Source organism: Streptomyces sp. NPDC012466 (assembly GCF_042955215.1).
Taxonomy (GTDB): domain Bacteria; phylum Actinomycetota; class Actinomycetes; order Streptomycetales; family Streptomycetaceae; genus Streptomyces.
In genome coordinates this window covers 396,087-509,660 of the sequence record NZ_JBIBEQ010000002.1, presented here as the reverse complement: position 1 = coordinate 509,660, position 113,574 = coordinate 396,087, and the positions used below count along the sequence as shown (strand labels likewise).

At 71.7% G+C, this 113,574-nt stretch carries 102 protein-coding genes and 2 tRNA genes (1 of these 104 cut by a window edge); 68 read left to right on the top strand and 36 right to left on the bottom strand.

Going from position 1 to position 113,574, the window contains the following annotated elements:
• From ACFY9E_RS09830 to ACFY9E_RS09785, 10 genes are all read left to right on the top strand, one after another.
• A protein-coding gene (locus tag ACFY9E_RS09830; protein ID WP_390981146.1) for a hypothetical protein crosses the window boundary here: on the top strand, positions 1–59 show its 3' end. 100 nt of this gene lie to the left of the window's left edge; 59 of the gene's 159 nt are visible here — the last part of the coding sequence; the start codon falls outside the window, past its left edge; its stop codon occupies positions 57–59.
• 164 nt (positions 60–223) lie between these two features.
• The gene (locus ACFY9E_RS09825) at positions 224–388 is read left to right on the top strand and encodes a hypothetical protein (RefSeq protein ID WP_363118774.1); all 165 of its coding nucleotides are present in this window, start codon (positions 224–226) and stop codon (positions 386–388) included.
• A gap of 85 nt (positions 389–473) precedes the next feature.
• The gene (gene nadD, locus ACFY9E_RS09820) at positions 474–1,217 is read left to right on the top strand and encodes a nicotinate-nucleotide adenylyltransferase (RefSeq protein ID WP_390981144.1); all 744 of its coding nucleotides are present in this window, start codon (positions 474–476) and stop codon (positions 1,215–1,217) included.
• 16 nt (positions 1,218–1,233) lie between these two features.
• Positions 1,234–2,958: a LytR C-terminal domain-containing protein gene (locus ACFY9E_RS09815; RefSeq protein ID WP_390981142.1), complete on the top strand. Its 1,725-nt coding sequence runs from the start codon at positions 1,234–1,236 to the stop codon at positions 2,956–2,958.
• A 103-nt stretch (positions 2,959–3,061) separates the two neighbouring features.
• Complete coding sequence (gene rsfS / locus ACFY9E_RS09810; protein ID WP_390981140.1) at positions 3,062–3,508, top strand: ribosome silencing factor; 447 nt, start codon at positions 3,062–3,064, stop codon at positions 3,506–3,508.
• Positions 3,505–4,173, top strand: a complete 669-nt coding sequence (locus ACFY9E_RS09805) for a histidine phosphatase family protein (RefSeq protein WP_390981138.1) — start codon at positions 3,505–3,507, stop codon at positions 4,171–4,173. Before rsfS ends, ACFY9E_RS09805 begins: the two co-directional genes overlap by 4 nt.
• Before the next feature lie 72 nt (positions 4,174–4,245).
• A tRNA-Ala gene (locus ACFY9E_RS09800) sits at positions 4,246–4,318 on the top strand.
• A 200-nt stretch (positions 4,319–4,518) separates the two neighbouring features.
• Positions 4,519–4,692, top strand: a complete 174-nt coding sequence (locus tag ACFY9E_RS09795) for a hypothetical protein (RefSeq protein WP_283971272.1) — start codon at positions 4,519–4,521, stop codon at positions 4,690–4,692.
• A gap of 3 nt (positions 4,693–4,695) precedes the next feature.
• The gene (locus ACFY9E_RS09790) at positions 4,696–4,929 is read left to right on the top strand and encodes a hypothetical protein (RefSeq protein WP_006136074.1); all 234 of its coding nucleotides are present in this window, start codon (positions 4,696–4,698) and stop codon (positions 4,927–4,929) included.
• A 128-nt stretch (positions 4,930–5,057) separates the two neighbouring features.
• Positions 5,058–5,130, top strand: a tRNA-Ala gene (locus tag ACFY9E_RS09785).
• A 109-nt stretch (positions 5,131–5,239) separates the two neighbouring features.
• On the opposite strand, the gene ACFY9E_RS09780 is transcribed toward ACFY9E_RS09785, so the two are convergent.
• Both ACFY9E_RS09780 and ACFY9E_RS09775 read right to left on the bottom strand, forming a co-directional pair.
• On the bottom strand, positions 5,240–6,850 hold the full coding sequence (locus tag ACFY9E_RS09780; protein ID WP_390981135.1) for an NADH-ubiquinone oxidoreductase-F iron-sulfur binding region domain-containing protein: 1,611 nt from the start codon (positions 6,848–6,850) through the stop codon (positions 5,240–5,242).
• Positions 6,847–8,109: a cytochrome b/b6 domain-containing protein gene (locus ACFY9E_RS09775; protein WP_390981133.1), complete on the bottom strand. Its 1,263-nt coding sequence runs from the start codon at positions 8,107–8,109 to the stop codon at positions 6,847–6,849. The genes ACFY9E_RS09780 and ACFY9E_RS09775 overlap by 4 nt, the downstream gene beginning before the upstream one ends.
• Positions 8,110–8,579: 470 nt before the next feature.
• Between ACFY9E_RS09775 and leuS the strand changes: the two genes are divergently transcribed.
• The 9 genes from leuS (at position 8,580) to holA (ending at position 20,393) form a co-directional block, all read left to right on the top strand.
• Positions 8,580–11,459 (top strand): leucine--tRNA ligase, encoded by a 2,880-nt coding sequence (leuS, locus tag ACFY9E_RS09770; RefSeq protein WP_390981131.1) that lies wholly within the window; start codon positions 8,580–8,582, stop codon positions 11,457–11,459.
• Positions 11,460–11,597: 138 nt separating this feature from the next.
• Complete coding sequence (locus ACFY9E_RS09765; protein WP_390981129.1) at positions 11,598–12,386, top strand: hypothetical protein; 789 nt, start codon at positions 11,598–11,600, stop codon at positions 12,384–12,386.
• A gap of 72 nt (positions 12,387–12,458) precedes the next feature.
• A complete protein-coding gene (locus ACFY9E_RS09760; protein WP_390981127.1) occupies positions 12,459–13,304 on the top strand; it encodes a DegV family protein in 846 nt (281 codons plus the stop codon).
• A 119-nt stretch (positions 13,305–13,423) separates the two neighbouring features.
• A complete protein-coding gene (locus ACFY9E_RS09755) occupies positions 13,424–14,587 on the top strand; it encodes a helix-hairpin-helix domain-containing protein (protein ID WP_390981125.1) in 1,164 nt (387 codons plus the stop codon).
• A complete protein-coding gene (locus ACFY9E_RS09750; protein WP_390981123.1) occupies positions 14,584–17,154 on the top strand; it encodes a ComEC/Rec2 family competence protein in 2,571 nt (856 codons plus the stop codon). Before ACFY9E_RS09755 ends, ACFY9E_RS09750 begins: the two co-directional genes overlap by 4 nt.
• Before the next feature lie 4 nt (positions 17,155–17,158).
• Positions 17,159–17,989, top strand: coding sequence for an arylamine N-acetyltransferase (locus tag ACFY9E_RS09745; protein WP_390981121.1), 831 nt, complete (start codon positions 17,159–17,161; stop codon positions 17,987–17,989).
• Between the two features lie 172 nt (positions 17,990–18,161).
• A complete protein-coding gene (locus tag ACFY9E_RS09740; RefSeq protein WP_390981119.1) occupies positions 18,162–19,043 on the top strand; it encodes a YceI family protein in 882 nt (293 codons plus the stop codon).
• A gap of 38 nt (positions 19,044–19,081) precedes the next feature.
• Positions 19,082–19,327: a hypothetical protein gene (locus ACFY9E_RS09735; protein WP_390981117.1), complete on the top strand. Its 246-nt coding sequence runs from the start codon at positions 19,082–19,084 to the stop codon at positions 19,325–19,327.
• A gap of 76 nt (positions 19,328–19,403) precedes the next feature.
• Positions 19,404–20,393 (top strand): DNA polymerase III subunit delta, encoded by a 990-nt coding sequence (gene holA / locus ACFY9E_RS09730; RefSeq protein WP_390981115.1) that lies wholly within the window; start codon positions 19,404–19,406, stop codon positions 20,391–20,393.
• 183 nt (positions 20,394–20,576) lie between these two features.
• Here the strand turns inward: holA and ACFY9E_RS09725 are convergent, their stop codons facing one another.
• On the bottom strand, positions 20,577–21,002 hold the full coding sequence (locus tag ACFY9E_RS09725) for a VOC family protein (protein WP_390981113.1): 426 nt from the start codon (positions 21,000–21,002) through the stop codon (positions 20,577–20,579).
• 100 nt (positions 21,003–21,102) lie between these two features.
• Between ACFY9E_RS09725 and ACFY9E_RS09720 the strand changes: the two genes are divergently transcribed.
• On the top strand, positions 21,103–21,498 hold the full coding sequence (locus ACFY9E_RS09720) for a nuclear transport factor 2 family protein (RefSeq protein ID WP_390981111.1): 396 nt from the start codon (positions 21,103–21,105) through the stop codon (positions 21,496–21,498).
• 176 nt (positions 21,499–21,674) lie between these two features.
• Here the strand turns inward: ACFY9E_RS09720 and rpsT are convergent, their stop codons facing one another.
• Positions 21,675–21,941 (bottom strand): 30S ribosomal protein S20, encoded by a 267-nt coding sequence (gene rpsT / locus ACFY9E_RS09715; RefSeq protein WP_053669127.1) that lies wholly within the window; start codon positions 21,939–21,941, stop codon positions 21,675–21,677.
• A 239-nt stretch (positions 21,942–22,180) separates the two neighbouring features.
• On the opposite strand from rpsT, the gene lepA reads away from it, so the two are divergent.
• Both lepA and ACFY9E_RS09705 read left to right on the top strand, forming a co-directional pair.
• Positions 22,181–24,049, top strand: a complete 1,869-nt coding sequence (lepA, locus tag ACFY9E_RS09710; RefSeq protein ID WP_390981109.1) for a translation elongation factor 4 — start codon at positions 22,181–22,183, stop codon at positions 24,047–24,049.
• 274 nt (positions 24,050–24,323) lie between these two features.
• On the top strand, positions 24,324–26,198 hold the full coding sequence (locus ACFY9E_RS09705; protein WP_390981107.1) for an AMP-binding protein: 1,875 nt from the start codon (positions 24,324–24,326) through the stop codon (positions 26,196–26,198).
• A gap of 7 nt (positions 26,199–26,205) precedes the next feature.
• Here ACFY9E_RS09705 and ACFY9E_RS09700 read toward each other — a convergent pair whose 3' ends face one another.
• Positions 26,206–26,676, bottom strand: coding sequence for a response regulator (locus tag ACFY9E_RS09700; protein ID WP_390981105.1), 471 nt, complete (start codon positions 26,674–26,676; stop codon positions 26,206–26,208).
• Complete coding sequence (locus tag ACFY9E_RS09695) at positions 26,673–30,800, bottom strand: HAMP domain-containing protein (RefSeq protein WP_390981103.1); 4,128 nt, start codon at positions 30,798–30,800, stop codon at positions 26,673–26,675. Before ACFY9E_RS09695 ends, ACFY9E_RS09700 begins: the two co-directional genes overlap by 4 nt.
• Before the next feature lie 102 nt (positions 30,801–30,902).
• Here ACFY9E_RS09695 and ACFY9E_RS09690 point away from each other — a divergent pair, with 102 nt between their 5' ends.
• Together ACFY9E_RS09690 and hemW are read left to right on the top strand one after the other, a co-directional pair.
• Entirely contained in the window at positions 30,903–33,203 is a 2,301-nt protein-coding gene (locus ACFY9E_RS09690) for a SpoIIE family protein phosphatase (protein WP_390981101.1), read from the top strand.
• 27 nt (positions 33,204–33,230) lie between these two features.
• Complete coding sequence (gene hemW / locus ACFY9E_RS09685) at positions 33,231–34,463, top strand: radical SAM family heme chaperone HemW (RefSeq protein ID WP_390981100.1); 1,233 nt, start codon at positions 33,231–33,233, stop codon at positions 34,461–34,463.
• A gap of 68 nt (positions 34,464–34,531) precedes the next feature.
• Here hemW and ACFY9E_RS09680 read toward each other — a convergent pair whose 3' ends face one another.
• Together ACFY9E_RS09680 and ACFY9E_RS09675 are read right to left on the bottom strand one after the other, a co-directional pair.
• Entirely contained in the window at positions 34,532–35,341 is an 810-nt protein-coding gene (locus tag ACFY9E_RS09680) for a DUF3097 family protein (RefSeq protein ID WP_390981098.1), read from the bottom strand.
• Between the two features lie 31 nt (positions 35,342–35,372).
• Positions 35,373–36,104, bottom strand: a complete 732-nt coding sequence (locus tag ACFY9E_RS09675; protein ID WP_390981096.1) for an MBL fold metallo-hydrolase — start codon at positions 36,102–36,104, stop codon at positions 35,373–35,375.
• A 170-nt stretch (positions 36,105–36,274) separates the two neighbouring features.
• On the opposite strand from ACFY9E_RS09675, the gene hrcA reads away from it, so the two are divergent.
• From hrcA to ACFY9E_RS09625, 10 genes are all read left to right on the top strand, one after another.
• Positions 36,275–37,291 (top strand): heat-inducible transcriptional repressor HrcA, encoded by a 1,017-nt coding sequence (gene hrcA, locus ACFY9E_RS09670; protein WP_390981094.1) that lies wholly within the window; start codon positions 36,275–36,277, stop codon positions 37,289–37,291.
• Positions 37,291–38,424 carry a molecular chaperone DnaJ gene (dnaJ, locus tag ACFY9E_RS09665; RefSeq protein ID WP_390981092.1) on the top strand — a complete coding sequence of 378 codons (1,134 nt, stop codon included), beginning with the start codon at positions 37,291–37,293 and terminating at the stop codon, positions 38,422–38,424. Before hrcA ends, dnaJ begins: the two co-directional genes overlap by 1 nt.
• A gap of 133 nt (positions 38,425–38,557) precedes the next feature.
• Positions 38,558–39,631 (top strand): nitronate monooxygenase, encoded by a 1,074-nt coding sequence (locus ACFY9E_RS09660; RefSeq protein ID WP_390981090.1) that lies wholly within the window; start codon positions 38,558–38,560, stop codon positions 39,629–39,631.
• The gene (locus tag ACFY9E_RS09655) at positions 39,628–40,368 is read left to right on the top strand and encodes a 16S rRNA (uracil(1498)-N(3))-methyltransferase (RefSeq protein WP_390981088.1); all 741 of its coding nucleotides are present in this window, start codon (positions 39,628–39,630) and stop codon (positions 40,366–40,368) included. The genes ACFY9E_RS09660 and ACFY9E_RS09655 overlap by 4 nt, the downstream gene beginning before the upstream one ends.
• Before the next feature lie 17 nt (positions 40,369–40,385).
• On the top strand, positions 40,386–40,778 hold the full coding sequence (locus ACFY9E_RS09650; protein WP_390981086.1) for a VOC family protein: 393 nt from the start codon (positions 40,386–40,388) through the stop codon (positions 40,776–40,778).
• 49 nt (positions 40,779–40,827) lie between these two features.
• Complete coding sequence (locus ACFY9E_RS09645; protein ID WP_390981084.1) at positions 40,828–41,373, top strand: hypothetical protein; 546 nt, start codon at positions 40,828–40,830, stop codon at positions 41,371–41,373.
• 45 nt (positions 41,374–41,418) lie between these two features.
• Positions 41,419–44,610 (top strand): S41 family peptidase, encoded by a 3,192-nt coding sequence (locus ACFY9E_RS09640; RefSeq protein ID WP_390981082.1) that lies wholly within the window; start codon positions 41,419–41,421, stop codon positions 44,608–44,610.
• Positions 44,611–44,731: 121 nt separating this feature from the next.
• Positions 44,732–45,085 carry an HIT domain-containing protein gene (locus ACFY9E_RS09635; protein ID WP_390981080.1) on the top strand — a complete coding sequence of 118 codons (354 nt, stop codon included), beginning with the start codon at positions 44,732–44,734 and terminating at the stop codon, positions 45,083–45,085.
• A 6-nt stretch (positions 45,086–45,091) separates the two neighbouring features.
• Positions 45,092–46,024: a ribonuclease Z gene (locus tag ACFY9E_RS09630; protein WP_390981078.1), complete on the top strand. Its 933-nt coding sequence runs from the start codon at positions 45,092–45,094 to the stop codon at positions 46,022–46,024.
• Between the two features lie 20 nt (positions 46,025–46,044).
• Entirely contained in the window at positions 46,045–47,037 is a 993-nt protein-coding gene (locus tag ACFY9E_RS09625) for an adenosine deaminase (RefSeq protein ID WP_390981076.1), read from the top strand.
• 13 nt (positions 47,038–47,050) lie between these two features.
• Here ACFY9E_RS09625 and ACFY9E_RS09620 read toward each other — a convergent pair whose 3' ends face one another.
• Both ACFY9E_RS09620 and ACFY9E_RS09615 read right to left on the bottom strand, forming a co-directional pair.
• Complete coding sequence (locus tag ACFY9E_RS09620; RefSeq protein WP_390981075.1) at positions 47,051–48,364, bottom strand: MFS transporter; 1,314 nt, start codon at positions 48,362–48,364, stop codon at positions 47,051–47,053.
• Positions 48,365–48,566: 202 nt separating this feature from the next.
• A complete protein-coding gene (locus ACFY9E_RS09615) occupies positions 48,567–49,349 on the bottom strand; it encodes an IclR family transcriptional regulator C-terminal domain-containing protein (RefSeq protein ID WP_390981074.1) in 783 nt (260 codons plus the stop codon).
• 94 nt (positions 49,350–49,443) lie between these two features.
• Here ACFY9E_RS09615 and ACFY9E_RS09610 point away from each other — a divergent pair, with 94 nt between their 5' ends.
• Both ACFY9E_RS09610 and ACFY9E_RS09605 read left to right on the top strand, forming a co-directional pair.
• Positions 49,444–50,391 carry a 5-dehydro-4-deoxyglucarate dehydratase gene (locus tag ACFY9E_RS09610; RefSeq protein WP_390981073.1) on the top strand — a complete coding sequence of 316 codons (948 nt, stop codon included), beginning with the start codon at positions 49,444–49,446 and terminating at the stop codon, positions 50,389–50,391.
• The gene (locus ACFY9E_RS09605) at positions 50,388–51,677 is read left to right on the top strand and encodes an enolase C-terminal domain-like protein (protein WP_390981071.1); all 1,290 of its coding nucleotides are present in this window, start codon (positions 50,388–50,390) and stop codon (positions 51,675–51,677) included. Before ACFY9E_RS09610 ends, ACFY9E_RS09605 begins: the two co-directional genes overlap by 4 nt.
• Positions 51,678–51,974: 297 nt before the next feature.
• Here the strand turns inward: ACFY9E_RS09605 and ACFY9E_RS09600 are convergent, their stop codons facing one another.
• Both ACFY9E_RS09600 and ACFY9E_RS09595 read right to left on the bottom strand, forming a co-directional pair.
• On the bottom strand, positions 51,975–52,454 hold the full coding sequence (locus ACFY9E_RS09600) for a MarR family transcriptional regulator (protein WP_390981069.1): 480 nt from the start codon (positions 52,452–52,454) through the stop codon (positions 51,975–51,977).
• A 36-nt stretch (positions 52,455–52,490) separates the two neighbouring features.
• Positions 52,491–53,405 (bottom strand): alcohol dehydrogenase catalytic domain-containing protein, encoded by a 915-nt coding sequence (locus tag ACFY9E_RS09595; RefSeq protein ID WP_390981068.1) that lies wholly within the window; start codon positions 53,403–53,405, stop codon positions 52,491–52,493.
• A 313-nt stretch (positions 53,406–53,718) separates the two neighbouring features.
• On the opposite strand from ACFY9E_RS09595, the gene ACFY9E_RS09590 reads away from it, so the two are divergent.
• From ACFY9E_RS09590 to ACFY9E_RS09560, 7 genes are all read left to right on the top strand, one after another.
• Positions 53,719–54,852 carry a PfkB family carbohydrate kinase gene (locus tag ACFY9E_RS09590; protein ID WP_390981066.1) on the top strand — a complete coding sequence of 378 codons (1,134 nt, stop codon included), beginning with the start codon at positions 53,719–53,721 and terminating at the stop codon, positions 54,850–54,852.
• Positions 54,853–55,030: 178 nt separating this feature from the next.
• A complete protein-coding gene (locus tag ACFY9E_RS09585; RefSeq protein WP_390981064.1) occupies positions 55,031–56,098 on the top strand; it encodes a PhoH family protein in 1,068 nt (355 codons plus the stop codon).
• A gap of 14 nt (positions 56,099–56,112) precedes the next feature.
• A complete protein-coding gene (gene ybeY / locus ACFY9E_RS09580) occupies positions 56,113–56,610 on the top strand; it encodes an rRNA maturation RNase YbeY (protein WP_010042065.1) in 498 nt (165 codons plus the stop codon).
• 8 nt (positions 56,611–56,618) lie between these two features.
• Complete coding sequence (locus ACFY9E_RS09575) at positions 56,619–57,923, top strand: CNNM domain-containing protein (protein ID WP_390981062.1); 1,305 nt, start codon at positions 56,619–56,621, stop codon at positions 57,921–57,923.
• Complete coding sequence (locus ACFY9E_RS09570; protein WP_390981060.1) at positions 57,920–58,279, top strand: MmcQ/YjbR family DNA-binding protein; 360 nt, start codon at positions 57,920–57,922, stop codon at positions 58,277–58,279. Before ACFY9E_RS09575 ends, ACFY9E_RS09570 begins: the two co-directional genes overlap by 4 nt.
• A 20-nt stretch (positions 58,280–58,299) precedes the next feature.
• The gene (locus ACFY9E_RS09565) at positions 58,300–58,653 is read left to right on the top strand and encodes a cytidine deaminase (protein ID WP_390981058.1); all 354 of its coding nucleotides are present in this window, start codon (positions 58,300–58,302) and stop codon (positions 58,651–58,653) included.
• A 171-nt stretch (positions 58,654–58,824) separates the two neighbouring features.
• Complete coding sequence (locus ACFY9E_RS09560; RefSeq protein WP_390981056.1) at positions 58,825–59,301, top strand: hypothetical protein; 477 nt, start codon at positions 58,825–58,827, stop codon at positions 59,299–59,301.
• A gap of 24 nt (positions 59,302–59,325) precedes the next feature.
• Here the strand turns inward: ACFY9E_RS09560 and ACFY9E_RS09555 are convergent, their stop codons facing one another.
• Both ACFY9E_RS09555 and ACFY9E_RS09550 read right to left on the bottom strand, forming a co-directional pair.
• Positions 59,326–59,664, bottom strand: a complete 339-nt coding sequence (locus tag ACFY9E_RS09555) for a P-II family nitrogen regulator (protein ID WP_390981054.1) — start codon at positions 59,662–59,664, stop codon at positions 59,326–59,328.
• Positions 59,661–60,971, bottom strand: a complete 1,311-nt coding sequence (locus tag ACFY9E_RS09550) for an ammonium transporter (protein ID WP_390981053.1) — start codon at positions 60,969–60,971, stop codon at positions 59,661–59,663. The genes ACFY9E_RS09555 and ACFY9E_RS09550 overlap by 4 nt, the downstream gene beginning before the upstream one ends.
• A 159-nt stretch (positions 60,972–61,130) precedes the next feature.
• On the opposite strand from ACFY9E_RS09550, the gene era reads away from it, so the two are divergent.
• Positions 61,131–62,093, top strand: a complete 963-nt coding sequence (era, locus tag ACFY9E_RS09545) for a GTPase Era (RefSeq protein ID WP_390981051.1) — start codon at positions 61,131–61,133, stop codon at positions 62,091–62,093.
• A 14-nt stretch (positions 62,094–62,107) separates the two neighbouring features.
• Here era and ACFY9E_RS09540 read toward each other — a convergent pair whose 3' ends face one another.
• On the bottom strand, positions 62,108–62,554 hold the full coding sequence (locus ACFY9E_RS09540; RefSeq protein ID WP_390981049.1) for an ATP-binding protein: 447 nt from the start codon (positions 62,552–62,554) through the stop codon (positions 62,108–62,110).
• A gap of 249 nt (positions 62,555–62,803) precedes the next feature.
• On the opposite strand from ACFY9E_RS09540, the gene ACFY9E_RS09535 reads away from it, so the two are divergent.
• The 3 genes from ACFY9E_RS09535 to ACFY9E_RS09525 are packed head-to-tail and all read left to right on the top strand — an operon-like array spanning position 62,804 to position 64,788.
• Positions 62,804–63,676, top strand: a complete 873-nt coding sequence (locus tag ACFY9E_RS09535; RefSeq protein WP_390981047.1) for a Scr1 family TA system antitoxin-like transcriptional regulator — start codon at positions 62,804–62,806, stop codon at positions 63,674–63,676.
• Positions 63,673–63,924, top strand: a complete 252-nt coding sequence (locus ACFY9E_RS09530; RefSeq protein WP_390981045.1) for a DUF397 domain-containing protein — start codon at positions 63,673–63,675, stop codon at positions 63,922–63,924. Before ACFY9E_RS09535 ends, ACFY9E_RS09530 begins: the two co-directional genes overlap by 4 nt.
• A gap of 51 nt (positions 63,925–63,975) precedes the next feature.
• Entirely contained in the window at positions 63,976–64,788 is an 813-nt protein-coding gene (locus ACFY9E_RS09525; RefSeq protein WP_390981043.1) for an SAM-dependent methyltransferase, read from the top strand.
• Here ACFY9E_RS09525 and ACFY9E_RS09520 read toward each other — a convergent pair.
• From ACFY9E_RS09520 to ACFY9E_RS09510, 3 genes are read right to left on the bottom strand one after another with little or no spacing between them, the layout of a single operon-like run.
• Positions 64,778–66,112: a GH1 family beta-glucosidase gene (locus ACFY9E_RS09520; RefSeq protein ID WP_390981042.1), complete on the bottom strand. Its 1,335-nt coding sequence runs from the start codon at positions 66,110–66,112 to the stop codon at positions 64,778–64,780. The two genes, ACFY9E_RS09525 and ACFY9E_RS09520, sit on opposite strands and share 11 nt — an antisense overlap.
• Positions 66,113–66,158: 46 nt before the next feature.
• Positions 66,159–66,425 (bottom strand): protealysin inhibitor emfourin, encoded by a 267-nt coding sequence (locus ACFY9E_RS09515; RefSeq protein WP_390981040.1) that lies wholly within the window; start codon positions 66,423–66,425, stop codon positions 66,159–66,161.
• A gap of 20 nt (positions 66,426–66,445) precedes the next feature.
• Positions 66,446–67,507, bottom strand: a complete 1,062-nt coding sequence (locus ACFY9E_RS09510; protein WP_390981038.1) for a M4 family metallopeptidase — start codon at positions 67,505–67,507, stop codon at positions 66,446–66,448.
• 321 nt (positions 67,508–67,828) lie between these two features.
• On the opposite strand from ACFY9E_RS09510, the gene leuA reads away from it, so the two are divergent.
• The 5 genes from leuA to ACFY9E_RS09485 all read left to right on the top strand — a co-directional run bounded on the left by leuA (position 67,829) and on the right by ACFY9E_RS09485 (position 74,653).
• Positions 67,829–69,550, top strand: a complete 1,722-nt coding sequence (gene leuA / locus ACFY9E_RS09505) for a 2-isopropylmalate synthase (RefSeq protein ID WP_390981036.1) — start codon at positions 67,829–67,831, stop codon at positions 69,548–69,550.
• 211 nt (positions 69,551–69,761) lie between these two features.
• Positions 69,762–70,460 (top strand): TerB family tellurite resistance protein, encoded by a 699-nt coding sequence (locus ACFY9E_RS09500; RefSeq protein ID WP_283971229.1) that lies wholly within the window; start codon positions 69,762–69,764, stop codon positions 70,458–70,460.
• 152 nt (positions 70,461–70,612) lie between these two features.
• On the top strand, positions 70,613–72,706 hold the full coding sequence (locus tag ACFY9E_RS09495) for an MMPL family transporter (RefSeq protein WP_390981034.1): 2,094 nt from the start codon (positions 70,613–70,615) through the stop codon (positions 72,704–72,706).
• Positions 72,707–72,752: 46 nt separating this feature from the next.
• The gene (locus ACFY9E_RS09490) at positions 72,753–73,994 is read left to right on the top strand and encodes a histidine kinase (RefSeq protein WP_390981032.1); all 1,242 of its coding nucleotides are present in this window, start codon (positions 72,753–72,755) and stop codon (positions 73,992–73,994) included.
• Complete coding sequence (locus tag ACFY9E_RS09485) at positions 73,991–74,653, top strand: response regulator (RefSeq protein WP_390981030.1); 663 nt, start codon at positions 73,991–73,993, stop codon at positions 74,651–74,653. The genes ACFY9E_RS09490 and ACFY9E_RS09485 overlap by 4 nt, the downstream gene beginning before the upstream one ends.
• Positions 74,654–74,663: 10 nt before the next feature.
• Here the strand turns inward: ACFY9E_RS09485 and ACFY9E_RS09480 are convergent, their stop codons facing one another.
• Genes ACFY9E_RS09480 through ACFY9E_RS09460 form a run of 5 tightly spaced genes read right to left on the bottom strand, consistent with a single transcriptional unit; the run spans position 74,664 to position 81,210 of the window.
• A complete protein-coding gene (locus ACFY9E_RS09480) occupies positions 74,664–75,596 on the bottom strand; it encodes a dihydrodipicolinate synthase family protein (RefSeq protein WP_390981028.1) in 933 nt (310 codons plus the stop codon).
• Entirely contained in the window at positions 75,593–76,600 is a 1,008-nt protein-coding gene (locus ACFY9E_RS09475) for an oligopeptide/dipeptide ABC transporter ATP-binding protein (RefSeq protein ID WP_390982029.1), read from the bottom strand. The genes ACFY9E_RS09480 and ACFY9E_RS09475 overlap by 4 nt, the downstream gene beginning before the upstream one ends.
• A gap of 32 nt (positions 76,601–76,632) precedes the next feature.
• Positions 76,633–78,606: an oligopeptide/dipeptide ABC transporter ATP-binding protein gene (locus tag ACFY9E_RS09470; protein WP_390981026.1), complete on the bottom strand. Its 1,974-nt coding sequence runs from the start codon at positions 78,604–78,606 to the stop codon at positions 76,633–76,635.
• An 8-nt stretch (positions 78,607–78,614) separates the two neighbouring features.
• A complete protein-coding gene (locus ACFY9E_RS09465) occupies positions 78,615–79,577 on the bottom strand; it encodes an ABC transporter permease subunit (protein ID WP_390981024.1) in 963 nt (320 codons plus the stop codon).
• Between the two features lie 4 nt (positions 79,578–79,581).
• The gene (locus ACFY9E_RS09460) at positions 79,582–81,210 is read right to left on the bottom strand and encodes an ABC transporter substrate-binding protein (protein WP_390981022.1); all 1,629 of its coding nucleotides are present in this window, start codon (positions 81,208–81,210) and stop codon (positions 79,582–79,584) included.
• Between the two features lie 268 nt (positions 81,211–81,478).
• Here ACFY9E_RS09460 and ACFY9E_RS09455 point away from each other — a divergent pair, with 268 nt between their 5' ends.
• Positions 81,479–81,916 carry a protein phosphatase gene (locus tag ACFY9E_RS09455; protein WP_390981020.1) on the top strand — a complete coding sequence of 146 codons (438 nt, stop codon included), beginning with the start codon at positions 81,479–81,481 and terminating at the stop codon, positions 81,914–81,916.
• A 96-nt stretch (positions 81,917–82,012) separates the two neighbouring features.
• Positions 82,013–83,176 carry an abortive phage infection protein gene (locus ACFY9E_RS09450; RefSeq protein ID WP_390981018.1) on the top strand — a complete coding sequence of 388 codons (1,164 nt, stop codon included), beginning with the start codon at positions 82,013–82,015 and terminating at the stop codon, positions 83,174–83,176.
• On the opposite strand, the gene ACFY9E_RS09445 is transcribed toward ACFY9E_RS09450, so the two are convergent.
• Entirely contained in the window at positions 83,164–84,639 is a 1,476-nt protein-coding gene (locus tag ACFY9E_RS09445) for an alpha/beta fold hydrolase (RefSeq protein WP_390981016.1), read from the bottom strand. The genes ACFY9E_RS09450 and ACFY9E_RS09445 overlap by 13 nt on opposite strands.
• Before the next feature lie 66 nt (positions 84,640–84,705).
• Positions 84,706–85,188, bottom strand: coding sequence for a GNAT family N-acetyltransferase (locus ACFY9E_RS09440; protein ID WP_390982027.1), 483 nt, complete (start codon positions 85,186–85,188; stop codon positions 84,706–84,708).
• 248 nt (positions 85,189–85,436) lie between these two features.
• Between ACFY9E_RS09440 and ACFY9E_RS09435 the strand changes: the two genes are divergently transcribed.
• The 5 genes from ACFY9E_RS09435 (at position 85,437) to ACFY9E_RS09415 (ending at position 88,204) form a co-directional block, all read left to right on the top strand.
• The gene (locus tag ACFY9E_RS09435) at positions 85,437–85,643 is read left to right on the top strand and encodes a hypothetical protein (protein ID WP_390981014.1); all 207 of its coding nucleotides are present in this window, start codon (positions 85,437–85,439) and stop codon (positions 85,641–85,643) included.
• Entirely contained in the window at positions 85,640–85,855 is a 216-nt protein-coding gene (locus tag ACFY9E_RS09430; protein ID WP_086599578.1) for a hypothetical protein, read from the top strand. Before ACFY9E_RS09435 ends, ACFY9E_RS09430 begins: the two co-directional genes overlap by 4 nt.
• Positions 85,856–85,881: 26 nt before the next feature.
• Entirely contained in the window at positions 85,882–86,628 is a 747-nt protein-coding gene (recO, locus tag ACFY9E_RS09425) for a DNA repair protein RecO (RefSeq protein WP_390981012.1), read from the top strand.
• Between the two features lie 59 nt (positions 86,629–86,687).
• Positions 86,688–87,521 (top strand): isoprenyl transferase, encoded by an 834-nt coding sequence (locus ACFY9E_RS09420; protein WP_390981010.1) that lies wholly within the window; start codon positions 86,688–86,690, stop codon positions 87,519–87,521.
• A 428-nt stretch (positions 87,522–87,949) separates the two neighbouring features.
• A complete protein-coding gene (locus ACFY9E_RS09415) occupies positions 87,950–88,204 on the top strand; it encodes a hypothetical protein (protein WP_390981008.1) in 255 nt (84 codons plus the stop codon).
• Positions 88,205–88,334: 130 nt separating this feature from the next.
• On the opposite strand, the gene ACFY9E_RS09410 is transcribed toward ACFY9E_RS09415, so the two are convergent.
• Genes ACFY9E_RS09410 through ACFY9E_RS09395 form a run of 4 tightly spaced genes read right to left on the bottom strand, consistent with a single transcriptional unit; the run spans position 88,335 to position 91,465 of the window.
• Positions 88,335–88,754 carry a transcriptional repressor gene (locus ACFY9E_RS09410; protein WP_363118709.1) on the bottom strand — a complete coding sequence of 140 codons (420 nt, stop codon included), beginning with the start codon at positions 88,752–88,754 and terminating at the stop codon, positions 88,335–88,337.
• A gap of 58 nt (positions 88,755–88,812) precedes the next feature.
• The gene (locus ACFY9E_RS09405; RefSeq protein ID WP_390981006.1) at positions 88,813–89,715 is read right to left on the bottom strand and encodes an iron chelate uptake ABC transporter family permease subunit; all 903 of its coding nucleotides are present in this window, start codon (positions 89,713–89,715) and stop codon (positions 88,813–88,815) included.
• Positions 89,715–90,482, bottom strand: a complete 768-nt coding sequence (locus ACFY9E_RS09400) for an ATP-binding cassette domain-containing protein (RefSeq protein WP_390981004.1) — start codon at positions 90,480–90,482, stop codon at positions 89,715–89,717. The genes ACFY9E_RS09405 and ACFY9E_RS09400 overlap by 1 nt, the downstream gene beginning before the upstream one ends.
• A gap of 20 nt (positions 90,483–90,502) precedes the next feature.
• Entirely contained in the window at positions 90,503–91,465 is a 963-nt protein-coding gene (locus ACFY9E_RS09395) for a metal ABC transporter solute-binding protein, Zn/Mn family (protein WP_390981002.1), read from the bottom strand.
• 185 nt (positions 91,466–91,650) lie between these two features.
• Here ACFY9E_RS09395 and ACFY9E_RS09390 point away from each other — a divergent pair, with 185 nt between their 5' ends.
• Positions 91,651–93,033, top strand: a complete 1,383-nt coding sequence (locus ACFY9E_RS09390) for a glycine--tRNA ligase (RefSeq protein WP_306925122.1) — start codon at positions 91,651–91,653, stop codon at positions 93,031–93,033.
• A gap of 61 nt (positions 93,034–93,094) precedes the next feature.
• Here the strand turns inward: ACFY9E_RS09390 and ACFY9E_RS09385 are convergent, their stop codons facing one another.
• A complete protein-coding gene (locus ACFY9E_RS09385; RefSeq protein WP_390981000.1) occupies positions 93,095–94,198 on the bottom strand; it encodes an endonuclease/exonuclease/phosphatase family protein in 1,104 nt (367 codons plus the stop codon).
• 214 nt (positions 94,199–94,412) lie between these two features.
• On the opposite strand from ACFY9E_RS09385, the gene ACFY9E_RS09380 reads away from it, so the two are divergent.
• From ACFY9E_RS09380 to ACFY9E_RS09365, 4 genes are all read left to right on the top strand, one after another.
• Positions 94,413–95,030: a LysE family transporter gene (locus tag ACFY9E_RS09380; RefSeq protein ID WP_390980998.1), complete on the top strand. Its 618-nt coding sequence runs from the start codon at positions 94,413–94,415 to the stop codon at positions 95,028–95,030.
• Between the two features lie 88 nt (positions 95,031–95,118).
• Positions 95,119–96,123, top strand: a complete 1,005-nt coding sequence (locus ACFY9E_RS09375) for an aldo/keto reductase (RefSeq protein WP_390980996.1) — start codon at positions 95,119–95,121, stop codon at positions 96,121–96,123.
• A gap of 26 nt (positions 96,124–96,149) precedes the next feature.
• Entirely contained in the window at positions 96,150–96,737 is a 588-nt protein-coding gene (locus tag ACFY9E_RS09370; protein WP_390980994.1) for a TetR family transcriptional regulator, read from the top strand.
• A gap of 131 nt (positions 96,738–96,868) precedes the next feature.
• Positions 96,869–97,735 (top strand): GNAT family N-acetyltransferase, encoded by an 867-nt coding sequence (locus ACFY9E_RS09365; protein ID WP_390980992.1) that lies wholly within the window; start codon positions 96,869–96,871, stop codon positions 97,733–97,735.
• A 48-nt stretch (positions 97,736–97,783) separates the two neighbouring features.
• On the opposite strand, the gene ACFY9E_RS09360 is transcribed toward ACFY9E_RS09365, so the two are convergent.
• Positions 97,784–97,990: a hypothetical protein gene (locus ACFY9E_RS09360; RefSeq protein ID WP_053669242.1), complete on the bottom strand. Its 207-nt coding sequence runs from the start codon at positions 97,988–97,990 to the stop codon at positions 97,784–97,786.
• A 115-nt stretch (positions 97,991–98,105) separates the two neighbouring features.
• Complete coding sequence (locus ACFY9E_RS09355; RefSeq protein WP_390980990.1) at positions 98,106–99,539, bottom strand: MFS transporter; 1,434 nt, start codon at positions 99,537–99,539, stop codon at positions 98,106–98,108.
• A gap of 102 nt (positions 99,540–99,641) precedes the next feature.
• Here ACFY9E_RS09355 and ACFY9E_RS09350 point away from each other — a divergent pair, with 102 nt between their 5' ends.
• Entirely contained in the window at positions 99,642–100,541 is a 900-nt protein-coding gene (locus ACFY9E_RS09350) for a helix-turn-helix domain-containing protein (RefSeq protein ID WP_390980988.1), read from the top strand.
• A 147-nt stretch (positions 100,542–100,688) separates the two neighbouring features.
• Here ACFY9E_RS09350 and ACFY9E_RS09345 read toward each other — a convergent pair whose 3' ends face one another.
• Entirely contained in the window at positions 100,689–102,134 is a 1,446-nt protein-coding gene (locus ACFY9E_RS09345; protein WP_390980986.1) for a DHA2 family efflux MFS transporter permease subunit, read from the bottom strand.
• Between the two features lie 78 nt (positions 102,135–102,212).
• Between ACFY9E_RS09345 and dusB the strand changes: the two genes are divergently transcribed.
• Positions 102,213–103,346 carry a tRNA dihydrouridine synthase DusB gene (dusB, locus tag ACFY9E_RS09340; protein ID WP_390980984.1) on the top strand — a complete coding sequence of 378 codons (1,134 nt, stop codon included), beginning with the start codon at positions 102,213–102,215 and terminating at the stop codon, positions 103,344–103,346.
• Here dusB and ACFY9E_RS09335 read toward each other — a convergent pair whose 3' ends face one another.
• From ACFY9E_RS09335 to ACFY9E_RS09325, 3 genes are all read right to left on the bottom strand, one after another.
• Complete coding sequence (locus ACFY9E_RS09335) at positions 103,347–105,155, bottom strand: sulfatase-like hydrolase/transferase (protein WP_390980982.1); 1,809 nt, start codon at positions 105,153–105,155, stop codon at positions 103,347–103,349.
• A gap of 156 nt (positions 105,156–105,311) precedes the next feature.
• Positions 105,312–107,249, bottom strand: coding sequence for a glycogen debranching N-terminal domain-containing protein (locus ACFY9E_RS09330; RefSeq protein ID WP_390980980.1), 1,938 nt, complete (start codon positions 107,247–107,249; stop codon positions 105,312–105,314).
• Positions 107,246–108,658, bottom strand: coding sequence for a trehalase family glycosidase (locus tag ACFY9E_RS09325; RefSeq protein ID WP_390980978.1), 1,413 nt, complete (start codon positions 108,656–108,658; stop codon positions 107,246–107,248). The genes ACFY9E_RS09330 and ACFY9E_RS09325 overlap by 4 nt, the downstream gene beginning before the upstream one ends.
• Positions 108,659–108,779: 121 nt before the next feature.
• Between ACFY9E_RS09325 and ACFY9E_RS09320 the strand changes: the two genes are divergently transcribed.
• On the top strand, positions 108,780–109,982 hold the full coding sequence (locus ACFY9E_RS09320) for an ROK family protein (protein ID WP_390980976.1): 1,203 nt from the start codon (positions 108,780–108,782) through the stop codon (positions 109,980–109,982).
• A gap of 406 nt (positions 109,983–110,388) precedes the next feature.
• A complete protein-coding gene (ppdK, locus tag ACFY9E_RS09315; RefSeq protein WP_390980974.1) occupies positions 110,389–113,136 on the top strand; it encodes a pyruvate, phosphate dikinase in 2,748 nt (915 codons plus the stop codon).
• The last annotated feature ends 438 nt before the right edge of the window (positions 113,137–113,574 follow it).

The window sequence follows — 113,574 nt, the reverse complement described above, 5'->3', positions numbered from 1 at the left end:
TGGGCTGTGCGCTGGCCGCGTGGTTCCTGCTGCGTGGCTACAGACGGAAGGACGACTGAGGTCACACGAAGGTTCCCCGCCGGCCCCCGGGACCGGGGCCAGCGGCGGCACGTGCGACCGCCCGCGGCACGAACAGGCGGAGTCGGGGTGATCGTGGAACGGGCGCCCGCTTACGATGAGCCCACGTCTTTATCCCGCCCACACGCGATAGGTCCTGCCGAAGATGAGCTTCCACAGCACCGCTGCCCAGTTGGTCACCCTCGCCGCCGAGGGCGAGGAGCACGGCGGAAACCACGAGAGCCTCAGCCCCTACCTCACCGGTGGCGGCGCACTCTTCATCCTTCTGCTCCTGCTGTGGGTCACCACCCGCTTCAACCGCGACCGCTGAGACCGGCGGGGCATCCCGCCGAGGGTGCCCGGGGGACCACGGGGGCGGCCGGAGCCCTCGGGCAGGGCCGGTAGGGTCTGCACGCATGGGAGAGCAGGACATGCCTACCGGTCCGGCGAACAAGACGCCGCGCGACCCGGCACCGGACACGGCGAGCGGCACCGAGCGGCCCTCGGAGCCCCGCCGTGCCGCCGCGGCGGCACGCCGGAGCGACGACCCCGGAAGGAACCCGTCACGGCCGGGCAAGCGCCGCCTCGGCGTCATGGGCGGCACCTTCGACCCGATCCACCACGGGCACCTGGTGGCGGCCAGCGAGGTGGCCGCGGCGTTCCACCTCGACGAGGTGGTCTTCGTCCCGACCGGCCAGCCCTGGCAGAAGAGCCACCGCAGTGTCTCCCCGGCCGAGGACCGCTACCTGATGACGGTCATCGCGACCGCCGAGAACCCGCAGTTCTCCGTGAGCCGCATCGACATCGACCGCGGCGGCCCCACCTACACCGTGGACACCCTGCGCGACCTGCGCGCGCTCAACCCCGACACGGACCTGTTCTTCATCACCGGCGCCGACGCGCTCGCCCAGATCCTCACCTGGCGGGACAGCGAGGAACTGTTCTCCCTGGCGCACTTCATCGGGGCCACCCGGCCGGGTCACCACCTGGACGACTCCGGACTCCCGGAGGGGGGCGTCTCGCTCGTGGAGGTTCCCGCGCTCGCCATCTCCTCGACGGACTGCCGTGCGAGAGTCGCCAAGGGGGACCCCATCTGGTACCTGGTGCCGGACGGAGTCGTGCGCTATATCGACAAGCGCGAGCTGTACCGCGGCGAGTGAGCCGAGAGGGGCACCGGTGAACGACCGATACGACGCGGGGGCCGCAGACCACGGCGCCGACCAGTACGAGCTCGTCGGCTACGACGAGTACGGCCGGCCTGTCTACCGGCAGGTCCAGCCCCAGCAGACCCAGCAGCAGACGTACGACCCGTACGCCCAGCAGCACCAGCAGGGTTACGGCTACGACCCGTACGCGCAGCAGGGCCAGCAGTCCCCGCCCGCCTACGACTACGGCACGGGGCAGCAGCAGCCCGCCCCCTCCTACGGTGCCTATGACCCGTACGCCACCGGCCCGCACCAGGGCGGTTCCGCCCAGGGCGCGTCGCACGACCCCTACGGCCAGGCCACCGCCGCCGGAGCCGCCGGCGGGCAGCCCCGCGTCGCCGAACAGACCGCCCGGCAGACGGCCCACATCCCGCAGCAGGCCGGCCCCGTCGACCACGAGGAACCCGCCGAGCCGCAACGGGAGTACCACACCGAGCAGTTCGCCTTCGTCGAGGAACCTGACGCCAACTCCGAAGACGTCATCGACTGGCTGAAGTTCACCGAGAACCGCACCGAACGCCGCGAGGAGGCCCGCCGTCGCGCCCGCAGCCGGATCGTCGCCCTGGCCGTCGTCCTCGCGCTCGTCGCGGCCGGCGGCGTCGGCTACCTCTGGTATGCGGGGAAGCTGCCGGGCCTGTCCTCCGACGGCTCCAAGACGGGTACCGCGACGGCGGCGGGCGCCCAGAAGCGCGACGTGATCGTCGTGCACCTGCACGACACCAAGGGCGGCGGCACCTCCACGGCCCTCCTCGTCGACAACACCACCCTCCAGCGGGGCACCACCGTCCTGCTCCCCAACTCCCTCGCCCTGACCAGCGACGACGGCACCACCACGACGCTCGCCAAGTCGGTCGAGGACGACGGCTCCGACGGCACCCGCGACGCGCTCGACACGGTCCTCGGCACCGACATCGAGGGCACCTGGCGCCTGGACACCCCCTACCTGCAGAACCTCGTCGACCTCGTCGGCAACATCGACGTCGACACCGATGCCGAGGTGCCCGACCCCGACGCCAAGAAGAAGGGCGAGGCCCCCCTGGTCAACAAGGGCCAGGACCAGACCCTCAGCGGCAAGATGGCGGTCGCCTACGCCACCTACCGCGCCCCCGGCGAGGCCCAGAACGCCCAGCTGGAGCGCTTCGGGCAGGTCATGCAGGGCGTCCTGCGCAAGATGTCCTCCGACCCGCAGGCCGCCACGACCACCATCCAGACCCTGGCGCAGATCCTGGACCCGTCCCTCACCGACAAGGACCTCGGCACCTTCCTCGCCGGGCTCTCCGACCTCGCCAAGGGCGGCGACGTCAAGACCGACCTGCTGCCGGTCCGCAACGACGGCACGCTCAGTCCCCAGGCGAGCGCGGGTGTGGTCAAGAACGTCCTCGGCGGCACCGCCAAGAGCCCCGACAAGGGCGCCGCCGTCAGCGTCGCCGTCCAGAACGCCACCGGCGTCAAGGACAACACGGAGAAGGCCCGCGTCGTGCTCCTCAACGGCGGCTTCACCTTCCTGGAGAGCGGCACCGCCGCCGCCCGGGCCACCTCCCAGGTCGTCTACGCCGACGCCGCCGACAAGGCGAACGCCGCCGAGGTCGCCAAGACCCTGGGCCTGCCCGCGGGCTCCGTCACCAAGGGCAGGATCTCCGCGGGCGCCGACGTCTCCGTGGTCCTCGGCCATGACTACAAGCCGTCCGCCGGCTAGCGGCGGGAGCGCGCTCCCCACGTGATCCCGTCGATCGCGTGGGGGGCCCGCTGCGGTCCGTGAGACCCTTGGTGGCAAGTGCCCGCCGACCGAAAGCCTTGTAGTGACCGTGACCGACCGCTCTCACGAGCTGATCAACACCGCCGCCCAGGCGGCCGCCGACAAGCTGGCCCACGACATCGTCGCCTACGACGTCAGTGACGTGCTGTCCATCACGGACGCCTTCCTGCTGGCCTCCGCGCCCAACGACCGCCAGGTCAAGGCGATCGTCGACGAGATCGAGGAGCGCCTCTCGAAGGAACTCGGCGCCAAGCCGGTGCGCCGCGAGGGCGACCGCGAAGCACGCTGGGTGCTGCTCGACTACGTCGACATCGTCGTCCACGTCCAGCACAGCGAGGAGCGCGTCTTCTACGCCCTGGAGCGGCTGTGGAAGGACTGCCCCGAACTGGAGCTGCCCGAGGAGGCCAAGGCCACCCGCGGCAAGGCCGAGGAGCACGCCAAGCTGCGCGCGGCCGAGGAGGCGGCGGAACTGGACGGTGACTGGCGGTGACCTCCCCCAGTGAGGCGTCCGCAGGGAAGGGCCGGGGCCGCCGCATCATCCTCTGGCGGCACGGCCAGACCCTGTGGAACGTGGAGCGCCGCTTCCAGGGCAGCACGGACGTCGAGCTGACCGAGACCGGCATCGCCCAGGCCCGCCGCGCCGCCCGGCTCCTCGCCTCGCTGAAGCCGGACGCGATCGTCGCCTCCGACCTCCGGCGCGCCGCGGCCACGGCCGCCGAGCTGGCCACCCTCACCGGCCTCGACGTCACCCACGACGAGGCGCTCCAAGAGACCTACGCGGGCGTCTGGCAGGGCCTCACGCACGAGGAGATCATCGCCCGGTACGGCGAGGAGTACGCCGCGTGGAAGCGCGGTGAGCCCGTCCGCCGCGGCGGTGGCGAACTGGAGACCGAGGTCGCCGACCGCGCCGCCCCCGTGGTGCTGCGGCACGCCGAGAAGCTCCCCGACGACGGCACCCTCGTCGTGGTCAGCCACGGCGGCACGATCCGCACCACCATCGGCCGCCTCCTCGGTCTCGACCCCCACCACTGGGAGAGCCTCGGTGGACTCTCCAACTGCTGCTGGTCCGTCCTCGGTGAAGGCGCCCGCGGCTGGCGCCTGCTGGAGCACAACGCCGGCACCCTGCCGGAAGCGGTGCTCGGCGACGACGACTGACCCCGGATTTCACTTTCCGGCAGGTCGCAGGCTAAAGTTCTTCTTGTTCGCCCCGCCAGCGGGGAGACACGAGGGGCTATAGCTCAGTTGGTAGAGCGCCTGCATGGCATGCAGGAGGTCAGGAGTTCAATTCTCCTTAGCTCCACATCAAGATCCCGTTCCCGTCAGGGGGCGGGATTTTTCATGCTCCGGTTTGAGTCGCTCGGGCCCTTCCCGGCGTATACCTCTACGGCCCCGCCGGGGTGCCGTGTCCGGACTGGTACTGAGGCGTCGCTGACCGTATTGGTCCGGCCGTGGCAGAATCAAACGGCCGGAAGGGGGCGCGACCCGACGGGAGGAGTAGCGATGCCTGCGAGCATCCTCGAGGAGGCCGACCACCTCCTCGAAGCAGCGTTGACCCGGGAGATGTCCACCCGCCTCAGCTGCCCTTCCTGTGGTTCCGCGCACGTGGCCCAGATGCTCGGCGACAACGGCGGAGTTTCCTACGTGTGCACGGCCTGCGGCCACAGCTGGAGCTGATCGATGGGTGCACACAGGCGGAAGTGCGACTGGTGCGGCAGCGGGACTCCGATCGTCCGTGACATGGAACCGATCAATCCCGACTACCAGTACTGGTGCGAGGAATGCGCGCGGGCGCTGATCATAAAAGGCGACCCGATCGAGACGTACCGCGAGTTGGAGGGTGAACCGATCTACGGCCGGCTTCTGGAGGAGCACTGCACGCTCAAGCGGTTCTATTCGTTCGTCACGGCCTGAGCCCGCAGAGTCGGTGCGAAACCGACATAGCGGGCATCTCCGTACGAGGCGAAATCGATTTGGTGTTGGGCCCGGTGGACCAGTAAAGTTGGCGTCGCCGCCGGGGAAACCCGGAGGAACACCGGCAAGGGGCTATAGCTCAGTTGGTAGAGCGCCTGCATGGCATGCAGGAGGTCAGGAGTTCAATTCTCCTTAGCTCCACAGCAGATGAGAAGGCGGGCCATCCGATTTCGGATGGCCCGCCTTCTTCGTGTTCCCTCGTGTGCGCGTGCGGACGGCGGGCCCACGAGGAGCCCGCCGTCCGTGTGCTCTAGCGGCCGAGAGCGCGGCGGCCGCGGCCCTGGGAGAGGACCGGGAGGTTGCGGGACGGCCCGCCCTGCGCGCCCCCCTCCTCGATGCGCAGCGCCAGCGCGGGGCAGCGGCGCACCGCGCGTAGAGCCTTGGCCTCGGCGTACCGCGGCACCTGCGCCTGCGCCACGGTCGGGAAGCCGTCGGCGCCCAGTTGGAACACCTCCGGCAGGATGTCCGCGCACAGGCCGTGGCCCCGGCACAGCGTCCAGTCGACGTAGATCTTCTGACGGCTGGGGCCGTTCTCCTCGGACTCGCCGCCGCCCGGGATGCCCGTAGGGGCCCTGCCGCCCTCGAAGAGCGGCAGAACGCCCTCCACGGGCCGTCCGCAGCCGTTGCCGAGGACGTGGGCGGCCAGGTCGTCCGTGAACGCCTTGATGGTCGACTCCAGGAACATCGCGGAGCCGTCCGGGTGCGAGCACGCGCCGCGCCGTTTCACGTTCTTGGCGACCTGCTTGAGCGCCTCCAGGGCGGCCGGTCCGCCGCCGTTGAGGATGTCCTCCAGGCCGCGCGCGGCGGCCGGCAGACCGAGATAGCAGGGGCCGCACTGGCCCGCGCTCTCCTCGGCCAGCCACTGCGCCACGCGCAGCGACTCGCCCAGCGGGCAGGTGTCCTGAGTGATCGGCAGAATCGCGCCGGCGCCGAGCGCGCCGCCCACCGCGTCCAGGGAGTTGCGGGAGACGATCGCCTCGTTGACCGTCGCCGCGTCGATCCACTTGCCGTGGTAGCCGCCGGTGAGCACGCCCTGCGGCACCGGCGGAGCGCCGGCGAGCTGCAGGACGTACCGCAGCGGCACGCCCGTCGGGACCTCGATCACCATCGGGCGGGCGACCGCGCCGGAGACCGTGAGCATCACGGTGCCCGGCTCGTCGTACAGGCCGGTGTTGCCGTAGCGCTCCGGGCCGATGCGGGCGGCGATCGCCAGCTGGGCGAAGGTCTCGGCGTTGGACAGCAGCGTGGGTGCGCCGCCGACGCCGTTCTGCGAGGCGCTGACCTTGCGGCCGGGCGGGATGGCCGGGCCGCCGTCGATCGAGCGGACCAGCGAGGCGGCGGCGCCGGTGACCATGCGGACCGGATTGCGCTGCACCCGTGCGCGCAGCGCCGATCGACGGCCGTTGCTGAGGCCGCGTTCGGCGAGCGCGGCCTCCATGGAGCGCTGGGTCGACTCACGGGTGACCCCCACCACGAGCGTGCGGGCACCCAGGGCCTCGGCGCACAGCAGCGCGCCGTCCAGGATCAGATGCGGGGCACGGTTGATCAGCACCGTGTCCTTGCGGCAGGCCGGTTCGTCCTCGCTTCCGTTCACGACGACGACCGGCCGGACGCCGCGCTTGATCGCCGCCTCGGCGACCGAGCGCAGCTTCTTGTGGAAGGGGAACCCCGCGCCGCCGCGGCCCTTCAGGTTGATGCGTTCGGCGAGTTGCGCGAGCTGCTCGCCGCCCATCGGCTCGAGCGGCCCGTGCACCTTGAGGTGCATGGGCAGATCGAGCCGATCGACAAGGTCGAAGCCCGACGTGAGCTGGGGAAGGCCGACCACGCGGACTTCGGGTACGTCGGGCAGGGCCTCGTTCACTTAAAGCCTCCGGAAGGCGTGTTCCAAGGTTCGCCCGATCCCGGTGCGTCGAAGTCATAGGACGCACCGGGCGATGTTTCATTGGCGGGACCGCTGTTGTACGTGTCGTTCGGGTAGTACGTGTCATAGACGGCGTTCGTCTCACCCGTGTCGTACACGTCACTCGATCCGTAGCCGGGGGCGCCTGGATTGCCATAGGCCGGGATGCTTTGTCCGGTGTCCTGCAGGGGGTCGTAGGGCGGGATGTTGAAGCCCGTGTCCTGAAGAGGGTCGTAGGCCGACGGCGGGGCCTCGCCGACCGGCGGCGGCGACGGGATGGGCCAGTTGCCCGAGGTGCTGGAGGGGCCGTCCACGGTCGGGAAGGTCTCGGTGGGCTGCAGGTCCAGCGGCAGCTGCATGCTGGTGGCCGGTCCGGGCGCGAAGGGCTGCTGGCCCTGGGGAGGGCCCGAGACGGCCCGGTAGGCAGCGGCGAAGCCGTTCGCGGGCTCCTTGGCCGCGGGGCGTTCCGCCCTCTCGTACAGCGGCCCCGACGCGGAGGCCGAGGCCCTCGCGGGTGCCTCCCGGCCGTCGTAGCCGGGCAGTGCGGAGCCGCCGGCCGCCCGGGCCCGGCTCTCCTCCAGATCTCTGCGGCCCTGGCCCTCACCGGGCCCGATCAGCGAGGCGACCTTGTCGGCGACCTTGCGCTTGACCTGGCGCGGAGCCGCGCGCAGGGCGAGGGCTGCGGCCACCCCTGCCAGGGAGAGGCAGTACAGGATGACGAAGATCGGCTTGGCCGAGCGACCCGCGTAGAGGCCGTGCACCAGCGCGGCGCACCAGGCCGGGTAGGCCAGCATGTGCATGGCCCGCCAGCGGGCCGCGACGGGTGCGGGGGACGCGAAGCGGTTGCGCAGCACGCCGGTGATGCCCACGAAGATCATGAGCATGCTGGCCAGGGTGCCGAGGCCGATGAGGAACGACCGGCCGGTGACCACCTCGTCGTCGCTGAGGAGGAGCCCGAAGGGGATGAAGACCGCGATCCACGAGGTGTGGGCCAGCGCCAGCTTGACCCCGATGTGCACCAGCAGGAAGACGATCGAGGCGACGGCCGTGGTCCGGTGCACGGCCTGCGCCAGGATGCGCCTGCGGGTGTCCAGCAGGACCCGGTCCTGGGCGACCAGACCCCAGATCACCGAGCAGGTGAGGCACACGAGGGACAGCACGCCCGCGCCGAAGTTGAGGAATTCGGCGAAGGAGTCGTCTGCCGTGGAGTCGTTGGTCACGGCCGGCCTCCCCACGTCCCGGCGACCGGGGAGGGCGAGGTGTTACTGCGATGAGGGTTCATGGGGGCAACTCCGAGCGGTTCGGGAAAGCAGCGGTCCCGTTGCCGAACTCTAAGCGCAGCCATACCGATGAGTACGAGGTTTGAGTTATTGCGTTGTTATCAAAGGACAATGTGGTTGTTGTGATGTCCCTTAGTGACTGTTACGCGAAGTAACCATTGACCCTGGTTCAGCTTTTCGGGCGCGGGGACGGCCTCCGGAAGCGCGTCGCGACGCGCTGGGGGCCTGCGGTACCCTAGCGCCATGCGTGCCGTACGCCTTCTGCTTAGCGGGCCGCGCTGATCAATCCCGGCCACCGGACGAGTCGAGTGGCCGGAGTCGGCGCGGCGTCCCCTCCTGTGCGAGGGGATTTTTCGTTTCTCGAACCACACAGGCCGCAGGCAGAGACGATCGATGGAGCTTTGAGGATCATGAGCGAGACGAACCCCGCTGCCGCCGCAGCGGATGCCGCGCCGCACCGCTACACGGCCGCCGTGGCTGCCGAGATCGAGGCACGCTGGCAGGACTTCTGGGACGCCGACGGCACCTACGCCGCACCCAACCCCAAGGGCGACCTGGCCGGGGACCCGGAGACCGCCGCCAAGCCCAAGAAGTTCATCATGGACATGTTCCCGTACCCCTCCGGTGCGGGCCTGCACGTCGGACACCCGCTGGGCTACATCGCCACGGACGTCTTCGCGCGCTTCCAGCGGATGACCGGCCACAACGTCCTGCACACCCTGGGCTTCGACGCCTTCGGGCTGCCCGCCGAGCAGTACGCGGTGCAGACCGGCACGCACCCGCGCGTGTCCACCGAAGCCAACATGGAGAACATGAAGGCCCAGCTGCGCCGGCTGGGCCTGGGCCACGACAAGCGCCGGTCGTTCGCCACGATCGACCCGGACTACTACAAGTGGACCCAGTGGATCTTCCTGCAGATCTTCAACTCCTGGTACGACCACGACGCCCGGCGGGCCCGTCCGATCGCCGAGCTGGTCGCCGCGTTCGAATCGGGTGAGCGGCCGGTACCGGGCCACACGCGCGCGTGGAGCGAGCTGAGCGCCGCCGAGAAGGCCGACGTCCTGGGCGAGTTCCGGCTGGCCTACGCCTCCGACGCGCCGGTCAACTGGTGCCCCGGGCTGGGCACCGTGCTGGCCAACGAGGAGGTCACCGCCGACGGCCGCTCCGAGCGCGGCAACTTCCCGGTCTTCAAGGCCAAGCTGCGCCAGTGGAACATGCGCATCACCGCCTACGCGGACCGTCTGCTGGACGACCTGAACGAGCTGGACTGGCCCGAGGCCATCAAGCTGCAGCAGCGCAACTGGATCGGCCGCTCCGAGGGCGCCCGCGTCGACTTCCCGATCGACGGCGAGCGCATCACCGTCTTCACCACCCGCCCGGACACCCTGTTCGGCGCCACGTACATGGTGCTGGCGCCCGAGCACCCGCTGGTCGAGAAGTTCACCCCGGCCGCCTGGCCGGAGGGCACCCACGAGGTCTGGACCGGCGGCCACGCCACCCCCGGTGAGGCCGTCGCCGCCTACCGCGCCCAGGCCGCCTCCAAGTCCGACGTGGAGCGGCAGGCCGAGGCCAAGGACAAGACCGGCGTCTTCATCGGCGCGTACGCGACCAACCCGGTCAACGGCGAGCAGGTCCCGGTCTTCATCGCCGACTACGTCCTGATGGGCTACGGCACCGGCGCGATCATGGCCGTCCCGGCCGGCGACCAGCGCGACTTCGAGTTCGCACGCGCCTTCGAGCTGCCGATCACCTGCATCGTCGAGCCGACCGACGGCCGCGGCACGGACACCGCGACCTGGGAGAACGCCTTCTCCTCGTACGATGCCAAGATCATCAACTCCTCGAACGGCGAGGTCAGCCTGGACGGCCTGGGCGTCGCCGAGGCCAAGGAGCGCATCACCGAGTGGCTGGAGCGGTCCGGCGTCGGCGAGGGCACCGTCAACTTCCGGCTGCGCGACTGGCTGTTCAGCCGCCAGCGCTACTGGGGCGAGCCCTTCCCGATCGTCTACGACGAGGACGGCATCGCCCACGCGCTGCCCGAGTCGATGCTGCCCCTGGAGCTGCCCGAGGTCGAGGACTACTCGCCGCGCACCTTCGACCCGGACGACGCCGACACCCAGCCCGAGACCCCGCTGTCGCGCAACGAGGACTGGGTGAACGTCACGCTGGACCTGGGCGACGGACGTGGCCCGCGCCGCTACCGGCGCGAGACCAACACCATGCCCAACTGGGCCGGTTCCTGCTGGTACGAGCTGCGCTACCTGGACCCGCACAACTCCGAGAAGCTGGTCGACCCCGAGATCGAGCAGTACTGGATGGGCCCGCGCGAGGGGCAGCCGCACGGCGGTGTGGACCTGTACGTCGGCGGCGCCGAGCACGCCGTCCTGCACCTGCTGTACGCGCGCTTCTGGTCCAAGGTCCTGTTCGACCTGGGCCACGTCTCGTCCGCCGAGCCGTTCCACAAGCTGTTCAACCAGGGCATGATCCAGGCCTACGTCTACCGCGACAGCCGTGGCATCGCGGTGCCGGCCGCCGAGGTGGAGGAGCGCGACGGCGCGTACTGGTACCAGGGCGAGAAGGTCTCCCGGCTGCTGGGCAAGATGGGCAAGTCCCTGAAGAACGCGGTCACTCCGGACGAGATCTGCGCCGAGTACGGGGCCGACACCCTGCGCCTGTACGAGATGGCCATGGGCCCGCTGGACGTCTCCCGGCCGTGGGACACGCGCGCGGTGGTCGGTCAGTTCCGGCTGCTGCAGCGGCTGTGGCGCAACATCGTCGACGAGGCGACCGGCGAGGTGACCGTCGTCGACGCCGAGCCCGACGAAGAGACGCTGCGCGCCCTGCACAAGGCGATCGACGGGGTCCGCGGTGACCTGGAGGGCATGCGGTTCAACACCGCCATCGCCAAGGTCACCGAGCTGAACAACCACCTGACCAAGGTCGGCGCGGCCGTGTCCCGCCCGGTCGCCGAGGCCCTGGTGCTGATGGTCGCGCCGCTGGCCCCGCACATCGCCGAGGAGCTGTGGCGCAGGCTGGGGCACACGGACTCGGTGGTGCACCAGGACTTCCCGGTGGCCGACCCCGCGTACGTCGTCGACGAGACCGTGACCTGTGTCGTGCAGGTCAAGGGCAAGGTCAAGGCGCGGCTGGAGGTCTCGCCGTCGATCTCCGACGACGAACTGGAGAAGGTCGCGCTGGCGGACGAGAAGGTCGTCGCCGCGCTGGGCGGTGCCGGGATCCGGAAGGTGATCGTGCGCGCGCCGAAACTGGTGAACATCGTTCCGGCGTAGCCGCCAGGGCGTGCGGACCCCTCTCGGGGTGGTCCCCTACGGGCAGGTTCGGGGTTTTTCTGGAACTCCGGACCTGCCTGTTGCGTTTACCGTTGAAGAGCGACGCGAGGCGCCGTGACGTCCTGAGGAGGAGCCCTTGTGGAAGCAGTGATCGCAGTCTTCGCCCTGCTCTTCGTGCTCCTTGTCGGGCTCGGGGTGTACGCCACGGTGAAGGTGGTCGGCGCGGCCAAGCGCGGCGTGGACCGTGGCATCACCCAGGCCCGCCGCACGGTCGAGGACCACACACTGCGCGCCAAGTCCTTCGTCCAGCCCGGCGCCCCGGGCGAAATCGCCCAGCTCCGGCTGAAGCTGCGCACCTCGATGCGCGCCACTCAGGAAGCGCTGCACGCGGCCGTCGCCGAGGACGAGTCCCTGAAGGAGTCCGTCGGCCTGTTCGAACGGCTGAGTGCGCATGGGTTCGAGCTGGACGACGAGCTGAAGCGCCTGGAGTCCGAGCCGGACCGTACCGCGCTCGCCGAGCGGCTCCCCGAACTGCGCGAGCGCACCGAACGCATCACGCACTCGGCGGACTCGCTGCGCTGGGCTGCACGCGACCGCGCCAGCCGCTTCGCGGAGGACGACCTGGACTCGCTCAGCGCGCAGATCGACCTGGAGTCCGGGGCACTGCGGCACTGGACGGCGCCGGAGCCGCAGTCCGCGTCGTCGCCGCAGTCCGCGTCGTCCCGGCAGTCGGCCTCGCCGCCGAAGCCCGCGACGCCGCCGTGGCCCGAGGCATCGGCCGCCGATGCCGCCACGGCCGGGCAGACCTGGCCGGACAGCGCGCAGTCGAGCCCGGCGCAGGAGCCGGCGCGGCCCGCCATCACGCCGCCGGGACCACGCCCGACCTACCCCTGGCAGAAGAAGCCCCGCCCCGAGAGCACCACTTGATCCCGCCACCCGCTCCGCAGGGCGCGGGGGCCGGGCTGCCACAGCGGCGCTACGGCAGGTAACCTCCAGCTCATGTCCCGCCATGTCGCGATCGTCACCGATTCAACGGCCTACCTGCCGACCCGGACGATGGAGCGTCACGGCATCACGTCGGTCCCACTGACCGTGGTCCTCGGTGACCGGGCGCTGGAGGAGGGCACCGAGATCTCCACCCGGGCCCTCGCCCAGGCTTTGCAGAAGCGGCGCCCCGTGACGACCTCGCGGCCCGGTCCCGCGGTCTTCGCGGAGACGTATCGCAAGGTCGCCGAGGCGGGCGCCACCGGCATCGTCTCCCTCCACCTCTCCGCCGAACTCTCCGGTACGCACGACGCGGCCGTCGTCGCCGCGCGGCAGGCGCCGGTGCCCGTGCGGGTGGTGGACACCGGCATGATCGCGATGGCGCTCGGGTTCTGCGCGCTCGCCGCGGCGGAGGCCGCGGAGTCGGGCGGGACGGTGGACGAGGCCGTCGCGGCCGCGGAGAAGAGGGCCGCGGGCACCTCTGCCTACTTCTACGTCGACACCCTCGACTACCTGCGGCGCGGCGGCCGTATCGGAGCCGCACAGGCCCTGCTGGGCTCGGCGCTCGCGGTGAAACCGCTGCTGCAACTGGCCGACGGCCGTATCGAGCCGCTGGAGAAGGTGCGGACCGCGTCCAAGGCGATCGCCCGCCTGGAGGAGATCGCGGCCGACCGTGCGGGCGCCGCCCAGGTGGATGTGGCCGTTCACCATCTCGCCGCCCCGGACCGGGCGTCGGCCCTCGCCGACCGGCTGCGGACGCGGGTGTCCGGGCTGGCCGAGCTGCACGTCAGCGAGGTCGGGGCGGTGATCGGGGCGCACACGGGGCCCGGTCTGCTGGGAGTTGTCGTTTCGCCCCGGTGAACGTTGCTGGAGGGCTCCGGTCACCCGTGTGAGTGATGGAGTTGTCCACAACCGGGGGACTGTCCCCGGAAATTGACCAAGATCATCTCGGGTGGGGCGAGGTGGCCGATCCTCGTCCCATGGCACTTCGATCACGTTCACGCACAGCGACCGCGACCAGTGGGCCGGGCCGCGGGCCGGCGTCCGACGGGCGCATCCGTCACCGCCGGTCCGTTCCGCGCGGGCGGGCCCGGCAGCGTCATGCCTCGGCGGAGGAACTCCGGCGGCGCGCCGGAATGTTGTTCGGCGAGCATCCCGCAGGGGCCGAGCCGGACGAGCGGACCGGGCCGCCCGGACCTGCCGAACGGGCGGGAGAGCGGCGGGAGTCGGGGCAGGGGCCGCCTGGGTGGTCGGGTTCCGTCGCTGTCGACGAGCCCCGGCGAGGGCGTGGCGGCCACACGGCGTCCATGGCTCACAGGAGCGCTTTCGCCGAGGTGGATCACGACGGGGACCTCGAGGACCAGCGCGCGGCGGAGGGAGCCTGGCGGGAGCGGGCGGGGCTGGCGCTGCGGGAGCGGATGCCGCTGTGGCTGCAGACGAGGTGTGGCCTGGAGCGGCGGAATGTGCTCGCTCTGACCGTCGTGCTCGTCGTCGCCGCGGCCTTCGCCCTGCAGCACTTCTGGACCGGCCGCACCCAGACCGTGCGGCCGCCGGAGGTGGTGCGGGCGGCGGTGCCGTTCGGGGAGGGGCAGGAGAGCGGGGCGGCGGAGAAGAAGCGAGGCCCGGGCGGTGCCGGGGTGCCCGCCGGGATCTCCGCCGGGGCTTCCGCCGGGACTGGTGAGTCGGGGGCGCCCGAGATCGTGGTGGACGTCAGCGGCAAGGTCCGTGAGCCGGGGATCCACCGGCTGCCGGCCGGCTCGCGGGTGGCGGACGCCCTGAGCGCGGCGGGCGGGGTGAAGCCGGGTACGGACACCGACGGGCTCAACCGCGCCCGGTTCCTCGTGGACGGCGAGCAGGTGGTCGTCGGGGGGCCGGCTCCCGCCCAGGGGCCAGGGGCGGGCGGCGGTTCGGCTCCCGGTGGTGCTCCGGCCGGCGCGGCGGCCGGGCCGGCGGCTCCCGTCTCCCTCAACACGGCCACCGCGGACCAGCTCGACACCTTGCCGGGCGTCGGCCCGGTCCTGGCGCAGCACATCATCGACTACCGCCAGCAGCACGGCGGCTTCCGCACGGTGGACGAGTTGCGCGAGGTGAACGGCATCGGCGATCGCCGCTTCGCCGACCTGCGCGATCTCGTACGGCCATGAGGAGCGCCCCCGGACCGCCGGTGCGGCGCGACGAGGCCGCGTCCGGGTTCCGCCCCGGTCGGTCCGCCGTGCACGCGTCCTCCGGCGCGCGTCTCGGCGCCGCCCGACCACGCCAGGAGGGCCCGACGGACCTGCGGCTCGTTCCACCCGCCCTGGCGGCCTGGGCGACGGCGGCGCTGGTACTGGGCGCGTCCCCGAAGTGGGCGCTCGGCATCGTGATCGGCTGCCTGGCAGCCGTCGCGCTGCTGCCGTCGGCCCGGCGGCACCGGGCGGCGTCCTGGCCGCGAGCCTCGGCCGCCGCCCTGCTGTTGTGCGTGGCCGCGGCTGCCGCCTCGGCCGGGCTGCACGGGGCGGATCTGCGCCGCGGGCCCGTGCCCGGCCTGGCGCGGGACTACGCCACGGTGACCGCCGAGGTCGAGCTCACGTCCGATCCGCGGCTCACCCGGCCGAAGGTCCGGGGCGATCACGTGGCTCCGACGGCCGTGCTGATCGACGCCGACGTGCGGCGCGTGAAGGAGGCGGGCGGCGCGGCGGTGACGGTCCGGACGCCGGTGCTGATGATCGTGGACGTGGACTCGTCCCTTCCGCGCCGGGTCGAAGGTGGGCCGCTGCGGTCCCCGTGGCTCGGCCTGCTGCCGTCGACGCGGCTGCGGGTCAGCGCCCGGCTGGCACCCGCGATGACGGGCGGCGACCGGGTGGCGGCCGTGCTGCGCGTGCGGGGCCGTGGCGGGCCGGACGTGGTCGGCGAGCCCTCGGGGCCGCAGCGGCTCGCCGGGCGGTTGCGCGCCGGGCTGCGGGAGGCGACCGACGGGCTGCCGGCGGACGCTCGGGCGCTCCTGCCGGGCCTCGTGGTGGGAGACACCTCACGGATCACCCCGGAGCTGGAGGAGGCCTTCAAGGAGACCGATCTCACCCACACGCTGGCCGTGTCCGGGGCCAACTTCACGATCCTCCTCGCTCTGCTGCTCGGACCGCCGGGCCTGGCACAGCACGTGGAGCGGCGGGGGCTCGCACCACGGCTCGGCATCTCGCTGCGGGGGACGGCGGTGCTCGGGGGCGCCCTCTCGCTCGGGTTCGTGGTCGTGTGCAGACCGGACCCGAGCGTGGTGCGGGCCGCGGCCTGCGGGGCGGTCGCGCTGCTGGCCCTGGCGACCGGACGCCGGAGGTCGATGATCCCGGCACTGGCGACGGCGGTACTGCTGCTGGTGCTCCACGACCCGTGGCTGGCGCGCAGTTACGGGTTCCTGCTCTCCGTCGTGGCGACCGGCGCCCTGCTCACGCTCGCGCCGCGCTGGAGCGCCGGGCTGCGGCGGCGCGGGGTGCCGGCGAGGCTCGCCGAGGCGCTGGGCGCCGCCGCGGCCGCGCAGGCCCTGTGCGCGCCCGTCGTGGCCGTGCTGTCCGCGCGGGTGAGCCTGGTGGCGGTGCCGTGCAATCTGCTCGCGGAGTTCGCGATCGCGCCGGCGACCGTGCTGGGGTTCGCGGCGCTGGCCACGGCGCCGGTGGCGATGCCGATGGCCAAGGCCCTGGCGTGGTGCGCGCATTGGCCCGCCGGGTGGATCGCGCGGATCGCCCGGACCGGGGCGGCGCTTCCCGGCGGAGGGATCGACTGGCCGGGCAGTTGGGCGGGTGCGGCGCTGCTCCTGGCCGTGACCCTGGTCGTGGTGCTCGTCGGACGGCGGCTGCTCGGGCACCCCTGGTGGTGCGGGGTCTGCGGCCTGCTGCTGGCACTGGCGGTGGTGCAGCCGCCGCCGCTGACCCGGGTGGTCACGGGCTGGCCGCCGCCGGGCTGGCGGCTGGTGATGTGTGACGTGGGGCAGGGCGATGCGATGGTGCTCGCCGCGGGCGAGGGGGCCGGCGTGGTGGTCGACGCGGGGCCAGACCCGCGGCTCGTGGACCACTGTCTGCGCTCCCTCGGCATCACCAGGATCCCGCTGGTCGTGCTCACCCACTTCCACGCCGATCACGTGGCCGGTCTGCCCGGGGTGCTGCGCGCACGGGCGGTGGGCGCGATCGAGACGACGGGTTTCGAAGAGCCCGCGGACCAGGCCGCGTTCGTACGGAGGCTGGCGGCGGCGCGGCGGATTCCCGTGACGCGGGCGGCGGCCGGGGAGCAGCGGCGTACGGGGGAGCTGTCCTGGCAGGTGGTGTGGCCGCCGCCGGAGCCGGAACCGGGGGTGTTCGCGGCCCACCCGGTGCCGGAGGGACCGAACGACGCCAGTGTCGCCATGCTGGTCCGTGCTGCCGGACTGCGCCTGCTGCTCCTGGGGGACCTGGAGCCCCCGGCGCAGCGGGCGCTGGCGCGTTCCCCGGCGGCCGGGGCGCTGGAGGGTGTGGACGTGCTGAAGGTCGCCCACCACGGATCGGCCTACCAGGACCCCGGCCTCCTGCGCCGGGCGGCACCGCGGCTGGCCCTCATCTCCTGCGGCGAGGACAACTCCTACGGTCACCCCGCCCCCGGCACCGTCGCCGCCCTGCGCGCCGGGGGAGCCGCGGTGCTGCGGACGGACCGGGACGGCGCGTTGGCGGTCGTGGGAGGGGGCGGTGAGCTGAGTGTGGCGCGAGACTGAGGGCATGAACTCAGCACAGGTTGATGCCTATCTCCGCCGGCTCGGGGTCCAGCCCCCGGCGTGGCCCACCGTCGACGCGCTGCGCGAGCTGCACCTGCGACACCTGCAGACCGTGCCTTTCGAGAACCTCTCGATCCATCTGGGCGAGGAGATCGTGCTGGAGGAGAAGCGGCTGCTGGACAAGGTGGTGGGCGGCCGGCGGGGCGGGTTCTGTTACGAACTCAACGGTGCCTTCGGGGCGTTGCTCCGCGCGCTGGGGTTCGACGTGGCGCTGCTGGCGGGGCGGGTGTACGGGGACGGGGAGCGGCTCGGGATTCCCTACGACCATCTTGCGCTGCGGGTGCGGACGGTGGACGGGGGCGACTGGCTGGCGGACGTCGGCTTCGGGGCGCACAGCCATCTGCCGCTGGCGTTCGGGGAGCGGGGAGAACAGGAGGATCCGGGGGGCACGTTCCGGATCGTCGAGGCGGGGCCGGACGCGGCCGGTGTGCGCGGGGGGCACGGCACGGCGGAGGCGGCGGACCTGGACGTGTCCCGGGGCGGCAGACCGCAGTACCGCCTGGAGGTGCGGCCGCGGGCGCTCGGTGACTTCGTGGCCGGGGCGTGGTGGCACAGCACCTCGCCGGTGTCGCACTTCACGCGGTCGCTGGTCTGTTCGCGGGTGACGGAGGACGGAGGCAGGATCACGCTCAGCGGGCGCAGGCTCACGGTGACGGCGGCCGACGGCACACGCGACGAGCGTGAGCTGGGGGCGGACGAGGAGGTACTCGGGGTCTACCGGGAGCGGTTCGGCATCGAGCTCGACAAGGTGCCGGTAGCGCGAAATCCCTCGTAAGGAACAAGTCCGGCCACACGGGGCTACTCATGCGTAGTACCAGCACATCTGCTGGTTTCCCGTGATGTGGTCCCGTGTTGCCTCGAAAGCCCCACCGGTGGTCGAATGCGTCTTCGCAACGTGTGATCAACAGTGATCAACAGGCGATTTCGAGTCACTCAGGGGAGTCGTGATGATCGGCCGCTGGCGGGGAAGCCGCACCGACCGGGTGCAACGGACGAGTCCCCTGGCGGCGGTGCCGACACCGCCGAGCGCCGGGGTGCTGGCCTGCCGGGTGCTGGACCCGGTCAACGAGCCGGTCACGCACGCCGAGTTCGCGGTCACGGACGACGTGGGGCGGCCTGTGGTCAGCGGGGGAGCGGATCCGTACGGGTCGTTCATGACGACGTTGCCCGCGGGGGAGTACCGGCTCGCGGTGTCGGCGGAGGGGTACACGCCGTACCGGGCGACCACGCAGGTCGCGGAGAACGCGCTCGCGTCGCTCGGGGACGTGACACTGCAACTGGCCCGGCCGCCGGAGCTGCCCGATGCCGGTGACTGGGAGATCGAGCCGGCGCACTCCTCGATCGGCTTCACCGCGCGGCACATCGGACTGGCCCGGATCCACGGGCAGTTCAAGTCGTTCGCGGGCGTCATACGGGTCGCCGATCCGATGGAGCGGTCGGCGATGCACGTGGTGATCGACGCGGCGTCCATCGACACCAACATGAGGATGCGCGACGACCATCTCCGATCGGCGGACTTCCTGGACGTCGAGAGGTTCCCGACCCTGGAGTTCTACAGCGAGCGGTTCGTGCACAAGGGCGGGAACCGGTGGGCCGTGACCGGGGCGCTGTCGCTGCACGGCGTGACGCGGACGGTCACGCTGGACACGGAGTACCTGGGGCTGGGCAACGGCATGGAGGGTGAGGTGCGGGCGGCCTGCCGGGCCACGACCGAGCTGCACCGGGACGACTTCACCGTGAGCTGGCAGACGATGCTGGCGCGGGGCATCGCGGTGGTGGGGCCGAGCATCAGGGTCGATCTCGATGTGCAGGTCGTGCGCAAGGGCTGAGCGGCCGGGCCGCCGTGCGGTGTCGGACAATGGCCGGCGTGAGTGACGTGCGACATGTGCTGGTACTGCCCGACCGTGATGCCGCGGAAGAGGTGGTGGACGCGCTGCGGGAGAGGTTCGGGGTCGTCGAGGAGCCGCAGCTGGTGCGGGACGCGCTGGCCGGTGAGGACGACGCCGAGGACGCGCAGTGGCTGGTCGTCCTGCGGGACGAGGACGGACGGCTGGACCCCGGGGAGCTGGACCGGCTGGCCGGCGAGTGGGAGGGCTGGCGGGAGGAACCGTAGGCGCCCGGGTCTTGCGCGGGGGCGCCTCCCGGTCCGCCGGGGTCCGCTGTCAGTGGCGCGTGGGATGCTTGTCGCGATGGCCAGGAAGACTGCGAACGACGACCCCCTCGCCCCGGTGACGCTCGCCGTGGGCCAGGAGGACCTGCTCCTCGACCGTGCCGTGCAGGAGGTGGTGGCCGCGGCGAAGGCCGCCGACGCCGACACGGACGTGCGGGACCTGACCCCGGACCAGGTGCAGCCCGGCACGCTCGCCGAGCTGACGAGCCCGTCGCTCTTCGCGGAGCGCAAGGTCGTGGTCGTACGCAACGCGCAGGATCTGTCGGCCGACACGATCAAGGACGTGAAGGCGTATCTCGGGTCCCCCGCCGAGGAGATCACCCTGGTGCTGCTGCACGCCGGCGGGGCCAAGGGCAAGGGGCTGCTCGACGCGGCGCGCAAGGCGGGGGCGCGCGAGGTGGCCTGCCCGAAGATGACGAAGCCGGCGGACCGGTTGGCGTTCGTGCGGGGCGAGTTCAGGGCGACGGGGAGGTCCGCCACCCCGGAGGCCTGCCAGGCACTCGTCGACGCGCTCGGCAGCGATCTGCGGGAGCTGGCCTCGGCGGTGTCCCAGCTGGTCGCGGACATCGAGGGGACGATCGACGAGGCGGTCGTCGGGCGGTACTACACCGGGCGGGCCGAGGCGTCGAGCTTCACGGTCGCCGACCGGGCGGTCGAGGGGCGGGCCGCGGAGGCCCTGGAGGCGTTGCGCTGGTCGCTGGCGACCGGGGTGGCGCCGGTGATGATCACGAGCGCGCTCGCGCAGGGCGTCCGGGCGATCGGGAAGCTGTCGTCCGCGCGCGGGGGCCGTCCGGCCGATCTCGCGCGGGAGCTGGGGATGCCGCCGTGGAAGATCGACCGCGTGCGGCAGCAGATGCGGGGCTGGACCCCGGACGGGGTGTCGGTCGCGCTGCGGGCCGTGGCGGAGGCGGACGCGGGGGTGAAGGGCGGCGGCGACGACCCCGAGTACGCCCTGGAGAAGGCAGTGGTCACCATCGCCCGGGCGGCCCGCTCCAGGGGCCGGGGCTGACCTGCCCGCGCCGGTCGGATCCAGGTCCGCTCGGCGTCGCCTGGGGAGGCGGGCCGGCCGGACCAGGGCCGGTCAGGTCCGGGGGCCGGCCGGGACCCGGGCTCGCACGGCTTCCCTCGCGGGCCGGGGCCTGCCGGGCCGGCTCCCCAGGACCCGCTGCACGCTCATGGCCGCGCCCTCTGCTCAGCGAATCGGCTCCCCCATCCCCAGCAGGTTCCCCTCGCTGTCGTGGAACCAGGCGCTGCGTTCGCCGCGTGCGCCCTTGCTCGGGTAGTTCCCCTCGATCTCGGCGATTCCGCCCCGCGTGCGGAAGCCGGGGGCGTCGACCTCCTCGAACACCACGCCGCGCCGCTTCAGCTCCGCGACCGCCGCGTCGATGTCCTCGACCTCCAGCGCCATCTGGGTGAAGGTGCCGGGCGAGGCGCCCGTCGACCGGAAGAGGACGAACTCCGCGCCGCCGCACCGGTAGAGCAGCCCGCCGGGGCGTTCGTCGACGGGATCCAGACCGAGCTTCTCGGAGTAGAAGCGCCGCGCCCGCTCCAGGTCCTGGGCGGGGAGCCTGGTCGCCGCGCGGACCAGGACCGGTGCGCTCGTGTCGTCTGCGTCCATGTCTCCACTGTGCCGTGATCGAGTCGCCCTCCTCCTGCCGAAGAGGAGAATCGGGTGTATCAGCCGTACGTCGCCAAGTGACGGAGAGGTGGCGAGGGTCATGGCTGAACACCCGCACGCAGCGCTGGTCCGCAAGGGGTTCGAGGCCTTCTCGCGCGGTGACATGGACACCTTGCGCGGACTGATCGCGTCGGACGCCACACACCACGTGCCGGGAGATCACCCGATGTCGGGCGACTTCAAAGGCGTGGACTCGATCATCGAGATGTACGAGCGGCTCGGCGCGGAGACGAACGGGACCATGCGCGCCGACCTCATCGGCATCTGTGTCGACGGCCGCGGCCACGCGGTCGGCATGAACCACTTCACGGCCGAGCGCAACGGCAAGCGCCTCGACGACACCGGCTGCATCATCTTCCGGATCGTCGGCGACAAGGTCACCGACCTCGACGAATGCGTCGAGGACATCGACAAGAACAACGAGTTCTGGTCCTGAACAGGCCGAAGGCCGGGTTGCCGTCCCATGGGGAACAGGAGGGCACCCGGCCTTCGATTCAAGCTGCTGGATCCGCGCCCGCGTGGCGAACGCAGGCCGCGCGCGGATCCGAGGGGTGCCGGACGGGAGCGGATGAGAGAGGGCCCGCTCGATTCCCTCCGGCGTCACATCAGATGTCAGCCCTTGAGCGCGTCGACCTTCGAAGCCAGCGCCGACTTCTTGTTGGCGGCCTGGTTCTTGTGGATGACGCCCTTGGAGACGGCCTTGTCGAGCTGACGCGCGGCGACGCGCTGGTACTCGGTGGCCTTCTCGACGTCACCCGCGGCAGCAGCCTCACGGGCCTTGCGGATCGCGGTCTTCAGGGAGGACTTGACGGCCTTGTTGCGCAGCCGCGCCTTCTCGTTGGTCTTGATCCGCTTGATCTGGGACTTGATGTTCGCCACGAATGAGCCTTCTCAGGTTCTGGCACGAGGCCGCACGGATACCGCACGATTCCCGCACCGGGTGATTTCTTGGTCGTGCCTCCTGCGAGAGGGCATGAGGCACAGCCACCCAGGCTACCAGCGGCCCCATCCACGGCCCAAACCCGTCCGTGGTCCCCACCCGTGGGACCATGGAGGCTACGTATCGATCCGACCCGAGACCGCAGACACTGCGGACGCCTCAAGAATCAGGACCCTGCGTGCCCGCGATCCCCAGCCACGTGCCCGAGCCGAGCCGTACCGACCCGGCTCTGATCCGCAACTTCTGCATCATCGCGCACATCGACCACGGCAAGTCCACGCTCGCCGACCGGATGCTCCAGCTGACCGGAGTGGTCGAGCACCGGCAGATGCGCGCCCAGTACCTCGACCGCATGGACATCGAGCGCGAGCGCGGCATCACGATCAAGTCACAGGCGGTGCGTCTGCCCTGGGCTCCGACCCATGACAAGAGCAACACGCACATCCTCAACATGATCGACACCCCGGGGCACGTCGACTTCACCTACGAGGTCTCGCGGTCGCTCGCGGCCTGCGAGGGCACCGTGCTCCTCGTCGACGCGGCCCAGGGCATCGAGGCGCAGACCCTCGCCAACCTGTACCTGGCGATGGAGAACGACCTCAAGATCATCCCTGTGCTGAACAAGATCGACCTGCCGGCCGCCCAGCCGGAGAAGTTCTCCGAGGAGCTCGCCAACCTCATCGGCTGCGACCCCGAGGACGTGCTGAAGGTCTCCGCCAAGACCGGTCTGGGCGTCGAGGCGCTGCTCGACAAGGTCGTCGCCGAGGTCCCGGCGCCGGTCGGCGTCAAGGACGCCCCCGCCCGCGCCATGATCTTCGACTCCGTCTACGACTCCTACCGGGGTGTCGTGACGTACGTCCGCGTCATCGACGGGCAGCTCAACAAGCGCGAGCGCATCCGGATGATGTCCACCAACGCCACCCACGAGCTGCTGGAGATCGGGACGAACTCGCCCGAGATGCTCGCCGCCGACGGGCTCGGCGTCGGCGAGGTGGGCTACCTCATCACCGGTGTGAAGGACGTCCGCCAGTCCAAGGTCGGTGACACCGTCACCAGCCAGTCCAAGGGGGCCGAGGAGGCGCTCGGCGGCTACAAGGACCCCAAGCCCATGGTCTTCTCGGGCCTGTATCCGCTGGACGGCTCGGACTACCCGGAGCTGCGCGAGGCCCTGGACAAGCTCCAGCTCAACGACGCCGCGCTGGTCTACGAGCCGGAGACCTCCGCCGCGCTCGGCTTCGGTTTCCGCGTCGGTTTCCTCGGCCTGCTGCACCTGGACGTGATCCGCGAGCGGCTGGAGCGCGAGTTCGGCCTCGACCTGATCGCCACCGCGCCGAACGTGGTCTACCGCGTCCTCATGGAGGACGGCACCGAGCACACCGTCACCAACCCCAGCGAGTTCCCCGAGGGCAAGATCTCGGAGGTCTACGAGCCGGTCGTGCGGGCCACCATCCTGGCGCCCAGCGAGTTCATCGGCTCGATCATGGAGCTGTGCCAGACCAGGCGCGGGGTCCTGCTCGGCATGGACTACCTCTCCGAGGACCGGGTCGAGATCCGCTACACCCTGCCGCTCGCGGAGATCGTCTTCGACTTCTTCGACCAGCTGAAGTCCAAGACCCGCGGCTACGCCTCGCTCGACTACGAGCCCACCGGCGAGCAGACCTCCAGCCTGGTCAAGGTCGACATCCTGCTGCACGGCGACAAGGTCGACGCCTTCTCGGCGATCACCCACAAGGACCAGGCGTACGCGTACGGCGTGCGGCTCGTCGCCAAGCTCAAGGAGCTCATCCCGCGGCAGGCCTTCGAGGTGCCGGTCCAGGCGGCCATCGGCTCCCGGGTCATCGCCCGCGAAACCATCCGTGCCATCCGCAAGGACGTCCTCGCCAAGTGCTACGGCGGTGACATCTCCCGTAAGCGGAAGCTGCTGGAGAAGCAGAAGGAGGGCAAGAAGCGGATGAAGATGGTGGGTTCCGTAGAGGTTCCGCAGGAGGCCTTCATCGCCGTCCTGTCGAGCGATGACAGCGCGGGGTCGGGCAAGGGCAAGAAGTAATCGCGGATTACCGTGGGTTACACCGCAATCCGGGTTGAACAGGGGCTCGTCGTGCGAAAGTGCGGCGGGCCCCTGCGCGTGCATGGGGTAGCTCTCTGTACGAAGTGACAGGCCGCGGCCCCTTACGCAGGGGCCGGTCGCCCTTTACTCTGATCCCTGCTCGATAGTTACTCACGAGTTAAACAACGGGGCGTGGACTGCGCCTCGTGACGCCTCGTGAGTGCCCACCAGCCGCACCTGAGCCAGCCGCACCGTCGCGGGCCCGGAGGATGTCGTGAGCGACACACAGACCCTGATCGAGAACCGTCCGCCCTCCGTGGCGGGCCTCTTCCTGGAGCGCGTGGCGGCCACGCCGGACGCCGAGGCCTATCGGTATCCGGTCCCGTCGTCGGCGGACCAGGGGCCGGACGAGTGGAAATCGCTGAGCTGGGCGCATGCCGCCGAGCGGGTCTACGCCATCGCGGCGGGACTCATCGAGCTGGGCGTGCAGCCCGAGCAGCGCGTCGCCCTGGCCTCCAGCACCCGGATCGAGTGGATCCTGGCCGACCTCGGCATCATGTGCGCCGGCGCCGCCACGACCACGGTGTACCCGCAGACCAACGCCGAGGAGTCCGCGTACATCCTGTCGGACTCCGAGAGCCGGGTGCTGATCGCGGAGAACGCCGAGCAGCTGGCCAAGGCGAAGGAGAAGCGCGCCGAGCTGCCCGAGCTGACGCATGTCGTGGTCGTCGACGCGGCCGGGGTCGAGACCGCCGACTGGATCCTCACCCTGGACGAGCTGGAGAAGCGCGGCGCGGCCCGGCTGGAGAAGGACCCCGACCTGATCAAGGAGCGGGTCGGCGCGATCACCAAGGACCAGCTCGCCACCCTCATCTACACCTCCGGCACCACGGGCCGCCCCAAGGGGGTGCGCCTGCCGCACGACAACTGGTCGTACATGGCGAAGGCGATCGCCGCGACCGGGCTGGTCAGCACCGAGGACGTGCAGTACCTGTGGCTGCCCCTCGCGCACGTCTTCGGCAAGGTGCTCACGTCCGGGCAGATCGAGGTCGGGCACGTGACCGCCGTGGACGGCCGGGTCGACAAGATCATCGAGAATCTGCCGGTGGTGCAGCCGACGTACATGGCGGCCGTGCCGCGCATCTTCGAGAAGGTCTACAACGGCGTGGCCGCGAAGGCCCGCGCCGGCGGCGGGGCCAAGTACAAGATCTTCCAGTGGGCGGCCGAGGTGGCCCGCGAGTATGCCAAGATCTCCCAGGACAACTTCCGCCGGACCGGGACCGCGTCCGTGCCGTTCGGGCTGGGCGCGAAGCACAAGGTGGCCGACGCGCTGGTGTTCGCCAAGATCCGTGAGGCCTTCGGCGGGAACCTGCGGGCGTGCGTCTCGGGTTCCGCCGCGCTGTCGCCCGAGATCGGCTACTTCTTCGCGGGTGCCGGCATCCACATCCTGGAGGGCTACGGACTGACCGAGTCCTCCGCGGCGTCCTTCGTGAACCCGGGCGAGGCCTACCGCACCGGCACCGTCGGCAAGCCGCTGCCCGGCACGGAGGTGCGGATCGCCGACGACGGGGAGATCCTGCTGCGCGGCCCGGGCATCATGGAGGGCTACCACAAGCTGCCCGAGAAGACCGCCGAGGTGCTGGAGCCGGACGGCTGGTTCCACACCGGGGACATCGGGGAGCTGTCGCCCGACGGGTACCTGCGGATCACCGACCGCAAGAAGGACCTCATCAAGACCTCGGGCGGCAAGTACATCGCCCCGGCGGAGGTCGAGGGGCAGTTCAAGGCGGTGTGCCCGTACGTGTCCAACATCCTGGTGCACGGGGCCGACCGGAACTTCTGCACGGCGCTCATCGCGCTGGACGAGCCCTCGATCACCGAGTGGGCCAAGGAGAACGGGCTCGAGGGGAAGTCGTACGCGGAGATCGTCGCCGCGCCGGTGACCGTCGAGATGGTCGACGGGTATGTGAAGCAGCTCAACGAGGGGCTTCAGCGGTGGCAGACCATCAAGAAGTTCCGCCTGCTGCCGCGGGACCTCGATGTGGAGCACGGTGAGATCACGCCGAGCCTGAAGCTGAAGCGGCCGGTGGTGGAGCGGGAGTACAAGCACCTGATCGAGGAGATGTACGACGGCTCTCGCGAGCGGTAGGGGGCCCTCAGACCTCCGGATCAACCCGGCGTCGCAACTCCTGGACCTCCGCGCGCAGGCGTTCCACCTCCCGGCCTTTGCGGTAGAGGTCCAGGAAGACGCTGACCTTGGCCCTGAGGACCCACGGGTCGAAGGGCTTGGTCACGTAGTCGGCGGCGCCGGTCGCGTAGCCGCGGAAGGCGTAGCCCGAGTCGTCGTCCGCGCCGGTGAGGAAGATGATCGGGACGTCCCGGGTCTGGTCGAGGCGTTTGATGTGGGCGGCGGTCTCGAAGCCGTCCATGCCGGGCATGCGGATGTCGAGCAGGACCAGGGCGATCGGCTGCCGCAGCAGGGCCTTCATCGCCTCCTCGCCCGAACGGGCCCGTACCAGCGGCTCGTTGAGGGAGGCCAGGACGGCCTCCAGGGCCGTGAGGTTGTCCTCCATGTCGTCGACGAGGAGGATTCCGGCGCGTTCGGGGTGAGTGGCCGTGCTGCTCATGCCTCTTCTTCCGTGCCCTCGGGGTCCAGCAGCCCGCACACGACCGTCAGCAGGCCGTCGATGTCCACCGGCTTGGGCACGTAGTCGTTGGCGCCGCGGGCGATGGACTTCTCCCGGTCGCCGGGCATCGCCTTGGCGGTCAGCGCCACGATCGGAAGGCCCGCCCAGCGGGGTGTGCGGCGGATCGCGGAGATGGTCTCGTAGCCGTCCATCTCCGGCATCATGATGTCCATCAGGACCAGTTCGACGTCCGGGCTGCGCTCCAGTGTCTCGATGCCCTCGCGGCCGTTCTCCGCGTACAGCACGGTCATGCCGACCCGGCCCAGGACATGGGTGAGGGCGAAGACGTTGCGGATGTCGTCGTCCACGATCAGCACCCGCCGCCCGGCCAGGATCCGGCCCGGCCTGCCGGACGTCCACGCCTCCAGCTTGGTCGGCGCGGGCCACGCGTCGTCCGTGTCGTGCGCCACGGGGAGGGGCCCGGCGGCCGGCCGGAGCGGCAGGGGCAGGTCGGTGCGCTCCTCGGGGAGCGGCACGGGAGCCGTGTGACCGGGGCTGACGACGGGGACGTAGAGGGTGAACGTGGATCCCTTGCCGGGTTCGCTCTCGGCGACGATCCGGCCGCCGAGCAGCCCCGCGATCTCCCGGCTGATGGACAGGCCGAGGCCGGTCCCGCCGTACTTGCGGTTGGTGGTGCCGTCGGCCTGCTGGAACGCCTCGAAGATCACCGGGAGTTTCTCCGGCGCGATCCCGATGCCGGTGTCGGAGACGGCGAACGCGACGACGTCGTCGGTGTCCCGGACTCCCCCGCCCTCGGCTTCTCCCGAGCGGGGGGACCCCCGTCGGTGCTCGGCGTCCTGCACCCGGTCCACCCGCAGCTCGACCTTGCCGTTCGCGGTGAACTTGATCGCGTTGGACAGCAGGTTGCGCAGGATCTGCTGGAGCCGCTGCTCGTCCGAGTACATCTCACGCGGTACGTCCTCGCCCACCGCCAGCTCGAAGGCGAGCCCGCGGTCGATCGTGAGGGGGCGGAACGTCGCGTGGACGTAGTCGAGCAGCTTGATCAGCGGCAGCCGTTTGGGGCGTACGTCCATCCGGCCGGCCTCGATCTTCGACAGGTCCAGGATGTCGTTGATCAGCTGCAGGAGGTCCGAGCCCGAGCGGTGGATCGTCGCCGCGAACTGCACCTCCTGGTCGGAGAGGTGGCCGTCCGGGTTGTCGGAGAGCAGCCGGGCCAGGATCAGCAGGGAGTTCAGCGGCGTGCGCAGCTCGTGCGACATGTTCGCCAGGAACTCCGACTTGTACTGCGAGGACGTGGCCAGCAGGGCGGCCTTCTCCTCCAGTGCGGCGTTGGAGCGCTGGAGTTCGCCCTGCTGCTTCTGGAGTTCGTCCGAGCGCTCCTGGAGCTGCATGGCGAGGCGCTGGGACTCGCCGAGCAGGGACTCCGTCCGGGAGTTGGCGATGATGGTGTTGATGGCGACGCCGATGGTGTTGACGAACTGGTCGAAGAACGCCAGGTGCACATCGGAGAAGCGGGAGAACGAGGCGAGTTCGATGACACCGAGGAGCTTGTCCTCGAAGAGGATCGGGATGATGACGATCGTGGTCGGGGCCGCCTCGCCCAGCCCGCTGTTGATCTTGATGTAGTCGGGCGGGGCGCCCTCCACCAGGATCCGCTTCTTCTCCCGGGCCGCCTGCGCGACCAGACCGTGCACCGGCAGGCCGCCGGTCTCGACGGTCGTGTCCTGGGCGGCGCCGTAGCCGGCGATGAAGGCCAGGCCCTTGATCGGCACGGTGGTGCGCGCGGCCGCGCCGCCCTCGTCCGGGTCTGCCAGATAGAACGCGCCGTACTGGGCGTTCACCAGCGGGGTCAGCTCGCGGAGTATCAGGTCGGCGACCTCCATCAGGTCCCGGTGGCCCTGCATCAGGGCGGCGAGCCGGGCCAGGTTGGACTCCAGCCAGTCCTTCGCGCGGGTCGTCTCGCGGAGGTTGGCCACCATCAGGTTGATGTTGTCCTTCAGCTCGGCGACCTCGCCCTGCGTCTCCACCGTGATCGAGCGGGACATGTCGCCCTGGGCCACGGCGGAGGCGACCTCGGCGATCGCGCGGACCTGGGTGGTGAGGTTGGAGGCGAGTTCGTTGACGTTCGTCGTCAGGCGCTTCCAGGTGCCGTACACGCCCTCGACCCGGGCCTGGCCTCCGAGTCTGCCCTCGCTGCCGACCTCGCGGGCCACGCGGGTGACCTCCGAGGAGAAGGAGGACAGCGTGTCGACCATGGTGTTGATGGTGGTCTTCAGCTCCAGGATCTCGCCGCGCGCGTCCACGTCGATCTTCCGGGACAGGTCGCCCTGCGCCACGGCCGTCGCCACCTGGGCGATGTTGCGCACCTGGGAGGTGAGATTGTCGGCCATGTAGTTGACGTTGTCCGTCAGGTCCCGCCAGACGCCGGAGACACCCAGCACCTGGGCCCGGCCGCCGAGCCGGCCGTCGGTGCCGACCTCGCGGGCCACCCGGGTCACCTCGTCCGCGAAGGCGCGCAGCTGCTCCACCATCGTGTTGACGGTGTCCTTCAGCTCCAGGATCTCCCCGCGCGCGTCGACCGTGATCTTCTTCGACAGATCACCGTTGGCGACGGCCGTCGTCACCTGGGCGATGTTGCGGACCTGCGAGGTCAGGTTCAGCGCCATGAAGTTGACGTTGTCGGTGAGGTCCTTCCAGACGCCGGAGACGCCCCGGACCTGAGCCTGGCCGCCGAGGTTGCCCTCGGTGCCGACCTCGCGGGCGACGCGGGTGACCTCGTCGGCGAAGGCGGAGAGCTGGTCGACCATCGTGTTGATCGTGGACTTCAGCTCCAGGATCTCGCCCTTGGCCTCCACCGTGATCTTCTTGCCGAGGTCGCCCTGGGCGACGGCGGTGGAGACCAGGGCGATGTTGCGGACCTGGGACGTGAGGTTGTCGGCCATGAAGTTGACGTTGTCGGTGAGGTCCTTCCACACGCCGGAGACGCCCCGGACCTGAGCCCGGCCGCCGAGGTTGCCCTCGGTGCCGACCTCACGGGCCACCCGGGTCACCTCGTCGGCGAAGGCGGAGAGCTGGTCCACCATCGTGTTGATGGTCGACTTCAGCTCCAGGATCTCGCCCTGCGCGTCGACCGTGATCTTCTGCGACAGGTCGCCGTTGGCGACGGCCGTCGTCACCTGGGCGATGTTGCGGACCTGGGAGGTCAGGTTCGACGCCATGAAGTTGACGTTGTCGGTGAGGTCCTTCCACACGCCCGAGACGCCCCGCACCTGCGCCCGGCCGCCCAGCCGGCCCTCGGTGCCGACCTCGCGGGCGACGCGGGTGACCTCGTCGGCGAAGGCGGACAGCTGGTCGACCATCGTGTTGACGGTCAGCTTCAGTTCGAGCAGCTCGCCGGTCGCCTCCACCGTGACCGTGCGTGTCAGGTCGCCGCGGGCCACCGCCGTCGTCACCGCCGCGATGTCCCGGACCTGGGCCGTCAGGCGGGAGGCCATCGTGTTGACGGCCTCCGTCACGTCCCGCCAACTGCCCGACAGGCCCTGCACCTTGGCCCGGCCGCCGAGCCGGCCCTCGGTGCCGACCTCACGGGCGACCCGGGTCACCTCACCGGTGAACAGGGAGAGCTGGTCCACCATCTTGTTCACGGCCCGGCCCAGGCGCCGCAGGTCGCCGCGCAACTCCCGTGTGCCGTCGTGCAGATCGACCCGCTGGGTCAGATCGCCGCCCGCCACCGCGTCCAGTACCCGCGTGGCGTTCGCCGCCGGGGCGACCAGGGCGTCGAGCAGCTGGTTCACGTCATCGACGCGGGAGGTCCACAGGCCCTGGCCCGGGCTGGCCGAGAGGCGCTCGTCGAGCCGGCCGTGCCGCACCAGCTCCCGTCTGACGCGTCGTGTCTCGGTGGTGAAATGGATGCTGCGGTCCATGATCTGGTTGAAGACCGCGGTGAGTTCGGCCACCATCCCATGCCCGGATTCCGGCACCTTGGCGAAGTCGCCGTCACGCGCGGCTGTCATGGCGGCGAGCAGAGGACGCAGATCGGATGTACGAATCTGACCGTCCTCGTGCCGGTCTTCGACCACAGGAGTAGCACTGTTCTCACTCATGGCGGCCCACTTCGGTAACTCGGCGCTTATGGGCGTGGTCAGTCTGTCACTCTGTCGGCATCGACTGTGGCGTATTCGTACGAACTGCCCGGGGAGCTGTCCATGGGGGCCATTCCGACGCAACGGGAGACCGCTTCCCGTGCCTCAGAGGCGCCTGCCCACGCTGGGGAGACGCCCGTGCCCGTCCAGGAGGGGCCCGTTTCCGAGGAGCCCGCACCGTCCGCGGAGGTGATCACACCGTCCGTCGGGGCGCTCGCCCCCGATCCGCGGGAGCCCGCCCGCGCGACGCCCGGGTCCACCGAGGCGCCCGCACAGGAGCGCGCGCGGGCGCACGCGACCCTGTCCGGCAGCTCTCTCGCGCCGCGCGCCGCCCGCGCCCTGGTGCGCGCGGCGCTCGCCGAGTGGACCGGGCTCGGCCTGCCCGGCGCCGGGCACCTCACCGACCGCCTCGCCGACGACGCCGCGCTCGTCGTCAGCGAACTCGTCACCAACGCCGTCGTGCACGCCGGCACCGACGTCGAGATGGAGTGCCGGCTCGAAGGCGACACCCCGGACACGGCCGCGCTCGTCGTCGAGGTCTGCGACCACCACCCCTCCCGCGCCCCACGCGGCGGCGAGCCGGAGACACCGCACGACACCCCCGAGTACGGGCGTGGCCTGCGACTGGTCGGCGCGCTCTGCGAGGCGTGGGGGATCACGTACCGCACGGGGCGCAAGACCGTGTGGGCGCGGCTGCCCGCCGGGGGGTGCGCGGCGGGCGAGCAGATCGAGGCGTACGCCGGGGAACACGCGCTGGCGCGTGGCCTGCGGGTGGCGGAGATCCTGGCGCCGGAACCACGCCAGGACGGCGAGGCGGGGGAGACCGCACGGACCTGGCGTGCCGGAGGAGACCTGTGGGACTCGCGCGAAGGAGGCGAGACATGGGACTCGCGGGAGGGCGGAGAGGCACGCGACTGGCCCGCCATGCGGGAGTCCCGTGACCTGCGTGACTGGAACGACCTACGGGACTGGCGGGACCGGCACGAGAGCCGCCACGGGCGCAACGGGCCCGACGGCGCCTGGCTCGGCCGCGGCGCCCTCTCCTTCCTCGCCGAGGCCTCCGACCTGCTCGCCGGACAGCTCGACGAGGACCTGGTCGCGGCCCTCGCCGGGCAGCTGATCGTGCCCCGGCTGGCCGACTGGTGCGCGGTGTGGCTGGAGGACGAGGCCACGGGCGACGGCTGGAGGGGCGGAGCCGGCGCGGGCGGACCGCGCCTCGCCCGGGTGTGGCACGGCAGTGAGAACCGCATCGAGGAGCTGCGCCGCGCCCTGGAGAAGGACGCGCCGCAACCGTTCGACCCGATGGGCGCGGCCCCCTTCGAGCGCGGTCGGGAGCAGGGCGGGTCCGGGCCCGTCGCCTACCCCTGGCCCGCCGAGGCGCTCGGTGACGACGCCGGTGAGCCCGGCGCGGCCCTCGCGTACCGGCTGATCGCCGGGGGGCGCCCGCTGGGCACCCTCGTCATCGGCCGGTCCGGGACGGCCGGCTTCCCCGACGAGATCACCGGCCTCGTCGAGGATCTCGGCCGCCGGGTGGCCCTCGCCATCGGCGCCGCCCGCCAGTACGCCCGCCAGGCCACCATCAGCGCCGTCCTCCAGCGCGGGCTGCTGCCGGGCGCCGTGGCCGAGATCCCCGGCATGCGCAGCGCCCTCGTCTACGAGCCGTGCGACAAGGGCGGGCCGAGCGGCGACTTCTACGACCTGTTCCCGGCCGGCGACGGCCGCTGGTGCTTCGCCGTCGGCGACGTCCAGGGCAAGGGGCCCGAGGCGGCCGTCGTGATCGGCCTGGCCAGGCCCTGGCTGCGGCTGCTGGCCCGCGAGGGCTACCGGGTCGCCGACGTCCTGGACCGTCTCAACCAGCTCCTGCTCGACGACGCCACGGAGGCCGCCGACGCGGCGGCCCGGGCGCTGGTCGCCGCGGGCGCGCGGCCGACCCCGCCCGGCGACGGTCCCCAGACGCGCTTCCTGTCCCTCCTGTACGGGGAACTCGTCCCCTTCGACGGCGGTGTCCGCTGCACCGTCGCCTCCGCCGGGCACCCGCTGCCCCTGCTGCTCGGGGCGGGCGGCGAGGTCCACCCGTGCGCGCAGCCCCAGACCCTCCTCGGCGTCGTCGAGGACGCCACCTACACCAGTGAGACCTTCGAGCTGCGGTCCGGCGACACGCTCCTGTGCGTCACCGACGGCGTGACCGAGCGCCGCTCGGGCTCCCGCCAGTTCGACGACGGGGACGGTCTCGCGGCGGCGCTGGCCGGGTGCGCCGGGCTGGACGCGGAGCTGATAGCCGAGCGGATCAAGCGGCTGGTGCACGACTTCGGGGCGCGGCCCCCGGCGGACGATCTCGCGCTGCTGGTGCTCCAGGCGGAGTGAGCGCGCGGGTGCTGGACAATGGAGGACATGCCTTCCGCACTCCCCGACGGCGAGCCCGTCCCCGACGACGGTGCGCTGCCCGCGTCCGCGCTCGCCGGGGCCGCCGACCGCCCGCTCGGGTTCTACCTGCACGTCCCGTACTGCGCGACCCGCTGCGGCTACTGCGACTTCAACACCTACACCGCGACCGAGTTGCGCGGCACCGGCGGCGTGCTCGCGTCCCGTGACAACTACGCCGAGACGCTGGCCGACGAGATCCGGCTGGCGCGCAAGGTGCTGGGGGACGATCCGCGGCCGGTGCGGACGGTGTTCGTGGGCGGGGGGACGCCCACGCTGCTGGACGCCGGTGACCTCGTCCGGATGCTGAAGGCCGTCCGGGACGAGTTCGGGCTCGCGCAGGACGCCGAGGTCACGACGGAGGCGAACCCGGAGTCGGTCGACCCCGCGTACCTGGCGGCTCTGCGCGAGGGGGGCTTCAACCGGATCTCCTTCGGGATGCAGAGCGCGCGGCAGCACGTGCTGAAGGTGCTGGACCGCACGCATACGCCGGGCCGGCCCGAGGCGTGTGTGGCGGAGGCCCGGGCGGCCGGGTTCGAGCACGTCAACCTCGACCTGATCTACGGCACTCCGGGCGAGTCCGACGACGACTGGCGGGCCTCGCTGGACGCGGTGCTGGGCGCCGGGCCGGACCATGTCAGCGCCTACGCCCTGATCGTCGAGGAGGGCACGCAGCTGGCCCGCCGGATCCGCCGGGGCGAGGTGCCGATGACCGACGACGACGTCCACGCCGACCGGTATCTGATCGCGGACGAGGTCCTCTCGGGCGCGGGCTTCGAGTGGTACGAGGTGTCGAACTGGGCGACCTCCGAGGCCGGGCGCTGCCTGCACAACGAGCTGTACTGGCGGGGAGCCGACTGGTGGGGGGCCGGGCCCGGTGCGCACAGTCATGTGGGCGGCGTCCGGTGGTGGAACGTGAAGCATCCCGGGGCGTACGCCGGGGCGTTGGCGGCGGGGCGGTCGCCGGGTGCCGGGCGTGAGCTGCTGTCCGGTGAGGACCGGCGGGTCGAGCGGATCCTGCTGGAGCTGCGCCTGCGGGAGGGGGCGCCGCTCTCCTTGTTGCGCGAGGAGGGGCTCGCCGCTTCGCGCAAGGCGCTGTCGGACGGGCTGCTGCAGAAAGGTCCGTACGAGGAGGGCCGGGCCGTGCTGACGCTGCGGGGGAGGCTGCTGGCGGACGGGGTGGTGCGGGACCTGGTGGACTGAGGCGGCTCATGCGCCGGGGCCGTGACGGAGTCGGTCGGGGTGGTGCGGGACCTGTGGACTGAGGCGGCTCAGTGCGCCGGGGCCGTGACGAAGTCGATCAGTTCCTCGACCCTGCCCAGCAGCTCCGGCTCCAGGTCCTTGTACGAGCGCACCCCCGACAGGATCCGCTGCCAGGCCGCCCCCGTGTTCTCCGGCCAGCCCAGTGCCCTGCACACGCCCGTCTTCCAGTCCTGGCCGCGTGGGACGCGGGGCCAGGAGCCGATGCCCAGGGACGACGGTTTCACCGCCTCCCAGACGTCGATGTACGGGTGGCCCACGACCAGGGCGTGGTCACTGGTGACGGACCGGGCGATGCGCCACTCCTTCGAGCCCGGGACCAGGTGGTCGACCAGGACGCCGAGGCGGGCGTCCGGGCCGGGGGCGAAGCTCTCGACGATCGACGGGAGGTCGTCGACACCCTCCAGGTACTCCACGACCACGCCCTCGATGCGCAGGTCGTCGCCCCACACCTTCTCGACCAGCTCGGCGTCGTGGCGGCCCTCGACGTAGATGCGGCCGGCGCGGGCCACGCGGGCGCGCGCACCAGGGACGGCGACCGACCCGGAGGCCGTGCGGGTGGGACGCGCGGGGCCGCCCGGAGCGGGGCGGACGAGGGTCACCACCCTGCCCTCCAGCAGGAAGCCGCGCGGCTCCATGGGAAACACCCGGTGCTTGCCGAAGCGGTCCTCCAGCGTCACCGTGCCCGCCTCGCAGCGGATCACCGCACCGCAGAAGCCGGTCACCGGCTCCTCCACCACCAGACCCGGCTCCGCCGCGACCTCGGGCACCGGCTTCGGCTTCTTCCACGGCGGGGTCAGATCGGCGGAGTACTGGCGCATTCGAATGACGATAGGAGAAGGCGAACGGCGATCACCGCGACACGCCGAAACGCGCCGCCAGCGCGTCGCGCTGCGCCCGCACGAACGCCGCGTCGACCACCGCTCCGTGACCGGGTACGTACAGCGCGTCCTCGCCGCCCAGGCCGAGCAGCCGGTCCAGGGCGGCCGGCCAGTGCGACGGCACCGCGTCGGGACCCGCCTGGGGATCGCCTGACTCCTCGACCAGGTCGCCGCAGAACACCACCTCCGGATCTCCCGGCACCAGCACCGCCAGGTCGTGCGCGGTGTGCCCCGGGCCCACGTTCGCCAGCAGCACCTGCCGGCCGCCGCCCAGATCGAGGGTCCACTCGCCGGAGACCAGATGGCCGGGCGGGGCCAGCCGCTCCGCCGCCTCCCCGGCCGTGGACGCCGCCAGGCCGTTGCGCACCGCGTCCGCGCGCAGGTCCTCCCGGTCCCGCACCCGCGTCAGCACCCCTTCCACGCCCACCGCGCCGAACACCTCGGTGTCCGTGAACGCCGCCGCCCCGAAGACATGGTCGAAATGGGGATGGGTCAGCGCGAGATGCGTCACACGGTGACCCGCGGCCGCCCGCGCCTGAGCCCGCAACTTCGCGCCCTCGGCGAGGCTCGACCCCGCGTCGATCATGAGGGCCGCGCCCTCGCCGACCACCAGCCCCGCCGTGCAGTCCCATACCGGCAGCCGGCACCGCCCCACCCCGGCGGCCACGCGCTCCCATCCGAGGTCTTCCCAAGTCACCGTCATACGGCGACGCTAGCGGTGCACCCCGCCCGGGGCACGGCGCCGCACGACCAGCCTTGCCGGGGGTGCACCCCACCGCCGTACACTGGGCCGGGGAATGCTGGCACTCGCACGCGCAGAGTGCCAGGCCGGACCGGCAGGACAGCAGACGGAGACATCTGGAGGTGTGCGCGATGCTCAGTGAACGCAGGCTTCAGGTGCTGCGCGCCATCGTCCAGGACTACGTCGGCACCGAGGAGCCGGTGGGCTCCAAGGCCCTCACCGAGCGGCACAACCTCGGCGTCTCCCCGGCCACCGTCCGCAACGACATGGCGGCCCTCGAGGACGAGGGGTACATCGCCCAGCCGCACACCAGCGCCGGGCGCATCCCCACCGACAAGGGCTACCGGCTGTTCGTCGACAAGCTCGCCGGCGTCAAGCCGATGACCGCGCCCGAGCGGCGCGCGATCCAGAACTTCCTCGAGGGTGCCGTCGACCTCGACGACGTCGTGGCGCGCACGGTACGGCTGCTCGCGCAGCTCACGCGTCAGGTCGCCGTCGTGCAGTACCCGTCGCTGACCCGCTCGACCGTGCGGCATGTGGAGTTGCTCTCCCTGGCGCCCGCGCGGGTGATGCTCGTGCTGATCACGGACACCGGGCGGGTCGAGCAGCGGGTGGTCGACTGCCCGGCGCCCTTCGGCGAGGCCTCGCTCGCGGATCTGCGCGCGCGCCTCAACAGCCGCGTGGCGAACCGCCGTTTCGCGGATGTGCCGAGTCTGGTGGAGGATCTCCCGGAGGCGTTCGAGCACGAGGACCGGGGTACGGTCTCCTCGGTGCTCTCCGCACTCCTGGAGACGCTCGTCGAGGAGAACGAGGAGCGGCTGATGATCGGCGGCACCGCCAATCTGACCCGCTTCGGTCATGACTTCCCCCTCACGATCCGGCCGGTGCTGGAGGCGCTGGAGGAGCAGGTCGTGCTCCTCAAGCTGCTCGGCGAGGCGCAGGATCCGGGCGTGACCGTACGGATCGGTCACGAGAACGCCCACGAAGGACTCAACTCCACGTCCGTCGTGTCGGTCGGCTACGGTTCGGGCGGCGAGGCAGTCGCCAAGCTCGGCGTGGTCGGACCGACCCGCATGGACTACCCGGGAACGATGGGAGCGGTACGCGCAGTGGCACGGTACGTCGGACAGATCCTGGCGGAGTCGTAGTGGCCACGGACTACTACGCCGTACTCGGCGTGCGCCGCGACGCGTCGCAGGAAGAGATCAAGAAGGCCTTCCGGCGGCTCGCCCGCGAGCTGCACCCGGACGTCAACCCCGATCCGAAGACCCAGGAGCGGTTCAAGGAGATCAACGCCGCTTACGAGGTGCTGTCGGACCCGCAGAAGAAGCAGGTCTACGACCTCGGCGGCGACCCGCTCTCGCAGGCCGGCGGCGGCGCGGGCGGCTTCGGAGCCGGTGGCTTCGGAAACTTCTCGGACATCATGGACGCGTTCTTCGGCACGGCGTCGCAGCGCGGACCGCGCTCGCGCACCCGCCGCGGCCAGGACGCGATGATCCGTATCGAGATCGAGCTCGACGAGGCCGCCTTCGGCACGACCAAGGACATCCAGGTCGACACGGCCGTCGTCTGCAACACCTGCAACGGTGAGGGCGCGGCCCCGGGCACCTCCGCCCAGACGTGTGACATGTGCCGCGGCCGGGGTGAGGTCTCGCAGGTCACCCGGTCCTTCCTGGGCCAGGTCATGACATCGCGCCCCTGCCCGCAGTGCCAGGGCTTCGGCACGGTCGTCCCGACGCCGTGCCCCGAGTGCGCGGGCGACGGCCGCGTCCGGTCCCGCCGCACGCTCACGGTCAAGATCCCGGCCGGTGTCGACAACGGCACGCGCATCCAGCTCGCCGGCGAGGGTGAGGTCGGCCCCGGCGGTGGCCCGGCCGGTGACCTCTACGTCGAGATCCACGAGCTGCCCCACGCGCAGTTCCAGCGCCGCGGCGACGACCTGCACTGCACGGTGACGCTCCCCATGACGGCGGCGGCCCTCGGCACGAAGGTGCCGCTGGAGACGCTCGACGGCCTCGAAGAGGTCGACATCCGTCCGGGCACCCAGTCCGGCCAGTCGATCCCCCTGCACGGCCGGGGCATCACACACCTGCGCGGCGGCGGACGCGGCGACCTCATCGTCCACGTCGAGGTCACCACCCCGACCAAGCTCGACCCCGAGCAGGAACGCCTGCTGCGCGAGCTCTCCAAGCTCCGCGGCGAGGAACGCCCCACGGGCCAGTTCCAGCCCGGTCAGCAGGGGCTGTTCTCGCGGTTGAAGGACGCCTTCAACGGGCGCTGACGCGGGTGCTCCGAGTGCTGCCGGGTCGGTGGAAGGGCGCCTTCGACGGGCGCTGAGACCGGGTGTGCTTCTGGTCTATGCCAGTCGGCAGGCCGGTTTCGGAGTTGTTCGGAGGACGTGACAACATGCGGTCATGTCCTCCGCACTGACCGATCTCTTCCCCCTCCCGATCGTGCAGGCCCCCATGGCGGGCGGCGTCTCCGTGCCGCAGCTCGCCGCCGCCGTGTGCGAAGCGGGAGGGCTCGGTTTCCTCGCCGCCGGGTACAAGACCGCCGACGGGATGTACCAGGAGATCAAGCAGCTCCGGAGCCTCACCAACAGGCCCTTCGGCGTCAACGTGTTCATGCCGCAGCCGGAGTACGCCGACCCCGCCGCGGTCGACGTCTACGCCCACCAGCTGGCCGGCGAGGCCACCTGGTACGAGACCGAGCTCGGCGATCCGGACAGCGGACGCGACGACGGCTTCGAGGCCAAGCTCGTGGTGCTGCGCGACAACCCCGTGCCGGTGGTGTCGTTCCACTTCGGTGTCCCGAACCGTGAGGTCGTCGACACCCTGCACCGGGTCGGCACCTTCGTCCTGGCCGCCGCGACCACTCCCGACGAGGCCCGGGCCGTGGAGCGGGCGGGCGCGGACGCGGTCATCGCCCAGGGCGTCGAGGCCGGCGGCCACCAGGGCACCCACCGGGACATCCCCGAGACGGACGGGTCCGGCATCGGGCTGCTGTCGCTGATCGCCCAGGTCCGCGAGGCCGTGAGCATCCCGGTCATCGCCGCGGGCGGCATCATGCGCGGCGGCCAGATCGCCGGGGTCCTCGCGGCGGGCGCGAGCGCGGCCCAGCTGGGCACCGCGTTCCTCGCCACGCACGAGTCGGGCGCGAACGCCCTGCACAAGCAGGCGCTGACCAACCCCCTGTTCGTGCGTACGGAGTTGACCCGGGCGTTCTCCGGCCGTCCGGCACGCGGCCTCGTCAACCGGTTCCTGCGTGAGCACGGCCCGTATGCGCCCGCCGCCTACCCCGAGATCCACCACCTCACCTCGCCGCTGCGCAAGGCCGCCGCCAAGGCCGGTGACGCGCAGGGCATGGCGCTGTGGGCCGGGCAGGGGCACAAGATGGCGCGGGAGCTGCCCGCCGGGCAGCTGGTCGAGGTGCTGGCCGGGGAACTGGCCGCCGCCCGGGCGTCGTCGGCGGGCGGTGGCGTGCTGTGACCGCGCCGGTGTTCGTGGTCGAGCACTTCGACGCGGGCGGTGGCGGCCGGTACGTCCTCGACGGGCCGGAGGGGCGGCACGCCGTCTCCGTGAAGCGGCTGCGGGCCGGTGAGGACGTCGTCCTCACGGACGGGGCCGGACGCTGGGCGGACTGTGTCGTGCTCGACACGGAAGGCAAGGACCGGCTGGTCCTCCGGCTGGACTCGGTGCACGAGGAGCCTTCGGAGCAGCCCCGGGTCACCGTCGTACAGGCGCTGCCCAAGGGCGACCGCGGGGAGCTCGCCGTCGAGACGATGACCGAGGTCGGCGTGGACGCGATCGTGCCGTGGGCGGCGGCGCGCTGCATCACGCAGTGGAAGGGCGAGCGCGGCCGGAAGGCGCTGGGCAAGTGGCGGGCGACGGCCCGGGAGGCCGGCAAGCAGTCGCGCCGGGTGCGTTTCCCGGACGTCGCGGAGGCGGCCACGACCAAGCAGGTCGCCGCCCTGCTGGCGGGGGCCCGGTTCGCCGCCGTGCTGCACGAGAGCGGGGACGCGCCGCTGGCGACGGCCGAGTTGCCGGTCACCGGCGACATCGTGCTGGTCGTGGGGCCCGAGGGGGGCGTGGCGCCGGAGGAACTGGCGCTGTTCGAGGAGGCGGGGGCGCGGGCCTACCGCCTCGGGCGCAGTGTGCTGCGCACATCGACTGCCGGGACGGCCGCCGCGGCCGTGCTCCTGGCACGCACCGGACGCTGGTCCTGACCCCCCCTGGAGGCACCGTGGAACTCGCACAGGTTCGTCTGCTCGTGACCGACTTCTCCGCCTGTTACCACTTCTACGGCGAGGTCCTCGGCCTCAAGCCGCAGTCGGGGGCGGCGCGGGGGCCGTACGAGAAGTTCAGTCCCGCGGTGGGTTCGGCGGGGATCGCGTTGCAGGACCGGTCGATGATGGCCGAGGTGCTCGACGAGCTGGGCGACACGGCTGAGGGCCACCGGTCCCTGGTCGTGCTGCGGGTGGACGGGCTGGACGCGTACTGCGAGGAGATCACGATGCGCGGCGCCACGGTCCTGCACGGCCCGGCGCCCATGACGGACCGCATGCGGGTGGCGCACCTCAAGGACCCCGAGGGGAATCTGGTGGAGCTTCAGGAGTGGCTGCTGCTGCGCGGCTGACGCCTTTGCGCCCTACCGCGCGGCCCCCGTCAGTGGCAGGCTCCCTTCCATGGGGGCTTCGACGAGGAATGGGCGGGGACCGCGCGGCAGGCGCGTGGCGGTCGCGGCGACGTTCGCCGTGCTGGCCGTGGGCGGCGCGGTCGCCTGCGAACCCGGCAGCGTCAGCGCCGCGTCCGTCGCGTACACCACCGACGAGACGGTGACCAAGGAGCTCAACCGGCAGAAGGCGGGCGTGCGTTGGCTCACATGCACCGCCTCCTACGGGGAGAGCGACGGGAAGCCGTCACCCTCGGCGCGTGAACGGACCGTCGCGACCGTCGACTGCGAGGGCGAGACGAACGACGGCAAGGAGATCACCGTCGACGGCAAGGTCACCCACGCCGTGGACGGGGCCTGCGTGCGCGGGAACATCACCGCCAAGGTGGACGGCAAGGTGTGGTTCGAGGTCGACGGGCTCGGCGACTGCGACTCCACCAGCCCGCCGCCCGTCGGCGGGCCCGCGAACGGCGGGCCCGGGCCGACCGTCACCGTGACCGTCACCCAGACCATCTGGTGCGAGCGGTACCCGGACTGCCGCCCCGTCGAGGGCAAGTGATCCGAACTCTGTCCGCGCGGCGGCGTCCCTGCATAGGGTGATCGGGTGACATCGCCTGCTTACCTCCGGTTCCCCCATGTGCACGGCGACCTGGTCGCCTTCACCGCCGAGGACGACGTGTGGCTCGCTCCGCTCGACGGCGGCCGGGCCTGGCGGGTCAGCGCCGACAACATGCCGGTGACCCAGCCCCGCATCTCGCCCGACGGCACCACGGTCGCCTGGACCTCCACGAGAGACGGCGCCCCGGAGGTGCTCGTCGCCCCGGTCGACGGCGGTCCCGCCAAGCGGCTGACGTACTGGGGGAGTGCGAAGACGCAGGTGCGCGGCTGGACCCCGGACGGGGAGGTCCTGGCGATCAGCACCCAGGGCCAGGCGAGCCTGCGCCGCACCTGGGCCCGTGCCGTCCCGCTGGACGGCGGCCCGGCCGCCGTCCTGCCGTACGGGCCCGTCGGCGACGTCGCCTACGGCCCGCACACGGTGCTGCTGTCCGCGCCGATGGGCCGTGAGGCGGCCTGGTGGAAGCGGTACCGGGGCGGTACGGCGGGCAAGTTGTGGATCGACCGGGAGGACGACGGGGAGTTCGTGCGGCTGCACGAGGACCTCGACGGCAACATCGAGTACCCGCTGTGGGTGGGGGACCGCATCGCCTTCCTCTCCGACCACGAGGGCACCGGCGCGCTCTACTCCTCCCTCGCCGACGGATCCGGCCTGCGCCGGCACACGGCTCTCGACGGCTTCTACGCCCGGCACGCCGCGAGCGACGGCACCCGTGTCGTCTACTCCAGCGCCGGTGAACTGTGGGTGCTGGACGACCTGGAGGGGGCCGAGCCGCGGCGGCTGGACGTGCGGCTGGGCGGACAGCGCGCCGATCTGCAGCCGTTCCCGGTGAACGCCTCCCGCTGGTTCGGATCGGCGTCCCCAGACCACACCGCGCGCGGCAGCGCGGTCGCCGTACGCGGCTCCGTGCACTGGGTCACCCACCGCTCCGGCCCGGCCCGCGCCCTGGCCGCGACGCCCGGCGTGCGGGCCCGGCTGCCGCGGACGTTCCGCGCGGACGGCGAGGAGTGGGTGGTGTGGGTGACGGACGCCGAGGGCGACGACGCCCTGGAGTTCGCGCCCGCCACCGGACTCGCCCCCGGGGCGACACCGCGCCGGATCGCCGCCGGACAGCTCGGCCGGGTCCTGGACCTCGCCATGGCGCCCGACGGCAGCCGGGCCGCGGTCGCCTGTCACGACGGCCGCCTGCTGCTCGTGGAGCGGGAGACGGGCGAGGTGCGCGAAGTGGACCGCAGCGAGGACGGTGACGTGTCGGGGCCCGTCTTCTCGCCCGACTCGTCCTGGCTGGCCTGGTCCCACCCCGGCCCGCGGCCCCTGTGCCAGCTGAAGCTCGCCAACACCACCGACCTGTCGGTCACCGAGGCCACCCCGCTGCGCTTCCAGGACTACGCGCCCGCGTTCACGATGGACGGCAAACACCTCGCGTTCCTGTCGACCCGTTCCTTCGACCCGGTCTACGACGAGCACGTCTTCGACCTGGCCTTCGTGGAGGGCGCCCGGCCGCATCTGATCACCCTCGCGGCCACCACTCCCTCCCCGTTCGGGCCGCAGCGGCACGGCCGGTCCTTCGAGACGCCCGACCGGGAGGAGACCCCCGACAGCGAGGGCACCCCCACCACCCGCATCGACCTCGAAGGCCTCGCCGACCGCATCGTGCCCTTCCCGGTCGAGGCCGCCCGCTACACCAACCTGCGCGCCGCGAAGGACGGTGTCCTGTGGCTGCGCCACCCGGTCGCCGGTGTCCTCGGCGCGTCCCGGGCCACCCCGGACGACCCCGAGCCCAAGTCCGAACTGGAGCGCTACGACCTCGCCCAGCAGCGCATCGAGCATCTCGCCGTCGACGCCGACCACTTCGCGGTGAGCGGCGACGGCAAGCGGGTGCTGCTGTGGACCGACGGGCGGCTGAAGGTCGTTCCCAGCGACCGGCGCGCCTCGAACGACGACGACAGCGACACGAACATCACCGTCGACCTGAGCCGGGTACGCCAGATCGTCGACCCGGCGGCCGAGTGGCGCCAGATGTTCGACGAGAACGGCCGCATCATGCGGGACCACTTCTGGCGGCCCGACATGAGCGGCGTCGACTGGGACGGCGTCCTCGACCGCTACCGCCCGGTCGTGGAGCGGGTCGCCACCCACGACGACCTGGTCGACCTGTTGTGGGAGGTCCAGGGCGAACTGGGCACCTCGCACGCCTACGTCATCCCGCGCGGGGGACGCGGCGGCGGCCCCCGCCAGGGCCTGCTCGGCGCCGACCTCTCCCGCCACGAGGACGGCAGCTGGCGCGTCGACCGCATCCTGCCCTCCGAGACCTCCGACCCGGACGCCCGCAGCCCGCTGGCCGCGCCGGGCGTCGCGGTACGCCCCGGGGACGCGATCGTCGCGGTCGCGGGACAGCCGGTCGACCCGGTGGCCGGCCCCGGCCCGCTGCTGATCGGCACGGCCGACAAGCCGGTGGAGCTGACCATCTCCCCGTCCGGCGGCGGCGATCCCCGGCACGCCGTGGTCGTCCCGGTCGCCGACGAGGAGCCCCTGCGCTACCACGCCTGGGTCGCCGACCGGCGCGCCTACGTCCACGAGAAGTCCGGCGGCCGCCTCGGCTATCTCCACGTCCCGGACATGCAGGCCCCCGGCTGGGCCCAGATCCACCGCGACCTGCGGGTCGAGGTCGCCCGCGAGGGCCTGGTCGTCGACGTCCGCGAGAACCGCGGCGGCCACACCTCCCAGCTGGTCGTGGAGAAGCTCGCCCGCCGCATCGTCGGCTGGGCCGTCCCGCGCGGCATGCGCGCCTACAGCTATCCGGAGGACGCCCCGCGCGGCCCCGTCGTGGCCGTCGCCAACGAGTTCTCCGGCTCCGACGGCGACATCGTCAACGCCGCCATCAAGGCCCTGGGTCTCGGCCCGGTCGTCGGCACCCGCACCTGGGGCGGTGTCATCGGCATCGACAGCCGCTACCGCCTGGTCGACGGCACCCTCGTGACCCAGCCCAAGTACGCCTTCTGGCTGCAGGGCTACGAGTGGGGCGTGGAGAACCACGGCGTGGACCCGGACGTGGAGATCGTCCAACGCCCCCAGGACTACGCGGCGGACAGGGACACCCAGCTGGACGAGGCGATCCGGCTGGCCCTGGAAAGCCTGGAGGCGGCACCCGCGAAAACGCCCCCGGGCTTGCCCACCTGAGGGTGCGGGGCTGTGTCGGTGCGCGGCTCCGCCGTGTGGGCGCGACCAGCCGCAACCCACCCGCACCCGGCGACGATACGATGCCCAAGTCGGACCGTACGGCCCAACCCTCGGAGGAGACATGGCAGGGGAACCCCAGGACGACTGCCTGTTCTGCAAGATCGTCGCCGGCACCGTCCCGGCGACGATCGTCCGCCAGACGGACACCACCATCGCGTTCCGGGACATCAACCCCCAGGCCCCCAGCCACGTCCTGATCATCCCCAAGGCGCACTACGAGAACGCCGCCGCCCTCGCCGCCGCCGATCCGGCCCTCACCGCGGACGTGCTCCGCGAGGCCCAGGCCGTCGCCGACGAGGAGAAGCTCGACAGCTACCGCCTGGTCTTCAACACGGGCAGCGGCGCGGGCCAGACGGTGTGGCACGTGCACGGCCATGTGCTCGGCGGCCGTGGCCTCCACTGGCCCCCTGGATGATCCGCCGTGTCCGTACGTGAACTCGTCGTCCTCGGCACCGCCAGCCAGGTCCCGACCCGGCACCGCAACCACAACGGCTATCTGCTGCGCTGGGACGGCGAGGGCATTCTGTTCGACCCCGGCGAGGGCACGCAGCGCCAGATGCTGCGCGCCGGGGCCGCCGCGCACGACCTGAACCGGATCTGCGTCACGCACTTCCACGGCGACCACTGCCTCGGCCTCGCCGGTGTGATCCAGCGCATCAACCTCGACCGGGTCCCGCACGCGATCACCGCCCACTACCCCCGCTCCGGACAGCGCTTCTTCGACCGGCTCCGGTACGCCACGGCCTACCGCGAGACCGTCGGCATCACCGAGGCCCCGGTCGACGCCGACGGGCCCCTCGCCCGCACCGGCGGCTACACGCTGGAGGCCCGGAAGCTGTCGCACCCGGTGGAGTCGTACGGCTACCGGCTCGTCGAGCCCGACGGCCGCCGCATGCTGCCCGAGCGGCTCGCCGCGCACGGCATCGCGGGCCCGGACGTCGGCCGCATCCAGCGCGAGGGCTTTCTCGGCGGGGTTCACCTCGACGCCGTCAGCGAGGTGCGGCGCGGGCAGCGGTTCGCGTTCGTCATGGACACCCGGCTGTGCGACGGCGTGTACGCGCTGGCCGAGGACTGCGACATGCTCGTCATCGAGTCGACCTTCCTCGACGAGGACGAGGAACTCGCCGTCGAGCACGGGCACCTGACCGCCGGTCAGGCCGCGCGGGTGGCCCGGGACGGCGGTGTGCGCCACCTCGTGCTGACCCACTTCAGCCAGCGCTACACCGACCCTGGGGGCACCTCCCGGACGGAGTCCGGAGGAGAGTTCGAGCGGCAGGCGCGGGCCGCCGGGTACGACGGTGAGCTGACCGTGGCCCACGATCTCCTGCGGGTACCGGTTCCGAAGCGTCGGTGAAACGGTCGTACGATGAATTGATGTCCCTCCCCAAAGCCGAACTGCACCTTCACATCGAAGGCACCCTGGAACCGGAACTCGCCTTCGAGCTCGCCACCCGAAACGGCCTCACGCTGCCGTACGCCGACACGGACGAGCTGCGCGAGGCCTACCGGTTCGAGGACCTCCAGTCCTTCCTGAACCTGTACTACGAGCTCATGGCCGTCCTGCGCACCGAGCGGGACTTCGAGGACCTGGCGAACGAGTACCTCGCCCGGGCGGCCGCGCAGGGCGTGCGGCACGCGGAGATCTTCTTCGACCCGCAGGCCCACACCAGCCGCGGCCTGGAGCTCGGCACGGTCGTCGAGGGGCTGTGGCGCGCGCTGGGGAACAGCGAGGCGAACCACGGCGTCTCCACCCGGCTGATCCTGTGCTTCCTGCGCGACGAGTCCGCCGAGTCGGCCCTGGCCACGCTGGACGCCGCCAAGCCCTACCTGGACCGGATCACCGGGGTCGGTCTCGACTCGGCCGAGGTCGGGCACCCGCCGGTGAAGTTCCGCGAGGTCTACGAGAGGGCCGCCGCGCTCGGCCTGCGGCGGGTCGCCCACGCCGGTGAGGAGGGCCCGCCCGAGTACATCACCGAGGCGCTGGACGTCCTCGGGGTCGAGCGGGTCGATCACGGGCTGCGCTGTGTGGAGGACCCCGCGCTGGTGGAGCGGCTGGTGCGCGAGCGGGTGCCGCTGACGCTGTGCCCGCTGTCCAACGTGCGGCTGCGCACGGTCGACACCCTCGCCGACCACCCCCTGCCCGCCATGCTGGACGCCGGCCTCATGTGCACGGTCAACTCCGACGACCCGGCCTACTTCGGCGGTTACGCCGGCGACAACTTCGAGGCGGTGCGCGCCACTCTCGGCCTCACCGAGGAACGGCTGCGGGAACTCGCCCGCAACTCCTTCCTCGCCTCCTTCCTGGAGGACGACGAGGAGCTGCGGGCGCGGTATCTGGCCGAGGTGGAGGCCTACACCTTCGGATAGCTCCGGGCGGGTCTCAGAGGACCTCCGAACCCGCCTTGCCGTAGGCGCGCTGGGCGGGGACGGCGGCGGCCTCCACCGGGATCTCCACCACGGGCTGCTCCGGGGCGCCGATCTCGGGGATCGCGCCGGTGGGCGTGCCGGTGGCGGCGGCGACCAGGGCGGCCGGGTGGCCGCCGCGGCGGCGGATCGCGCCGGGCAGCAGCGGACGTCCGCCGGTGTGCAGGGCGACGGCGGTCATCGGCAGGGCGATCACCAGCAGCCCCCCGCCGAGCACCGCGCCCATGGCCGGGAACCCGGCCTGCGCCGACAGCACGCTGCCGGTCAGCGGCCCGGCGGCGGTGCCCAGCGAGGACGCCGATCCGACCAGCACCGCCCAGCGGCCGCGCGGGTCGAGCGAGGCGGCGAGCCCGATGAGGTACGACAGCACCACCGGGTAGAGCGTGTTCCAGGCGATCTCGCCGGCCGCGAAGCTCCCGAAGCCGGTCGCGGAGGCGCTGAGGACGATGCAGCCCGCGATGAGGACGGTGCCCAGGCCGATCGGCACCGCGCGTCCGAGGCGTGCCCCGAGGGCACCGGCCGCCAGGACACCGGCGAGCCCGGCGCCGAGCGCCACCGCGAAGACGGCGCCGACGGTGGCCTCGCCCAGGTGCGCCTGCTCCAGCCCTATCCGGCCGCTCACGCCCCACAGGGAGTTCTGCGCGAGCGACCAGCACACCATGGCGGCGGCCAGCACCAGCCCGGAACGGGCGTGGGGCAGCCGGGCCTTGCCGTGCCGGGTGGGCGCCGGGGGCGTCCCGACGGGGAGACGGCCGGTCAGCGGCCACACGGCCAGGGCCGTGAGGGCGATCGCGGCCAGGGGCAGACCGTGCCCGGGGCCGAGGTGCGGCACCGTCAGATACACCGCGCCCGCGAGGCCGGAGACGCTCAACAGCCCGGCGGTGGAGGCCCGGTGCGGGTCCCGCTGGGCCGCGATGAGGGTGGCGGCGACGGTGGTGGCCGTGCCCGAGCCGAAGCCGCCGACGACCGCGCCGGCGACGACGGCGGGAATCGCGGTGGCCAGGGCGGCGCCGCCGTAGCCGAGGAGGGCCAGGGCGAGGCCGAGGCGGGCGAGCGTGCGGGCTCCGACCCGCTCGACCCGGGAGGCCAGGACGAATCCGGCGGCGGCCGAACTCAGCAGCAGGGCACTGCCGACGGCGCCGGCCTGCGTGGCGGAGAGCGGAAGTCCCGAGTCGAGCCGGCCGACGGTGGTCGGCAGCAGATACGGGGCGAGGTACCCGGCCGTGAAAAGGGCGACGAGGGGCCAGGGCGTGGTGCGAGGGGCGAACACGGGCGTTCCCAGGGCATGCGAAAGGAGCGGCAGAAAGGGGGAGGGGGCGACGACCGTCGACGGACAGGAACGCGCGGGCAATTTGTATCAAGCAAGCAGTCGGAGGCGTGAACCCGGGGGGTGTGATGTGGAGCACGTTGCGTTTGGGGCGGTGACACCCGGGTAAACGCGGTTCTTTCCCCTTGTGGGGCAGGTGTTTTCGCTACCGCCAGTGCACCGCTCCGGGACCGCCCGGAACCGTCGCCTCGGCCTTCACCCGGATCTCCCGCATCACCGCGACGATCCGCTCCTCGTGGGCGGGCGTGAGCCGGGCGACCGGCACCGAGCAGCTGATCGCGTCCAGCGCGGGAGTGTCGTAGCGCAGCGCGAACCCGAAGCCGACGATGCCGGTCACCCCCTCCTCGCGGTCCACCGACCAGCCGCGCGCCCGGGTCCGCGCGAGGTCGGCCGCCAGGGACTCCCTGCTGGTGTGCGAGTTCGGGGTCAGTGCCTCGTACGGCCCCTCGGGCAGTTCCGCGTCCGGGCGCTCCGCCAGCAGGGCCTTGCCCAGGGCGCCGACGTGCGCGGGCAGGCGCCGCCCCACCCGGCTGATGGTCCGCAGGTACTCGTGCGACTCGCGCGTCGCCAGATACGCCACGTCCCGGCCGTCCAGCCGGCCCATGTGGACGGTCTCGCCCAGCGCCTCGGACGCCTCGTCGAGATACGGCCGCACCGCCCGGACCCGCGGGTCGGAGTCGAGGTAGCTCGTGCCGGTGAGCAGGGCGTGGATGCCGATGCCGTACAGGGAGCCGGTGACGTCGGTGCGGACCCAGCCGCGTGAGATCAGGGTCTGCAGCAGCGCGTACATCGAGCTGCGCGGCACGCCGAGTTCGTCGGCCAGCTCCTGGAGCCGCGCCGGGCGGTCGCCGCGCGCGGCGAGGAGTTCCAGCAGCTCGACCGTGCGCGCCGCGGACTTCACCTCGCGGACGCCCCCTGTGTCTGACATGCGCCGATGGTAATCGGGCCGCCGGGGCCGTTGACGTTCTCATACTCAGCCCTCATTCTCATACGTGGATGATGTCTACATGAGGAGATGGGTGATGACCGTGAGCGCTGGTCCGACAGCGGTCGCTCAGCGGCTGCGGGACGGGATGGCGGACGGCGTGCTGTCGTTCCCGCTGACCGCCTTCCGCGACGACGGCACCCTCGACCCGGACGGCTTCCGCGCCCATGTCGCGGGGCGGCTCGCCGCCGCGCCCGGCGCCGTCTTCCCGGCCTGTGGCACCGGCGAGTTCTTCTCGCTCGACGAGGACGAGTACCGGCAGGTCGTCACCATCACCGTCGAGGAGGCGGCGGGCCGCGTCCCCGTCGTCGCGGGCATCGGCTACGGCTGGGCGCAGGCCGTCCGGTTCGCGCGCATCGCCGAGGACGCCGGAGCCGACGCGCTCCTGGTGCTGCCGCACTACCTGGTCGCCGCCCCGCAGGACGGCCTGGTCGCCCAGCTGGAGCAGATCGCCGCCCGCACCCCGCTGCCCCTGATCGCCTACCAGCGCGGCCAGGTCGCCTTCACCGCCGACTCGCTCCGGCGCGTCGCCGCCCTGCCGAACGTCATCGGCCTCAAGGACGGCCACAGCGACCTCGACCGCCTCCAGCGCCTGACACTGGCCGCGCCCGAGGACTTCCTGTTCTTCAACGGGGCCTCCACCGCCGAGATCCAGGCCCGCGCCTACGCCACCGTCGGTGTGCCCGCCTACTCCTCGGCCGTCCACGCCTTCGCCCCCGAGATCGCCGGAGCCTTCTTCACCGCCCTGCGCGAGGGCGACCACGGCACCGTCGACAAGCTGCTGCGCGACTTCTACGTGCCGTTCGTCGAACTGCGCGACCGCGTCCCCGGGTACGCCGTGTCGCTGGTGAAGGCCGCGGCCCGGCTGCGCGGCCACCGGGTGGGCCCGGTGCGCGCCCCCCTCACCGACCCCTCGCCCGCCGACCTGTCGGCCCTCACCGCCGTCCTCACCGCCGGACTCGACCTCGTGGGAGGCGCCCCGTGAACCTCGCCATCACCGACGTCCGCCTGACGCCGATCCTGGTCGCGGACCCGCCGCTGCTGAACACCCAGGGCGTGCACCAGCCGTACACGCCCCGGCTGATCGTCGAGGTCGTCACGGCCGACGGCATCACCGGCGTGGGGGAGACCTACGGCGACGCCACGTACCTGGAGCTGGCCCGGCCCTTCGCCGAGCGGCTGAAGGGGCGTCAGGTCAGCGATCTGAACGGCCTGTTCACCGTCGCGGACCGGGTCGCGGTGGACGCCTCACGCGTGGCGAACGCCGTCGACGTCGGCGGGCTGCGCGGCGTCCAGACGGCCGACAAGCTGCGGCTCTCCGTCGTCTCCGGCTTCGAGGTCGCCTGCCTGGACGCCCTCGGCAAGGCGCTGGGACTGCCCGTGCACACGCTGCTCGGCGGCAAGGTGCGCGACGCCGTCGAGTACAGCGCCTACCTGTTCTACAAGTGGGCCGGCCACCCCGGGGGCGTGCCGGCCGAGAAGGACGACTGGGGTCCCGCCGTCGATCCGGCGGGAGTGGTGGAACAGGCCCGCCGGTTCAAGGAGCGCCACGGCTTCACCTCCTTCAAGCTCAAGGGCGGCGTCTTCCCGCCCGGTGAGGAGATCGCCGCCGTACGGGCGCTCGCCGAGGCCTTCCCGGGGCACCCGCTGCGGCTCGACCCGAACGGCGCCTGGTCCGTCGAGACGTCCGTGAAGGTGGCCCGCGAGCTCGGGGACGTCCTGGAGTACCTGGAGGACCCGGCGCTCGGCACACCCGCCATGGCCGAGGTCGCCGGACGCACCGGAGTGCCGCTCGCCACCAACATGTGCGTGACGACCTTCGCCGAGATCGAGGAGGCGTTCACCCGCGGCGCGGTCCAGGTCGTGCTCTGCGACCACCACTACTGGGGCGGACTGCGCAACACCCAGCAGCTCGCCGCCGTCTGCCGCGCCTTCGGCGTCGGCGTGTCGATGCACTCCAACACCCACCTCGGCATCTCCCTCGCCGCGATGACCCACGTGGCGGCCACCCTCCCGGACCTCCACCACGCCTGCGACTCCCACTACCCCTGGCAGTCGGAGGACGTCCTCACCGAGCGGCTCGTCTTCGAGGACGGCAAGGTCGCCGTGTCCGACGCCCCCGGCCTCGGCGTGGAGCTCGACCGCGAGCGGCTGGCCGCACTGCACCGGCGGTGGCTGGACGACGACGGCGCCCTGCGGGACCGCGACGACGCGGCGGCGATGCGGGTCGCCGACCCGGAGTGGGCGACACCCGCGATGCCCCGCTGGTAGCACCCGCTCACGCCGCGACGGGATGGAGGACCAGCTCGGCGCGCTCGGCCCGGTCCTCGCGAGTCGTTTCCGCGTGCCGGTCCGGGCGTGGGGCTGCGCCCGCGTGGCGCTGGGGGCCCGCAGTGGTCCACCGTGCGGGTGCGTGCCTCCGGCCGCGGCGATTCGCCGCTCACAGGCGGAGCTGAGGTATTTCCTCTGAATTCCTGGGCCCGGGCGGCGAGGGCTGCCCTCGGGCAAGCCCTTGCTCCGCACGGCCCGGAGACGGTGCCGGCGAGTCAGCCGGCCTTCCGGGCCTGCTTACTCCGCGGACGGCTGTCGGCTGTGGTCCCTGACCGACCTCTCGATGATGTGCGCGCACGTGGTGAATGCCTGGATCCGGTCAGGGGTGAGGTCGCGCACGGAGACCTGTTCCAGGGTGCGCCACAGGTCGGCGATGGGCTCCTGGAGAGCACGGCCGGCATCGGTGAGGTGCACCACCATGACCCGCCGGTCGTGGGAGGCGGGCTCCCGGGTGAGCAGTCCGGCCTCCTGCATACGGCGCAGGGACTTGGAGACGGTGGAGTGGTCGAGACCGGCCCGCTCCAGCAGTTCCGCCTGGGTCCGGCCGTCGTGGTCGAAGAGCTGCATCAGCAGCAGTTCCTGCCCCGGGTGCAGGTTCATGGCGCGCAGCATGGCGGCGGCACGGGCGCGGTGGGTGCGGGCGAGCTGGAAGATGGCGTAGCTCAACGGCCCCCCTCCCGCCGTGCTCGGCAGCTCTGATGAGGTGGTGTCCGACATGGCTGCTTCCTCGTCACCCGACAAGTGGGTGATGGATCAGTCGACGGTGAGGACGATCTTGCCGCGGTTGTGGCCGGCGTCGCTGGCCTGCTGCGCCTTGGCCGCCTCGGCGAGGGGGTAGGCGGCGCTGATCGTGGTGACCAGGGTGCCGTCGGCGGCCTGCTGGGCCAGCTCGGCGAGGCGGGCGGCGGAGCGGCGCTGGGGACCCTCGGCGAACACGATGCCGAGTTCGGCGGCGCGGAAGTCGGCGGTGGTGACGATCCGGTCGGTGCCGCCGCGCAGGGTGATGGAGTCCTCCAGTGCGCCCTTGCCCGCGGCGTCGAAGACGGCGTCCACTCCTTCGGGGGCGAGTCCACGGACCCGCTCGACCAGGTTGTCCCCGTAGACCAGTGCGGTCGCGCCGAGCGAGGCGACGTACTCCTGGTTGCCCGGTCCGGCGGTGCCGATGACGCGGGCGCCGCGGGCGACGGCCAGCTGAACGGCGATGGTGCCGAGCGCGCCGGACGCGCCATGGATCAGCAGCGTCTCACCGGAGGTGACACCGAGCAGGTCCAGGACTCGTTCGGCGCCGTCGCTCGCCACGGGCAGGGCGGCGGCGTGCGTCCAGTCCAGACTGGCCGGCTTGGGAGCGAGGACGGCTGCGGAGGCCAGGGCGTACTGGGCGTAGGAGCCGGTGTCGGACCAACCCAGAACCCCGTCCCCCACCTTCAGGTGGTCGACGCCCTCACCGACGGCGTCGACCACACCGGCGATCTCCCCGCCGGGCACGGCGGGCAGGGTGGTGGGGAAGATGGCCTCCATGCCACCGGAGCGGATCTTGCCGTCCACCGGGTTGACGCCGACAGCCTGGACGCGCACACGGACCTGGCCGGGGCCGGGCCGGGGGATGTCGATCTCCGCCTCGTGCAGGACCTCGGTGCCGCCGAACCTGTCGAAAACGATGGCCTTCATGGCTGCTCTCCTCGCAGTGGGACGCCGCGCCGGTCGCATTCTGTGGCCAGCCACATAAAAGTAGCACCGATTATGTGGCTGGCCAAGTAATCGCTCGGGGAAGCTTCCGGAAGCGGGCCGCCCTGTCGTCGTTCGATCGCCTGACGACAGGCGACCCGCGCGTCCTGAAACCGTGCGGTCCGGGGCTCGCGGCGGCCCGGCCCATGGCCGACTCGGGCCGTGCGTCAGCGAACGCGCCGGGATCCACGAGGCGTCACGATGCCGGTGATGTGGTGCAGACTGGCCTGATCCGCACCACGTCAGGGAGCGCATCGTGACCGCGTCCACCGCCCCGGCCGGAAAGGGCCCGGGAAAGGGATCGCACCGCCAGAGCCAGGTCGATCCCCTCGCCCCGCTGCGCAGGCCGGACGACCCGCCCTGGGACGTCTATCTCACCGGCACCGTCTTCCTGGACATCATCTTCACCGGCCTCGACTCCGCCCCCGTGCGGGGCACGGAGTCCTGGGCGCGCGGGATGGGATCGAGCCCCGGCGGCGTCGCCAACATGGCGACCGCCCTGGCCCGCCTCGGCCTGCGGACGTCCCTCGCGGCCGCCTTCGGAGACGACCACTACGGCGACTACTGCTGGGACGCCCTGGAGCACGGCGAGGGCATCGACCTCTCCCCGTCGCGCACGGTGCCCGGCTGGCACTCCCCGGTGACCGTCTCCATGGCCTACGAGGGGGAACGCACGATGGTCTCGCACGGCCACGAGCCGCCCCCCGAGGAGCCCGCACCCGTATGCCCGCCCCGCGCACGGGCCGCCGTCGCCTCCCTCGCACCCGGCGTGAGCGCGCCCTGGATCGCCCAGGCCGCGAGCAACGGCACCCGCGTGTTCGGCGACGTCGGCTGGGACGACACCGGGGCGTGGGATCTGGCGGCGCTGCCCGACCTGCGGCACTGCGAGGCGTTCCTGCCGAACGCGGAGGAGGCCATGCGGTACACCGGCGCGGACTGTCCCCGGACCGCCGCGCACGCCCTGACCGAGTACGTGCCGCTCGCGGTGGTCACCCTCGGCGCGGACGGTGCGTACGCCGTGGACCGGCGGACGGGGGAGACGGCGGAGGTACCGGCGATCGAGGTCGAGGCACTCGACCCGACGGGGGCCGGGGACGTGTTCGTCGCCGGGTTCGTGGCCGGGACCCTGGCGGACTGGCCGCTGGCGGACCGGCTGGCGTTCGCCGGACTGACGGCGGCGCTGTCGGTCCAGGAGTTCGGGGGGTCGCTGTCGGCGCCGGGGTGGTCGGAGATCGCGGCGTGGTGGCGGAAGGTGCAGTCGGTCGCAGGACAGTCGCCGGCGGCACTGGAGCGGTACGGGTTCCTGGCGGGGCTCGTGTCGGAGGAACTGGTGAGGCCCTGGCCGCTGCGGCGCGCCGTGCCCACGATCGGCTTCCGCCGCTCCGCCTGACACCCCGGCCGTCCAGGGGGCTCTCCCGGACCCCGGCCCGCGCCGCCCCCCGGTTTCCCACCCCGTCCCCAAAACCCCTACGGCGATGTCACTCCCGCGTCGTACCCTGGGAATCGCGAGGCCGCCCTCAGCTACGCGGCCGTGACGAGGAGGAACCGCAGGCCTTCAGCGCCGGCCCATGACTCAGACACCCACAGCTCACACCCCCGCGCAGGAGCAGGCGAGAGCACAGCTCACCGTCCCCGCCCAGCACCCCATGGTGACCGTTCTGGGGTCCGGCGACTCCCTCCTGCGCGTGATCGAGAAGGCCTTCCCGGCGGCCGACATCCACGTCCGGGGCAACGAGATCAGCGCGGTCGGCGACTCCAAGGACGTCGCCCTCATTTCGCGCGTTTTCGACGAGATGATGCTGGTGCTCCGCACCGGGCAGCCGATGACGGAGGACGCAGTGGAACGCTCGATCGCCATGCTCAAGGCGAGCGACAACGGCGAGAGCGACGGCCAGGAGACCCCGGCCCAGGTGCTCACGCAGAACATCCTGTCCTCGCGTGGCCGCACGATCCGCCCCAAGACGCTCAACCAGAAGCGCTACGTGGACGCGATCGACAAGCACACGATCGTCTTCGGCATCGGCCCCGCCGGCACCGGAAAGACCTACCTGGCGATGGCCAAGGCGGTGCAGGCCCTGCAGTCCAAGCAGGTCAACCGCATCATCCTGACCCGTCCCGCGGTCGAGGCCGGAGAGCGGCTCGGCTTCCTCCCGGGCACGCTCTACGAGAAGATCGACCCGTACCTGCGCCCGCTCTACGACGCCCTGCACGACATGCTCGACCCGGACTCGATCCCGCGGCTGATGGCGGCGGGCACCATCGAGGTCGCGCCGCTCGCCTACATGCGCGGCCGTACGCTCAACGACGCGTTCATCATCCTGGACGAGGCCCAGAACACGAGCCCCGAACAGATGAAGATGTTCCTCACCCGCCTCGGCTTCGAGTCGAAGATCGTGATCACGGGTGACGTGACGCAGGTCGACCTGCCCGACGGGACGAAGAGCGGTCTGCGCCAGGTGCAGGACATCCTGGAAGGTGTCGAGGACGTGCATTTCTCCCGGCTGTCGTCCCAGGACGTCGTCCGGCACAAGCTGGTGGGCCGTATCGTCGACGCGTACGAGAAGTACGACACCACGCACGGCACCCAGAACGGCGCGCACAAGGGCCGCGGCAAGTCCGGGCACAAGGGGAAGTAGACACACACAGCACCATGTCGATCGACGTCAACAACGAGTCCGGCACCGAGGTCGACGAGCAGGCGATCCTCGACATCGCCCGCTACGCGCTCGCTCGGATGCGCATCCACCCGCTCTCCGAGCTCTCGGTGATCGTCGTGGACGCCGACGCCATGGAGCAGCTCCACATCCAGTGGATGGACCTCCCGGGTCCGACGGACGTCATGTCCTTCCCGATGGACGAGCTGCGACCGCCCTCCAAGGACGACGACGAGCCGCCGCAGGGGCTGCTCGGCGACATCGTGCTGTGCCCCGAGGTCGCCGAGAAGCAGGGCAAGGAAGCCGACACGCAGCACTCCATGGACGAGGAGCTCCAGCTGCTCACCGTCCACGGAGTGCTGCACCTGCTGGGCTACGACCACGAGGAACCGGACGAGAAGGCCGAGATGTTCGGCCTCCAGGCGGCCATCGTGGACGGCTGGCGCGCGGAGCGGGGCCTGACCGGCCCGTCCCCGGCGCCGACGGTCTCCTAAGCCCGCCGATGAGTCCTCAACTCGCCCTGGGCGCCATCGCCCTGGTCGTCGTGGCCTGGCTCGCCGCCTGCGCGGAGGCGGGCCTCGCGCGCGTCTCCAGCTTCCGCGCCGAGGAGGCCGTGCGCTCCGGCCGCCGCGGCAGCGCCAAGCTCTCCCAGGTCGCCGCCGACCCGACCCGCTACCTCAACGTCGCGCTGCTGGTCCGCGTCGCCTGCGAGATGGCCGCCGCCGCCCTGATCACCTACGGCTGCCTGCAAGCGTTCGACGGCACCACCGAGGCCCTCCTGGTCGCCATCGCGGTCATGGTCCTCGTGTCGTACGTCGCCGTCGGCGTCTCCCCGCGCACCATCGGCCGGCAGCACCCCCTGAACACCGCGACGCTCTCGGCGTACGTCCTGGTGCCGCTGGCCCGGATCATGGGCCCGATCCCGTCGCTGCTCATCCTCATCGGCAACGCGCTCACGCCCGGCAAGGGCTTCCGCCGCGGCCCCTTCGCCTCCGAGGCGGAGCTGCGCGCGCTGGTCGACCTCGCCGAGAAGGAGTCCCTCATCGAGGACGAGGAGCGCCGCATGGTGCACTCGGTCTTCGAGCTGGGCGACACCCTCGTCCGCGAGGTCATGGTCCCGCGCACGGACCTGGTGGTCATCGAGCGCTTCAAGACCATCCGCCAGGCCCTCACCCTCGCCCTGCGCTCCGGCTTCTCGCGCATCCCGGTGACCGGCGAGAGCGAGGACGACATCGTCGGGATCGTCTATCTGAAGGACCTCGTCCGCAAGACGCACATCAGCCGCGACGCCGAGTCCGAGCAGGTGTCCACGGCCATGCGCCCCGCCTTCTTCGTGCCCGACACCAAGAACGCCGGTGACCTGCTGCGCGAGATGCAGAAGGAACGCAACCACGTCGCCGTGGTCATCGACGAGTACGGCGGCACGGCCGGCATCGTCACCATCGAGGACATCCTCGAGGAGATCGTCGGCGAGATCACCGACGAGTACGACCGTGAACTGCCGCCGGTGGAAGACCTCGGCAAGGACCGCTTCCGGGTCACCGCCCGCCTCGACATCGGGGACCTGGGCGAGCTGTACGGCCTGGAGGCCTTCGACGACGAGGACGTCGAGACGGTCGGCGGCCTGCTGGCCAAGGCGCTGGGCCGCGTCCCCATCGCGGGCGCCTCCTCCGTCGTGAACCTGCCCGACGGCCGCGAGCTGCGCCTGACCGCGGAGGCCGCCGCCGGCCGCCGGAACAAGATCGTGACGGTGCTGGCGGAGCCGGTGGACCCGGCGGACCCGCCCGGGGAGGAGAAGCCGGAATGACTCCCCAGGAGTTGCGCGCGTTCTGCCTGTCGTTCAACGCGGCGGTGGAGGACTTCCCGTTCAGCCCGGAGATCTCGGTCTTCAAGGTGCAGGGCAAGCTCTTCGCCCTGTCGCACCTGGACGCGCGCCCGCTGAAGGCCAACCTCAAGTGCGACCCGGAGGAGGCCATTCGCCTGCGCCGCGAGCACGAGGGGCTGATCGTCCCGGGCTGGCACATGAACAAGCGCCACTGGAACACGGTCACCGTCGACGGCGCCCTCCCGGACGAGCTGGTCCGGGAGCTCATCGAGGACTCCTACGACCTGGTCGTCGCGGGTCTGCCGCGAGCGGACCGCCTCCGCCTCGACCGCGGCTGACGTTTCCGTATGCTCGGATCATGACCGACAGCAGCGCGCTCGACCCCGAGGACCGCAAGATCGTCACCCTGGCCCGTTCCGCGCGGGCCCGCAACGGCGTGCCCGAGGGCGCGGCCGTACGGGACGAGACCGGACGCACCTATGTCGCGGGCACCGTGGCCCTCGACTCCCTGAAGCTCAGTGCCCTGCGGACGGCGGTGGCGATGGCGGTGGCCTCGGGCGCCCGCTCGCTGGAGGCGGCCGCGGTCGTGACGGAGGCGGAGACCGCGTCCGCGGAGGACCTGGCGGCGGTACGGGACCTGGGCAGCGGCGAGACGCCGGTCCTGGTGGCCGGGCCGGACGGGACGGTCCGGACCACCGTCACCGCCGGCTGAACTTCGATGTGACCGGCGGTAATGAGGCCAGTTTTCGACCTTGCCGCCTCGTGCCCCACGCGCATCAATGGAACCGCAAGTTCCGACGGACCGTCAGGTCCGGTTCTCGCGCAGCGTGCCCGCACTCACCTGCCGAGCGGTCCCCCCACACGGAAAGGGAGCCGGAATCCCATGAGATGCAAGCGAATCGGAGCAGGTGCGGCACTGGCGGCCGGGGCCCTCGCGGTCACCGGCCTCGCCTTCGCCCCCGCGGCCCTCGCCGTCACCCCCCAGACGGCGACGATCAGCGCGGACTGCGGCGGCTTCGGCAGCGGCGAGGCCACGCTCACGGCCACGCAGGACGGCACCGCCGCCACCCTCACGGTCAAGTCCTCCGCGATCACGGCGCCCATCGCGCTGGGAGAGGACTCGATCTCGTCCACCCTCACCCTGGTGAAGAGCGGCGGCGGAACCGTCGACTTCACCGGCACGGAGAACCCGGCGACGGCCGCCGGAGCCCCCGTCGAGGTCGGCCCCCTCAGCGGCACCGTGGCCTCCGGCGACAGCCTGGAGGCCTTCGGCGGCTCGCTGAGGATGACCGTCTTCGGCATCACCATCACCTGCACGGCGACCGGGCCGCAGTCACCGGGCCCGTTCGTGTTCGACTGAGACCGAGGCGGCGCGGTCCCGGCGTCAGAGCGCGTCGGGGCCGCGCTCGCCCGTCCGCACCCGCACGACCGTGTCGACGGGCAGCGCCCACACCTTGCCGTCGCCGATCTTGCCGGTGTGCGCGGCCTTCACGACCGCGTCGATGACGTCCTCGGCGACCGCGTCCTCGACGACGACCTCGATGCGGACCTTGGGCACCAGGTCGACCTGGTACTCGGCGCCGCGGTACACCTCGGTGTGGCCGCGCTGCCGGCCGTAGCCGCTGGCCTCGCTCACGGTCAGGCCGTGCACGCCGAGTTCCAGCAGGGCGTTCTTGACCTCGTCGAGGCGGTACGGCTTGACGATCGCGGTGATGAGCTTCATGCCTGGGGGGTGACCTTCTGGGCGGGGGAGACGACGGAGGAGGAGACCGGGGCGCCGTGGCCCAGGACCCCGTGATCGTAGGCCGTCTCGGCGTGCACCGTAAGGTCCAGGCCGGTCTGCTCCTGCTCCTCGTCGGCACGGAAGCCCATCGTGGTGTCGATCAGCCTGCCGATGCCGTACGTCACGCCGAACGCGTACACCGCCACCACGACCACGGCCAGCAGCTGCTTGCCGAGCTGACCGAGGCCGCCGCCGTAGAGGAGGCCCTCGGCGCCGCCGGTCATCGACTCGACGGCGAAGACGCCGATGAGGAGCGTGCCGATGACGCCGCCGACCAGGTGGACGCCGACGACGTCCAGGGAGTCGTCGTAGTTCAGCTTGAACTTCCAGCTCACGGCGTACGAGCAGACGACGCCGGCGGCCAGGCCCACGACCAGCGCGCCGAGCAGGGAGACGGATCCGCAGGAGGGGGTGATGGCGACCAGGCCCGCGACCGCGCCGGACGCGGCGCCCAGGGTCGTGGGGTGGCCGTCGCGCTTCTGCTCCACGAAGAGCCAGCCCAGCAGTCCGGTGCAGCCCGCGGCGAGGGTGTTGAGGAACGCGGCGGCCGCGAGGCCGTTGGCGCCGAGGGCGGAGCCGGCGTTGAAGCCGAACCAGCCGAACCAGAGCAGACCGGCCCCCAGCATCACCATGGGCAGGTTGTGCGGGCGCATGGCGTCCTTCTTGAAGCCCAGGCGCGGGCCCAGGACCAGGCACAACGCCAGTCCCGAGGCGCCGGAGACGATCTCCACGGGCAGCCCGCCGGCGAAGTCCAGCGCACCCAGCCGCTCCAGGATCCAGCCGCCCGGACCCCACACCCAGTGCGCGACCGGAACGTATACGAACAGCGCCCACACCGGCACGAAGACCAGCCACGCCCCGAACTTCGCCCGGTCGGCGATCGCGCCGCTGACCAGAGCGGCCGTGACGATCGCGAAGGTGAGCTGGAAGGTGGCGAACAGCACCGTGGGGACCGTGCCCTGGACGCTGTCCGGGCCGAGGCCGCTCATCCCGGCGTGGTCGAGCCCGCCGATGAGTCCGCCCGCCGCGTCCTCGCCGAAGGCCAGGGAGTAACCGGCCGCCAACCACACCACCGTCACCAGGGCGATGGACACGAAGCTCATCATCAGCATGTTGAGCACGCTCTTCGTGCGGACCATGCCGCCGTAGAAGAGGGCCAGGCCCGGCGTCATGAGCAGGACGAGGGCGGTGGCGGCGAGCAGCCAGGCGGTGTCGCCGGTATCGGCGGTTGCGGCGGCCAGAGGCACGGTGTCTCCAACGGGTGGGGGCTCCGGGGGCTCGTAGAGGGTCACCGCCCCGCGTTTCCGGTTGCGTACGGGTATGTTTCCGTGACGTTTCGTTGCGTAAGGGTTTCGAGGAGCTCACCGGAGGTGTCCGGTACAGGGCGGCTTCGTGGATCAGGGACAATGGGCGCCATGAGCGTTCGTACCCAGTCATCCGAAGAGCCGGCCGGAGCTGTCCACAGGGCCGGCTTCGCCTGCTTCGTGGGCCGTCCCAACGCGGGCAAGTCCACCCTCACGAATGCTCTGGTCGGCCAGAAGGTGGCGATCACGGCGAACCAGCCGCAGACGACGCGGCACACCGTGCGGGGCATCGTGCACCGCCCGGACGCCCAGCTGATCCTGGTCGACACCCCGGGGCTGCACAAGCCGCGCACGCTGCTGGGCGAGCGGCTCAACGACGTCGTGCGCACCACGTGGGCCGAGGTCGACGTGATCGGCTTCTGTCTGCCGGCGAACGAGAAGCTCGGTCCCGGCGACCGCTTCATCGCGAAGGAACTGGCGTCCATCAAGAAGACGCCGAAGATCGCCATCGTCACCAAGACCGACCTCGTGGACAGCAAGGCGCTCGCCGAGCAGCTGATCGCCATCGACCAGCTCGGCAAGGAGCTGGGCTTCGAGTGGGCCGAGATCGTGCCGGTCTCGGCCGTCGCCGACCAGCAGGTGGGTCTGCTGGCCGACCTGCTCGTCCCCCTGCTGCCCGAGGGCCCCGCGCTCTACCCCGAGGGCGACCTGACCGACGAGCCCGAGCAGGTCATGATCGCGGAGCTGATCCGCGAGGCCGCGCTGGAGGGCGTCCGCGACGAGCTGCCGCACTCCATCGCGGTCGTCGTCGAGGAGATGCTCCCGCGCGAGGACCGCCCCGCCGACAAGCCCCTCCTCGACATCCACGCCTTCGTCTACATCGAGCGCCCCAGCCAGAAGGGCATCGTCATCGGCCCCAAGGGCAAGCGCCTGAAAGAGGTCGGCATCAAGTCCCGCAAGCAGATCGAGGCGCTGCTGGGCACGCCGGTCTTCCTCGACCTGCACGTGAAGGTGGCCAAGGACTGGCAGCGGGATCCCCGGCAGTTGCGCAAACTGGGCTTCTGAGAACCCGCGGCTCGCTACAAGGCCGTCCGCAGGCTCGCCCACACCGCGTTGCCGCCCGTGAGGGCCGAGCGGGTGATGCCCCAGCTGTCGGCCATCTCCCGTACGAGCAGCAGGCCGCGGCCGCCCTCGTCGTCCAGGCCGGGGCGGCGGTCCGGGATCCGGCGGCCCGTGCGGTCACCGTCGTGCACCTCCAGCCGGAAGCGCGCGTCCGTCACCAGCTGCACGCCGCACAGGACGCGCTCGCCGAGCGTGTGCAGCACGGCGTTGGTGACCAGCTCGGACACGAGCAGCACGGCGTTCGCGCACACCTCCTCGGGCACCTGCCACGAGGCCAGCCGCGCGTTCAGGGCATGACGGGCGGCTCTGACACTGGTCCGCTGCGCCGGCAGCTCCAGCCAGTCGGTGCGGCCCGGGCGCACCGCGTCCAGGAACCGGGGAGTGGATGTCGTGTGGGGGGACACGGCGATCGCCTTCCGTGGGGGGTGGGCGAAGTCAAGGAAGGGTCGAGCGGACAACGGACCGGCCGGAACGGGGAGTTGATACTTCCGGAACCCTGGTCACACAAGTAACTATGCTCGTAGAGCAGTTCACGCTGCAACCATCTCCCTGATAATTTCAGAAGGACGGTATCGCCCCGGGCGGAACTGATCCGGTGAAGGGTCAACCCCCTGCCGGGCAAGCGGCGGTGACGACCCTTCAGGAGGCACGGCGTGAGCGACGCGCGATCCGGCACCGGCGCCGGCGCCCCCACCGTCCTGCGCATGATCCTGGGCCGCAGGCTCCAGGAGGCCCGGCAGCACGCGGGCCTGTCCCTCGACGACGCGGCCAATGCCCTGCGCGTCACACCGCTGACCATCCGGCGCCTGGAGAAGGCCGAGGTCGGCCTGAAGATCCTCTACGTCGAGAAGCTGCTGGAGACCTACGGTGCCGGGCGGCAGGAGATCGACGAGTTCGTCACCCTGGCCGAGCGGGCCAACCAGCCCGGCTGGTGGCACCCGTACCGCGATGTGATGCCGTCCTGGTTCACCGCCTACGTGAGCCTGGAGACCGGCGCGAGAACGCTGCGCACCTATGAACCGCAGTACGTCACGGGCCTGCTCCAGACGCCCGGGTACGCCCGCGCCGTGCTGCGCGGCGGTTTCCCGAACGACGGCGAGGACGACCTCGACCGGCGCGTGGAGCTGCGGCTGCGCCGCCAGAGCCTGCTCACCAGGCCGGACGCGCCCACGCTGTGGGTGGTGATGGAGGAGGCCGTCCTGCACCGGGTGGTGGGCGGCCCGGAGGTGATGCGGGACCAGATCGACCGGCTCCTGGAGGTGTCCGAGCTGGAGCACGTCAGCGTCGACATCGTGCCGTTCGCCGCGGGCGCCCACGTCGGGGCCTGTGCGCCCTTCACCTACTTCCGGTTCGAGGAGCGGGAGCTGCCCGACATCGTCTACAGCGAGATCCTCTCCGCGTCCGTCTACCTCGACCAGCGAGCGGACGTCGTGGCCCATCTGGAGGCGCACAACCGGCTGTCGCTGAAGACCTCGTCCGCGGACAGCAGGGCGCTGTTGAACCGCATGCGGAAGGAGTACTCATGACCATCGCCGAGGGCGCCGTCTACAACGGGATGCCCGCGTCGGACCTCGGGGACCAGGGCTGGGAGCGCCCTTGGAGCGGTCCCAACGGGGGACAGTGCGTGGAGACGAAGCAACTCGCCGACGGCCGGGTGGCGATGCGCCAGTCGACCGACCCCGCCGGTCCCGCGCTGATCTACACCTCCGAGGAGATCACCGCGTTCGTCGCGGGGGTCAAGCAGGGCCTCGCCGACCACCTGACGGCCCGCTGAAGCTCTCCACCGGGCCGGACCGCACCACCACCCCCCACTGAGAGGCACCACATGAGCAACTCGCAGGCCGCGCGGGACATCGACACCAGCAGGCCGCACTCCGCCCGCATGTACGACTACTACCTCGGCGGCAAGGACCACTTCGAGGTCGACAAGCAGGCGGCCGAGCGGGTCGCCGAGGTCTACCCGGCCATCTTCGTGTGCGCCCGCGAGAACCGGGCCTTCATGCACCGCGCCACCCGGGTCCTCGCCCGCGAGCACGGCATCCGCCAGTGGCTGGACATCGGCACCGGCATCCCCACCGAGCCCAACCTGCACCAGGTCGCCCAGTCCGTGGTGCCCGACGCCCGGGTGGTCTACGCCGACAACGACCCGCTCGTCCTCAAGTACGCCGAGCGCCTGATGCGCAGCACCTCCGAGGGCCGCACCACGTACATCGAGGCCGACGTCAACGACCCGCAGTCGCTGCTGAACGCACCCGAGCTGGCCGAGGTCCTGGACCTGGACCGCCCGGTGGCGCTCTCCCTCAACGCCCTGATGCACTTCGTCACCGACGCCCAGGACCCCTACGGCATCGTGCGCCGCCTGCTGGACGTGCTGCCCTCGGGCAGCGCCCTGGCGCTGAGCCACTGCACGCCCGACTTCGACCCGTCGACCTGGCAGAAAGTCACCGACATCTACACCTCGGCCGGCACGCCGGTGCAGTTCCGCTCGCAGCAGGACGTCGTCCGCTTCTTCGAGGGCCTGGACCTGCTGGAGCCGGGCGTCACCGTGGGCCACCGCTGGCGGCCCGGCCCCGCCGAGGGCGACGCCCCGACGGACGCCGAGGTCAGCCTGTGGACCGGGGTGGGCATCAAGCCGTAGGCGCCTGCGCCCGCAGCAGCTCCCGGTACCAGTGGTACGACGCCTTCGGGGTCCGCTCCAGGGTGCCGAAGTCGACGTGGACCAGGCCGAAACGGCGTGCGTAGCCCTCCGCCCACTCGAAGTTGTCGAGCAGGGACCACACGAAGTAGCCGCGCACGTCGACGCCCGCCTCCACCGCCCGGTGCAGGGCCCGCACATGGCCGTCCAGGTAGGCGATGCGGTCCTGGTCGTCGACGCCCGGGTACGAGCAGCCGTTCTCGGTGATGACGACGGGCGGGAGCCGGTCGCCGTAGCGGTCGCGGAAGGTGGTGAGCAGTTCGGTGAGGCCCTCGGGCACGACCGGCCAGCCGAAGTCGGTGACCGGGTGGCCCTCGATCTCCCGGACGGAGAAGGGCAGTTCGGCGGGCATCGTGACCCCGCCGAACTCGATCTCCGCGCCCTGCGGGGCACCCACCCTGGTCGGCGCGTAGTAGTTGATCCCGTACCAGTCGAGCGGCTCGGCGATCACTTTCAGGTCGGCCGCCACGTCTCCCGGCATCAGCTCGCCGATGCCGTCCGGGTACCGGCCCAGCAGCAGCGGGTCCGCGAACAGGCGGTTCAGCAGCAGGTCGTAGAACTCGGCCGCCTCCACGTCCGCCGCCTCGGTCGACGCCGCCCAGGTCGGGCCGTGCGAGTTGGCGATGCCGATGTCCCCGGCGCCCGAGGCGCGCAAAGCCCGGACGGCCAGGCCGTGGGCGAGCAGCTGGTGGTGGGCGGCCGGCAGCGCGTCGAACAGCAGCCGCTTCCCCGGCGCGTGCACGCCCAGGGCGTGACCCAGCAGGGTGTGCTCGGCGGGTTCGTTCAGGGTGATCCACTTCGTCACACGGTCGGCCAGGCGGTCCGCGACCAGCGACACGTGCTCGGCGAAACGTTCGGCCGTGTCCCGCTCCAGCCAGTCCAGGTCCGCCGGCAGGTCCCAGTGGAACAGCGTCGGCACCGGGCGGACGCCGGCCGCGCACAGGTCGTCCACCAGCCGGTCGTAGAAGTCCAGGCCCTTCTCGGAGCGCACGCGCGGCCAGGAGACCGAGAAGCGGTAGGCGTTCACGCCGAGGCCGGCCAAGAGTGCCACGTCCTCGCGGTGGCGGTGGACGTGGTCGCAGGCCACCGCCGCCGTCGAGCCGTCCTTCACCCGTCCCGGTTCCGCCGTGAACGCGTCCCACACGGACGCCTCGCGCTCGTCCGCGGCGCCCTCGATCTGGTGCGCCGAGGTGGACACGCCCCAGAGGAAGCCGTCGGGGAAACGGGGGATCGCAGTGCCTGCGTCAGTCGCCATGCGCTGGATCATCCGTACCGGCGGTAACGGAAGTCAACGGCCGGGCGGGAAGGAGCCGTTACGCCCCTTCCTTCAGCACCCGCGAGATCAGCTTGCGCTGCTCCTCCGTCAGCCGGGGATCCGCGCAGTACACGGTCTTCCCGTCCACCGTGAGCTGGTAGCTGAAGCCGTCCGGCACCCCGACCGGCGGCGTGCTCCGGCCGGCGGCGACCGCCTGCCCGGCCAGGGCGTGCCACTCGGAGGCATCGGGCCGGCCCGAGGTGTCCACCTCCGCGTGCCGCTCGATGCCCGCGAAACCACCCGTGCGCCTCACCTGAATCCGCATGCCACCTGTCTAGTACGGAACTACAGGGTCCGCACCCCGACCCGCTCCCAGGCCTTCGACACGGCGTCCAGTTCCTCCCCGTCGCCGAAGCGCTCCCGGGCGGCCTCGACGGTGAGCGTGGCGAAGTCGGTGAACAACGCCTGCTGCGTCAGGCGACCGCTCGTGAGGACGTCGTACCAGACCTGCCCGGCCCGCTCCCAGGCGTGACCGCCGAGGGCGGTGGCCGCGAGGTAGAAGGCATGGTTCGGGATGCCCGAGTTGATGTGCACACCGCCGTTGTCGCGGCCGGTGCGCACGAAGTCGTCCATCGTGGCCGGCTGCGGGTCCTTGCCGAGGACGTCGTCGTCGTACGCCGTGCCCGGCTCCTTCATGGAGCGCAGGGCCGTGCCCGTCACCCTCGGGGCGAGCAGCCCGGCACCGATCAGCCAGTCGGCCTCGGCGGCGGTCTGGCCGAGCGTGTACTGCTTGATCAGGGCGCCGAAGACGTCCGACAGGGACTCGTTGAGCGCGCCCGGCTGGCCGAAGTAGGTGAGGTTGGCCGTGTACTGCGTGACGCCGTGCGCGAGTTCGTGGCCGATCACGTCGATCGGGATGGTGAAGTCGAGGAAGATCTCCCCGTCCCCGTCGCCGAAGACCATCTGCTCGCCGTTCCAGAACGCGTTGTTGTAGTCGCGGTCGTAGTGCACCGTCGCGTTCAGTGGAAGGCCGTTCCCGTCGATCGAGTCGCGCCGGTAGGCCTGGAGGAACAGCTCGAAGGTGGCGCCGAGACCCGCGTAGGCGCGGTTGACGGTGGCGTCCTTGCCGGGCCTGTCGCCCTCGCCGCGGACCTTGTGGCCGGGCAGGTCGGTGCCGTGCCGGGCGTCGTGGACGGTGCGCCGCGGCTTGCCGTCGGCGACCGCGGCGACGGCGGTGGCGCCGATGACCGTGGTCAGGCGGCGCTGGGTGCGCTCGAAGGCGTCGCGCTGCAGGGTGCGGCGGGCGGGACCGGCGAGCGCGGGGTCCTCTGCCTGGGCGAGCCGGTCGAGGACATGCGGCGGAACGATGGTGCAGAAGACGGGCTCGAAGCCCCCGTGAGTCGTCATGCCCGGCACCCTTGCACTGAGTGACGAGACTGTCACTAGCCGCCACCATGATTGGTGAAATACCGGGACAATGTCGCTCACGCTCCGTGGTGGAGTGGTATAGCGCACTTTTTGTCCCGTATGTGCGCCGGGTCCCGCATACTGATACGACCCCACGCGCCGGGAGAGGCTCGGCTAGCATGCTGCGCATCATGCGTTTCGGGCTGCTTCTCCTTAGCTGCCGCGGCGAGGGCCTGTAGTCGAGGCCGACTCCCTCCCCGCGGAGCTTGGTGCTGCGTCGTCGGCCGTCCTTCCGGACACCCCTTGAGGAGCCCCCGCATCATGGCGAACCGCCAGCAGCCCAGTTCCATGCCGATCCACAAGTACGGCCGCTACGAGCAGGTCGACATCCCGGACCGCACCTGGCCGCAGAACCGCGTCACCACCGCCCCCCGCTGGCTCTCCACCGACCTGCGCGACGGCAACCAGGCCCTGATCGACCCCATGTCGCCGGCCCGCAAGCGCGCCATGTTCGACCTGCTGGTCAAGATGGGCTACAAGGAGATCGAGGTCGGCTTCCCGGCCTCCGGCCAGACCGACTTCGACTTCGTGCGCTCCATCATCGAGGAGCCCGGGGCCATCCCCGACGACGTCACCATCTCCGTACTGACCCAGGCCCGCGAGGACCTGATCGAGCGCACGGTGGAGTCCCTGAAGGGCGCCAAGCGCGCCACGGTCCACCTGTACAACGCCACGGCGCCGGTCTTCCGCCGGGTCGTCTTCCGCGGCTCCAGGGACGACATCAAGCAGATCGCCGTCGACGGCACGCGCCTGGTCATGGAGTACGCGGAGAAGCTGCTGGGCCCCGAGACCGAGTTCGGCTACCAGTACAGCCCCGAGATCTTCACCGACACCGAACTGGACTTCGCGCTGGAGGTCTGCGAGGCGGTCATGGACGTCTGGCAGCCCGGCCCGGGCCGCGAGATCATCCTGAACCTGCCCGCCACCGTGGAGCGTTCCACGCCCTCCACGCACGCCGACCGCTTCGAGTGGATGGGCCGCAACCTCTCCCGCCGCGAGCACGTCTGCCTGTCGATCCACCCGCACAACGACCGCGGCACCGCCGTCGCCGCCGCCGAGCTGGCCCTGATGGCCGGCGCCGACCGCGTCGAGGGCTGCCTGTTCGGGCAGGGCGAGCGCACCGGCAACGTCGACCTGGTCACCCTGGGCATGAACCTGTTCTCCCAGGGCGTCGACCCGCAGATCGACTTCTCCGACATCGACGAGATCCGTCGCACGTGGGAGTACTGCAACCAGATGGAGGTCCACCCGCGCCACCCGTACGTGGGCGACCTGGTCTACACGTCCTTCTCCGGCTCCCACCAGGACGCCATCAAGAAGGGCTTCGACGCCATGGAGGCCGACGCGGCCGCCCGGGGCGTCACCGTCGACGACATCGAGTGGGCCGTCCCCTACCTGCCGATCGACCCCAAGGACGTCGGCCGCTCCTACGAGGCGGTCATCCGGGTCAACTCGCAGTCCGGCAAGGGCGGTATCGCCTACGTCCTGAAGAACGACCACAAGCTGGACCTGCCGCGCCGGATGCAGATCGAGTTCTCCAAGCTCATCCAGGCGAAGACGGACGCCGAGGGCGGCGAGGTCACGCCGAAGGACATCTGGTCGGTCTTCCAGGACGAGTACCTGCCCAACCCCGAGAACCCGTGGGGCCGGATCCAGGTCAAGAACAACCAGTCGACGACCGACACCGACGGCGTGGACACGCTGAAGGTGGAGGCCACGGTCGACGGCCAGGACACCGTCCTGACCGGTTCCGGCAACGGTCCGATCTCGGCCTTCTTCGACGCCCTGCAGTCCGTCGGCGTCGACGTACGCCTGCTGGACTACCAGGAGCACACGATGAGCGAGGGCGCCTCCGCGCAGGCCGCCTCCTACATCGAGTGCGCGATCGGCGACAAGGTCCTGTGGGGCATCGGAATCGACGCCAACACGACGCGGGCCTCGCTGAAGGCGGTCGTCTCGGCCGTCAACCGCGCGGCTCGCTGACCAGCCGTACGGGTCTGCGTCCGAAGGCCGCTCAGGGACGCCGACGGGGCTCCGTCCGCCGATGTACGGCGGACGGAGCCCCGTCGTATACCGGCCATTTGCTGTGGAGGTCACGGAAAGGTCTCCTCCGGGGTGCTGACTCCTCGTCTCCGATGTGGCTAACATCACGCAAGCGCGGCGACGTTGCCGCGCGGCGTGACGGAGGTGCGACGTGCTGCCAGGACGGGGACGAAACGGTCATGCCGCCAGGTGTTCGCGCATCCTGGGCACCCGCACCGCGTGGACGGCCGCCGGTGACGGGGAGTTCTTCTGCCCCGGCTGCGGCGGCGACCGCAACTACCAGCGGCTGACCGGACAGCGCCGCTTCACCCTGCTCGGCCTGCCCGTGCTGCCGCGCGGCGAGACCGGCCCGGTCGTGGAGTGCGCCGCCTGCCGCCGCCACTTCGGCACGGACGTCCTCGACCACCCCACCACCACCCGCTTCTCCGCGATGCTCCGCGACGCCGTGCACACGGTCGCCCTCGCTGTACTGGCCGCGGGCGGCGCCGGTTCCCGTACGGCACTGGAGGCCGCCGTGCTCGCCGTGCGCGCGGCCGGCTTCGACGACTGCACCGAGGAACAGCTGGCCGCCCTCGTCGAGGCGCTGGAGGCCGACACCGGCCGGATCACCGGCGGACCCTGTGGTGCCGGGCTCGCCATAGAGCTCCACGAGGCCCTGGACCCGCTCGCCCCGCACCTCGCCACCGTCGGCCGCGAATCGATCCTGCTCCAGGGCGCCCGCATCGCCCTCGCGGACGCGCCGTACACCCCGGCCGAGCGCGATGTGCTGGCGACGGTGGGTGCGGCGCTCACCATCTGCTCCGACGACGTGACCCGGCTGCTGGCAGCGGCGGCGCGCACGCCTTCGTAGGGGCACGCCCCACGTACTCCCCGGGGAGTAACACGCGGCCGGGACCACCCCCGGCAGTAGCCCCCGGCTCGACCTCACGCCCGACGAAACGGCCCCCGGCCGACGGGAGTCTGGAGACCGATCCAGACACCCGACCGGAGGGAGCCGGACACATGGGGGCCGTAAGGACGCGTACCGGGCGGAGGCGGGCGGTGCCCTGGGTGGTGGTCGGGCTGTGGCTCGCCGCGCTCGTGCTGGTCGGGCCGCTCGCGGGCAAGTTCGCCGACATCCAGCAGAACCGCGCGGTCGACTACCTGCCCGACAGTGCCGACTCGACCCAGGTGGCGCGCGTCCAGGACGAGTTGCCGGGCGGCGAGGCGACCGACCTGGTGCTCGTCTACCACCGGGACGGTGGTCTGACCGGCGCCGACCGGCGCACCGCCCGCGAGCAGATCGCCGAGGTGAGCGGCGCCTACGACCTGGCCGGGGAGCCGCGGGGCGTTCCGTCGAAGGACGGCTCCACCCTGATGTACCCGGTCTCCAGCACCCAGCCGGGCCAGGACGAGGAGGCCCGGGACGCCTTCGTCGACGGGGTGCGCGACATCGTCGAGGGCGGCGGCGGGCTGAGCGCCGAGGTCGGCGGGCCCGGCGCGCTCAACACCGACATGAACAAGGTGTTCGGGACGCTCGACGCCACACTGCTGCTCGCCACGCTCGGCGTCGTCACCGTGCTGCTCATCCTCATCTACCGCAGTCCCTTCCTGTGGCTGGTGCCGCTCGCCGTGGCGGGGGTGGCCGCCGCCGTGGCGATGGCCGCCGGGTACGGGCTGCACGAACTGTTCGACGTCACCGTCACCGGACAGAGCGGCGGTGTGATGACCGTGCTGGTCCTCGGCGCCGGCACCGACTACGCGCTGCTGATCGTCTCCCGCTACCGCGAGGAACTGCGGCGCCACGAGCGGCCCCACGACGCCATGCGTGCCGCCCTGCGCGGCTGCGGACCGGCCGTCCTCGCCTCCTCGGGGACCGTCGCGGCCGGGCTGCTGTGCCTGCTCGCCGCGGACCTCAACAGCAGCAGCGGCATGGGACCGGTCGGCATGGCCGGGGTGCTCGCCGCGCTGGTCGCCATGACGACCCTGCTGCCGGCGGTTCTGGTGCTGCTGGGGCGGCGGGTCTTCTGGCCGCTGATCCCCGCCTTCGGCAGCGAGCCGAAGGCCCGGCGATCGCTGTTCGCCGCCATGGGCACCTCGGCGACGCGCCGGCCCGCCACCGTGCTCGTGGGAGGGGCCGCGCTGCTCGGTGCCCTCGCCCTCGGCACCCTGAACCTGTCCGGCAGCCTGAAGCAGGAGGACTCCTTCACCGAGCGGCCCGAGTCGATCACCGCGATGCGGACGCTGGCGGCGGAGTATCCCGAGCGCAGCAGCCGGCCCGTGACGGTCGTCGCACCCGAGGAACGGGCCGGGGCGGTGCTGGAGCGGGCCCGCACGACCGACGGCGTCGCCGAGGCGGCGACCGGGCGCACCGGCTCGGGCTGGACCGAGATCGCCGTCTTCACCACCGCGGCCCCCGAGACTCCGGCCGAGACCCGGACCATCGAGGCGCTGCGGACGGGGCTCGACCCCCAGGGCGCGTACGTCGGCGGGCCCAGCGCCCAGCAGATCGATCTGGTCCACGGCGAGTCGCGGGACCGGAAGGTGATCGTGCCGCTGGTACTGGCCGCGGTGTTCGTCATCCTGGTCGGGCTGTTGCGCAGTCTCGTCGCGCCGTTGCTGCTGCTGGCGGCGGTGGTCGCGGTGTGGGGAGCGGCCCTCGGCATCGGCGGGCTGGTGTTCGAGCCGTTGTTCGGCTTCGCCGGAAACGATCCCGGGCTCGGGCTGCTGTCCTTCGTGTTCCTGGTCGCCCTCGGGGTGGACTACGGGATCTTCCTGATGCACCGGATGCGGGAGGAGTCCGTACGGGGTGCCGAGCCGGAGGCGGCGGCGCTCACCGCTCTGCGGACGACCGGTGGGGTCATCGCCTCCGCGGGGGTCGTGCTCGCGGCGACGTTCGCGGTGCTGACCACCCTGCCGATGGTGGGGCTGGTCGAGCTCGGGTTCGTGATCGCGGTCGGGGTGCTGCTCGACACGTTCCTGGTGCGGACGTACCTGGTGACCACGGCGAGCGTGCTGCTGAAGCGCCGGGTCTGGTGGCCGGGCAGGCTCTCCCGGGCGCCGGAGCGGACGGTTCCGCCGACGGAGCGGAAGCCCGTGTCCGCCGACGCCCGCTGACCGACGGCGCCCCTCCCCTCCCGGAGGGGCGCCTTCCTGGCCGAGGATGATGCCCGTGCAGGAATCCACCACCCCGCCGGCGACCTGGTCGCGGTCCGCGGAGCGGATCATGGCCGCGATCAACCGCGACCCACTGACCGCCCCGCACGCCGCCCGCAACGACGCGCTGCTCGCCCTTGCCGCCGCCGTGCTCGCCATCGCCCTGGCCCTGCTCGTCGACGACGGGCGCAGGCCCGACGCGCTGGGCTGGACGCTGCTGGTCGCCTGCAACGTGCCGATCGCGTGGCGGCGCCGGCGGCCTCTGCTCGTGCTGCTCGCGGTCGTGGTCTGTGTCGGGCCGTACCACGCCCTGGACAACACCCACACCGCGCCGACCCCGGCGACGTACATCGCGCTCTACACCGTGGCCGTCACCGGCCGCCCGCTGCGCACCGTCCTGGTCGGAGTCGGGGTCATCAGCCTCTCGGTCGGCGTGATGCTCACCGTCAGCATGCACGAGGCGCTGGAGGTTCTCCGGATATCGGGCTGGGTCGTCGCCGTGCTGTTCTGCGGTGTCGACGTGCGCGTCTACCGCCAGTACGTCGCCTCGATCGTGGAGCGCGCCGAACGTGCCGAACGCACCCGTGAGGAGGAGGCCCGGCGGCGGGTCGCCGAGGAGCGGCTGCGGATCGCCCGGGACCTGCACGACCTGCTCGCCCACAGCATCACCCTCATCGGGGTGCAGACCTCCGTCGCCGCCCACGTGCTGTCCGCCGACCCGGAGCGGCTCGACCGGGAGACGGTCGCCAAGGCCCTCGACGACATCGCCGAGACCTGCCGCAGCGCCCGCGGTGAACTCCGTACGACCCTGGAGGTGCTGCGCGAGCACGGCCCCCCGGACGCCCGCGGCCCGCTGCCCGGCCTCGACGGGCTGCCCGACCTGGCTGAGGCCGCGCGGCTCGCCGGAGCCCGGGTCGAGCAGACCGTGCGGATACGGCAGGCACCGCCCGCCGTCGGCGCCGCCGCCTACCGCATCGTGCAGGAGGCCCTGACGAACGCGGTACGGCACGCGGGGCCCGAACCGGCCGTCCGGGTCGAGCTGGAGGAGCGGGACGGCGCCCTGCACCTGTCGGTCCGCGACGGCGGCACCGGACCGGCCCCGGGCGGAACCCCGGGCTTCGGGCTCGTCGGCATGCGCGAGCGGGCCCGCAGCGTCGGTGGCACACTCGACGCCGGACCGCGCACCGGGGGCGGATTCGAGGTGACCGCGGTCCTGCCGCTGGCCACGACGGGGGAGAGGACCGGATGACCATACGGGTGCTGCTCGCGGACGACCAGACCCTGGTGCGGGAGGCGTTCGCGATGCTCGTGGAGTCGGCCCCGGACATGGAGGTCGTCGCCCAGGCCGCCACCGGGAGGCAGGCCGTCGAACTGGCCCGCAGCGCACGCGCCGACCTCGTGGTGATGGACATCCGCATGCCCGACCTCGACGGCATCGAGGCGACCCGGCTCATCGCCGCCGACGAGGACCTCGCGGGCGTGCGGGTGCTCGTCCTCACCACGTACGACACCGACGAGAACATCGTCGACGCCCTGCGCGCCGGTGCCTCCGGGTTCCTGGTGAAGGACACCAGGCCGGCCGAACTCCTCGACGCCATCCGCACGGTCGCGGCCGGGGAGTCCCTGCTGTCGCCCGGGCCCACGGCACGGCTGATCGAGCGGTTCCTGCGCAGCCCCTGCGCACCGGAGACCGGCGGGCCCGAGTGCCTGTCCGGCCGGGAGCGGGAGGTGCTCGCGCTGGTCGCGCGCGGCCTCAACAACACCGAGATCGCGGACGCGCTGGGTCTGAGCCCGCTCACCGCCAAGACCCACGTCAGCCGCATCATGGGCAAACTGGCGGCACGGGACCGGGCGCAGCTGGTCATCGTCGCGTACGAGTCGGGGATGGTGACGCCGGGGAGCGTCTGAAGGACACCCTCTAGAGCAGCCCGGCCGCCGCCAGGTACTTCCCCACCCGCTCCACCTCCTCCGGCGACAGCGGGGTCTGCGGCTGCGCCGTCGCCGGGCAGCCGATCACGCCCCGCAGGTGCAGGGCGGCCTTGAAGGCGCCGATCGCCGAGGAGTTCGGGCCCATCCGGGCCGGGTCGCCGACGGTCACCATGCCGAACAGCGCGCACAGGCGCTCCTGTTCGGCACGGGCCGCGTCCCAGTCCCCGGCGCGGCACAGGCGGTCCAGGCGGACGTAGCCGTGCGGGTCGACGTTGCCGAGGCCCGGCACCGTACCGTCCGCGCCGATCGCGAGGGCCGCGTCGACGATCAGCTCGGAGCCGGTCAGCACACTGAAACCGGTGATGCCCTGGCGTTCCCGGACGCCGGTCACGACCTGGCGGAAGGCGGCCAGGTCACCGCTGGAGTCCTTGAGCCCGGCCACGACACCGTCGGCGGCCAGCTCCAGCACCACGTCGGCCGGCAGCTTCGTGTGCACGGCGACGGGAAGGTCGTAGGCGATCACCGGGACCGGGCTCGCGGCGGCGACCGCGCGATAGTGGCGGGCGATCTCCGCCGGGTGGGTCCGGGCGTAGAACGGGGCGGTGACGACGACCGCGTCCGCGCCCGCCGCCGTCACCGACGCGACATGGTCCAGGACCCGGGGCGTCGTCATGTCGATCGCCCCGGCCAGCACCGGCAGCTGCCCGCCCACATGGCCGGTGACCGACTCGACGACCAGCCTGCGCTGCCGGTCGGGGAGATACGCGGCCTCCGAGGTGGAGCCGAGCACGAACAGTCCGTGCACCCCGCCGGCCAGCAGATGGTCGACGAGTCCGAGCAGTGAGGGGACGTCCACCTCGCCGTCCGGTGTCAGGGGCGTGCAGACGGGCGGGATGACACCGGTCAGCGGGGCGAAGGTCATGGCGCCTCCATCGGGTCGCGTCGGTGGACGAGGTCGCGGGTCGACTCGTCCTCCCGGACAGGATGGTGGCAGCGGAAGCGGTGCGCGGGTGCCGACGCGGCGGAGAAGCCCGGCATCTCGTCCGCGCACGTGCCGTCCGCCTTCCAGCAGCGGGTGCGGAACGGGCAGCCGCTCGGCGGCCGGGTCGCCGACGGGACCGGACCGGCCAGCGGGATCGGGTCGATCGGGTCGAGCAGGCCGGGCGTGGCGGAGAACAGGGCACGGGTGTACGGGTGCCGGGCCCGGTCGGTGACCAGGGCGGCCGGGGACTCCTCCACGATCCGGCCCAGATACATGGTGATCACGCGGTCGCTCATCCGCCGTACCGTCTGGATGTCGTGCGAGACGAACACCAGCGCCAGGCCGAGGCGTTCCTTCAGGTCCAGCAGGAGGTTGAGGATCTGGGCCCGGACCGACACGTCCAGGGCGCTCGTCGGCTCGTCGGCCACGACCAGGTCCGGCTCCAGGGCAAGGGCCCGGGCGATCGCCACGCGCTGGCGCTGCCCGCCCGAGAGCCGGCCGGGCAGGGCGTCGGTGAGGGCCCGCGGGAGGCCGACCAGGGACATCAACTCCCTGACCCTCTCGTCGCGTTGCCCGCGAGTGCCCCGGTCGTGCACGTCCAGCGGGTCCCGCAGGATCTGCCGGACGGTCAGGCGGCGGTTCAGGGCCGTCGACGGGTCCTGGAAGATCATGCCGATGCTGCCGCCGACGGTCCGGCGGCGCTCGGCGGGCGGCATCGCCCACAGGTCCCTGCCCCGGAACGACACCGTCCCCAGCGTCGGCCGCTCCACCCCCACCAGCACCTTCGCCAGCGTCGACTTGCCGCAGCCCGACTCACCGACCACGCCGACGGTCTCGCCGGGCGCGATCATCAGGTCGGCGCCGGTCAGGGCGTACACCCGGTCGCGGGTGAAGAGGCCGCCGCTGCGGGCCTTGTGGACGACGTGGGCGCCGGACAGCTCCATCAGGGCGGAACCGGACGGCCGGGCCGGATCGTTCACGACACCGCCTCGCTCTCGGTGGCCGCGAGCTCCGTCGCCGGGTGATGGCAGGCCGCCGTGTGCTCCGGCATGCCGGCCAGGACGGGGGCCGTCGTCCGGCAGACGCCGCTCGCGCGCGGGCAGCGGCCGGCGAAGCGGCACCCCGCGGGGAAGTCGGCCGGGGACGGCACGACGCCCCTGATCTGCGTCATCCGCTCCTGCCCCGACTCCAGCGACAGCACGCTGCCGAGCAGGCCGCGCGTGTAGTGGTGGGCCGGGGCCTCCACCAGGTCGGCGGTCACGCCCGTCTCCACGATCTGCCCGCCGTACATCACCACCACCCGGTCGGTGACGTCCGCGACCAGCGCCAGGTCGTGCGAGACGAGGATCAGCGCGAAGCCGAGCTCCTCGCGCAGCCGCAGCAGCAGCTCCATGACCTGCGCCTGCACGGTCACGTCCAGGGCGGTCGTCGGCTCGTCGGCGACGATCAGCTGGGGGTCGCGCGACAGGGCCATGGCGATGAGCACGCGTTGGCGCTGCCCGCCGGACAGTTCGTGCGGGTAGCTGCGCAGGGTGCGCCCCGGGTCGAGGCCCACCATCGTCAGCAGTTCGGCGGGGCTCCGGTGCCCGCCGCGTCGCACGACCTGCTTCAGCTGGGCGTTGATGGTCATCGCCGGGTTCAGCGACGACAGGGCGTCCTGGTAGATCATCGCCATCTCGTGGCCGAGCAGCCCGCGGCGTACGCGCATCGGCTCGGCGAGCAGGTCCCGCCGGTGGAAACGGACCCGGCCGCCGATCCGCGCCCCCTTCGGCGGCAGGCCCATGATCGCCAACGCGGTCAGGGACTTGCCGCAACCCGACTCGCCGACCAGCCCGAGCACCTCCCCGGGACGCACCTCGAAGCTGACGCCGTCCACGATGTCGACGCCGCCGTGCCGCTCGTCGAAGCCGATCGTGAGGTTCTCCACCGCGAGCACCGGCTGCCCGCCCCGGGGCAGCGGACGGGCCCGGGCCCGCAGCCGCCGGGCCGCCTCCGCCAGCCCGGGCAGCTGCACGACCTCCCCGCTGCCGGGCTCCGGCGCCTCCACCGGATCATCGCCGGGCGTGTCGGCCTCCCGCGCCGACGGGGCCGCCCACGTGTCGGACACGCCCTCGGACAGGATGTTCAGCGACAGCACGGTGACCAGCATCAGCAGCCCGGGGAACACCGTGGCCCACCAGCCGCCGGTCAGCACCATGTTCTTGCCGTCCGCGATGACACTGCCCCAGGACGGGTCCGGCGGCCGTACGCCCGCCCCGATGAACGACAGGGACGCCTCGAACACGACGGCCTCGGCGACCTGCACCGTGCAGAACACCAGCACCGGCGCGGCGCAGTTGACCGCCACGTGCCTCAGCACGATGTGCGGAGTCCGGGCGCCGATCACCCGTTCCGCCGTCACATAGTCCTCGCCGTACTGGTCGAGGACGTTCGCCCGGACCACCCGCGCCACCGGCGGCGTGAACAGGAACGCGATCGCGCAGATCAGCACCGTGATGCCCCCGCCGAACACCGCCACCAGCACGGCGGCCAGCGCGATCCCCGGGAACGCCATCACGATGTCCAGGCAGCGCATCAGCGTCTCGTCCACCGCCTTGCGGGAGGTCGCCGCGATCGCCCCGAGCAGCGCGCCGGCCACCAGGGCGAGACCGGTCGCGCCGAGCCCGATCGCCAGCGACCAGCGCGCCCCGTACATCAGCCGGCTCAGAATGTCCCGGCCGAGGCTGTCCTGACCCATCCAGTGCCCGGCCGACGGATGCCCGGTGCCGTCCGCCGGCGACTGCTGGTCGAGCGGGTCGTGCGGGGCGAGGAGCGGCGCGCACAGCGCCATCACGGCCACGCCCGCCAGGAAGCAGACGGCGATCCTCGACGGCACCGGCAGCCCGCGCGGGCCGCGCAGCCGGACACCGGGCCGGGACAGCGCCTCGGCCAGGCCCTTGCGGGTCATCATGCGGCTCATCATGGGGGCGCATCCCTCAATCGCGGGTTGACCAGCAGGTACAGGACGTCGATGACCAGGTTCACCACGACGAACCCGGCCGCCGTGGTCAGCACCACGCCCTGCACCACGGCCGGATCGCCGTTCTTCACGGCGTCGATCATCAGCTTGCCCATGCCGGGCAGCGAGAAGATCGTCTCGATGACGACCGCGCCGCCCAGCAGATAGCCGACGCGCAGACCGAGCACGGTGAGCGGGGTGACGAGCGCGTTGCGCAGCACGTTGCGCCCCACGACCACCCGCGGCGGCAGCCCGCTCCCGATCGCCGTCCGCACGTAGTCCTTGTCCAGCTCCTCCACCACGGCCGTGCGCACGATCCGGGTCAGCTGCGCCGCCACCGGAAGCGACAGCGCGAACGCCGGCAGGGTCATCGTCTTCAGCCAGCCGGTGAGGGAGTCGGCCGGGTTGATGTAACCGCCGGTCGGGAACCAGCCCAGGTCGACCGCCAGGTACTGGATCATCAGCAGTGCCAGCCAGAAGCCGGGCGCCGCGACACCGGTCAGGGACACCACCCGGATGATCTGGTCGGGCAGCCGGTCCCGGTGGATCGCCGCGGTCACGCCGCCCAGGAGGGACAGCACGACCGCGATGCCCAGACCGAGGAACGTCAGCTGGAGGGTGAGCGGCAGCGCGGTGGCGACCTGGTCGAGCACCGGCGCCCGGGTCAGCGCGCTGGTGCCCAGGTCGCCGTGGAGCAGATCGGCGACGAAGCCGGCGTAGCGCACCGGCAGCGGATCCAGCAGGCCGTGTTCCTCGCGGAAGTCGTGCAACTGCCGCGGCGTCGGGTTGGCGCCCTGGAAGAACGCCGACGCCGGGTCGACGTCCGAGAACCGCATCACCAGGAACACGAACAGCACGATGCCGAGCATCAGCGGCACGAGCAGGACGACACGGCGGAGCAGGATCCGCAGGACGGCCGTCACGGCGCTAGGCCCACTTGGCCCGAAGGAGGTTGATGCCCGGGTAGGGCTGCGCCCTTATCCCGCTGAGCCGTGCCGGGTCCCAGGCGGTCATGAGCTCGTTGTGGACGACCGGGTAGAGCACGGCCTGTTCGGCGACGACGTCGATGTAGTCCTGGACCATCGTCTTCTTCTTCTCCGGGTCGGGCTCCCGGGTGGCCCGGTCCATGTCCTTGAAGAGCTGCCTGGCGACCGGGTCGGAGGCCCACCGCGTGTACCGCATCCACAGGTTCTCGGGGCCGTGGTTGTACCGCATGATCAGATCGGCGTCGACGCCGAACTGGTTGGGGTTCGAGGCGGCGGCCACGACCTGGTAGTCCTGCTTCTGGTCCATCTTCGTGAAGACGGCCGTGGTCTCCTGCGGGGACAGGGTCGTCTTCACCCCGATCGCGTCCCAGGACGCCTTGACGGTGGGCAGGCAGTCGACGATCCAGCTGACGTTCACGGCGAGGATGTCGACGCTCAGCCCCTTGACCCCGGCGGCCTTCAGCAGGGCCTTCGCCTTGTCGGGGTCGTAGTCGTAGACCGTCTTCGCCCGGCGGTAGGACGGGTTGGCCTCGTCGAGGAAGGAACTCGACGGTTTCCCATGGCCCTTGAGGGCCACCTCCACCATCTTCTCGGTGTCGATGGCGTAGTGCAGGGCCTGGCGCACCCGCACGTCGTCGAAGGGCTTGTGCCTGGTGTTGAACATCAGGAACAGGTTGTTCATCCCGGCCCCGCCGGCGACCGTCAGCCCGCCGCTCTCCAACTGCCCGATGTTGGCGTACGGGATGTTGTCCGCGATCTGCGCGCCCGCGCTCGACCCGGAGATCTTGGCGACCCGGGGTGCCGCGTCCACGATGGTCAGCCAGTTCATCTTCCGGAAGGCGGGCTTGCGGGGGCCGTTGTAGCCGTCGAAGGCCTCGAAGATCGTGTTCGACTTCGGGTGGTGCGCGGTCTGCCGGTACGGCCCCGAGCCGATCGCCTTGCCCTTGAGGGCGTCGTCCCAGCCTCCCGGCTTCGCGTACACGTGCCTCGGCATGATCTTGGCGAGCGTGAGCCGCGAAAGGCCGTCCGGGAACGGGAACTTGAGCACCAGCTCGACGTTCTGCGCGTCGATCTTCCGGACCTCCTTCAGCCAGCTCGCGAAGAAGCCCTTGGCGAGGGTCTGGGTGTCCGGGTCGAGGATCCGCCGGAAGACGAACACCACGTCGTCGGCGGTGACGGGCCTGCCGTCGTGGAACGTCGCGCCCGCCCGCAGCGCGAACCTCCATGACGTGCTGTCCGGGTCCTCCGGCACCTCGGTCGCCAGCGCCGCGTACGGTTCCCGGGAGATCGGATCCGTGTCCAGCAGGCCCTCGTAGACGTGGTGGTTGGCGGCCATGCAGAACGCGGACGCCGTCTGGGTGGGGTCCCAGCTGCCGTCGTTGCCGTAGCCGATGACCGCGGTGAGCGTCCGCTCCCGGCCACCGCCGGTGCCGGTGTCGTTGGTGGACTCCGGCCCGGACGAACAGGCCGACAGCGACGTGGAGACGGCGGCGGTCGCGCCCAGCGCGCCGGTGTACTTCAGGAACGACCGGCGGTGCAGTGCCGGCACGTCGGGGGTCACGTCGCGCACGGGTCCTCCAGCGAGGGTCTGGGGGGAAGGGGCCGGCAGGGGAGATACGACGTCCTACGTCCTGCGGTCAGCGACCATAGGAGGGGGTGTGGGGGCGGTCAAGGGGTCGCACACGAATGGCGTATCCGCCAGAGGCCGGACCAATGGCGCTGTCGGTGGCGCGAGTTGACGGTTCATCGGGGCGCGCCGAGTGCCGGGTACCGCCAGGGTGGGGCGGCATGGGGGTGATTCCGCCACCCGGCGAGCGGACGCGGAGCATGATGAGGGCGTGAGTGAGCTGTGGAGCGAGAGTGACACCGGCGTCCTGCGACTGCCCTCGGGCCGCTTGATCCGCGGCCGGGGCCTGCGCCGCCCTCTGGACCCCGCCGCGCCCCTTCCCTCCTACGGCGTCTACCTGCTCGGCCGGCAACCGCCCGCAGTCCCCTGGGAGTCGGGCTGGATCCGCTGGCCCGACTTCCGCCTCCCGGCGGACCGGACGGCCGCCCGTGCGGCGCTGGCCGACGCGTGGGGACGGGCTGCCGGGGAGCGGGTGGAGATCGCCTGCGGCGGAGGGCGCGGCCGCACGGGCACGGCCCTGGCCTGCCTGGCGGTGCTGGACGGGGTGCCGGCGGAGGAGGCCGTGGGGTACGTCCGCCGGCACTACGACCGGCATGCCGTGGAGACGCCCTGGCAGCGGCGGTACGTGCGCCGGTTCGGCGAGAGCTGAGCCTCTCCTTCGGCCCGGCTCCTCATCCCTTGGTCTGCTCGCCGTAGACCGACGGACGACAGCGGACCCGGGGCGCCGCTCGGCACAGTGGGCGGCATGGATGAGACCAAGGGGATCAAGCAGGCGAAGGGGATCAGCCGGGCGCGTTTCCTGGCCGGGGCGGCGGCGGTGGGGGTCGCCGGGGCGGCGGGGCCGGCCGGACAGGCCCGGGCGGCGGAAGCCCGGCACGGCCGCGGACTGCGCCGGCGGGGCGTCGTCTACACGGTCGGGGCGGGGGAGACGCCGGGGACCGCGTGGAGTGCCCGGCGGATGCGCCACGACATCCGGGCCATCCGGGACCAGCTGCACGCCGACACCGTCGACGTCACGGGCGACGGCGTCGAACGCCTCACGAAGACCGCCGCCGAGGCCGCCGAACGGGGGCTCCACGTCTGGCTGCAGCCGACCCTGGGGGACGCCCCGCAGCGGGACATCCTGGAGCACATCGCCGAGACCGGGCGGTTCGCCGAGCGGCTGCGGCGGCAGGGCGCGAGCGTCGACTTCAGCGTCGGCTGCGAGTTCTGGCTGTTCGTGCCCGGCATCCTGCCGGGCGAGACGGTGCTGGAGCGCATCGAGAACCTCCGGAACGGCACGGTCGACTGGCCGCGCACACAGCGGCGTCTCGCGGAGTTCACGACCAGGGCCGCGAAGGTCGGCCGTTCCGTCTTCCGGGGCGCCCTCGCCTATGCCGCGGCCCAGTCCATCGACAACCCGGACTGGAATCTCTTCGACATCGTCGGTATCGACTACTACGCGCACTTCGACAAGCGGTCCGACCACGTCCGCGAGCTGAAGCAGTACCTGAAGTGGGGCAAGCCGCTCGCCATCACCGAATTCGGCACGTGCGCCTACGTCGGTGCGCCCGAGACCGGCGGCATGGGCTGGGACATCGTCGACTACGACAAGGAACCGCCGGAGATCAAGGGGAACCCGGTCCGCAGCGAGCGCGTCCAGGCCGACTACGTGGGCGAGTTGCTGGACGTCTTCGAGTCGATGGGCCTGTACGCGGCGATGACCTTCGAGTTCGTCAGCCCCGACGCCCCGCACCGCCCGGACGCGCCGCGCCTGGACCTCGACCTGGCGGCGTACGCCATCACCAAGGTCGTCAAGGACCGTCCGGACGACCCCGCCTCCGGCTGGCACTGGGAGCCGAAGGAGGCGTTCCGCGCGGTGGCCCGCCGGTACGGGGCGGCGGGCCACCGCTCTCCTCAGTCGCAGTAGAGGTCGGAGACGGGCCGTGTGCCGGTGGCCAGGAAGCGGGAGACCGTCCGGTCGCCGCAGGTGTTGCCGTTGGCGAGGTAGGCGTCATGGCCGGTGGAGTTCACGGTGACCATGACGGCCCGGTCGCCGAGGGCCTGCCGCAGTTTCCGGGCCCCCGCGAGCGGGGTGGCGACATCCCGCTCGTTCTGCACGAGGAGGATGTTGGAGGGCCCGCGGTCGGTGACGCGCACGGCCGGTTCCCTCGGCTCGTACGGCCAGGCCGCACACACCATCGGCCCGCGCGGCATGCCCGCGGTCAGCGGGTACGCGGCGCGGCTCGCGTCGACGTCCTTCTGGTACGCGGCGGCCGAGTCGGGCCAGTCGACGTCGTTGCAGATCGTGCCGACGCCGACCGCGGTGACGTTCTGCAGGACCGTCTCGGGCGGGGCCTCGGGCACCGGCGGCACGGTGCCCTCGCGGGCGGCCCGGATGGTCTTGGCCAGGGTCGGGTAGTCGTCGGGGTCGTAGAGGCTGGACAGCATGGTCTGGCGCAGCGCGTTGCCGTCCAGCCGCGGCGGGTTGGCGCCGGGCCAGGGGAGGGGGTCGCGGTCCAGCCGGGCGGCGAGGCGCAGGAAGCCGGAGCGCACCTCGGCAGGTGTACGGGCCACCCGGTGCGGATTGCCCGGCCGGGACGCCCACGTGGCGAACTCGGGGAAGTTGTCCTCGACCCCGACCTCGAAGGCGGCGAGCCAGTTGCGGGTCACGCGGGTGTGGTCGGGGTCGTCGTTGCTGTCCAGCACGATGCGGTCGGTGCGGTGCGGGAACAACTGGCTGTAGACGGCGCCGACGTAGGTGCCGTACGAGACGCCCCACGCGGAGATCTTCTCCTCGCCGAGGGCGGCCCGGACCCGGTCCAGGTCGCGGGCCTCGTTGGCGGTGCTGATGTGCCGGATCAGCTCACCGCCGTTGCGTACGCAGGCCGTTGCCGTCCGCCGGGCGGTGGCCATGTTCTCGCCGACGGAACCGTCCGGGCCCGGCCACGGCAGAAGCTTCGTCACGCCGATGTCGGCGGGATCCAGCTCGCAGTCGACGGCGGTGGAGGGCGCCATCCCGCGCGGCGCGAACCCGATGAGGTCGTAGGCGTCCCGTACCTTCCGCGGAAGCTTCTGTCCCTTGCCGGAGGGATCGGCGAGACTGTCCCCGCCGGGACCGCCCGGGATGAGTAACAGCGCGCCTCGCCGGGCGGACGGCTTCTCACTGGGGATCCGGGAGACGGCGATCCGGATCTCGGGGCTGTCGGGGTCGGAGTAGTCCATCGGCACACCGACGGTGGCGCACTGCTGTCGGGGATCGAGCCCGGAGCCCTCGCACGCGCCCCACTCGATCCTCTCCCCACCGGCCGCGGACGCCCCACCGGGCCCGGCGAACCCGAGAACCACTCCGACGGCGGCGACCAGTACCGCGCATTTCGATAGCTGCTTCATGTGCAGCAGCCTGGCCGACCCCGACGGCGGACCACATCCGGGTAACTGCCTGATGTGTGCGGGGGATTACCCCCGGCCGGGAGACGGCATCCCTCGCACAGGCCCGCCCGTTCCCCTGGGACGGCCCGCCGGCGGCCGCACCATGAAGACGTCGATCGCGTCCTGGGTGTCCACCCTGAAGCCGTGGCGTTCGTAGAGGCGGCGGGCCGGGCTGCCCCGGAGGACGTTCAGGCGGACGAGGTCGCCGGTGGAGTCCGTCCTGTCCAGCAGGGTGCGCAGGACCGCCGAACCGACGCCCCGGCCCTGGAGCGCCGGGGCGAGGTAGAAGTGCTCCAGCCAGTGGCCGGTCCCGGACGGGCGCAGGGAGACGCTGCCCGCGAAGGCGCCGGCGGTCGTGATGACCGACGTGTGCTGCGCGGCGAAGCCGTCCCGCAGGCGCTGCCTGACCCGGTGTTCGTCGTAGCGGCCCAGCCGCTCCAGGTCGGGTCGCATCACCACGGCCCGTAGTTCCGCGATCGCCTCGACATCCGCCGGCCGCGCGGGGCGCATGCCCCATTCCGGCTCCCAATGCCCCTCTGATGCTTTCACGGCCGGATTGTCTCAACGGGCCGCAGGCCACCTCTTATCGGCATCCGCCTTTCCGTGAACCACTCACCGAAAACGCCGGTTTGCCGCACTCCGTGCCGAACCCCTTTGTGCTGCGCCGCAGTTGTACGACACAGACCCTTCCCGAGTGTAGGCGCGGAGTGTGACCGAGGAGATGCGAAGAGTGAAACCGCGAAAGGAAGGGGAGCACGGTGGAGGCACGACACTCGGCGCTCTGCGCCGAAGAAGCGGAGGACGCGGTGAAAGAATTGCGGGCAGAACTCGCCAAGGCCGGAATGATCCCGCCCTCATCGGGGCTCGACCCGGTGAGTCTTGTGCGGGAAGCGCCCTGCCCGCTCGTCGCATCGGGCCTGGATTTCGCGCGCACCGCCGGACAGCTCGTGGCGGTGCCGCGATGAAGCCTCCGGTCGGCGCGTACGTCGTGGACACCCGCAGCGGTCGCATCGGCATCGTGATGGGGCATGAGGGGCCCTACGTGCAGTTGCGGCCGTACGGCGGCGGCAAGGAGTGGGACGCCGACCCCGGTGCCGTCCGGCACGCCACTCCGGCCGAGCGGCTGCGCGCGGCGACCGCGTACGCCAACGCCCGCAGCAGGGGCGAGGTCCCTTGACGTGACGACCCTGCCAGAATGGCTCCATGAGTCTGTTCCGCGACGACGGCATCGTGCTGCGCACCCAGAAGCTGGGTGAGGCGGACCGGATCATCACGCTGCTCACGCGCGGTCACGGACGGGTACGCGCGGTGGCCCGGGGCGTGCGCCGGACGAAGTCGAAGTTCGGGGCGCGTCTCGAGCCGTTCTCCCACGTCGACGTGCAGTTCTTCGCCAAGGGGAGCGAGCTGGTCGGGCGCGGCCTGCCGCTGTGCACCCAGAGCGAGACCATCGCGCCGTACGGCGGCGCGATCGTGAGCGACTACGCCCGGTACACGGCCGGGACCGTCATGCTGGAGACCGCCGAGCGGTTCACCGACCACGAAGGGGAGCCGGCCGTGCAGCAGTACCTGCTGCTGGTCGGCGCACTGCGGACCCTGGCCCGGGGGGAGCACGCGCCGCATCTCGTGCTCGACGCGTTCCTGCTCCGCTCCCTCGCCGTCAACGGATACGCCCCGAGCTTCACCGACTGCGCGAAGTGCGGGATGCCCGGGCCCAACCGGTTCTTCTCGGTCGCGTCGGGCGGTTCCGTCTGCGTGGACTGCCGGGTGCCCGGCAGCGTCGTACCCTCGCCCCAGGCCCTGGAACTCCTCGGTGCCCTGCTTACGGGAGACTGGGAGACCGCGGACGCGTGCGAGGCGCGCCACGTCCGGGAGGGCAGCGGGCTGGTGTCCGCGTATCTGCACTGGCACATGGAGCGCGGCCTGCGCTCCCTGCGCTACGTCGAGAAGTAGCGCGAGCAGCCGGCACAGAGCACCAGAGAAGCAAGCGAGCACGAGGAGACGAGAAACACATGGCCGTACGCGGGATCCTGGGGCGCCAGCGCCGGGAGTACAGGACGCCGGAGCCGCACCCGTCCGGCGCGCGGCCCCCGAGATTCCCCGGGGAACTCGTACCGCGCCATGTGGCCATCGTCATGGACGGCAACGGTCGCTGGGCCAAGGAACGGGGCCTGCCGCGCACCGAGGGGCACAAGGTCGGTGCCGAGCGCGTGCTGGACGTGCTCCAGGGGGCCATCGAGATGGGCGTGGGCGCCATCTCCCTGTACGCCTTCTCCACCGAGAACTGGAAGCGGTCGCCGGACGAGGTGCGCTTCCTGATGAACTTCAACCGGGACTTCATCCGCAAGACCCGCGACCAGCTCGACGAGCTGGGCATCCGGGTGCGCTGGGTGGGCCGGATGCCCAAGCTCTGGCGCTCGGTCGCCAAGGAGCTCCAGATCGCCCAGGAGCAGACCAAGGACAACGACCGGCTGACCCTGTACTTCTGCATGAACTACGGGGGCCGCGCCGAGATCGCCGACGCCGCCAAGGCGATGGCGGAGGACGTGAAGAGCGGAAAGCTCGACCCGTCGAAGGTCAGCGAGAAGACCTTCGCGAAGTACATGTACTACCCGGACATGCCGGACGTGGACCTGTTCCTGCGCCCCAGCGGCGAGCAGCGCACCTCCAACTACCTGATCTGGCAGAGCGCCTACGCCGAGATGGTCTTCCAGGACGTGCTGTGGCCGGACTTCGACCGGCGTGACCTGTGGCGGGCCTGCCTGGAGTTCGCCTCGCGCGACCGGCGCTTCGGCGGGGCCATCCCGAACGAGGAACTGCTGGCCATGGAGGGCGAGCAGCCGTAGCCACGCTGAGGCCCGGCGGCCCCTCGGGTGGCGGCCGGGCCGCGGCGGCGGTGTCCTGGGGGGCATGGGTTCCACTGCCGTCGGCGCATCTCGGTGAACCACGAAACAGACCGGGGTCTTCCTCGCGGCCTCGCTGGCCCTGTTCTGCATCCAGCTGGACTTCTTCGCGCTGAACCTGGCCGTCCCCGGGATCTCCGACGAGCTGGACACGACGGTCTCCGCGGCGCAGTGGACCCTGTCCGCCCACATGCTCGCCGTCGGCTGCCTGTTCATCGTCGGGGGCGGCCGGGTGATCTCCTCGGGCGGCGTCCGGTCCTGCAGGCCGGGACCGGACTGTTCGCCGCCGCCTCCGTCGGATGCGCTCTGGGGCCGAGCCTCGGGGTGCTCGTCCTGGCCGGGGCGTGCAGGGCGCGGGGACCTGCGCCGACGTGGCCACCCAGCAGGTCGTCCCGCCCGCCCGTGCCGGTGACGCCTCGGATGTCGTCCTCACCGCCCTGGTCACCCTCGGCGCCATCGGACCGGCGGCCGTGGCGGCGGTCATCACCTCGCTCACCCCGACCGGCCCGGAACGCGCCTACGACCTCGTCCTGCGCGCCGGCGGCACCGTGATCCTGGCCTCCACGGCCCTGTCCCTGCTCGTCCGCCGCAGGCTGAGCGCCCGGGGCCTCATGCCGTCATCCTGAGACGAAGGGCACCTGCTCAGGGGCGCGGGGCTGTGTCGATGTGCGGCTCCGCCGCGAGGGCGCGACACGTCCCGACACCTGCGCACCCGACGGCGAAGCCCTCACCCATCACGGCGGGGAGTGCGACGGCTCACCCGCCGGAGGCCCCCGCACAGTCGGCACACGTGCCGAAGATCTCCACCGTGTGGGCCACGTTCACGTAGCCGTGCTCCGCGGCGATCGCCTCGGCCCACTTCTCCACGGCCGGGCCCTCGACCTCGACGGCCTTGCCGCAGCCGCGGCACACGAGGTGGTGGTGATGGTCGTCGGTGGAGCAACGGCGGTAGACGGACTCGCCGTCCGCGGTGCGCAGGACGTCGACCTCACCGGCGTCGGCGAGGGACTGCAGGGTGCGGTAGACCGTGGTGAGCCCGACCGAGTCGCCCTTGTGCTTGAGCATGTCGTGCAGTTCCTGCGCGCTGCGGAACTCGTCGACCTCCTGCAGGGCCGCCGCCACAGCGGCCCGCTGCTTGGTGGCGCGGCCCTTCACGGACGGTCCAGCGGTCGTCACCGTTGCCTCCTCACGTCTGCCTTGCCCGGGCCATTGTGCCAGCCCGTGGTGGGAGCGGTCAGACGCCGACTTCGTCGGCCGCCTCCCGGCTGCCCGGAATCGCGCACTCGGCCGGGTCGTCCGTGGTGTTCGCGGCCGACGCCGCACGGGCGCGGCGGCGGGCCAGCGGGGCCGCGAGCGCCGTCAGCACGATGAACGCGCCGATGGTCAGCAGCACGATCGTCGCGCCGGGCGGCACGTCCTGGTAGTACGAGGTCACGGTGCCGCCGATCGTCACGCTCACGCCGATGGCGACGGCGATCGCGAAGGTGGCGGCGAAGCTGCGGGCGATCTGCTGGGCGGCGGCGACCGGCACCACCATCAGCGCGCTGACCAGCAGCAGGCCGACCACGCGCATCGCCACCGTCACCGTGACGGCCGCGGTGATCGCCGTCAGCAGGTTCAGGACCCGCACCGGCAGGCCCGTCACCCGGGCGAACTCCTCGTCCTGGCTGACCGCGAACAGCTGCCGCCGCAGACCGAGGGTGACCAGGACGACGAACGCGGCCAGGACGCAGATCGCCGTGACGTCCGACTCGGACACCGTCGACAGGGAGCCGAACAGGTACGACGTCAGATTGGCGTTGGAGCCGGTGGGCGCGAGGTTGATGAACATCACACCGCCAGCCATGCCGCCGTAGAACAGCATCGCCAGGGCGATGTCGCCGCGGGTCTTGCCGTACCAGCGGATCAGCTCCATGAGGACCGCGCCGAGGACGGAGACGATGGTCGCCATCCACACCGGGGACCAGGTGAGCAGGAAGCCGAGGCCGACGCCGGTCATCGCCACGTGGCCGATGCCGTCGCCCATCAGGGCCTGGCGGCGCTGGACCAGGTAGATCCCCACCGCGGGGGCCGTGATGCCGACCAGGACGGCGGCGAGCAGGGCCCGCTGCATGAAGGCGTAGTCGAGGAAGTCCATCAGCTCAGCAGTCCCGTGCGGATCGGTTCGGCGCCCGCCGGTGCGTGCGGGTGCACGTGGTCGTGGCCGGGCAGGGCGTGCTGTCCGACGGCCTTCGGGGGCGGGCCGTCGTGGACGACACAGCCGTCGCGCAGGACGACCGCCCGGTCGATGAGGGGCTCCAGGGGGCCCAGTTCGTGCAGCACGAGCAGCACCGTCGTCCCCTGGGAGACCTGCTCGGTGAGGGTGTGCGCGAGGACCTCCTGGCTGGCCAGGTCGACGCCGGCCATCGGCTCGTCCATGATCAGCAGCTCGGGTTCGGAGGCGAGCGCACGGGCGATCAGGACGCGCTGGTGCTGACCGCCGGACAGCGCGTCGACGGAGTCCTTGGCCCGGTCGGCCATGCCGACGAGGTCCAGGGCACGCCGTACGGCCGTGTGGTCGGCCTTGCGCAGGACGCCGAAGCGGGCCCGGGACAGACGGCCGGAGGAGACCACCTCGGTCACCGTGGCGGGCACGCCGCCGGCGGCCGTGGTGCGCTGCGGGACGTAGCCCACGCGGTGCCAGTCGCGGAACCGCCCGCGGTCCGTGCCGAACAGCCGGATCTCACCGGCACCGGTCTGCACCTGGCCGATGATGCTGCGCACGGCCGTGGACTTGCCCGAGCCGTTCGCGCCGAGCAGCGCGACGACCTCGCCGCGCCGCACGGTGAGGTCGATGCCGCGCAGCACGGGGCGTGAGCCCAGGTCGGCGCGGACGCCGCGCAGGGATACGACGGGCTCGGTCATGCCGTCCTCCGATGGGTCGGTCACTTGGCTCCCAGGGCCGTCCGCAGGGCCTTGAGATTGGCTTCCATGACCTGGAAGTAGTCGTCGCCGCGGGACTTGTCGGTGATGCCCTCGATCGGGTCGAGGACGTCCGTCTTCAGGTTCGCGTCCCGGGCGAGGGTCTTCGCGGTCTTGTCGGAGACCAGTGTCTCGTAGAAGACGGTGGTCACGCCGTCGGCCTTGGCCTCCTGCTGGAGCTCCCGGACGCGGGCGCCGCTGGGCTCGCTCTCGGGGTCGATGCCGGAGATGGCCTCCTGGGTGAGACCGTAGCGCTCGGCGAGGTAGCCGAAGGCGGCGTGGTTGGTGAAGAAGACCTTGGACTTGGAGTTCTTCAGGCCGTTCTCGAAGTCGCTGTCGAGGCCCTTCAGCTTCGTGACCAGCGCCTCGGTGTTCTTCTTGTAGTCGGCCGCGTGGTCCGGGTCGGCCTTCTCGAAGGCCTTGCCGACGCCCTTGGCGATCTCGGCGTACTTCACCGGGTCGAGCCAGACGTGCGGGTCGCGGCCGTGCTCCTCCTCCTCGGAGTGGCCTTCCTCGGAGTGGCCCTCCTCGCCCTCGTGGGTGTGGCCGCCGGTGCCGTGGTCCTCGAGGTGGGTCAGGCCGGCCGCGTCGATCTTGGTCTTGATGCCGGTCTGGCCGACGGCCTCGTCGACGGCGGGCTGGAGGCCCTTGAGGTAGAGCGCCGCGTCGGCCTCCTCCAGCTGCGCGCGCTGCTTGGTGCTGATCTCCAGGTCGTGCGGCTCCTGGCCGGGCTCGGTCAGGCTGGTCACGTTCGCGTGGTCGCCGCCGATCTGCTCCGCGAGGAACGCCATGGGGTAGAACGACGCGACGACGTCGAACTTGTCCGTGTTGCCCGAGGCCGCGCTGTCGCTGGAGCAGGCGGTCAGGGCGCCGAGACCGAGAGCGGTGGCCGCGGCGGCGGGTATGAGGCGTCGTCGTACGTTCATGACACTCATTTTCAACAAATATGGAAACCGTTGTCAACAAACCGGCTGAGCGGCGGGATCCCGAGGGCGGTCGGCGGCAGCCGACGGGGGAGCGATTTGATTGAGGGGGCGCCCCCGCCGGTAACCTGAAGCATTCGCTGGAAGCAACTCGCTTCGTCGCCCGTCGTCGTAATGAAGAGAGCACCGTGGCCGCCGACAAGATCGACACCATCGTCAGCCTGAGCAAGCGCCGTGGCTTCGTATTCCCCTGTAGTGAGATCTACGGCGGCCAGCGCGCCGCTTGGGACTACGGCCCCCTCGGTGTCGAGCTCAAGGAGAACCTCAAGCGCCAGTGGTGGCGCTACATGGTGACGTCGCGCGAGGACGTCGTGGGCATCGACTCGTCCGTGATCCTGGCCCCCGAGGTCTGGGTGGCCTCCGGCCACGTCGCCACCTTCACGGACCCGCTGACCGAGTGCACCTCCTGCCACAAGCGGTTCCGCGCGGACCACCTGGAGGAGGCCTACGAGGCCAAGCACAAGCGCCTGCCGGAGAACGGCCTGGCCGACGTCAACTGCCCCAACTGCGGCAACAAGGGCCAGTTCACCGAGCCCAAGCAGTTCTCGGGCCTGCTGTCCACCCACCTCGGCCCGACCCAGGACTCCGGCTCCGTCGCCTACCTGCGGCCCGAGACCGCGCAGGGCATCTTCACCAACTTCTCCCAGGTGCAGACCACCTCGCGCCGCAAGCCGCCGTTCGGCATCGCCCAGATGGGCAAGTCCTTCCGCAACGAGATCACGCCCGGCAACTTCATCTTCCGCACCCGCGAGTTCGAGCAGATGGAGATGGAGTTCTTCGTCAAGCCGGGCGAGGACGAGAAGTGGCAGGAGTACTGGATGGAGCAGCGCTGGAACTGGTACACCGGTCTCGGCCTGCGCGAGGAGAACATGCGGTGGTACGAGCACCCGAAGGAGAAGCTCTCCCACTACTCCAAGCGCACCGCCGACATCGAGTACCGCTTCCAGTTCGGCGGCAGTGAGTGGGGCGAGCTGGAGGGTGTGGCCAACCGCACCGACTACGACCTCGGCGCCCACTCCAAGGCCTCGGGCCAGGACCTCACCTACTTCGACCAGGAGGCCGGCGAGCGCTGGACCCCGTACGTCATCGAGCCCGCGGCCGGTGTCGGCCGCGCGATGCTGGCGTTCCTCCTGGACGCCTACATCGAGGACGAGGCCCCCAACGCCAAGGGCAAGATGGAGAAGCGCACCGTGCTGCGCCTCGACCACCGCCTCGCCCCGGTGAAGGTCGCGGTGCTGCCGCTGTCCCGCAACCCGGAGCTCTCCCCGAAGGCCAAGGGCCTCGCCCAGGCGCTCCGCCAGAACTGGAACATCGAGTTCGACGACGCCGGCGCCATCGGCCGCCGCTACCGCCGCCAGGACGAGATCGGTACGCCGTTCTGTGTGACCGTCGACTTCGACACGCTCGAGGACAACGCGGTCACCGTCCGCGAGCGCGACACGATGAAGCAGGAGCGCGTCTCCCTCGACCAGATCGAGGGCTACCTGGCGTCCCGTCTGATCGGCTGCTGACGGCCTTTCTCCGCGCCATGGTGCCGGGTTCCTCCTCGGAGGGGCCCGGCACCGTCGTGTTTCACAGGTCCAGGTCCACGTAGACCGCCGCGTGGTCCGAGGCGCGGTTCCACTTCGAGGTGACGGTGTCGAAGGACTTGATGGTGGACGGCGCCCAGACGCCGCGCCGTTCGACCTCCACGTGCTGCACCTGCTCCCACAGCGGCGGCGGAAGCATCACGTAGTCGAGCTTCTGGCTCTCGGAGTTGCCCGTGCCGTGGGTGCCCGGGGCGCCCCGGTAGGACGGGTGACTCATCACGTCCCGAAGTCCCGTCCCCAGCAGGGCCCGGATCGCCTCACTGGACGGCTCGTCGTTGAGGTCGCCGGCGACCACGACGTACGGGGAACGCTCCAGGGCGGTCTGGTAGATCGACGCCACCCGGCGGGCCTGGGCGACGCGCAGTTCCGGGTCGTCACCGCTCTGGCTCTTGAGGTGGTTGCCCAGCAGCCACAGCGGCGTGCCGCCGATCTGGATCTCGTACTCGGGGCAGTCGCGGCTGAAGAGGTACGTGCCCGGGCGGTCGGGGTCGGGGTCGAAGACGTGGGACCGCAGGGACGTGACCGGATGGCGGCTCAGGATCCCCACGTCGATGCCCCGCGGGTCGTTGCCGTCGATCACCATGTCGTACGGGTACGGCGTCTTCTTCAGGTCGGCGCCCAGCACCTGCTCGTTGAAGCGGCGCAGGGTCGTGCGGTCCTCCACCTCCACCGTGAGCAGGATGTCGGCGTCGACCTCGGCGATCACCCGGCCGGTGTTGTGCACGGCCTCCCAGTCGAGGTCGTCACGGACCAGCTCCACCCAGCCCGTCCACCCCGAGCGGCCCTTGGCCACGATCTCGAAGGTGACGTGTTCGCCGCCGCCCTTCGTCTTGAAGAGCGTGCCCTGGCCGCGCGTCTCGTTGATGAAGAACGGCCTGTCCCGGCGCGAGTCGTGCACCCGGTGCTTCTTGAGAAGCGCGGCGACGCGGGTCTTGGTGTCGTCGTCGTAGGTCTCCTTCTCCAGGAGGGAGACCAGCTCGGCGTAGTCGTCGAGGACCTCGCGGCGCTGCTTGTCGCCCGGGAGGCGGAAGACCTTGGGGCGGCGGAAGAGGTTCTCGGTGTTGAAGGTGGCGATACGGATCGTCATGGCGCGCTCCCTCGGGCGGCGCAGGAGTTCCGCGCGACCGGTGGGCGGGCGCCGCCGGGGAGACCGCTCGCCGGCTCTTCCATTGTCGGCCGCGGGTGTGAACCGTGTCGAACCATGGGGCCCTTGGGGTCGTCGGGGCGTGGGGGATTGGTCCCCGAGCGCCGGGGCCGATTGGTCCTGTCGCCCGGGGCGGGGTCCGCGCCAGGGTGGCGGCATGAGCATCGCGTTCCTGCTGACCACCCTCGTCGTCGTCGCCACGCCGGGTACCGGCGTCGTCTACACCCTCGCCGCCGCGCTCTCCCGGGGGCGGCGCGCGAGTGTCGTCGCGGCCGTCGGCTGCACGCTCGGGATCGTGCCGCACCTGCTGGCCACGGTCACCGGCGTCGCCGCGCTGCTGCACGCGAGCGCGACCGCGTTCCAGGTGCTGAAGTACGCGGGTGTCGCCTACCTGCTCTACATGGCGTGGGCGACCGTGCGGGACAAGGAGGCGCTCGTGGTGGAGGAACGGGAGACCGCCCCGGAGGTGCCGGCGCGGCGGGTGATCGTGCGCGGGGTGCTCATCAACATCCTCAACCCGAAGCTGACGATCTTCTTCTTCGCGTTCCTGCCCCAGTTCGTCAGCCCCGGGGAGCCGCACGCGGTGATGCGGATGGTGGGGCTGGGCGGGGTCTTCATGCTGGCGACCTTCGTGGTGTTCGCCGCGTACGGGGTGCTGGCCGCGTCGGTGCGCCGGCACGTGGTGGGCCGGCCGCGGGTGACGGCCTGGCTGCGGCGGGGCTTCGCGGGCTCGTTCGTGGCGCTGGGGGCGAAGCTGGCGTTCACGGCGCGGTAGCCGCGGACCGTGAGGGGAAGGCACCCGGCTGACAAGTATCGAATGACAGATATTGAAATCTGTCATCTGTCATGGCACGCTGGTGGGCATGACGATGCGCACCCGCTCCCTCGGAACCACCGGCCCCCAGGTCTCCGCCCTCGGCCTCGGCTGCATGGGCATGTCCGCGCTGTACGGCGAGGCGGACCGGGCCGAATCCATCGCGACCCTCCACGCGGCGCTCGAAGCGGGGGTCACCCTGCTCGACACCGGCGACTTCTACGGCATGGGCCACAACGAGATGCTGATCGGCGAGGCCCTGCGCTCCGCCCCGGCGGCCCGGCGCGAACAGGCCCTGGTCAGCGTGAAGTTCGGTGCCCTGCGTGGCCCGGACGGCAGCTGGCTGGGCTACGACGGCCGGCCCGCCGCCGTGAAGAACTTCGCCGCCCACTCCCTCCAGCGGCTCGGCGTGGACCACATCGACGTCTACCGCATCGCCCGCCTCGACCCGGACGTACCGATCGAGGAGACGGTCGGCGCGACAGCGGAACTCGTCGAGCAGGGCTACGTACGGCACATCGGCCTCAGCGAGGTCGGCGCCGACACGATCCGCCGGGCCGCCGCCACCGCGCCGATCTCCGACCTCCAGATCGAGTACTCCCTCATATCCCGCGGCATCGAGGACGAGATCCTGCCCACCACCCGCGAGCTGGGCATCGGCATCACGGCGTACGGGGTGCTCTCCCGGGGCCTGATCTCCGGCCACTTCACCGCGGACCGGCAGCTCGGCGCGGGCGACTTCCGGGCGATGTCGCCGCGCTTCCAGGGCGACAACCTCCGGCACAACCTGAACCTCGTCGAGGCGCTGCGGAAGATCGCCGAGCAGAAGGGCGTCAGCGTCGCGCAGATCGCCATCGCCTGGGTGCTCTCCCGCGGTGAGGACATCGTGCCCCTGGTCGGCTCCCGTCGCCGCGACCGGCTCTCGGAGGCGCTGGGCGCACTGGAGGTGACACTGGAGCCGGCCGACCTGGCCGCGATCGAGGAGGCCGTACCGGCCGGTGCCGCCGCCGGCGACCGCTACCCGGCGGCCCAGATGGCTCACCTCGAGAGCTGACGCGGGCTCCGGGTACGGTCAGGGGCATGGCACCGACCAGCGAGACTCTGACCGCCGAGCGCATCCTCGAAGCCACCGAGGAGGTGCTGCGCCGGCACGGCCCGGCCAAGGCCACGGTGGTGGACGTGGCCCGCGCGCTCGGCGTCAGCCACGGCAGCGTCTACCGCCACTTCCGGACGAAGGCGGCGCTGCGCGAGGCCGTCACCAAGCGCTGGCTGGACCGCACGTCCGGCGAGCTGTCCGGGATCGCCGCCGCGGACCGCGTCCCGGAGGACCGGCTGCGGGACTGGCTCGCCGCGCTGTTCGCCGCGAAGCGCCGCAAGGCGGGCGAAGACCCGGAGCTGTTCGCCACCTACATGGTCCTCACCGACGAGAACGGCTCGGCGGTGGGCGAGCACATCACCGACCTGGAATCCCAGCTGACCCGCATCATCCAGGCGGGCGTGGAGAACGGCGACTTCGCCGCCACCGACCCGGAGGCCTCGGCCCGCGCGGTCTTCCAGGCCACGGGCCGCTTCCACGATCCGTCCTACGCCCGGGAATGGAAACAGCCAGGGATCGAGGCGGACTTCGAGGCGGTCATGGACCTGCTGGTGCGGGGGCTGCGGCCCTGAGGGGTCCTTGCGCGCGCAGCCCACGGAACCCTGAACGGTGTCGGCCTACCCACCGGGTGCGCCCCGGCCGGGAGGGGCACAGGATGGAAAGTGAGGGGTGGGTCGCCGCGCGGGGGGCGCTGAGTAAGGGGATGGCGGTCGTGGATCTCATACTGCGTCCGGGCACTGCGGACGATGCGGCAGACTGCGGAAGGATCTGCTACGAGGCCTTCTCCGGCATCGCCCAGGAGCACGGGTTCCCACCCGACGTCCCGAGCCCCGAGGTGAGTGCCGCGCTGATCGAGGGAGCCCTGACGCACCCGGGCTTCTACAGCGTCGTCGCCGAACGCGACGGGCAGATCGTGGGCAGCAACTTCCTCGACGAACGCTCGACCGTCGTCGGGGTCGGGCCCGTCACCGTGGACCCCACCGTGCAGAACGCGGGCGTGGGCCGCCGCCTGATGCGGGACGTGATGCGGCGGGCCGACGAGCGCGGGGCGCCCGGCGTCCGGCTGTTGCAGAGCGGCTACCACAACAGGTCGTTCTCGCTGTACGTGAGCCTGGGTTTCGTCCACCGGGCCACCGTGGCCTGCGTCCAGGGCCCGCCGATCCGGCGTGCGATGCCCGGGTACGAGGTGCGGGAGGCCACGGACGCGGACCTCGGCGCCTGCAACGACGTGTGCCGGCAGGTCCACGGCGTCGACCGGGGCGGCGAGATCGCCGACGCGCTCAAGCAGGGCACCGCCCGGGTCGTCGAGCGCGCGGGACACGTCACCGGGTACGCCACCGACCTGGCCTTCTTCGCGCACGCCGTGGGCGAGACCACCCCGGACCTCCAGGCCCTGATCGCGGCGGCCCCGCAGTTCGGCGGCCCGGGCATCCTCGTACCCACGAGCGACAGCGTGCTGCTCAGGTGGTGCCTGTCCAACGGCCTCAAGGTCGTGCAGCTGATGAGCCTGATGACCACCGGCCTGTACAACCGGCCCGACGGGGCGTACCTGCCGTCGATTCTCTACTAGCGGCCGCCTCGTCGGACCGGTTGCACCCACTCGTGATCACCGGGCAGTTCAGGCCGCCGTCGGGTCCACCGTCGCCTGGTGGGCCTCCAGCAGGTGCTCCTCCGCCTTCAGCCAGGGCAGGAACTGGGCGCCTCTGCGCCACCCGCAGGTGTCGCATCTGATCGTGCGCTGCACGCCCGTGCGCTGCACCCGCACCACGTGCTCCCGGCCGTGCTGGTCCCACCGGCTGACCTTGCTCGTGTCGATCTGCGTCATGGCCCCTCCCACGTCGAGAAATCCGGCGTTCCGGTCTGCTCGCAGCAAGGAGTGTGCAGCAAGACCGACATCAACGGGGATTCCCCGGAAGTGAGTTATCAGGCCGTGAGAGACCTCAGACGACGGTGCGGGGCAGCCGGAGGCTCAGCAGCCCCGTCAGCACGACGCCGCCGAGCTGCACCAGCAGGGTCGTGACCAGGGCGTCCCGCATGCCCGTCGCCGGGACCAGGGACAGGAACAGCGTGCCCAGGGTCGCCACACCGAGCGCCAGCGCCGACTGCTGGGTGGTGATCATCACGCCGCTGCCGACGCCCGCCCGGGCGGGCGGCACCTCGGAGAGGATGACCCGGTAGATGACGGGGAGTTGCAGTGCCTGGCCCGCACCGGCGACCGTCGCGCCCGGGAGCAGCTCGACGAAGCCCAGGTGCGGCCAGAACCGCCAGGCGGCCAGCGCCATCAGGGCCAGGCCCACGCCCTGGAGGGCGGCACCGGCCGTCACCACGCGGGTGCCGTACCGGGCGACCAGACGCGGGCCCAGCAGCGAGAACACGAAGAACACCACCGCCAGCGGTGCGAGCGCCAGGCCCGCGGCGACCGGACCCAGCCCGGCGCCCCGCTGCAACGCCACCGCGATCACGAACATGAAGCCGCTGAAGCCGATCGAGAACGGCAGCACCAGCAGCAGCCCCCGCCGCAGCGACGTGAGCGCGAACAGGCTCGGCGGCACCAGCGGCGTACGGCCCGCGCGGTCGGCCCGGCGCTCCACCGCGTAGAACGCCGCCGCGACGAACGGGAACGCCGCCAGTGACAGCCAGGTCCACAGCGGCCAGCCCGCCGCCCGGCCCTCGGTGAGCGGCACCAACAGGGTGAGGAGGGAGGCCGCGAGGAGGAACGTGCCCGGGACGTCGACGGGTTCCGGGCGCGGCGAGCGGGTCTCGGGGACGACCCGGACGGCCAGCACCAGCCCGGCCAGCACGACCGGCACATTGACGAGGAACACCGACCGCCAGCCGGTCCCCGCGATGTCCGCGGCCACCAGCACCCCGCCCAGGATCTGCCCGGCCACCATGGCCAGCCCGGCGGTCGCGCCGTACAGGCCCATGGCCTTCGCGCGCCGGGGGCCGGTCGTGGTCGCCTGGATGGTGGCGAGCACCTGCGGCAGCATCGCGGCGGCCGAAGCGCCCTGCGCGATCCGGGCCGCGACCAGCGACCAGGCCCCGGGGGCCAGTCCGCAGGCCAGCGACGTCAGCCCGAAGGCGGCCATGCCGGCGAGGAACAGCCGCCGCCGGCCGAACAGGTCGCCGAGCCGGCCCCCGAGGACCAGCAGGACGGCGTACGACACTCCGTACCCGGCGACCACGAGTTCGAGGACCGACTCGCTCGCGGCGAGGTCGGTGCCGATGGTGGGCAGTGCGACGTTGACGATGAAGAAGTCGATGAGAGGAAGGGCCGCGGCCAGCAGCACGGCGAACAGGCCGAGACCGCCGAGCGCGGGGGCCGGGGCGGCGGGTGGGCGAAGGGCACGTGGGGCGAGGGAGTCCGTGGTCACGACGACGAGCCTGCGACGTCACTCAGACGGGTACCAGAGTGTTCTTATCCTGGTAGCAGCACCACCTGGAAACAGGGTCCGGTCGGCGGCAGGCTGGAGACCATGACGACCATCGCGCAGGAGACGACGCGGCGCACTCCCGAGGCGCCCCGTGAGGCGGAGGTCCGCCGGCACGAGCTGGCGGCGTTCCTGCGCAGCCGCCGGGAGCGCATCGCCCCCGAGCAGGTGGGTCTGCCCCGGGGCCGCCGGCGCCGCACCCCGGGTCTGCGCCGGGAGGAGGTCGCCCAGCTCTCCGCGGTGGGCGTCACCTGGTACACGTGGCTGGAGCAGGCGCGCGACATCCAGGTCTCCGTCCAGGTTCTCGACGCGCTGGCCCGTGCGCTGCTGCTGGACCCCAGCGAGCGCGCCCACCTCTTCCGGCTGGCCGGGGCCGCCGATCCGACACCGGCGACCACGTGCCCGTCGGTCACACCGGCGATGCGGGCGGTGCTGGAGCAGGTCGAGCCGTTCCCGGCGTGCCTGCAGAACAGCAGGTACGACATCCTCGCCCACAACCGCACGTACGGGTTGCTGCTGTGCGACCTGGACGCGGTGCCGCCCGAGGACCGCAACTGCATGGTCCTCTCCTACACCCATGCCGAGTGGCAGTCGTCGATCGTGCACCTGGAGGAGACCCAGCGCCTCATGGCCGCCCGCTTCCGCGCCGCGATGGCCGGGCATCTGGCCGAGCCCGCCTGGAAGATGCTCCTCGACCGCCTGTACTCGGAGTCCCCCGCGTTCCGCACGGCCTGGGACCGCCACGAGGTCGTCTCCCACCGCACCAAACGCAAGGAGTTCCTCAACCGCCACGTGGGCCGCGTCACCGTCGACCACACGGACCTGTGGCTGACCCCGGGAACGGGACCGCGGATGGTGACGTACGTACCGGCGGACGAGGAGTCGCGCCATCGCCTGGAGCGGCTCCGGGCGATGGCCGTGCAGCGGGCGGCGGCCGGGGTGTAGCGGGCGCCACCGGCCGACCGGGAACCCTTCAACCGCCGGCAACGAGACCCGCTGCGCGCGGCTCCCGGCCCGGTCGGACGAGTCGCGTGGGGAATCTCCCGCCCCGGGTGGGAGCGCGGTGAACGAACGCCCGTGCCGTGCCGAGGTTCAGCCGCCCGTCCCGACGGCCTGTCGTACCTCCACGGTCTCCAGCCTCGCCGCGGCCCGCTCGGCCGTCCCCCGGGCCCACCGCCCGTTCGTCACCGCCCCCAGGACCAGTACCGCGAAGCCGCATGCCGCGAGGATCCACCAGCCGGGCCGGGCCGCGGACACGAACGTCTCGCGGTACGAGGACGAGCCCACGCCCGCGGCGAGCACCGAGCCCAGCACGGCCACGCCCAGGGTCTGGCCCAGCTGCCGGCTCGTCGAGGCGACCGCGGCGGCCACGCCCGCCTGGGCGCGGGGCATGCCGGAGACCGCCGTGTTGGTGATGGGCGCGTTGACGAAGCCGAAGCCGATGCCGAAGAGGACGTAGCCGGCGAAGAGCGTGACGTTCGAGGTCTCGGCCTCGAACGCGGCGAAGAGGATGCCGCTCGCGGTCATCGCGCAGCCCGCGATCAGCAGGGGCAGTCGTGGACCGCGCGCGCCCACCAGGCGGCCCGACAGCGGCGCGCACAGAAACGTCGGAACCGCCATCGGCAGCATCCACAGACCCGCCTCCAGAGCGGTCAGACCGCGCACGTTCTGCAGGTACAGCGTGGACAGGAACAGGAATCCGCCGAGCGCGGCGAAGGCGCTGATCGCGATGACCGTCGCCCCGCTGAACGGCGCCGAACGGAAGAAGCGCAGGTCGATCAGCGGTTCCTCGCGGCGTGGTTCGTGGAGGAGCAGTCCCGTCAGCGCCGCCAGGGCGACGACGGCCAGCGGCGCGATGGACGTGAACGCGGTGCTCGGCGCCTCGATGATCGCGTACGTCAGCGAGCCGAACAGCGCGATCACCAGCACCTGGCCCACCGGGTCGGGCCGGCGGGCGCGCGGCGCGCGGGACTCGGGGACGAAGCGCAGGGTGAGCAGCAGGGCCGCCAGGCCCACCGGCAGATTGATCCAGAAGATCGAGCGCCAGCCGACGGAGTCGACCAGGAGGCCTCCCACGAGGGGTCCGGCGGCCATGGAGATGCCGACGACCGCGCCCCAGGCGCCGATGGCCCGGGCCCGCTCGCGCGGGTCGGTGAAGGTGTTGGTGATGATCGACATGGCGACCGGGTTCAGCATCGAGCCGCCCACCGCCTGCACCATCCGGAACGCGACCAGCGCCTGAAGGTTCGGCGCGAGGGAGCACAGGACGGAGCCGGCGGTGAAGACGACCAGGCCCGCCATGAAGACCCGCTTGCGGCCGATCCGGTCGGCCGTGGAGCCCGCGAGCATCAGCAGCGAGGCCAGGACCAGCGTGTATGCGTCGATCGTCCACTGCAGACCCGAGGTGCCGGCGTGCAGGTCCCGCTGCATGGACGGCAGGGCCACGTTCAGGACCGTGTTGTCGAGGCTCACGATCAGCAGGCTCATGCAGCAGATCGCGAGCACCAGCATGCGGCGGCGGGGGCTGGGCTCGGGCATGCGCTCCATCGTACGCCGACTTCGATAGTGTGGCTAACTAATGAATTTTGCCATCTCATTGCACGGCACAATGGAGGCATGTCCACGCCCCTCCAGATCGGTCCGCACACCGTCCAGCCGCCCGTCGTCCTGGCCCCCATGGCCGGGATCACCAACGCGCCCTTCCGCACCCTGTGCAGGGAGTTCAGCGGCGGCAAGGGCCTGTTCGTCAGCGAGATGATCACCACCAGGGCGCTGGTCGAGCGCAACGAGAAGACCATGCAGCTCATTCACTTCGACGCGAGTGAGCGCCCCCGGTCCATCCAGCTGTACGGCGTGGACCCCGCGACCGTCGGCAAGGCCGTCCGCATGATCGCGGAGGAGGACCTCGCCGACCACATCGACCTGAACTTCGGCTGCCCCGTGCCGAAGGTCACGCGCAAGGGCGGTGGCTCCGCGCTGCCGTACAAGCGGAACCTGCTGCGGGCGATCCTGCGCGAGGCCGTCAGCGGCGCCGGCGAGCTGCCCGTGACGATGAAGATGCGCAAGGGCATCGACGACGACCACATCACCTTCCTCGACGCCGGCCGGATCGCCGTCGAGGAGGGCGTCACCGCCATCGCCCTGCACGGCCGCACCGCCGCCCAGCACTACGGCGGCACCGCCGACTGGGAGGCCATCGCCCGGCTGAAGGAGCACGTGCCGGAGATCCCGGTGCTCGGCAACGGCGACATCTGGTCCGCCGAGGACGCCCTGCGGATGGTGCGCGAGACCGGTTGCGACGGAGTGGTCGTGGGCCGCGGCTGCCTGGGGCGGCCCTGGCTGTTTTCCGACCTGGTCGCCGCCTTCGAGGGCCGCACCGAGGACATCGCCCGCCCCGCCCTGCGTGAGGTCGCCGACGTCATGGTCCGGCACGCCACCCTGCTCGGGGAGTGGATCGGGGACGAGTCCCGGGGCGTGATCGACTTCCGCAAGCACGTCGCCTGGTACCTGAAGGGCTTCGCGGTCGGCTCCGAGATGCGCAAGCGCCTCGCGATCACCTCGTCCCTGGAGGAACTGCGCTCCGGCCTGGACGAGCTGGATCTCGACCAGCCCTGGCCCGCCGGCGCCGACGGGCCCCGGGGCCGTACGTCCGGCAACAACCGGGTGGTGCTGCCGGACGGCTGGCTGAAGGACCCCTACGACTGCGCCGGGGTCGGCGAGGACGCCGAGCTCGACACCTCCGGCGGCTGATCAGCCCGTGGAGGGGTGCGGCGTGGAGCCGAACGCCTTCAGGAAGCGGTCCCGGAAGGCGCTCATCTTCCACACGGGCGCGTCGCGGTCGGGCTTGAGACCCTCCGTCCAGTTCCAGTCGGCGACCTTGTCCAGGACCTTCGGGTCCTTCGCGACGATCGACACCGGCACGTCCCGGCTCGCGCCGTTCCCGCTGACCCGGGCGATGGGCTGGTGGTCGCCGAGGAAGACCAGCACGGTGTCGTCGGTGCCGTAACGCTGAAGCCACTGGGTGAGGCTGGTGACCGAATACTGGATGGACCTGCCGTACTCCCGGCGGGACTTGGTGGTGTCGGTGATGACGTCCGACGCCTTGTTGCCGGCCTTCTCGATCGCGTCGAAGACCGAGCCGTCGCCGAGCTCGTCCCAGCCGACCAACCTCGGGATGGGCGCCCAGGGCTGGTGGCTGGAGGTCAGGATGACGAACGACATCAGCGGCTTGTCCCGCTTCTTGCCGTGCACCTGCCGCTGGAACGCCTCCAGGGCGTACTGGTCGGGCATGGTCGACCAGCTGAACTTCGGCCCCTCGTAGCCCAGGTCGAAGGCGTCGTAGAGCTTGTCGAGGCCGTACCACTTCTCCTCCGGCCAGCCCTTCTGCACGCCCGGCATGACGCCGACCGTGTCCCAGGCGCCGGTCTTCTGGAACGCCTTGGTGAGGGTGAGGTGGTCGCCGGCGCTGACCGTGCGGTAGCGCCGCTGGTTGTCGATCCACAGGCCGGACATGGTCGTGGAGTGGCCGAGCCAGCTGCTGCCGCCGTACGTCGCCGAGGTCAGCCAGCCGCTGCGGGCCGCGAAACCGGCCTTCTCCAGGGCCCTGGTGCTCGTGTCGAGGGTCCGGTCGACACCGGGTGCCATGACCGGGTCCTCGATCGCGCTGCGGCCGTAGCTCTCGATGAACGTGAAGATCACGTCCTTGCCCCGCAGGTCCGGCAGCAGTTCGCCGGGCGGGGTGTTGCCGAAGGTGTCCGCCTTCGACTGCTTCACGAACGCCGCCTCGTCCCGCAGCGACTCCACCGTCCGCTGCGCGTGCACCTTGAGCGCCCCGGCACCGCGCTCGGAGGCGATCGGGCCGCCGGACAGCGTGAGCCCCAACGCGGAGCAGGTGACCCAGACGGTGCCGGCGATCAGGGCGCCCTTGGTGGCCCGCACCCGGTGGCGGGCCAGCACGTTGGCGAGCCGGACCGCCGCCGCGACCATGACGGCCGCCACGAGCAGTACGAGCACCACGGCGCCGACGGCGGCCGCGGTCGCGACGCCCCCGCCCAGCGTGTCCCTGACGTACGCCTGGGCGTCGGGCAGCAGGTCCCAGTCGAGCGCGGCGTTGAAGCCCCGGCCCAGGTACTCGTTGAACCCCATGTCGAGCAGGTTCACCGTGGTCAGCGCGGTGAGGCCGAGTCCGTACAGCACCGCCGCGGCCAGTCGGGGCCGGCGCGGCAGCGCGAGCACGACGACGGCCCCGAGGACCGCCTCCGCCGGGATGCGCGCGAAGCTGACCGCTTTCAGAGCGGGGAGGGTGTTGGGCAGCAGCAGCGCCCCGAGGACCAGGACGGCGGCGAGGGCGGTGGTGGTCAGGCGGAGTGTGCGGGCCGCCCGGGGGTGACGGGTGCGCCGGCCCCGCAGACGGGCGAGGCGGGTCCCGGCATCGGCGCCGGGACGCTCCGCTTCCTCCGCGGCCGTCGCGGTGTCCGCGTCACGCTCCGGCTCGGGCCCGGCCCCGGACATGCCGTCGCCCGGCCGCGACGACTGGTGGAAGCGCGTGAAGACAGGCACCCGGAGGTCCTTCCCGTACGGAACCGGTGAGGGGGGCGGACCCGGGTGGGGGGCCGGGTCCGCCACCGTTCCGTACGGGGTGGCCACCGGGTGTGTTCAGCCTGCCGGGCCAGCGCTCGGCAAACACCCGGCAAAACGGCCGCCCAACCGGCCGCCTCAGACCACACCGACCGCCGTGAGCAGCGCCAACGGGGCCGACGCCGACCGCGATTCCCGCACGCACGCGTGCGGGTACGGCACCGGCTCCGGGTGCGTGTCGCGGCCGTAGCCCGCGAGGACCTCCGGGAGCCGGTGGCCGGTCGCGCCCGCCGCGTCGACCAGGCCGTGGGCGATCGCGCGGGCCTCGTCGTGCAGTCCGTAGCGGGCCAGGCCCAGTGCGATCAGCGCGTTGTCGTGCGGCCAGACCGAGCCGCGGTGGTAGGAGAGCGGGTGGTACGCCGGCTGCCCGGCCGCGAGGGTGCGTACGCCCCAGCCGGAGAAGAAGTCCGGTTCGAGGAGCCGCCGGCCGACGAGTTCGCCGTACTCCTTGTCCAGCAGCCCCGACCACAGCAGGTGCCCGGCGTCGGAGGCCAGCGCGTCGACCTGACGGCCCCGGCCGTCCAGCGCGAGGGCCGGGAAGGAGTGCTCCGGCATCCAGAAGTCCCGCTGGAAACGCTCGCGCAGGTCACCGGCCGCCTGCTCCAGCAGATGGGCGTACGTCGTGTCCTGCCACACCGTGCGGGCGAGGCCCGCCGTGCGGCGCAGGGCGTCATAGGCGTAGCCCTGGGCGCCGGCGGCCGTCACCGGGCCGTGCGGGCGGGTGCCTTCGGCGGAGCAGATGGCCCCGGGGGAGTCCTTCCAGTTCTGGTTGGCGAGGCCGCCCTGGTCGGCGCGGTAGACGAGGTAGCCGCGCGAGGTGAGGCCACCGTGGTCGAGCATCCAGGCGATGGCCGCCCGGGCGTGGGGTTCGAGGCGGCGGGCCAGGCCGGTCTCCCCGGTGTGCTCGGTGTACGCGCCGAGCAGGACGAGGAAGAGCGGGGTGGCGTCGACCGAGCCGTAGTAGCGGCCGTAGGGGACCTGGCCGAAGTGAGCCAGTTCACCGTGCCGCACCTCGTGCACGATCTTGCCGGGCTGGGCGATGCCGTCGGCACCGGTCCCGGTGGCCTGGGTCGCGGCGAGCGCGGGCAGAGTGGCGGCGGCCAGGCCCGGCCGGTAGGGCAGGGCGAACAGCGAGGTCAGCAGGGCGTCCCGGCCCAGCAGGGTCAGGAACCAGGGGGCGCCGGCCGCCGGGACGCGCAGGTCCTCGCCGTCCGGGCCGGTCGCCGGGACCTGAAGGGCGGCGAGGTCGGCGAGCCCCCGGGTGCAGGCCGCGGCCAGCTCGGGCCAGCCGCTCGCAGCCGCCACGTCCCGGACGAACTCACTTTCCCGCAGACGGAGCTGCTCCTGGGCGGCGGCGGGGGAGCGGGGTACGCGCAGGGCGCGCCGGTCGCCGTGCGGGCGGGCCATGACCCGCAGGGTCAGCTCGGTGGTGCCGTGCGGTTCCAGGTCGAGGGTCCACGCCAGGCGCCGGGCACCGGTGCCGGTCTCCTCCACGGCGTCCGGCCGGGGGTCGGCCGTCACGGTCGTGACGGAACACCATTCACCGCGCCGGTAGGTGAACTCCACGCCGTGGCTCAGCGCGTGGCGGGAGCGGACGGCGCCGGCCTTCGTGTAGGTGCGGTGGTCGGAGCGCAGCTCGAACTGGTCGGTGAAGTCGGCGTCGGCGGTGACCGCGAGGTGGACCGTCGTCGGCACCGGGCGGTTGCTGGTGACGCGCACCGACTCCACGAACGAGGAGTCCCCGACGGCCTGTTCGCGAAAGAGCGTGTACGCGGGCGGTTCGTCGCGGCCGCCGCGCGGGACGAGCACACAGCGCGCGGTGTCCCCGTCGGCCACCGGTGACAGTGTGTCGGGCACCGCCCCGTCGACGGTGAGCTGCCACCGGCTCAGATGCCGGGCGTCCCGTACGAACATGCCGTCCGGGGCACTGCCGCCCCGGTGGCCGCTGATGTCGCCGCGGTCGCCGACGGCGGCGAACGTCCGGCCGTGCACGAGCAGATGATGCCGGTCCGTCATTCCCGGACCCCTCCCTTGGTCGCCGTGAGGCCGTTCGTGCCCCGTGCGGGACGGTCGTGCAGCAGGTCGAGCGTGAGCGCGGCGGTCCAGCCGAAGCCGGTGACGCCGCAGGCCTGTGCCGTGTACGGGTCGACGTACTCCGCGAAACCGGAGGCACCGGCGGTGTGCAGCATGCCTGTGCGCAGGGCGTCGGCCCGGCCCCGCTCGCCGTGCAGCCGCAGCCCGCGCTCCAGCAGCCAGTTGGTGTTGAACCAGGCCGGGCCGCGCCAGTAGCGGTGCGGGTCGAAGGCCTCGCCGAGCAGGTCGTAGCTCGGGACCATGCGGCTCGTGCCGCCGAGGCCGAAGTGCGGGCCGCAGACCGTGCGGACCAGGGTGGCCGCGAGGTCGCGCGGCAGGGCCGGCAGCAGCAGGGGGATCAGCCCGGAGACCCCGCGCTCGGGGATCAGCTCCCCGGCGCGCACGTCCCGGCACAGGAACATCCCCGCCGCCGGATCCCACAGCCGCTCCGTCAGGGCCGCCGTCAGGCGCTCAGCGCGGGCCTGCCGAGCCGAGCCGGCCACCCCCAGCTCGTGGGCGATGTGGGCCAGGGCGTACTCGGAGGCGGCGAGCAGGGCGTTGAACGCCGGGTCCTCCACCGCGAATTCGCCCGCCCCGTCGACGTATCCGCGGTCCCGGTAGTCGGCCGCCAGCCGCACGTACCGCCCGTAGTCCAGATCCGTCGGCCGGTCCTCGGGGGCGCCGTGGCCGAGGTCGGCACGGCGGAAGGAGCGGGCCGGGGCGGGAGTGACCCGGGACAGCGGACGGTCCCAGCAGGGGCTGTTGTCCATGCCCTGTTCCCAGGGGTGCACGACGGACACCAGTCCGCCTCCGCCGAGGTCGCGCCGGTGCAGGAGGTAGCCGTGCCAGGCGGCCAGCCGGGGGTACACCCGGGTGAGGAAGCCGCGCGCCCGGGACAGGCCCGGGTCGGCGAGGTGCACCAGCCACGCGGCCAGCGCGTGCACCGGTGGCTGCACGATCCCGGAGGTCTGTACGGTGCGCGGGGCGCCCGCGGCGCGCCCGGCGGCCGACGAGCACCAGAAGTCGGGGCTCGGGAAGTAGGCGTCGTGGGGGACGGAGGGGTTGAAGACGATGTGCGGGACGCGCCCGTCCGCCCACTGGGCCGCCAGCAGCGTCTCCAGCTCCGTCTGGGCCCGTAACGGCGACAGGTGGCGCAGTCCGATCGCGATGAACGCCGAGTCCCACGACCACTGGTGCGGATACAGGCCGCGCGAGGGCACGGTGGACGTGCCCGTCCAGTTGCCCTCCAGGACCTGTGCGGCCCTGACCTGGAGGGAAGGCGGCGCGGCGGCCGGATCGTATGCGATGTCGCGCCCCGCGGGACGCGTGGTGAGCTGGGCGATGCGATCCACTCGGGGCTCTCCCAAAGACGTACTCCTGACCGGGATCGGCAGGGGCTACCGTAGGGTTACGTCTATTTAACACGCAAAACCCAATATGTAATGCAGGGTTGGGAAACACAAGGGGGTGCGCATGACGGGACGTGTTCAGGCAAGCGCCGGCGATCTGCTCGAACTGGTGCGCAGTCGCCGCGCCGTGACCCGGGGTGCGCTGCAGCAGGCGACCGGACTGTCCCGGGCCACCGTCGGGCAGCGGCTGGACCGGCTCTTCCGCGCGGGCTGGCTGCGCGAGGGCGCCGGGGGGCCGGTGGACTCCCCGCAGGGCGGGCGGCCCTCCATCACCCTGGAGTTCGACGACGAGCACGCGGTGGTCCTCGCCGCCGACCTCGACACCCGGCACGCGCGCGCGGCCGTGCTGTCCCTGAGCGGCGAGATCCTCGCCGAGCACTCCGGCACCCTGGCCGTCGAGGACGGGCCGGACGTGGTGCTCGGTGAACTCGGCCGCTGGTTCGCCGAGTTGGTGGAGAAGACCGGGCGTGGGGCCGAGGCGGTCTGCGGGGTCGGGCTGGCGGTGCCCGGCCCGGTCGACACCGAGACCGGCCGTGTCGTCCAGCCGCCGATCATGCCCGGCTGGGACGGCTACGACATAAGGGGCCGGCTGGCCCGGGCGCTCACCGAGCACGCGGGCACCGCCGGGGTGCCGGTGCTGGTGGACAACGACGCCAACCTCATGGCGTACGGCGAACAGCGCACCGGCTACCCGGACTGCTCGGCCTTCGTGCTGGTGAAGGTCTCCACCGGCATCGGCGCCGGGGTCGTGGTGGACGGCTCGGTGTTCCGGGGCGTCGACGGCGGCGCCGGCGACATCGGGCACATCCGGGTGCCGGAGGGCGCCGAGGCGCTGTGCCGGTGCGGTGCGTACGGCTGTCTGGCCGCCGTCGCGAGCGGGGGCGCGGTGGCGCGGCGGCTGGCGGAGGCCGGGGTGCCGGCGGCCTCCGGCTCGGACGTGCGGGACCTGCTGGCGTCCGGGCACCCCGACGCGGTCGGACTCGCCCGGGAGGCCGGGCGCCGGGTGGGGGACGTCCTCGCCACCGTCGTGACCCTGCTCAACCCCGGCGTTCTGATGATCGCCGGGGATCTGGCCGGAACTCCCTTCCTGACGGGCGTGCGGGAACTGCTGTACCAGCGGGCCCTGCCCCGCTCCACCGCGCACCTGGACGTCGTGACCGCACGGCTGGGTGAGCGGGCCGCGCTGGTGGGGGCCGGTGCCATGGTCGTGGAGCACCTCTACGCGCCCGAGCGGGTCGAGGAACGGCTGCGCGCGCTCGGGGTGTGACGGCCCTGTTTCGGTCCGGGGACGCGTCCGCATGGTGAAATTCCCTCGGCTGTGGCAGCGTGATTCTCGCCACCCCTGATAAGGGTTGCGCTCAGATGAGCGGATCATGGGCGACTGCACTTCTCCAAAGGGTGGCACTGAGTGCCACCCTTTGATCGTTCATCGAGCGAAATCAAATGGGCGGAAACCCTGCTCACATGAGCGTCCAGCGGGAGTCAGGGAGGCTCTTGCGTTCAAGAAGTGAAGACATGCGCCCGTGATCGCTTGCCGCGCCTTGACTTTCGATCCGCTGGCGGACGAGTGGTTACAGGCGTATGACGCACGAGTGGACGTACCCAGACGCCTTTGATCTGGGTATGTTCCTCGCCGTCAGGGCAGCCACCGCGTCCTCGAGGAGTCGAGACCCGTGTCGGAAAACAAAGATCCCCACGTAGCTGAGCACGGCACCAGCGTTGAGGGCGTGAAGTTCGTTTACGACTTCACCGAGGGCAACAAGGAACTCAAGGACCTCCTCGGTGGCAAGGGCGCGAACCTCGCGGAGATGACGAACCTGGGCCTTCCGGTCCCTCCCGGCTTCACGATCACCACCGAGGCCTGCAAGGTCTACCTGGAGAGCGGCGAGGAGCCGGCGGCACTGCGTGACGAGGTGAGTGCGCACCTCGACGCGCTCGAGGCCCGCATGGGCAAGAAGCTCGGCCAGGCCGACGACCCGCTGCTGGTGTCGGTGCGCTCGGGTGCCAAGTTCTCCATGCCCGGCATGATGGACACCGTGCTCAACATCGGCCTCTCCGACAAGTCGGTGCAGGGCCTGGCCAAGCAGGCCGGCGACGACCGCTTCGCGTGGGACTCCTACCGCCGCCTCATCCAGATGTTCGGCAAGACCGTCCTGGGTGTCGACGGCGAGCTGTTCGAGGACGCGCTGGAGGCGGCCAAGGCGGCCAAGAAGGTCACGGTCGACACCGAGCTGGAGGCCGCCGACCTCAAGAAGCTCGTCACCAAGTTCAAGAAGATCGTCAAGACCGAGGCCGGCCGGGACTTCCCGCAGGACCCGCGTGAGCAGATGGACCTCGCCATCCACGCCGTCTTCGACTCCTGGAACACCGACCGGGCCAAGCTCTACCGCCGCCAGGAGCGCATCCCGCACGACCTGGGCACGGCCGTCAACGTCTGCTCCATGGTCTTCGGCAACCTCGGCCCCGACTCCGGCACCGGCGTCGCCTTCACCCGCGACCCCGCCTCCGGCCACCAGGGCGTCTACGGCGACTACCTCCAGAACGCGCAGGGCGAGGACGTCGTCGCGGGCATCCGCAACACCGTGCCGCTCGCCGAGCTGGAGTCGATCGACAAGAGGTCGTACGACCAGCTGATGCAGATCATGGAGACGCTGGAGAACCACTACAAGGATCTCTGCGACATCGAGTTCACCATCGAGCGCGGTGTGCTGTGGATGCTCCAGACCCGCGTCGGCAAGCGCACCGCGGGCGCGGCCTTCCGCATCGCGACCCAGCTGGTGGACCAGGGGCTGATCGACGAGGCCGAGGCGCTCACCCGCGTCAACGGCGCCCAGCTCGCCCAGCTGATGTTCCCGCGCTTCGACGAGAGCGCGAAGGTCGCGACGGTCGGCCGGGGCATCGCCGCCTCCCCGGGCGCGGCCGTCGGCAAGGCCGTCTTCGACTCCTACACGGCCGTGAAGTGGTCCCGCTCGGGCGAGAAGGTCATCCTGATCCGCCGCGAGACCAACCCCGACGACCTGGACGGCATGATCGCCGCCGAGGGCATCCTGACCTCCCGTGGCGGCAAGACCTCCCACGCGGCCGTCGTGGCCCGCGGCATGGGCAAGACCTGTGTCTGCGGCGCCGAGGAGCTGGAGGTCGACACCAAGCGCCGCCGGATGACCGTGCCGGGCGGGCACGTCGTCGAGGAGGGCGACGTCGTCTCCATCGACGGCTCCTCGGGCAAGGTCTACCTCGGTGAGGTCCCGGTCGTGCCCTCCCCGGTCGTGGAGTACTTCGAGGGCCGGATGCACCCGGGCGCCGACGACGCCGACGAGCTGGTCGAGGCCGTCCACCGGATGATGGCCTTCGCCGACCGCAAGCGCCGCCTGCGGGTGCGCGCCAACGCCGACAACGCCGAGGACGCGCTGCGGGCCCGCCGTTTCGGCGCCCAGGGCATCGGCCTGTGCCGCACCGAGCACATGTTCCTCGGTGACCGGCGCGAGCTGGTGGAGCGGCTGATCCTGGCCGACACGGATGCCGAGCGCGAGGAGTCCCTCAAGCAGCTGCTGCCGCTCCAGAAGCAGGACTTCGTACAGCTCTTCGAGTCGATGGACGGCCTCCCGGTCACCGTCCGCCTCCTGGACCCGCCGCTGCACGAGTTCCTCCCGGACATCACCGAGCTGTCCGTCCGTGTCGCCCTCGCCGAGTCCCGCCAGGAGCCGCACGAGAACGAGCTGCGCCTCCTCCAGGCCGTGCACCGGCTGCACGAGCAGAACCCGATGCTGGGTCTGCGCGGGGTGCGCCTCGGCCTGGTCATCCCCGGCCTGTTCACCATGCAGGTCCGGGCCATCGCGGAGGCCGCGGCCGAGCGCAAGGCCGCCAAGGGCGACCCGCGCGCCGAGATCATGATCCCGCTCGTCGGCACGGTCCAGGAGCTGGAGATCGTGCGCGAGGAGGCCGACCAGGTCATCGCCGAGGTCGAGGCGGCCTCGGGCGCCCAGCTGAAGCTGTCCATCGGCACGATGATCGAGCTGCCGCGCGCCGCGCTGACCGCCGGTCAGATCGCCGAGGCCGCGGAGTTCTTCTCCTTCGGCACGAACGACCTGACCCAGACGGTGTGGGGCTTCTCCCGGGACGACGTGGAGGCGAGCTTCTTCACCGCGTACCTGGAGAAGGGCATCTTCGGCGTCTCCCCGTTCGAGACGATCGACAAGGACGGCGTCGGATCCCTCGTGAAGCTGGCCGCCAAGGCCGGCCGCGAGACCCGCCCCGACCTCAAGCTCGGCGTCTGCGGCGAGCACGGCGGCGACCCGGAGTCGGTCCACTTCTTCCACGAGGTCGGACTCGACTACGTCTCCTGCTCACCCTTCCGCATCCCCGTGGCCCGGCTGGAAGCGGGCCGGGCGGCGGTCCAGTCCCAGGGCAGCGACCACCGCTAGCCCGGGCCACAGAACCCGGAGCCGTCGACGGTCCCCGACCCTCACCGATCGCGGCGGCTCCGGCGCACGGAGAAGAGCGGGGCGGCACCTTGTGCGGAGGTGCCACCCCCTCGTGCATCATGCGTTGGTTGCCGTTGAACCTGACCGAAGCTGTCGTGCCGTCGTTGTGCCCTCATGGTGTGGTGGTGTGTGCATCCTTCTTCCCGGGGGGTCGCAGCGGACGACCTAGAGGCGAAGCGGTTGTTCCCAGGAAGTGACGACGGCCCGGAGCGACCTTGTGTGATCGCCGTCGGAGCGGCGGTGACCTGTGGTCGAGCAGTCGTCATTGGTCGCTATAGGTCGTTCCAACTCCTTGATCAAAGATCGCTCACTCCGAGCATTACCGCGGCAAGTACGACCCCACGACTCTCTGAGATGCGGTCGTCCATGTCCCTCACG

Excerpts from the sequence above, each read along its gene's own strand:
- ACFY9E_RS09825 (WP_363118774.1), top strand. The coding sequence starts at position 224 with ATGAGCTTCCACAGCACCGCTGCCCAGTTGGTCACCCTCGCCGCCGAG.
- nadD (WP_390981144.1), top strand. The coding sequence starts at position 474 with ATGGGAGAGCAGGACATGCCTACCGGTCCGGCGAACAAGACGCCGCGC.
- ACFY9E_RS09795 (WP_283971272.1), top strand. The coding sequence starts at position 4,519 with ATGCCTGCGAGCATCCTCGAGGAGGCCGACCACCTCCTCGAAGCAGCG.
- ACFY9E_RS09790 (WP_006136074.1), top strand. The coding sequence starts at position 4,696 with ATGGGTGCACACAGGCGGAAGTGCGACTGGTGCGGCAGCGGGACTCCG.
- leuS (WP_390981131.1), top strand. The coding sequence starts at position 8,580 with ATGAGCGAGACGAACCCCGCTGCCGCCGCAGCGGATGCCGCGCCGCAC.
- ACFY9E_RS09760 (WP_390981127.1), top strand. The coding sequence starts at position 12,459 with ATGTCCCGCCATGTCGCGATCGTCACCGATTCAACGGCCTACCTGCCG.
- ACFY9E_RS09755 (WP_390981125.1), top strand. The coding sequence starts at position 13,424 with ATGGCACTTCGATCACGTTCACGCACAGCGACCGCGACCAGTGGGCCG.
- ACFY9E_RS09750 (WP_390981123.1), top strand. The coding sequence starts at position 14,584 with ATGAGGAGCGCCCCCGGACCGCCGGTGCGGCGCGACGAGGCCGCGTCC.
- ACFY9E_RS09745 (WP_390981121.1), top strand. The coding sequence starts at position 17,159 with ATGAACTCAGCACAGGTTGATGCCTATCTCCGCCGGCTCGGGGTCCAG.
- ACFY9E_RS09740 (WP_390981119.1), top strand. The coding sequence starts at position 18,162 with ATGATCGGCCGCTGGCGGGGAAGCCGCACCGACCGGGTGCAACGGACG.
- holA (WP_390981115.1), top strand. The coding sequence starts at position 19,404 with ATGGCCAGGAAGACTGCGAACGACGACCCCCTCGCCCCGGTGACGCTC.
- ACFY9E_RS09725 (WP_390981113.1), bottom strand. The coding sequence starts at position 21,002 with ATGGACGCAGACGACACGAGCGCACCGGTCCTGGTCCGCGCGGCGACC.
- ACFY9E_RS09720 (WP_390981111.1), top strand. The coding sequence starts at position 21,103 with ATGGCTGAACACCCGCACGCAGCGCTGGTCCGCAAGGGGTTCGAGGCC.
- ACFY9E_RS09700 (WP_390981105.1), bottom strand. The coding sequence starts at position 26,676 with ATGAGCAGCACGGCCACTCACCCCGAACGCGCCGGAATCCTCCTCGTC.
- ACFY9E_RS09695 (WP_390981103.1), bottom strand. The coding sequence starts at position 30,800 with ATGAGTGAGAACAGTGCTACTCCTGTGGTCGAAGACCGGCACGAGGAC.
- ACFY9E_RS09690 (WP_390981101.1), top strand. The coding sequence starts at position 30,903 with ATGGGGGCCATTCCGACGCAACGGGAGACCGCTTCCCGTGCCTCAGAG.
- hemW (WP_390981100.1), top strand. The coding sequence starts at position 33,231 with ATGCCTTCCGCACTCCCCGACGGCGAGCCCGTCCCCGACGACGGTGCG.
- ACFY9E_RS09680 (WP_390981098.1), bottom strand. The coding sequence starts at position 35,341 with ATGCGCCAGTACTCCGCCGATCTGACCCCGCCGTGGAAGAAGCCGAAG.
- ACFY9E_RS09675 (WP_390981096.1), bottom strand. The coding sequence starts at position 36,104 with ATGACGGTGACTTGGGAAGACCTCGGATGGGAGCGCGTGGCCGCCGGG.
- hrcA (WP_390981094.1), top strand. The coding sequence starts at position 36,275 with ATGCTCAGTGAACGCAGGCTTCAGGTGCTGCGCGCCATCGTCCAGGAC.
- ACFY9E_RS09660 (WP_390981090.1), top strand. The coding sequence starts at position 38,558 with ATGTCCTCCGCACTGACCGATCTCTTCCCCCTCCCGATCGTGCAGGCC.
- ACFY9E_RS09645 (WP_390981084.1), top strand. The coding sequence starts at position 40,828 with ATGGGGGCTTCGACGAGGAATGGGCGGGGACCGCGCGGCAGGCGCGTG.
- ACFY9E_RS09635 (WP_390981080.1), top strand. The coding sequence starts at position 44,732 with ATGGCAGGGGAACCCCAGGACGACTGCCTGTTCTGCAAGATCGTCGCC.
- ACFY9E_RS09625 (WP_390981076.1), top strand. The coding sequence starts at position 46,045 with ATGTCCCTCCCCAAAGCCGAACTGCACCTTCACATCGAAGGCACCCTG.
- ACFY9E_RS09615 (WP_390981074.1), bottom strand. The coding sequence starts at position 49,349 with ATGTCAGACACAGGGGGCGTCCGCGAGGTGAAGTCCGCGGCGCGCACG.
- ACFY9E_RS09610 (WP_390981073.1), top strand. The coding sequence starts at position 49,444 with ATGACCGTGAGCGCTGGTCCGACAGCGGTCGCTCAGCGGCTGCGGGAC.
- ACFY9E_RS09600 (WP_390981069.1), bottom strand. The coding sequence starts at position 52,454 with ATGTCGGACACCACCTCATCAGAGCTGCCGAGCACGGCGGGAGGGGGG.
- ACFY9E_RS09595 (WP_390981068.1), bottom strand. The coding sequence starts at position 53,405 with ATGAAGGCCATCGTTTTCGACAGGTTCGGCGGCACCGAGGTCCTGCAC.
- ACFY9E_RS09585 (WP_390981064.1), top strand. The coding sequence starts at position 55,031 with ATGACTCAGACACCCACAGCTCACACCCCCGCGCAGGAGCAGGCGAGA.
- ybeY (WP_010042065.1), top strand. The coding sequence starts at position 56,113 with ATGTCGATCGACGTCAACAACGAGTCCGGCACCGAGGTCGACGAGCAG.
- ACFY9E_RS09575 (WP_390981062.1), top strand. The coding sequence starts at position 56,619 with ATGAGTCCTCAACTCGCCCTGGGCGCCATCGCCCTGGTCGTCGTGGCC.
- ACFY9E_RS09570 (WP_390981060.1), top strand. The coding sequence starts at position 57,920 with ATGACTCCCCAGGAGTTGCGCGCGTTCTGCCTGTCGTTCAACGCGGCG.
- ACFY9E_RS09565 (WP_390981058.1), top strand. The coding sequence starts at position 58,300 with ATGACCGACAGCAGCGCGCTCGACCCCGAGGACCGCAAGATCGTCACC.
- ACFY9E_RS09560 (WP_390981056.1), top strand. The coding sequence starts at position 58,825 with ATGAGATGCAAGCGAATCGGAGCAGGTGCGGCACTGGCGGCCGGGGCC.
- ACFY9E_RS09555 (WP_390981054.1), bottom strand. The coding sequence starts at position 59,664 with ATGAAGCTCATCACCGCGATCGTCAAGCCGTACCGCCTCGACGAGGTC.
- era (WP_390981051.1), top strand. The coding sequence starts at position 61,131 with ATGGGCGCCATGAGCGTTCGTACCCAGTCATCCGAAGAGCCGGCCGGA.
- ACFY9E_RS09530 (WP_390981045.1), top strand. The coding sequence starts at position 63,673 with ATGACCATCGCCGAGGGCGCCGTCTACAACGGGATGCCCGCGTCGGAC.
- ACFY9E_RS09525 (WP_390981043.1), top strand. The coding sequence starts at position 63,976 with ATGAGCAACTCGCAGGCCGCGCGGGACATCGACACCAGCAGGCCGCAC.
- ACFY9E_RS09520 (WP_390981042.1), bottom strand. The coding sequence starts at position 66,112 with ATGATCCAGCGCATGGCGACTGACGCAGGCACTGCGATCCCCCGTTTC.
- ACFY9E_RS09515 (WP_390981040.1), bottom strand. The coding sequence starts at position 66,425 with ATGCGGATTCAGGTGAGGCGCACGGGTGGTTTCGCGGGCATCGAGCGG.
- ACFY9E_RS09510 (WP_390981038.1), bottom strand. The coding sequence starts at position 67,507 with ATGACGACTCACGGGGGCTTCGAGCCCGTCTTCTGCACCATCGTTCCG.
- leuA (WP_390981036.1), top strand. The coding sequence starts at position 67,829 with ATGGCGAACCGCCAGCAGCCCAGTTCCATGCCGATCCACAAGTACGGC.
- ACFY9E_RS09495 (WP_390981034.1), top strand. The coding sequence starts at position 70,613 with ATGGGGGCCGTAAGGACGCGTACCGGGCGGAGGCGGGCGGTGCCCTGG.
- ACFY9E_RS09490 (WP_390981032.1), top strand. The coding sequence starts at position 72,753 with ATGATGCCCGTGCAGGAATCCACCACCCCGCCGGCGACCTGGTCGCGG.
- ACFY9E_RS09485 (WP_390981030.1), top strand. The coding sequence starts at position 73,991 with ATGACCATACGGGTGCTGCTCGCGGACGACCAGACCCTGGTGCGGGAG.
- ACFY9E_RS09480 (WP_390981028.1), bottom strand. The coding sequence starts at position 75,596 with ATGACCTTCGCCCCGCTGACCGGTGTCATCCCGCCCGTCTGCACGCCC.
- ACFY9E_RS09475 (WP_390982029.1), bottom strand. The coding sequence starts at position 76,600 with ATGGAGCTGTCCGGCGCCCACGTCGTCCACAAGGCCCGCAGCGGCGGC.
- ACFY9E_RS09470 (WP_390981026.1), bottom strand. The coding sequence starts at position 78,606 with ATGATGACCCGCAAGGGCCTGGCCGAGGCGCTGTCCCGGCCCGGTGTC.
- ACFY9E_RS09450 (WP_390981018.1), top strand. The coding sequence starts at position 82,013 with ATGGATGAGACCAAGGGGATCAAGCAGGCGAAGGGGATCAGCCGGGCG.
- ACFY9E_RS09445 (WP_390981016.1), bottom strand. The coding sequence starts at position 84,639 with ATGAAGCAGCTATCGAAATGCGCGGTACTGGTCGCCGCCGTCGGAGTG.
- ACFY9E_RS09440 (WP_390982027.1), bottom strand. The coding sequence starts at position 85,188 with ATGCGCCCCGCGCGGCCGGCGGATGTCGAGGCGATCGCGGAACTACGG.
- ACFY9E_RS09430 (WP_086599578.1), top strand. The coding sequence starts at position 85,640 with ATGAAGCCTCCGGTCGGCGCGTACGTCGTGGACACCCGCAGCGGTCGC.
- recO (WP_390981012.1), top strand. The coding sequence starts at position 85,882 with ATGAGTCTGTTCCGCGACGACGGCATCGTGCTGCGCACCCAGAAGCTG.
- ACFY9E_RS09420 (WP_390981010.1), top strand. The coding sequence starts at position 86,688 with ATGGCCGTACGCGGGATCCTGGGGCGCCAGCGCCGGGAGTACAGGACG.
- ACFY9E_RS09405 (WP_390981006.1), bottom strand. The coding sequence starts at position 89,715 with ATGGACTTCCTCGACTACGCCTTCATGCAGCGGGCCCTGCTCGCCGCC.
- ACFY9E_RS09400 (WP_390981004.1), bottom strand. The coding sequence starts at position 90,482 with ATGACCGAGCCCGTCGTATCCCTGCGCGGCGTCCGCGCCGACCTGGGC.
- ACFY9E_RS09395 (WP_390981002.1), bottom strand. The coding sequence starts at position 91,465 with ATGAACGTACGACGACGCCTCATACCCGCCGCCGCGGCCACCGCTCTC.
- ACFY9E_RS09385 (WP_390981000.1), bottom strand. The coding sequence starts at position 94,198 with ATGACGATCCGTATCGCCACCTTCAACACCGAGAACCTCTTCCGCCGC.
- ACFY9E_RS09380 (WP_390980998.1), top strand. The coding sequence starts at position 94,413 with ATGAGCATCGCGTTCCTGCTGACCACCCTCGTCGTCGTCGCCACGCCG.
- ACFY9E_RS09375 (WP_390980996.1), top strand. The coding sequence starts at position 95,119 with ATGACGATGCGCACCCGCTCCCTCGGAACCACCGGCCCCCAGGTCTCC.
- ACFY9E_RS09370 (WP_390980994.1), top strand. The coding sequence starts at position 96,150 with ATGGCACCGACCAGCGAGACTCTGACCGCCGAGCGCATCCTCGAAGCC.
- ACFY9E_RS09365 (WP_390980992.1), top strand. The coding sequence starts at position 96,869 with ATGGCGGTCGTGGATCTCATACTGCGTCCGGGCACTGCGGACGATGCG.
- ACFY9E_RS09360 (WP_053669242.1), bottom strand. The coding sequence starts at position 97,990 with ATGACGCAGATCGACACGAGCAAGGTCAGCCGGTGGGACCAGCACGGC.
- ACFY9E_RS09350 (WP_390980988.1), top strand. The coding sequence starts at position 99,642 with ATGACGACCATCGCGCAGGAGACGACGCGGCGCACTCCCGAGGCGCCC.
- ACFY9E_RS09345 (WP_390980986.1), bottom strand. The coding sequence starts at position 102,134 with ATGCCCGAGCCCAGCCCCCGCCGCCGCATGCTGGTGCTCGCGATCTGC.
- dusB (WP_390980984.1), top strand. The coding sequence starts at position 102,213 with ATGTCCACGCCCCTCCAGATCGGTCCGCACACCGTCCAGCCGCCCGTC.
- ACFY9E_RS09330 (WP_390980980.1), bottom strand. The coding sequence starts at position 107,249 with ATGACGGACCGGCATCATCTGCTCGTGCACGGCCGGACGTTCGCCGCC.
- ACFY9E_RS09320 (WP_390980976.1), top strand. The coding sequence starts at position 108,780 with ATGACGGGACGTGTTCAGGCAAGCGCCGGCGATCTGCTCGAACTGGTG.